The organism is Bradyrhizobium sp. BR 10289 (assembly GCF_019455385.1).
Lineage (GTDB): Bacteria > Pseudomonadota > Alphaproteobacteria > Rhizobiales > Xanthobacteraceae > Bradyrhizobium.
In genome coordinates this window covers 55,361-170,703 of the sequence record NZ_JACOFR010000004.1, presented here as the reverse complement: position 1 = coordinate 170,703, position 115,343 = coordinate 55,361, and the positions used below count along the sequence as shown (strand labels likewise).

Annotated in this window: 100 protein-coding genes (2 of these 100 running past the window's edge); 60 read left to right on the top strand and 40 right to left on the bottom strand. The window is 65.2% G+C overall.

The window, feature by feature from the left end; all coding sequences use genetic code 11:
- The 4 genes in view from HYH08_RS09675 to HYH08_RS09660 are tightly spaced (at most 23 nt apart) and all read right to left on the bottom strand, a layout consistent with a single transcriptional unit that may run on beyond the window.
- Window positions 1-744: the 5' portion of an ABC transporter permease gene (locus tag HYH08_RS09675; protein ID WP_220009544.1), read on the bottom strand. 72 nt of this gene lie to the left of the window's left edge; 744 of the gene's 816 nt are visible here — the first part of the coding sequence; it begins with the start codon at window positions 742-744; the stop codon falls past the left edge of the window.
- Window positions 741-1,757 carry an ABC transporter substrate-binding protein gene (locus HYH08_RS09670; RefSeq protein ID WP_220009543.1) on the bottom strand — a complete coding sequence of 339 codons (1,017 nt, stop codon included), beginning with the start codon at window positions 1,755-1,757 and terminating at the stop codon, window positions 741-743. Before HYH08_RS09670 ends, HYH08_RS09675 begins: the two co-directional genes overlap by 4 nt.
- A gap of 23 nt (window positions 1,758-1,780) precedes the next feature.
- Window positions 1,781-2,536 carry a class II aldolase/adducin family protein gene (locus tag HYH08_RS09665; RefSeq protein WP_220009542.1) on the bottom strand — a complete coding sequence of 252 codons (756 nt, stop codon included), beginning with the start codon at window positions 2,534-2,536 and terminating at the stop codon, window positions 1,781-1,783.
- A complete protein-coding gene (locus HYH08_RS09660; protein ID WP_220009541.1) occupies window positions 2,533-3,396 on the bottom strand; it encodes an ABC transporter ATP-binding protein in 864 nt (287 codons plus the stop codon). Before HYH08_RS09660 ends, HYH08_RS09665 begins: the two co-directional genes overlap by 4 nt.
- A 224-nt stretch (window positions 3,397-3,620) precedes the next feature.
- Here HYH08_RS09660 and HYH08_RS09655 point away from each other — a divergent pair, with 224 nt between their 5' ends.
- The 12 genes from HYH08_RS09655 to HYH08_RS09600 all read left to right on the top strand — a co-directional run bounded on the left by HYH08_RS09655 (window position 3,621) and on the right by HYH08_RS09600 (window position 18,804).
- A complete protein-coding gene (locus HYH08_RS09655; protein ID WP_220009540.1) occupies window positions 3,621-4,337 on the top strand; it encodes a GntR family transcriptional regulator in 717 nt (238 codons plus the stop codon).
- A gap of 68 nt (window positions 4,338-4,405) precedes the next feature.
- Window positions 4,406-5,185: an SDR family oxidoreductase gene (locus tag HYH08_RS09650; RefSeq protein WP_220009539.1), complete on the top strand. Its 780-nt coding sequence runs from the start codon at window positions 4,406-4,408 to the stop codon at window positions 5,183-5,185.
- A 7-nt stretch (window positions 5,186-5,192) separates the two neighbouring features.
- Window positions 5,193-6,338: a pyridoxal phosphate-dependent aminotransferase gene (locus HYH08_RS09645; RefSeq protein WP_220009538.1), complete on the top strand. Its 1,146-nt coding sequence runs from the start codon at window positions 5,193-5,195 to the stop codon at window positions 6,336-6,338.
- Between the two features lie 12 nt (window positions 6,339-6,350).
- Window positions 6,351-7,232 (top strand): alpha/beta fold hydrolase, encoded by an 882-nt coding sequence (locus tag HYH08_RS09640; protein ID WP_220009537.1) that lies wholly within the window; start codon window positions 6,351-6,353, stop codon window positions 7,230-7,232.
- A gap of 3 nt (window positions 7,233-7,235) precedes the next feature.
- Window positions 7,236-8,525, top strand: a complete 1,290-nt coding sequence (locus HYH08_RS09635) for a Zn-dependent hydrolase (protein WP_220009536.1) — start codon at window positions 7,236-7,238, stop codon at window positions 8,523-8,525.
- A 117-nt stretch (window positions 8,526-8,642) separates the two neighbouring features.
- The gene (gene pdxR / locus HYH08_RS09630; protein WP_349631410.1) at window positions 8,643-10,121 is read left to right on the top strand and encodes a MocR-like pyridoxine biosynthesis transcription factor PdxR; all 1,479 of its coding nucleotides are present in this window, start codon (window positions 8,643-8,645) and stop codon (window positions 10,119-10,121) included.
- A gap of 410 nt (window positions 10,122-10,531) precedes the next feature.
- Window positions 10,532-12,541: a hydantoinase/oxoprolinase family protein gene (locus HYH08_RS09625; RefSeq protein WP_220009535.1), complete on the top strand. Its 2,010-nt coding sequence runs from the start codon at window positions 10,532-10,534 to the stop codon at window positions 12,539-12,541.
- Window positions 12,538-14,118, top strand: a complete 1,581-nt coding sequence (locus HYH08_RS09620) for a hydantoinase B/oxoprolinase family protein (protein WP_220009534.1) — start codon at window positions 12,538-12,540, stop codon at window positions 14,116-14,118. Before HYH08_RS09625 ends, HYH08_RS09620 begins: the two co-directional genes overlap by 4 nt.
- Before the next feature lie 10 nt (window positions 14,119-14,128).
- A complete protein-coding gene (locus tag HYH08_RS09615; RefSeq protein WP_220009533.1) occupies window positions 14,129-15,424 on the top strand; it encodes an aminotransferase class III-fold pyridoxal phosphate-dependent enzyme in 1,296 nt (431 codons plus the stop codon).
- Window positions 15,421-17,103: a long-chain-fatty-acid--CoA ligase gene (locus HYH08_RS09610; RefSeq protein WP_220009532.1), complete on the top strand. Its 1,683-nt coding sequence runs from the start codon at window positions 15,421-15,423 to the stop codon at window positions 17,101-17,103. Before HYH08_RS09615 ends, HYH08_RS09610 begins: the two co-directional genes overlap by 4 nt.
- Window positions 17,104-17,206: 103 nt before the next feature.
- Window positions 17,207-18,139, top strand: coding sequence for an N-carbamoyl-D-amino-acid hydrolase (locus HYH08_RS09605; protein WP_220009531.1), 933 nt, complete (start codon window positions 17,207-17,209; stop codon window positions 18,137-18,139).
- On the top strand, window positions 18,139-18,804 hold the full coding sequence (locus HYH08_RS09600) for a flavin reductase family protein (protein ID WP_220009530.1): 666 nt from the start codon (window positions 18,139-18,141) through the stop codon (window positions 18,802-18,804). The genes HYH08_RS09605 and HYH08_RS09600 overlap by 1 nt, the downstream gene beginning before the upstream one ends.
- Here HYH08_RS09600 and HYH08_RS09595 read toward each other — a convergent pair.
- Entirely contained in the window at window positions 18,801-19,463 is a 663-nt protein-coding gene (locus HYH08_RS09595) for an aspartate/glutamate racemase family protein (RefSeq protein WP_220009529.1), read from the bottom strand. The two genes, HYH08_RS09600 and HYH08_RS09595, sit on opposite strands and share 4 nt — an antisense overlap.
- Before the next feature lie 56 nt (window positions 19,464-19,519).
- On the opposite strand from HYH08_RS09595, the gene hydA reads away from it, so the two are divergent.
- The 13 genes from hydA to HYH08_RS09530 all read left to right on the top strand — a co-directional run bounded on the left by hydA (window position 19,520) and on the right by HYH08_RS09530 (window position 35,108).
- On the top strand, window positions 19,520-20,989 hold the full coding sequence (hydA, locus tag HYH08_RS09590) for a dihydropyrimidinase (RefSeq protein WP_220009528.1): 1,470 nt from the start codon (window positions 19,520-19,522) through the stop codon (window positions 20,987-20,989).
- A gap of 16 nt (window positions 20,990-21,005) precedes the next feature.
- A complete protein-coding gene (locus HYH08_RS09585) occupies window positions 21,006-21,980 on the top strand; it encodes an NAD-dependent epimerase/dehydratase family protein (protein WP_220009527.1) in 975 nt (324 codons plus the stop codon).
- Window position 21,981: 1 nt separating this feature from the next.
- The gene (locus HYH08_RS09580) at window positions 21,982-22,731 is read left to right on the top strand and encodes an SDR family oxidoreductase (protein ID WP_220009526.1); all 750 of its coding nucleotides are present in this window, start codon (window positions 21,982-21,984) and stop codon (window positions 22,729-22,731) included.
- Window positions 22,728-24,164, top strand: coding sequence for an NAD(P)-binding domain-containing protein (locus HYH08_RS09575; protein WP_220009525.1), 1,437 nt, complete (start codon window positions 22,728-22,730; stop codon window positions 24,162-24,164). Before HYH08_RS09580 ends, HYH08_RS09575 begins: the two co-directional genes overlap by 4 nt.
- Window positions 24,165-24,284: 120 nt before the next feature.
- The gene (locus HYH08_RS09570) at window positions 24,285-25,904 is read left to right on the top strand and encodes an ABC transporter substrate-binding protein (RefSeq protein ID WP_220009524.1); all 1,620 of its coding nucleotides are present in this window, start codon (window positions 24,285-24,287) and stop codon (window positions 25,902-25,904) included.
- 28 nt (window positions 25,905-25,932) lie between these two features.
- On the top strand, window positions 25,933-26,967 hold the full coding sequence (locus HYH08_RS09565; protein WP_502787639.1) for an ABC transporter permease: 1,035 nt from the start codon (window positions 25,933-25,935) through the stop codon (window positions 26,965-26,967).
- Complete coding sequence (locus tag HYH08_RS09560) at window positions 26,964-27,812, top strand: ABC transporter permease (RefSeq protein WP_220009523.1); 849 nt, start codon at window positions 26,964-26,966, stop codon at window positions 27,810-27,812. Before HYH08_RS09565 ends, HYH08_RS09560 begins: the two co-directional genes overlap by 4 nt.
- Window positions 27,809-29,479 carry a nickel ABC transporter ATP-binding protein NikE gene (gene nikE / locus HYH08_RS09555; RefSeq protein WP_220009522.1) on the top strand — a complete coding sequence of 557 codons (1,671 nt, stop codon included), beginning with the start codon at window positions 27,809-27,811 and terminating at the stop codon, window positions 29,477-29,479. The genes HYH08_RS09560 and nikE (HYH08_RS09555) overlap by 4 nt, the downstream gene beginning before the upstream one ends.
- Before the next feature lie 156 nt (window positions 29,480-29,635).
- The gene (locus HYH08_RS09550; protein ID WP_220009521.1) at window positions 29,636-31,240 is read left to right on the top strand and encodes an ABC transporter substrate-binding protein; all 1,605 of its coding nucleotides are present in this window, start codon (window positions 29,636-29,638) and stop codon (window positions 31,238-31,240) included.
- A gap of 17 nt (window positions 31,241-31,257) precedes the next feature.
- Window positions 31,258-32,199 (top strand): ABC transporter permease, encoded by a 942-nt coding sequence (locus HYH08_RS09545; RefSeq protein ID WP_220009520.1) that lies wholly within the window; start codon window positions 31,258-31,260, stop codon window positions 32,197-32,199.
- Complete coding sequence (locus HYH08_RS09540) at window positions 32,196-33,119, top strand: ABC transporter permease (RefSeq protein WP_220009519.1); 924 nt, start codon at window positions 32,196-32,198, stop codon at window positions 33,117-33,119. The genes HYH08_RS09545 and HYH08_RS09540 overlap by 4 nt, the downstream gene beginning before the upstream one ends.
- Window positions 33,120-33,138: 19 nt before the next feature.
- Window positions 33,139-34,128 (top strand): ABC transporter ATP-binding protein, encoded by a 990-nt coding sequence (locus HYH08_RS09535; RefSeq protein ID WP_220009518.1) that lies wholly within the window; start codon window positions 33,139-33,141, stop codon window positions 34,126-34,128.
- Window positions 34,125-35,108, top strand: coding sequence for an ABC transporter ATP-binding protein (locus HYH08_RS09530; protein WP_220009517.1), 984 nt, complete (start codon window positions 34,125-34,127; stop codon window positions 35,106-35,108). Before HYH08_RS09535 ends, HYH08_RS09530 begins: the two co-directional genes overlap by 4 nt.
- A 223-nt stretch (window positions 35,109-35,331) precedes the next feature.
- On the opposite strand, the gene aptA is transcribed toward HYH08_RS09530, so the two are convergent.
- Window positions 35,332-36,672, bottom strand: coding sequence for an omega-aminotransferase AptA (gene aptA, locus HYH08_RS09525; RefSeq protein WP_220009516.1), 1,341 nt, complete (start codon window positions 36,670-36,672; stop codon window positions 35,332-35,334).
- Window positions 36,673-36,694: 22 nt separating this feature from the next.
- The gene (locus HYH08_RS09520) at window positions 36,695-37,597 is read right to left on the bottom strand and encodes a GntR family transcriptional regulator (RefSeq protein ID WP_349631409.1); all 903 of its coding nucleotides are present in this window, start codon (window positions 37,595-37,597) and stop codon (window positions 36,695-36,697) included.
- A 100-nt stretch (window positions 37,598-37,697) separates the two neighbouring features.
- Here HYH08_RS09520 and HYH08_RS09515 point away from each other — a divergent pair, with 100 nt between their 5' ends.
- The 8 genes from HYH08_RS09515 to HYH08_RS09480 are packed head-to-tail and all read left to right on the top strand — an operon-like array spanning window position 37,698 to window position 46,958.
- Window positions 37,698-38,858 (top strand): C45 family autoproteolytic acyltransferase/hydrolase, encoded by a 1,161-nt coding sequence (locus HYH08_RS09515; protein WP_220009514.1) that lies wholly within the window; start codon window positions 37,698-37,700, stop codon window positions 38,856-38,858.
- Entirely contained in the window at window positions 38,858-40,423 is a 1,566-nt protein-coding gene (locus tag HYH08_RS09510) for an ABC transporter substrate-binding protein (protein WP_502787632.1), read from the top strand. The genes HYH08_RS09515 and HYH08_RS09510 overlap by 1 nt, the downstream gene beginning before the upstream one ends.
- Before the next feature lie 13 nt (window positions 40,424-40,436).
- Window positions 40,437-41,381 (top strand): ABC transporter permease, encoded by a 945-nt coding sequence (locus tag HYH08_RS09505; protein WP_220009513.1) that lies wholly within the window; start codon window positions 40,437-40,439, stop codon window positions 41,379-41,381.
- The gene (locus HYH08_RS09500) at window positions 41,378-42,190 is read left to right on the top strand and encodes an ABC transporter permease (protein ID WP_220009512.1); all 813 of its coding nucleotides are present in this window, start codon (window positions 41,378-41,380) and stop codon (window positions 42,188-42,190) included. Before HYH08_RS09505 ends, HYH08_RS09500 begins: the two co-directional genes overlap by 4 nt.
- Complete coding sequence (locus HYH08_RS09495) at window positions 42,187-43,794, top strand: ABC transporter ATP-binding protein (RefSeq protein WP_220009511.1); 1,608 nt, start codon at window positions 42,187-42,189, stop codon at window positions 43,792-43,794. The genes HYH08_RS09500 and HYH08_RS09495 overlap by 4 nt, the downstream gene beginning before the upstream one ends.
- A 13-nt stretch (window positions 43,795-43,807) precedes the next feature.
- Window positions 43,808-45,349, top strand: coding sequence for an ABC transporter substrate-binding protein (locus HYH08_RS09490; RefSeq protein WP_220009510.1), 1,542 nt, complete (start codon window positions 43,808-43,810; stop codon window positions 45,347-45,349).
- Window positions 45,346-46,191: a polysaccharide deacetylase family protein gene (locus HYH08_RS09485; RefSeq protein WP_220009509.1), complete on the top strand. Its 846-nt coding sequence runs from the start codon at window positions 45,346-45,348 to the stop codon at window positions 46,189-46,191. Before HYH08_RS09490 ends, HYH08_RS09485 begins: the two co-directional genes overlap by 4 nt.
- On the top strand, window positions 46,188-46,958 hold the full coding sequence (locus tag HYH08_RS09480) for a polysaccharide deacetylase family protein (protein ID WP_220009508.1): 771 nt from the start codon (window positions 46,188-46,190) through the stop codon (window positions 46,956-46,958). The genes HYH08_RS09485 and HYH08_RS09480 overlap by 4 nt, the downstream gene beginning before the upstream one ends.
- Here HYH08_RS09480 and HYH08_RS09475 read toward each other — a convergent pair.
- From HYH08_RS09475 to HYH08_RS09465, 3 genes are all read right to left on the bottom strand, one after another.
- The gene (locus HYH08_RS09475; RefSeq protein ID WP_220009507.1) at window positions 46,947-47,900 is read right to left on the bottom strand and encodes an acetamidase/formamidase family protein; all 954 of its coding nucleotides are present in this window, start codon (window positions 47,898-47,900) and stop codon (window positions 46,947-46,949) included. The two genes, HYH08_RS09480 and HYH08_RS09475, sit on opposite strands and share 12 nt — an antisense overlap.
- Window positions 47,901-47,909: 9 nt before the next feature.
- Complete coding sequence (locus HYH08_RS09470; protein WP_220009506.1) at window positions 47,910-49,328, bottom strand: cytosine permease; 1,419 nt, start codon at window positions 49,326-49,328, stop codon at window positions 47,910-47,912.
- Between the two features lie 286 nt (window positions 49,329-49,614).
- The gene (locus tag HYH08_RS09465) at window positions 49,615-50,121 is read right to left on the bottom strand and encodes a MarR family winged helix-turn-helix transcriptional regulator (RefSeq protein ID WP_228747701.1); all 507 of its coding nucleotides are present in this window, start codon (window positions 50,119-50,121) and stop codon (window positions 49,615-49,617) included.
- A gap of 168 nt (window positions 50,122-50,289) precedes the next feature.
- Here HYH08_RS09465 and HYH08_RS09460 point away from each other — a divergent pair, with 168 nt between their 5' ends.
- From HYH08_RS09460 to HYH08_RS09415, 10 genes are all read left to right on the top strand, one after another.
- Complete coding sequence (locus HYH08_RS09460; protein ID WP_220009505.1) at window positions 50,290-51,567, top strand: amidohydrolase/deacetylase family metallohydrolase; 1,278 nt, start codon at window positions 50,290-50,292, stop codon at window positions 51,565-51,567.
- Window positions 51,568-51,576: 9 nt separating this feature from the next.
- Window positions 51,577-53,970 carry a xanthine dehydrogenase family protein molybdopterin-binding subunit gene (locus HYH08_RS09455; RefSeq protein ID WP_220009504.1) on the top strand — a complete coding sequence of 798 codons (2,394 nt, stop codon included), beginning with the start codon at window positions 51,577-51,579 and terminating at the stop codon, window positions 53,968-53,970.
- Window positions 53,967-54,803, top strand: a complete 837-nt coding sequence (locus HYH08_RS09450) for an FAD binding domain-containing protein (RefSeq protein WP_220009503.1) — start codon at window positions 53,967-53,969, stop codon at window positions 54,801-54,803. Before HYH08_RS09455 ends, HYH08_RS09450 begins: the two co-directional genes overlap by 4 nt.
- Window positions 54,800-55,999, top strand: a complete 1,200-nt coding sequence (locus tag HYH08_RS09445) for a xanthine dehydrogenase family Fe-S subunit (protein ID WP_220009502.1) — start codon at window positions 54,800-54,802, stop codon at window positions 55,997-55,999. Before HYH08_RS09450 ends, HYH08_RS09445 begins: the two co-directional genes overlap by 4 nt.
- Window positions 56,000-56,068: 69 nt before the next feature.
- Window positions 56,069-57,223, top strand: coding sequence for an ABC transporter substrate-binding protein (locus HYH08_RS09440; protein ID WP_220009501.1), 1,155 nt, complete (start codon window positions 56,069-56,071; stop codon window positions 57,221-57,223).
- Window positions 57,224-57,291: 68 nt separating this feature from the next.
- Window positions 57,292-58,164: a branched-chain amino acid ABC transporter permease gene (locus HYH08_RS09435; protein ID WP_220009500.1), complete on the top strand. Its 873-nt coding sequence runs from the start codon at window positions 57,292-57,294 to the stop codon at window positions 58,162-58,164.
- A complete protein-coding gene (locus HYH08_RS09430) occupies window positions 58,161-59,207 on the top strand; it encodes a branched-chain amino acid ABC transporter permease (protein ID WP_220009499.1) in 1,047 nt (348 codons plus the stop codon). Before HYH08_RS09435 ends, HYH08_RS09430 begins: the two co-directional genes overlap by 4 nt.
- Window positions 59,207-59,989 carry an ABC transporter ATP-binding protein gene (locus HYH08_RS09425; RefSeq protein WP_220009498.1) on the top strand — a complete coding sequence of 261 codons (783 nt, stop codon included), beginning with the start codon at window positions 59,207-59,209 and terminating at the stop codon, window positions 59,987-59,989. Before HYH08_RS09430 ends, HYH08_RS09425 begins: the two co-directional genes overlap by 1 nt.
- Window positions 59,982-60,686, top strand: coding sequence for an ABC transporter ATP-binding protein (locus HYH08_RS09420; RefSeq protein ID WP_220009497.1), 705 nt, complete (start codon window positions 59,982-59,984; stop codon window positions 60,684-60,686). Before HYH08_RS09425 ends, HYH08_RS09420 begins: the two co-directional genes overlap by 8 nt.
- Complete coding sequence (locus tag HYH08_RS09415) at window positions 60,658-61,005, top strand: Rieske (2Fe-2S) protein (RefSeq protein WP_220009496.1); 348 nt, start codon at window positions 60,658-60,660, stop codon at window positions 61,003-61,005. Before HYH08_RS09420 ends, HYH08_RS09415 begins: the two co-directional genes overlap by 29 nt.
- An 84-nt stretch (window positions 61,006-61,089) precedes the next feature.
- Here HYH08_RS09415 and HYH08_RS09410 read toward each other — a convergent pair whose 3' ends face one another.
- From HYH08_RS09410 to HYH08_RS09400, 3 genes are all read right to left on the bottom strand, one after another.
- Window positions 61,090-61,950, bottom strand: a complete 861-nt coding sequence (locus HYH08_RS09410; RefSeq protein ID WP_220009495.1) for an alpha/beta hydrolase — start codon at window positions 61,948-61,950, stop codon at window positions 61,090-61,092.
- Window positions 61,951-62,058: 108 nt separating this feature from the next.
- Complete coding sequence (locus HYH08_RS09405) at window positions 62,059-63,594, bottom strand: glucosamine inositolphosphorylceramide transferase family protein (protein ID WP_220009494.1); 1,536 nt, start codon at window positions 63,592-63,594, stop codon at window positions 62,059-62,061.
- A 29-nt stretch (window positions 63,595-63,623) separates the two neighbouring features.
- Window positions 63,624-64,814, bottom strand: a complete 1,191-nt coding sequence (locus HYH08_RS09400; protein WP_220009493.1) for a glycosyltransferase family 4 protein — start codon at window positions 64,812-64,814, stop codon at window positions 63,624-63,626.
- Between the two features lie 280 nt (window positions 64,815-65,094).
- Between HYH08_RS09400 and HYH08_RS09395 the strand changes: the two genes are divergently transcribed.
- Window positions 65,095-67,191: a GumC family protein gene (locus tag HYH08_RS09395; RefSeq protein WP_220009492.1), complete on the top strand. Its 2,097-nt coding sequence runs from the start codon at window positions 65,095-65,097 to the stop codon at window positions 67,189-67,191.
- A 7-nt stretch (window positions 67,192-67,198) separates the two neighbouring features.
- Here the strand turns inward: HYH08_RS09395 and HYH08_RS09390 are convergent, their stop codons facing one another.
- Window positions 67,199-68,545: a lipopolysaccharide biosynthesis protein gene (locus tag HYH08_RS09390; protein ID WP_220009491.1), complete on the bottom strand. Its 1,347-nt coding sequence runs from the start codon at window positions 68,543-68,545 to the stop codon at window positions 67,199-67,201.
- Window positions 68,546-68,981: 436 nt separating this feature from the next.
- Between HYH08_RS09390 and HYH08_RS09385 the strand changes: the two genes are divergently transcribed.
- Entirely contained in the window at window positions 68,982-70,205 is a 1,224-nt protein-coding gene (locus HYH08_RS09385; protein ID WP_220009490.1) for an FAD-dependent oxidoreductase, read from the top strand.
- Window positions 70,206-70,216: 11 nt separating this feature from the next.
- Here the strand turns inward: HYH08_RS09385 and HYH08_RS09380 are convergent, their stop codons facing one another.
- Window positions 70,217-71,353, bottom strand: a complete 1,137-nt coding sequence (locus HYH08_RS09380; RefSeq protein ID WP_220009489.1) for a GNAT family N-acetyltransferase — start codon at window positions 71,351-71,353, stop codon at window positions 70,217-70,219.
- A 220-nt stretch (window positions 71,354-71,573) separates the two neighbouring features.
- Here HYH08_RS09380 and HYH08_RS09375 point away from each other — a divergent pair, with 220 nt between their 5' ends.
- Both HYH08_RS09375 and HYH08_RS09370 read left to right on the top strand, forming a co-directional pair.
- On the top strand, window positions 71,574-72,860 hold the full coding sequence (locus HYH08_RS09375; protein ID WP_220009488.1) for an O-antigen ligase family protein: 1,287 nt from the start codon (window positions 71,574-71,576) through the stop codon (window positions 72,858-72,860).
- Window positions 72,861-72,879: 19 nt separating this feature from the next.
- Window positions 72,880-73,905 carry a glycoside hydrolase family 5 protein gene (locus HYH08_RS09370; RefSeq protein ID WP_220009487.1) on the top strand — a complete coding sequence of 342 codons (1,026 nt, stop codon included), beginning with the start codon at window positions 72,880-72,882 and terminating at the stop codon, window positions 73,903-73,905.
- Between the two features lie 13 nt (window positions 73,906-73,918).
- Here the strand turns inward: HYH08_RS09370 and HYH08_RS09365 are convergent, their stop codons facing one another.
- Genes HYH08_RS09365 through HYH08_RS09335 form a run of 7 tightly spaced genes read right to left on the bottom strand, consistent with a single transcriptional unit; the run spans window position 73,919 to window position 82,549 of the window.
- Window positions 73,919-75,040, bottom strand: a complete 1,122-nt coding sequence (locus tag HYH08_RS09365; RefSeq protein WP_220009486.1) for a M24 family metallopeptidase — start codon at window positions 75,038-75,040, stop codon at window positions 73,919-73,921.
- 37 nt (window positions 75,041-75,077) lie between these two features.
- A complete protein-coding gene (locus HYH08_RS09360; RefSeq protein ID WP_220009485.1) occupies window positions 75,078-76,292 on the bottom strand; it encodes a M20 family metallopeptidase in 1,215 nt (404 codons plus the stop codon).
- A gap of 17 nt (window positions 76,293-76,309) precedes the next feature.
- Complete coding sequence (gene nikE / locus HYH08_RS09355; protein ID WP_220009484.1) at window positions 76,310-77,884, bottom strand: nickel ABC transporter ATP-binding protein NikE; 1,575 nt, start codon at window positions 77,882-77,884, stop codon at window positions 76,310-76,312.
- Entirely contained in the window at window positions 77,881-78,711 is an 831-nt protein-coding gene (locus HYH08_RS09350) for an ABC transporter permease (protein ID WP_220009483.1), read from the bottom strand. The genes nikE (HYH08_RS09355) and HYH08_RS09350 overlap by 4 nt, the downstream gene beginning before the upstream one ends.
- Complete coding sequence (locus HYH08_RS09345; protein WP_220009482.1) at window positions 78,704-79,651, bottom strand: ABC transporter permease; 948 nt, start codon at window positions 79,649-79,651, stop codon at window positions 78,704-78,706. Before HYH08_RS09345 ends, HYH08_RS09350 begins: the two co-directional genes overlap by 8 nt.
- A 15-nt stretch (window positions 79,652-79,666) precedes the next feature.
- Window positions 79,667-81,214: an ABC transporter substrate-binding protein gene (locus HYH08_RS09340; RefSeq protein ID WP_220009481.1), complete on the bottom strand. Its 1,548-nt coding sequence runs from the start codon at window positions 81,212-81,214 to the stop codon at window positions 79,667-79,669.
- An 18-nt stretch (window positions 81,215-81,232) separates the two neighbouring features.
- On the bottom strand, window positions 81,233-82,549 hold the full coding sequence (locus HYH08_RS09335) for a M20 family metallopeptidase (protein WP_220009480.1): 1,317 nt from the start codon (window positions 82,547-82,549) through the stop codon (window positions 81,233-81,235).
- Window positions 82,550-82,630: 81 nt separating this feature from the next.
- Between HYH08_RS09335 and HYH08_RS09330 the strand changes: the two genes are divergently transcribed.
- Window positions 82,631-83,392: a GntR family transcriptional regulator gene (locus HYH08_RS09330; protein ID WP_220009802.1), complete on the top strand. Its 762-nt coding sequence runs from the start codon at window positions 82,631-82,633 to the stop codon at window positions 83,390-83,392.
- Between the two features lie 4 nt (window positions 83,393-83,396).
- On the opposite strand, the gene HYH08_RS09325 is transcribed toward HYH08_RS09330, so the two are convergent.
- Window positions 83,397-84,287: a GntR family transcriptional regulator gene (locus tag HYH08_RS09325; protein ID WP_220009479.1), complete on the bottom strand. Its 891-nt coding sequence runs from the start codon at window positions 84,285-84,287 to the stop codon at window positions 83,397-83,399.
- A 190-nt stretch (window positions 84,288-84,477) separates the two neighbouring features.
- Here HYH08_RS09325 and HYH08_RS09320 point away from each other — a divergent pair, with 190 nt between their 5' ends.
- From HYH08_RS09320 to HYH08_RS09295, 6 genes are all read left to right on the top strand, one after another.
- Window positions 84,478-85,287, top strand: coding sequence for an ABC transporter substrate-binding protein (locus tag HYH08_RS09320; protein ID WP_220009478.1), 810 nt, complete (start codon window positions 84,478-84,480; stop codon window positions 85,285-85,287).
- Window positions 85,288-85,299: 12 nt separating this feature from the next.
- Window positions 85,300-86,025, top strand: a complete 726-nt coding sequence (locus tag HYH08_RS09315) for an amino acid ABC transporter permease (protein ID WP_220009477.1) — start codon at window positions 85,300-85,302, stop codon at window positions 86,023-86,025.
- 5 nt (window positions 86,026-86,030) lie between these two features.
- Window positions 86,031-86,765 carry an amino acid ABC transporter ATP-binding protein gene (locus HYH08_RS09310; protein ID WP_220009476.1) on the top strand — a complete coding sequence of 245 codons (735 nt, stop codon included), beginning with the start codon at window positions 86,031-86,033 and terminating at the stop codon, window positions 86,763-86,765.
- A 21-nt stretch (window positions 86,766-86,786) separates the two neighbouring features.
- Window positions 86,787-87,944: a M20 family metallopeptidase gene (locus tag HYH08_RS09305; protein WP_220009475.1), complete on the top strand. Its 1,158-nt coding sequence runs from the start codon at window positions 86,787-86,789 to the stop codon at window positions 87,942-87,944.
- Between the two features lie 94 nt (window positions 87,945-88,038).
- Window positions 88,039-89,055, top strand: a complete 1,017-nt coding sequence (locus HYH08_RS09300) for a mandelate racemase/muconate lactonizing enzyme family protein (RefSeq protein ID WP_228747697.1) — start codon at window positions 88,039-88,041, stop codon at window positions 89,053-89,055.
- Window positions 89,048-90,220 (top strand): M24 family metallopeptidase, encoded by a 1,173-nt coding sequence (locus HYH08_RS09295; protein ID WP_220009473.1) that lies wholly within the window; start codon window positions 89,048-89,050, stop codon window positions 90,218-90,220. The genes HYH08_RS09300 and HYH08_RS09295 overlap by 8 nt, the downstream gene beginning before the upstream one ends.
- A 34-nt stretch (window positions 90,221-90,254) precedes the next feature.
- Here the strand turns inward: HYH08_RS09295 and HYH08_RS09290 are convergent, their stop codons facing one another.
- From HYH08_RS09290 to HYH08_RS09240, 11 genes are all read right to left on the bottom strand, one after another.
- Entirely contained in the window at window positions 90,255-90,542 is a 288-nt protein-coding gene (locus HYH08_RS09290) for a YciI family protein (protein WP_220009472.1), read from the bottom strand.
- A 64-nt stretch (window positions 90,543-90,606) separates the two neighbouring features.
- Window positions 90,607-91,581, bottom strand: coding sequence for a sugar ABC transporter substrate-binding protein (locus HYH08_RS09285; protein WP_220009471.1), 975 nt, complete (start codon window positions 91,579-91,581; stop codon window positions 90,607-90,609).
- 43 nt (window positions 91,582-91,624) lie between these two features.
- Window positions 91,625-92,602, bottom strand: coding sequence for an ABC transporter permease (locus tag HYH08_RS09280; RefSeq protein ID WP_212248603.1), 978 nt, complete (start codon window positions 92,600-92,602; stop codon window positions 91,625-91,627).
- A complete protein-coding gene (locus HYH08_RS09275; RefSeq protein ID WP_220009470.1) occupies window positions 92,599-93,549 on the bottom strand; it encodes an ABC transporter permease in 951 nt (316 codons plus the stop codon). The genes HYH08_RS09280 and HYH08_RS09275 overlap by 4 nt, the downstream gene beginning before the upstream one ends.
- On the bottom strand, window positions 93,542-95,065 hold the full coding sequence (locus HYH08_RS09270; RefSeq protein WP_220009469.1) for a sugar ABC transporter ATP-binding protein: 1,524 nt from the start codon (window positions 95,063-95,065) through the stop codon (window positions 93,542-93,544). The genes HYH08_RS09275 and HYH08_RS09270 overlap by 8 nt, the downstream gene beginning before the upstream one ends.
- Complete coding sequence (locus HYH08_RS09265) at window positions 95,062-96,471, bottom strand: FAD-linked oxidase C-terminal domain-containing protein (protein ID WP_220009468.1); 1,410 nt, start codon at window positions 96,469-96,471, stop codon at window positions 95,062-95,064. Before HYH08_RS09265 ends, HYH08_RS09270 begins: the two co-directional genes overlap by 4 nt.
- 58 nt (window positions 96,472-96,529) lie before the next feature.
- Window positions 96,530-97,414 (bottom strand): intradiol ring-cleavage dioxygenase, encoded by an 885-nt coding sequence (locus HYH08_RS09260; protein WP_220009467.1) that lies wholly within the window; start codon window positions 97,412-97,414, stop codon window positions 96,530-96,532.
- A 14-nt stretch (window positions 97,415-97,428) separates the two neighbouring features.
- Window positions 97,429-98,331: an NAD(P)-dependent oxidoreductase gene (locus HYH08_RS09255; protein ID WP_220009466.1), complete on the bottom strand. Its 903-nt coding sequence runs from the start codon at window positions 98,329-98,331 to the stop codon at window positions 97,429-97,431.
- Window positions 98,328-99,716, bottom strand: coding sequence for an amidohydrolase family protein (locus tag HYH08_RS09250; protein ID WP_220009465.1), 1,389 nt, complete (start codon window positions 99,714-99,716; stop codon window positions 98,328-98,330). The genes HYH08_RS09255 and HYH08_RS09250 overlap by 4 nt, the downstream gene beginning before the upstream one ends.
- 4 nt (window positions 99,717-99,720) lie before the next feature.
- Complete coding sequence (locus tag HYH08_RS09245; RefSeq protein WP_220009464.1) at window positions 99,721-100,800, bottom strand: maleylacetate reductase; 1,080 nt, start codon at window positions 100,798-100,800, stop codon at window positions 99,721-99,723.
- Window positions 100,797-101,120 (bottom strand): Dabb family protein, encoded by a 324-nt coding sequence (locus HYH08_RS09240; RefSeq protein ID WP_220009463.1) that lies wholly within the window; start codon window positions 101,118-101,120, stop codon window positions 100,797-100,799. The genes HYH08_RS09245 and HYH08_RS09240 overlap by 4 nt, the downstream gene beginning before the upstream one ends.
- Before the next feature lie 107 nt (window positions 101,121-101,227).
- Here HYH08_RS09240 and HYH08_RS09235 point away from each other — a divergent pair, with 107 nt between their 5' ends.
- A complete protein-coding gene (locus tag HYH08_RS09235) occupies window positions 101,228-102,151 on the top strand; it encodes a LysR family transcriptional regulator (RefSeq protein WP_220009462.1) in 924 nt (307 codons plus the stop codon).
- A 54-nt stretch (window positions 102,152-102,205) separates the two neighbouring features.
- Here HYH08_RS09235 and HYH08_RS09230 read toward each other — a convergent pair whose 3' ends face one another.
- The 4 genes from HYH08_RS09230 to HYH08_RS09215 are packed head-to-tail and all read right to left on the bottom strand — an operon-like array spanning window position 102,206 to window position 105,336.
- On the bottom strand, window positions 102,206-102,820 hold the full coding sequence (locus tag HYH08_RS09230; protein ID WP_220009461.1) for a HupE/UreJ family protein: 615 nt from the start codon (window positions 102,818-102,820) through the stop codon (window positions 102,206-102,208).
- Complete coding sequence (locus tag HYH08_RS09225) at window positions 102,817-103,422, bottom strand: HupE/UreJ family protein (RefSeq protein WP_220009460.1); 606 nt, start codon at window positions 103,420-103,422, stop codon at window positions 102,817-102,819. The genes HYH08_RS09230 and HYH08_RS09225 overlap by 4 nt, the downstream gene beginning before the upstream one ends.
- Before the next feature lie 16 nt (window positions 103,423-103,438).
- Complete coding sequence (locus HYH08_RS09220) at window positions 103,439-104,431, bottom strand: HupE/UreJ family protein (protein WP_220009459.1); 993 nt, start codon at window positions 104,429-104,431, stop codon at window positions 103,439-103,441.
- Window positions 104,428-105,336 (bottom strand): peptidylprolyl isomerase, encoded by a 909-nt coding sequence (locus HYH08_RS09215; RefSeq protein WP_228747695.1) that lies wholly within the window; start codon window positions 105,334-105,336, stop codon window positions 104,428-104,430. The genes HYH08_RS09220 and HYH08_RS09215 overlap by 4 nt, the downstream gene beginning before the upstream one ends.
- A 286-nt stretch (window positions 105,337-105,622) precedes the next feature.
- Here HYH08_RS09215 and HYH08_RS09210 point away from each other — a divergent pair, with 286 nt between their 5' ends.
- The 3 genes from HYH08_RS09210 (at window position 105,623) to HYH08_RS09200 (ending at window position 108,798) form a co-directional block, all read left to right on the top strand.
- On the top strand, window positions 105,623-107,641 hold the full coding sequence (locus HYH08_RS09210; protein ID WP_220009458.1) for a hypothetical protein: 2,019 nt from the start codon (window positions 105,623-105,625) through the stop codon (window positions 107,639-107,641).
- Between the two features lie 90 nt (window positions 107,642-107,731).
- Window positions 107,732-108,073, top strand: a complete 342-nt coding sequence (locus HYH08_RS09205; RefSeq protein WP_220009457.1) for a hypothetical protein — start codon at window positions 107,732-107,734, stop codon at window positions 108,071-108,073.
- A 101-nt stretch (window positions 108,074-108,174) separates the two neighbouring features.
- Complete coding sequence (locus tag HYH08_RS09200; protein WP_220009456.1) at window positions 108,175-108,798, top strand: putative 2OG-Fe(II) oxygenase; 624 nt, start codon at window positions 108,175-108,177, stop codon at window positions 108,796-108,798.
- 9 nt (window positions 108,799-108,807) lie between these two features.
- Here the strand turns inward: HYH08_RS09200 and HYH08_RS09195 are convergent, their stop codons facing one another.
- Both HYH08_RS09195 and HYH08_RS09190 read right to left on the bottom strand, forming a co-directional pair.
- On the bottom strand, window positions 108,808-111,441 hold the full coding sequence (locus HYH08_RS09195) for a spermidine synthase (RefSeq protein ID WP_228747693.1): 2,634 nt from the start codon (window positions 111,439-111,441) through the stop codon (window positions 108,808-108,810).
- 131 nt (window positions 111,442-111,572) lie between these two features.
- The gene (locus tag HYH08_RS09190; RefSeq protein ID WP_228747691.1) at window positions 111,573-113,561 is read right to left on the bottom strand and encodes a TonB-dependent receptor; all 1,989 of its coding nucleotides are present in this window, start codon (window positions 113,559-113,561) and stop codon (window positions 111,573-111,575) included.
- 737 nt (window positions 113,562-114,298) lie between these two features.
- Between HYH08_RS09190 and HYH08_RS09185 the strand changes: the two genes are divergently transcribed.
- Window positions 114,299-114,736 (top strand): hypothetical protein, encoded by a 438-nt coding sequence (locus tag HYH08_RS09185; protein ID WP_220009454.1) that lies wholly within the window; start codon window positions 114,299-114,301, stop codon window positions 114,734-114,736.
- 38 nt (window positions 114,737-114,774) lie between these two features.
- On the top strand, window positions 114,775-115,343 hold the 5' portion of the coding sequence (locus HYH08_RS09180) for a Rieske 2Fe-2S domain-containing protein (RefSeq protein WP_228747689.1). The gene runs 538 nt beyond the window's last position; the window shows 569 of its 1,107 coding nt (coding positions 1-569); it begins with the start codon at window positions 114,775-114,777; its stop codon lies beyond the right edge, outside the window.

Genomic DNA, 115,343 nt, shown 5'->3' with positions numbered 1-115,343 from the left:
CAGGGCGGCGGCGAGCAGGGCGCCCCAGATCGCGACGACATTCTCGGTGAACATGGCCTGGAGCAGCAGCACGCCGAGCCCGGTGGTGTCGCCGAACCATTCGCCGACGATGGCGCCGACGAGACTCAACGAGGCCGCGAGTCGCAGCGCCACGAAGATCTGCGGCAGCGCGGTCGGCAGTTGCAGGCGCAGCAGGAGCTGGCGGTTGGAGGCGCCGAAGCTGCGCATCAAATCGACCTGCTTGGGGTCGACGGTCTCGAGGCCCAGCAGCGTGTTCACCGTCACCGGAAAGAACGTGAGGTAGAACGCAATGATCGCCTTGGCGAGCAGCGTATTGCCGAACCACAGCACCACCAGCGCGCCGAAGGCGATCACCGGAATGGTCTGCGACACCACGAAGATCGGAAAGATCATCTCGCGCAGCGCACGGACGCGAAAGAACACGACGCCCGTGAGCACGCCGAACGCGCCGCCGGAGGCAAAGCCGATCAGCGTTTCGGCCAGGGTGCGCAGGAAGCCGTCGACAAAGGCGCGAGGCGTCGCCGCCATCGTCATCAGGATCGTGCTGAGGCGCGGCAGGTAATAGGGCCGGATGCCGAACAGAAGCACGGCGCCTTCCCAGATCACCGCGGCAATGGCGAGGCCGAGCAGCAGCCGGATCAGCTTGCGCAGCGAATCCGGCATCGAGACCGACTGCGCGCTGGCGCGGCCGCTACCCATCGATGTCGCGGCAGGGCTGCTCACGGCAGCCGGTCCGCCGCCGGGATGCTCTGGATGAAGCTGGCATCATAGGCCGCTGCGAGATCGACCGGCTTGGAGATGACGCCGTACTTCAGGAAGAAGTCGTGGGCGGTCTTCACCGCGTCGGGATCGATCCAGAACAGGCCGTTCTTCGCCGCCGCGCCCGCCGTCATCAAGCGCTTCACCTCGGTCAGCATGAACTCCTGCTGCGCGCGATCGAGTGTCGGGGCTGTCGCCATCACGGTATCGACGGCGCCCTTGGGATCGGAGAACGCGTCCTTCCAGCCCTTGAGCGAGGCGCGCAGGAAGGCCTTGACGAGCTCCGGCTTCTCCTTGGCGGTCGCTTCGCCCACGATCAGCGTGTCGCGCGGGAAGGTGATGCCGTAATCCTCGGCGACGAAGGTCTTCAGGTTATCCTTCGGCATGCGCGACTGGATGGTATAGAACTCGTTGTAATAAGTCGCCGTAATGACATCGACGCTGCCATCGACGAACGGCGTCACCGAGACCTGCTGCGGCTGAATCTTCACTTCGTCCGGCTTGATGCCTTCCTTGGCCAGCATGCCGTTCAGCACATGATTGGCGCCGGTGAACCAGGTGGTGACGGTCTTGCCCTTGAAATCCCGGATCGTCTTCACCGGACCGTCTTTGCGGGTAACGAAGATGAAGGGCGTGATCTGGTGCGAGACGCCGATGCAGACGATCGGCAGGCCCTTGTCGCGCGCCGCGAACACGCTGTCGGTGCCGCCCGAAAGGCCGAACGTGTCCGCGCCGGTTGCGACCAGGTTCTCGGTCAGCAGATTGGGCCCGCCCGGATTGATGGTGAGGTCGATGCCCTCGGCCTTGTAGTAGCCCTTGGCGGCAGCGACGTAGAAGCCGGCGAACTGGGCCTGCGGCAGCCATTTCAGGCGCAGGCTCGCCTTCTGCAACTCGGCGGCTGGCGCGGCCGTGACCAGCGAGCCTGTCGCCAAGGCGATGGCGGAGAGGAGGGAGACAGCGTGGCGACGGCTCAACATGGTCATACTCCAGGCGGTGAAAATCAATTGCGATAGGATGGATCGGTACGGTCGAGCTGGCGCATCAGCGCCGGCCATTCGCGTTCGCCGGGCACGAGGATGTCGCCCTGCAAGTCCCAGAACTGGCGGGCCGCTTTCTCGCAGACCTCGCGCGGCGGCATCACCAGTTTTGCGCCGGACGCCGCCGCCGCCTGCATCTGCAGCTGGATCCGCGCGGCGCGCTCGAAATAATAGAGCAGCATGAAAGCCTCGCCCGGCGTGCGGCCGGTGGTGAGAATGCCGTGGTTGCGCATCAGCATCACCTTGTGCGGGCCGAGATCGCGCACCAGGCGCGCCTGCTCGTCGAGGTCGATGGCGACGCCTTCGTAGTCGTGAAAGGCCTGGCGCTCGTAGAAGCGCATCGCGAACTGGCTGAGCGGCAACAGGCCCTTCTCCTGACCTGAGACCGCAACGCTCGCGTCGGAATGGGTGTGCAGCACGCAGGCCGCGTCATGGTTCGAGGTGTGGATCGCGGCATGGATGACGAAGGCGGCGACGTTCACGGCCTGTGGCGTGTCGTCGAGCTTGTTGCCCTTGGTGTCGATCTTGACGAGGCTCGAGGCCGTGATCTCGTCGAACAACAGGCCATAGGGATTGATCAGGAACTGATCGTCATGGCCAGGCACGCGCAGGGAGATGTGATTGTAGATCAAATCGTCCATGCCAAGCCTGGCGACCATGCGATAGCAGGCGGCGAGCTTGACGCGGGCATCCCATTCGGCCGGATCGATTCCGCTCATTGCGACGTCTCCTGCGCGATGGCGGATTGGAACGACTTCATGCTTTCCTCCTCGATCGCATCGAGCAACGTGCGCTTGAGACGCACGAATTCGGGAGAGGTGACGATCTCGGGCTTGCGTGGGCGCGGCAGGTCGACGACCTGCTCCAGCTTCACCGAGCCGGGACGCGCTGTCATCACCAGCACGCGGTCGCCGAGGAAGATGGCTTCATCGACGTCGTGGGTGATGAAGAGAATGGTGCGGCGGTATTTCTGCCAGACGTCGAGCAGCCAGCGCTGCATCATCGCCCGCGTCAGCGCGTCGAGCGCGCCGAACGGCTCGTCGAGCAGCATCAGGTCGCGCTCGAACAGGAAGGTGCGCATCAGGGCCACGCGCTGGCGCATGCCGCCGGACAATTGATTGGGATATTGCTTCTCGAAGCCGGCAAGCCCGAACTCGGGCAGCATCTTCAGCGCCTTGGCGCGCGCCTCGTCGCGGTTCATGCCTTCGACCTCGAGCGCGAGGATGGCGTTGTCGACGACGTTGCGCCAGGGAAACAGCAAATCGCGCTGCGGCATGAAGGAGACGCGGCCGAGCAGGTCGCTCGCATGGCAGCTGTTGCCCTCGAAGCGCAGGATACCGCCGGCGTCGGGCTCTTCGAGGCCGGCGACGATGTTGAAGAGCGTGCTCTTGCCGCAGCCGCTGGGTCCGACGACGGTGACGAACTCGCCGGGGGCGACGCTCGCCTGAAGTCCGGACAGTGCCGCAACGGCGCCAAAAGTCTTGTTGATCGCACGCAGCTCGAGCAGCGGCTCGGGCTTAGCCGGAGCCTGTGGGGCTTCGATGGTCGGTCCGGGATCGGGGAGGCGGGCGGCCTGCACCAGCATGTCCTTGTATAATGGCGGCGGCCATTCGCATACGAAAGCGAGCCGCGTCGAAATCTCTTAGCAACTCGTGTGCCAGTGCGATTCCCGGACAAATCAGGCATAAGACTTGCGAGATCGACAGCGAACAGTCCGGAGAGACGCGCCTCTCCAGCGGAGAATAGGTCATTTCGCGGGTATATGAGCGCCAGTATGTATACTTATATTGGCATCGGAGAAACATGATGGCGGATATTGGTGCACATGGGGGAGGCAAGCGCGTCAAAAATGGGCACGAGACCCTCGACCTGAGCCCCGGCATGACGCTCGCCGAGAGCCTGCGCCAGAAGCTCGAAGGAGCGATCGCTGCCGGCCATCTGGAGCCTGGCAGCCGGCTCGACGAGCAGGAGATCGCCCAGCGTTTTGGCGTCTCGCGCACGCCGGTGCGGGAGGCCTTCCGCCTGATGGCCGCCAACAACCTGGTCGAGCTGCGTGGCCGGCAGGGCGCTACCGTCCGCAGCATCAAGGCGCAGGCGCTGATCGAGATGTTCCAGGTCATGGCGGAGCTGGAAGGGCTCTGCGCGCGGCTTGCCGCAAGGCGCGTGTCCCCGGCCTGGGGTTCCGAAATTGGCGAGATTCACCAGCGGCTTGTGGCTGCAGGCGAAACCGGCGAGATCGACGTCTTCTACGACATCAACCAGGAATTCCACGAGGCGATCTATGAAGCCTCGCGCAACACTTTCCTCGCCGACCAGACTCGCAGGCTGCGCAATCAGGTGGCGGCCTATCGCCGCCGGGTGACGCGGATGCCGAACCGGATCGCGGACACGGTCCGGGAGCACGAGGCAATCATGCAGGCGATCCTGGCTCACGATCCCGAGCGGGCGCACAGCGCCATGCGCGACCACGTCAACCTGCTCGGCGACAATTTGCTGGACTTCCTCGCCGCCTTCGAATGACCTCCGCGATCTCTTGGTATGCAAATTGCTAGACCTTGTATATCTAGCTGGCATCCTGGAGACCCCGCGTGGACCTGAAGCTGACGAACAAGACCGCCCTGATCACCGGCGCGTCGAAAGGAATTGGACTGGCGGTGGCCGAGCTGTTCGCCGCGGAGGGCTGCCATTTGCACCTTGCCGCCCGCAATGGCGAGGCGATGCTCGAAGCCAAGAAGGCGCTCGAAGCCCGCCATGGCGTGAAGATCACCATCCATGCGCTCGACCTGTCGAGCACGGCTGCGATGGAGAAGCTCGCGGCCGAGGTCGGCGATATCGACATCCTCATCAACAATGCCGGCGATATCCCGGCGGGCTCGCTGGAGATCCTCGACGACGCCGCCTGGCGGCGCGGCTTCGATCTCAAGGTGTTCGGCTACATCACGCTGTCGCGTCTCTATTATCCGCGCATGAAGGGCAAGGACGGCGTCATCCTCAACATCATCGGCAATTCCGGTGAGAACTGGGACGCGAGCTACATCGCCGGCTCGACCGGCAATGCGGCGCTGATGTCCTTCACCAAGTCGCTCGGCGGCCGCAGCCTCGATCACGGCGTGCGCGTCGTCGCGGTCAATCCGGGGCCGGTCGCCACCGACCGCATGCTCAAGATCATGAAGCGCAAGGCGATCGACATGCTCGGCGATGAAAGCCGCTGGGAGGAGCTGTTCGACAAATATCCGGGCAAGCGCCCGGCGACGTCGGAAGAGGTCGCCGATCTCGTCGCCTTCCTGTCCTCACCGCGGTCCGGCTACATCACCGGCACGGTGGTGACGATCGACGGCGGCATTGCCGCGCGCGGCTCGGTGATCTGAGGCGCCGATGTCCGGAGCGCAATCGGCGGCCCTAGTCCGCAACCGCTATTTCGACGAACTCTCGGCGACGCCGGGGCTCTACTGGCTCGGCCAGAACACCAACCATATCGAGAGCCACCCCGCCGTGCGCGAGGCGATGCTTCGATCGATCGAGGCCGGCGAGTTCAATGCCTATGCGCCGCCGCTGGGCTTCGAGGCGCTGCGCGCGGCGATCGTCGCCGATCTCGGCGTGCCAGGCGCGGAAGCGCTGGTGACCGAGGGCGGCGTCAACGCGCTCGCCATGATCTGCCGCGCGCGCTGCAAGCCCGGTACCACGCTGGTCACGACCGATCCGACCTGGAAATGGCCGTGCCTGTTCGCGCGCCAGCAGGGCGCCGAGGTGATCGAGATTCCGATCTACAATCCCGCCTGCAACTATCGCCTGACGCCAGAGGCCTTGAGGGCGAATGTCGATGAGCGCACTGCGATCATCTATCTCGTCGATCCGAACAATCCTCTCGGCATCTGCTATACGCGCGAGGAGATCGAGAGCTTCGCGGCGATCGCCCGTAATTGCGGCGCGCTGCTGGTGCATGACTGCACCTATCGCGATTTCGCCGATGGCCACACGCCGGCGCTTCATGTGGCGCCGCAAGGCACGGTGGTCTCGACCAGCTTTTCGAAATGGCTCGGGCTCGCGGGCTTGCGCATCGGCGCGCTGGTCGCGGCTCCCGATCTGTTCGAGGAACTGGCGCAGACCTCAACCAGCGTGCTCGGCGCCAGCGTCATCGCCCAGCGCGCGGCGCAGGCGGGATTGGCGGTCAAGGCCGAATGGATGAAGAAGGTGCGCAGCACCGACCGCGCCAACAAGGCGATGATCCAGGAGGCGGCGGCCGGCATCGAAGGCCTCGCGCTGCCGATCATGCCCTCGCACGGCAACTTCCTGGTGCTCGAGACCATCGCGGCCGGCGTCCGCCCCGAGGCGCTGGTCGAATGCTATCGCCGCCAGGGCATCATGATCCGCCAGGGGACCTATCACACCCAGCGCTTCGGCGACCGTTTTGTGAAGATCAGCACCTCGGTGCCGCGGGCCTGGGTCGAAAAGCTCTGCACGCTGCTGCCGGACATGGTCGCGCAGGCGCGCACGCTCAACGATCTGCCGCCGCAATTCTAGGGGATGATGCCGATGACGATGATCACAGCCAAGGACGGCGTGAAGCTTCATGTGGAGGAGGCCGGCGAGGGCACGCCGATCCTCTTCATCCACGAATTCGGCGGCAATCACGAGAGCTGGGAGCCGCAGCTGCGCTATTTCAGCCGGCGTCACCGCTGCATCAGCTACGCCGCGCGCGGCTATCCGCCGTCGGAGGTGCCTGAGAGCATGGAGGCCTATTCACAGGCGATCGCCGCTGATGATGCCGTCGCAGTTCTCGACGCGCTCGGAATCGACAAGGCGCACGTCGTCGGCCTCTCGATGGGCGGCTTCTGCACGGTGCATTTTGGCCTGCGCACGCCGGAGCGCGCGTTGTCGCTGACGGTCGCCGGCGCCGGTTATGGCTGCGAGAAGGAGTTCGAGGAGTATTTTCGCGGCGTCTCGCTGGAAGTCGCTGATAATTTCGAGACGCAGGGGGCGAAGGAATTCGCGAAGATCTACGCGCTCGGGGCGAGCAGGGTGCAGTTCCAGAACAAGGATCCGCGCGGCTGGCAGGAATTCGCCGATCGCCTCGCCACCCATTCCGATCGCGGCGCCGCTAACACCATGCGCGGCGTCCAGGCGCGGCGACCGTCCTTCTACGATCTCGAAGACGGTTTGAAAAAGATGATGGTGCCGACGCTGGTCGTCGTCGGCGACGAGGACGATCACTGCCTCCAGCCCGGCATCTTCCTGAAGAAGACCATTCCGGCCTGCGGCCTCTCGGTTTTTCCCAAGACCGGCCACACGCTCAATCTGGAAGAGCCGGCGGCGTTCAACGCGCTGCTCGCCGAGTTCATCGCGCAGGTCGAGGCCGGACGCTGGCTGCCGCGCGATCCCCGCGCGCTGCCGGGCCAGATCATGCGCACGACATAATCGATGACGAGCCAGCCTCTGATCAACGCCGACCGGCTCTGGGCCCGCCTGATGTCGCTCGCCGAGATCGGCGCGACGCCGGCCGGCGGGGTCAACCGTCAGGCACTGAGCGATGGCGAGATCGCCGCCTGGAGCCGCGTGATCGGCTGGGCGGTCGAAGCAGGCTTGACGCCGTCGACGGATCCGGCGGGAAATCTGTTCCTGACGCTGGCCGGCCGCGATCGATTAGCGCCGCCGCTTCTTCTCGGCAGTCATATCGACAGCCAGCCCACCGGCGGCAAGTTCGACGGCGCCGCCGGCGTGATGGCGGCGCTTGAAGCGGTCGTGTCACTCGCCGAGCAGGGCGAGACGGCGGCGCGCGACGTCATCGTCGTCGCCTGGATGAACGAAGAAGGCTCGCGCTTCGCGCCGGGCATGATGGGCTCGGAGGCTTTTACGGGCGAGCGCGACCTGGATGCGATCCGCGCCGCGCGCGATGCCGACGGTATCACCGTCGGCGAGGCGCTCGATCGCCTTCACCAGGCTTTTCCGGACGTATCGCATAAACCGCTCGGCTTTGCGGTCGGAGCCTATCTCGAACTGCACATCGAGCAGGGGCCACTGCTGGAGGCGGCGGGCCGTACCATCGGGGTCGTCACCGGTATTCAGGGCAAGAAGACGTTTCAGGTCGTCGTCGAGGGCGGCGAGGGCCATGCCGGCACGCTGGCGCAGTCGGAGCGGCGGGATGCGCTCGCGGCCTTTGCCAAGGTGGCGAGCGCGCTTCATGCCGAGATCGGCACCATCGATGCCGACATCAAGTTCACCATCGGCCGGGTGACGGTGGTGCCGAACGCACCGTCGGTGGTGCCATCGCGCGTCAGCTTCAGCATCGACCTGCGCCATCCTGACAATGCCGTGCTCGATGCGGCCGGCGCGCGGATCAAAGTTCTTTGCGATGACAACGCCTCGCCTTGCACGGTGACGGTGACGCCACTCGTCGATGCGCCGTCGAACGCCTTCGATCCGCGCCTGCGGACGAGTATCGCGGAGGCCGCGCGAGAGCAGGGGCATTCCGCGATGGATATCCTCTCCGCGGCCGGACACGATGCCCGTCATCTCGCCAAGGTTTGCCCCGCCGCCATGATCTTCATCCCGTGCCACGACGGCGTGAGCCATGTCGAGCACGAATGGGCGGAAGCTGCTCATGTTGCCGCCGGAGCGTCAGTGCTGGCGCAGGTGCTGCGCGGGCTCGCCTTTGCGCCTGCTATCGAGCCAGCTGAGGCTGGACCCGAATCCGCGATTGGCCCATCCTGAGGCGAGGTCGGCGGCCATCGCCGCCGCTCCAGCACCCGCCTCTCTATGATGGACAAGAGCCGTCAACCGCACCAGCGCGTCTCCCTTGCGGGGATGCATATCGACCGGACTTCGGCCGTGCCGCTGCATTTGCAGATCGCCGCGCACATCCGGGTCGGCATTCTGCGCGGGCTCTTTCCGGCCGGTACGCAATTCCTTGGCTCGCGTGAGATCGCGCGGCAATTGGGCTGCTCGCGCACGGTGGTGCTGACCGCGTGGGATCTGCTCTACGCCGAGGGCTATCTGCAATCGACGCCGCGCGGCAGCGTCATGGTCGCCTCCGTCGTCGTGCCGCATGCGGAGCCGCCCTCGGCTGCACCGCCTGCGGCCGCGCCTGCCCACATGTCGAAGCGCTGGCAGTCGCTGCTTGGCCTCGATTACGAGACCAATTGGCCGTCGGTATTCGCACCGGGCGCGCCCGACATCTCGACGTTTCCGTTCAAGGAATGGTCGCGCCTGCTGCGCCAGAGCTGGCAGAACCCAAGAGAGCAGGAGTGCCTCGATCTCGCCTCGGAAGGCCATCCGCGCCTGCGCAGCGAGATCGCAAATTTCCTCGGCTCGGTTCGCGGGCTGGTCTGCTCGCCGGAGGAGGTCGTGGTCACATCCGGCACCTCGGGCGCGCTGGATTTCTGCAGCCGGATGATCCTCGATCCCGGCGACGAGGTCTGGGTCGAGGAGCCAGGTTTCATCGAGGCGCGCTGGGCGCTCACGGCCGCGGGCGCGAAGCTCGTGCCGATTCCCGTCGACGACAAAGGGCTCGTCGTCTCCGAAGGTATCCGGCGCGCGCCGCGTGCGAAGCTGGTCGTCGTCACGCCGTCGCATCAATATCCGCTCGGCGTCAGCATGCACCTGGAGCGGCGTCTCGAGCTGCTCGACTGGGCCAACAAGAACGAAGTCTGGGTGATCGAGGACGATTACAATTCGGAGTTCAGGCACCAGGACAGCATGATCGCATCGCTGCGCTCGCTCGATCGCGAGGGGCGGGTGATCTATTTCGGCACCTTCTCGAAGATCATGATGCCGAATTTGCGGCTCGGATACATGGTCGCCAACCGGCGTTTCATCGAGGGCTTTTCCAAAGGCCGCGCGCGGATCGATGTGCACACGTCGGGGATCGGGCAACTCGCTTTGGCGGAGTTCATGCGGGAAGGGCATTTGCTGCGGCATCTGCGCGGGATGCGGCGGATATATGCCAGCAGGCGCAAGGCGCTGATCGATGCGATCGCAGCGCTGATGCCTGACGATCTCTCCGTGTCCTCCGCGGTGACCGGGCTGCATCTGGTGGCGCTGTTCACCGACGCGATGCAGGCGCGGATGAGCGACCGCGAGGCCGCCGAAATTCTGAAGCAGGCCGGCATCCACCTGCAGCCACTGTCGCAAAATTTTCTGGAGGCGCCGACGCGGCAGGGCCTGGTGTTCGGCTATGGGCGGCTGCGCACCGAGGATGCCGCGCCGCTGCTTGCGAGAATCGCAGGCCGCATCGGCAGCGGTCGCGGCGATACAGCATCGGAGCCGGCAAAATCCTCTCGTACTGTTCGTACAATAAAGAGAGGCTGAGCCGACTTGCATGCATAGCTCATAGGCAGGCGGTCATGCCGCACTGCCGTCGGACCGCCTGCAAATTAGACAGGCGATTTGAGCTCCTCGAATTGCAGTGCAGCGAGTCCCACGATTCATGCGGAAGAATCCGTGGTGCGCCGCACGCGTCCAAGGTGGAGAAGCATGCACTTTGCGAAGGCAGTGCTGCACCAAATCGGGCAGCCTGTGGCGCGCCGCGCGGCGGCAGTCGCGTGCTGGTCTAGTGGTTTGCGACAATTCTGGCCCTATCCTGAGCCAGCCGCTCTGTCGCACGCTCACGGTCGGTGGCATGACAAGGGATGCATGATGAGCGCTCTCGGTTTGGCATTCGACGTTGCGATGGACGAAGGACCGGCGTCCGGGTCGGCGGTCACGCGTAGCTGACGGACATGAGTTCCTCTGGACATCACTGGGAAGTCGGCACCGATATCGGTGGCACCTTCACCGACATCATCGCCATCCGCCGCGACTCCGCCGAGTCGCGGATCGCGAAGGTGCCGTCGCGCCCACAGGCGCCCGTGCAGGCGATGCTCGAGGCGATCGAGGCGGTGGGCCTGCGCAAGAGCGAGGTCAAGCGCTTCGTCCACGGCACCACGCGCGTCACCAACGCGATCGTCGAGAACCGGCTGCCGAAGGTGGCGCTGGTCGCGACCGAAGGTTTTGCCGATGTGCTGGAGATCGCGCGCTATCGCCGCCGCGATCTCTACCGTCTCGACATTCCGCCGAAATCCCCGCCTTTGGTGCCGCCCGAACGGTGCTTTGGACTCGCCGAACGCCTCGACCACGAGGGCCGTGTACTGAAGGCGCTGGAGGAAGCCGAGATCGAGCGTCTGGTGGCGTGGCTGAAACAGACCGGCGTGCAGAGCGTCGCCGTGGCGCTGCTTCACGCCTATGCCAATCCCGTCCACGAAAAGATGCTCGGCGAACGGCTCAAGGACGTCGTCGCCCATGTCTCGCTGTCGCACGAGGTCAATCCCGAAGCGCGCGAATATGAGCGGACCTCGGCGACCGTGTTCAACGCGGCGGCAATGCCGATCGCGGTTGAATATCTCAGTGAGCTGGAGCAGCGGCTGCCGATCGGACCGGGACTGCAGGTGTTTCATTCCGCCGGCGCCATGATCCCGATCTCGGCGGTGAAGCGGCGGCCACTGGTGATGGCGATGTCGGGCCCGGCGGCCGGCGTCTCGGCCTCGGTCAGCATCGCGCGCCAGCTCGGCACCTCGCGCATGCTGACCTTCGACATGGGCGGCACCACGACCGATGTGTGCCTGATCGTCGACGGTCAGGCCGAGATGGCCGACGGCCGCATGCTCGGCGACAAGCCGCTGCGCCAGCCGATGCTCGCTGTGCATTCGATCGGGGCGGGTGGCGGATCGATCGTGCGCAACGGTCCCGGGGGCCTCACGGTCGGCCCGGAGAGTGCTGGCTCCGAGCCCGGGCCGGCCTGCTACGGCCGCGGTGGCCTTGAGCCAACCATCACCGATGCCAACGCTGTGCTGGGCTATCTCAATCCAGAGACCAAGCTTGGCGATCGGATCGGCATCGATATCGAGTCGGCAAAACGCGTCATCGCGCCGATCGCGCAGGCCTTGGGACTGAGCCTCACCGAAACCGCCCTCGGCATCATCAAGGTCGCCAACGCGACCATGGCCCGCGCGCTCCGCCGCGTCACGGTCGAGCGCGGCATCGACGGCCGCGACTGTACGCTGCTCGCCTTCGGCGGAGGCGGCCCGATGCATGCCGCGGGCCTTGCCGATCTCTACGGCATTGCGGAGGTCGTGGTGCCCAGCGCATCGAGCGCGTTCTCGGCGCTCGGTTGCCTCACGGCCGATTTCAGCTTTCTGCAGCAGCAGACGCTTCGTGCGGCCCTCGACGGCATCGATCTCGATCGCGTGTCGGAGCGGATCGGCACGCTGATTGAAGATGCTTCGGCCCCGCTGATCGCCAATGGCGTTGCGAAAGCGGAGATCCAGGTAGAGCTCGTCGCCTTGATGCGCTACGCCGCGCAGAACGACGCCATTCCGGTGCCGTTCATGCTGCCGCTCGACGTGGCCAAGCTCAAGAAGGATTTTCTGGCGCGGCATCACGAGCTGTTTGGCTACGCGACCGGCGAGCCCTGCGTCATCGAATCCGTGCGTGTCCAGGCTCGGAGGCCGTCCACGACCGTCGTGAGCCGGCCGGAGACTGTGGCGAGGGCGGTGTCGTCAGGCCGACGCATCTGCTCGTTCGACGGCCTGCACGAGACTGCGACGGCGATCATCGACCGTGCCTCATTGACGGAAATGATCAGCGGTCCCGCGATCATCGAAGACGCATGGTCCACCGTGGTGGTGCCGCCGGGCTGGCAGGCAAAGCCTGATCCCGCGGGCAATCTCTTTCTGACGCGGAGGGCGGCATGAAGCTCGATCCGTTCGTCGTCGAAGTCATCAGGCACGGCCTCTCCGCCGCGGCCGAGGAAATGAGCCTCGTCATGACGCGTTCGGCGCGCTCGCCGCTGCTGCGCGAGGCCGGCGATCTTTCCTCCGCGATCACCGACGGCCATGGCGGCCTGGTCGGACAGGGCCGCGACATCCCGATCCATCTCGGCGCGATGGCCTACACCATTCCCGAGCTTCTTAAGGTGATGCCGCGCGAAAATCTGAACGACGGCGACGTGGTGATCTACAATGTTGGTGCGCTCGGCGGCAATCATCTCAACGACGTCAAGGTGGTGCGGCCCGTCTTTGTCGAGGGCGAGATCGTGGCCTTCGCGATCAGCCTGGCCCACTGGCCCGACATCGGCGGCACCTGGCCGGGCAGCTATTTTGCCAAGGCGGTCGACACCTTCCAGGAGGCGATGCGAATTCCGCCGGTGCTGATTGCGACCGCAGCCGGCGTCAACACGCCGATCGTGCAACTGCTCAAGGCCAACGTTCGCGATGCCGAATCCTGCGAGGGTGATCTGCTCGCCCAGATCGCGGCGACGAAAGCCGGCGAGAAGCGCATCGTCGAGCTCTGCCGGGAGCACGGCAAGGCGGTTTTCATGGCGACGCAGTCGCGTCTGCACGATCTCTCCGAGATCGAGATGCGCGAGGCGCTGCGCGCGCTGCCGGATGGCGTCTACGAGGGCGAAGACTTCCTCGACGACGGCAGCACCGGCAACGCGCCGGCGCGCATCCACGTCAAGATCACCATTCGCGGCGACGAGGCGACCTTCGACCTCTCCGGGAGCTGCGACCGCGTCTCCAACTTCTGCAACACCACGCCGTTCATGGCGCGCTCGGCCGTCGCCTATGCCGCGCGCATCATGAGCGGGCGCGACATGCACCAGAACGCCGGCGCGCTGCGGCCGCTGACCATCATCACCCGCCCGGGCTCGATCCTGGAGCCGGGCTGGATGGCGTCCGTTGCCGCCGGCAATCATGAGACCTCGATGCGCATCGTCGATGCGATCTTTCGCGCGATGCAGGACACCATTCCTGAACGCCTGTCGGCCGGCGGTGCCACCACAGCGGGCGTGCTGTTCTTCGCCGAGCCGCGGCCGAACGGCTCGTGGAAGATGCTCTACGAAGTTCATGGCGGCGGCGAGGGCGCGCGGCACGACCGCGCGGGCACCTCCGCAACGCGCGTGCATCTGTCCAACACGTCGAATACGCCGGTCGAGGTGATCGAGGCGAATTACGCGATCCGCCTGGAGCAGCAGGCCATCCGCCGGCAGTCCGGCGGTGCAGGCGCGCATCGCGGCGGCGACGGCTCGGTCCGCTCCTACCGCATCCTTGCGCCCTCGATGCACCTGACCACCTGCATCGAGCGCATGGTGATTGCGCCCTGGGGCATGCAGGGCGGCGAATCCGGGCAGGCCTGCCGCATCTCGCTGATCCGGCGCGGCGAAAACGTCGCGATCGACGGCAAATCGAATCTGGTGTTGCAGCAGGACGATCTCGTCACGATCGAGATGTGCGGCGGCGGCGGCTACGGCGCCGCGGCCGCGAAGTGAGGGACCTGCGATGAGCAGATTATTGCGAACGGGTTTGAATGCGGGCGAGGCCGCGCCGATGGCGGTGGTCGGCGGCGAGGGCGCCTATTTTCATCTGTCCGACGGCCGCAAGCTGATCGACGGCAGCAACACCGGCGGCGGCCTCGGCCATCGCCATCCCGCGATGGTCGAGGCGATCCGCCGCGCGGCCGATACGCCCGTCGTCAACGAGGGCTGGACCTGGGTCGGCCGCGAGCAGGCTGCCGACGATCTGATGGCAACCGCGTTCAAGGGCGAGGAGGATTGGGTCGGCGCGGTGCGCTTCTGCATCAGCGGCAGCGAGGCTAACGACATGGCGCTGTCGCTATGCCAGGCGCTGACGCAGCGCTCAGCCCTGGCGACCCGCGAGCGCGCCTATCACGGCATCACCGGCCTGTCGCGCAGCATGACCGTGCAGCCGCAATGGCATGGTGGCCTCGCGGTGCATTCCGGCGGCTCAAAACTGCCGGCGGCGATGGCTCCGGTGCGGATCCTGCCGGCGCCCGATGGCGCGATCTATGGGGCTCCGGTCAACAACACCCCGCCCAGCGAATATCTGGCCGATGCCACGCGTCTGCTTTCGGACACCGCGGCGACGATCATCGATTACACGCAAGGTGGCATCTATTACGACGGCACCTATCAAGACGAAGTCGCGAAACGCGCGCGGCAGGCCGGCTCGTACTGGATCGCCGACGAGGTCGTGACCGGCGCGGGCCGCGCGGGGCGCTGGTTCGCATTCCAGGGTGCGCAAAGCCGCCCCGACATCGTGACGCTCGGAAAGTCGCTCGGCGGCGGCGCTGCTGCGGTCGCGGCGGTGGTGGTGTCGAAGGACATCGTCGAGCGGCTCAAGGGCTCGAGCTGGCAGAACTATGGCACGCTGCGCGGCCATCCCATCAGCATGGCCGCCGTCAGCGCGTATCTGAAGGTCGTCAGCGACGAACAGATTCTGGAGCACGTGCAAAAGCTCGAGAAGCTGTTCATCCGCCGCCTGCTCGAGATCGCGCAAAAGCATCCAAGCGTGCAGCGCGTCGCCGGACAGGGGTTGCACTGGACGGTGGAGCTGCACGGGCCGGACTGGCGCACCTGGCATGCCGACACCACCGAGGTGCCGATCGCCTCACGTGTCGCGGAGCGCGCGCTGGAGGCTGGCGCCGTGATCGGAACCAGCGGCGAGCAGACCTCGTTGTTCCTGGCGCCGCCGCTGGTGATCTCCGAGCGCGAAGCCATGCTGTTGCTCGATGCGCTCGATCACGGCCTCGATATCGCGGACGAGGAGCACGCGTGAGCGCAGATCCCACAGCGCCGCATCGATCGCCGGCCTGGCCGGTGGACGAGCCCTGGTATCTCGCGATGCCGGAGGGGACGCTGTATGACGCGCTGGTGCGGACGGCAGAGGCGCGGCCCGCGCATCCTGCGACGGTGTTTTACGGCGCGAGCCTGGGCTATGCCGAGCTGCGTGCGCGCGTGGATGCGCTCGCGGGATTTCTGCAAGGCGCGTGCGGCGTGAAGCGCGGCGATCGCGTCATGATCGCGCTTCAGAACTCGCCGCAATATGTCATCGCCTATTATGCGGTGATGCGGGCGGATGCCGTGATCGTGCCCGTCAATCCCATGAACAAGACGGCCGAGATCGCGTATCTCGCCGAAGACAGCGGCGCGAAGGTCGCGATCATCGGCAGTGAGCTGATCGATGTCTTTGCGCCGCTCTCGGGCGCGGCCGTCACGCATGCGATCGTCGCGCAATATCGGGACGAGGTGCCGGCCGCCACGCCCTATACGCTACCGTCCTGTGTCACCGAGGCGCCGGTGGAGCTGCCGTCGTCGCCGGGCTGGCACGCTTGGTCCTCCGCGATCGTGCAGGGTTTGCAGCCGGGCGCGATGGAGGCCGGGCCGGACGATCTCATGATCCTGCCTTACACGTCGGGCACGACAGGCAAGCCCAAGGCGTGCATGCACACCCATCGCAGCGCGCTCTTCACCGCCGTCTTGCAGGCGCGCTGGTATGGCATGGGTGCGGACGACGTGATGACTGGCTTCATGCCGCTGTTCCACGTCGCTGGCATGCAGGGATCGATGAACGCCGCGATGGTGGCCGGCGCGACGCTGCTCTTGATGGCGCGCTGGGACAAGGATCTGTTGCCGGACCTGTTCGAGATCTATGGCGTCACGTTCTGGAACGCGGCGCCGACCATGATCGTCGACGTGCTGGCCAGCGCAAAATTCCGCGACCGCTGCTTCGAGAAGCTCAAGGTGCTGACCGGCGGCGGCGCGGCGATGCCGACCGCGGTCGCCGAGCGCTTGAAGAGCCGCTTCGGCCTCGATTTCGTCGAGGGCTACGGCATGACCGAGACGATGTCTCCGACCCACATCAACCCGATGGCGGCGCCGAAGCGGCAGTGCCTCGGCATCGCCGTGCATGGGACCGACGCGCGGGTCGTCGATCCCGAGACGCTCATCGAGCTCGACGACAACGTCACCGGCGAGATCGTCGTGCATGGGCCGCAGGTGCTGCAGGGTTACTGGAACAGGCCGCAGGCCGACGCCGAGTCCTTCATCGAGATCTCGGGAAAGCGGTTCCTGCGCACCGGAGATCTCGGCTACCGCGATTCCGACGGTTATTTCTTCGCGGTCGACCGCCTGAAGCGGATGATCAATGTCAGTGGCTTCAAGGTGTGGCCGGCCGAGGTCGAGGCGGCGATGTACGGCAATCGCGCCATCCGGGAGTGCTGCATCATCTCGGCGCCGGACGATTACCGCGGCGAAACCGTCAAGGCACTGGTGGTGCTCGACGACGCCGCGCGCGCGACGACCTCAGTGGACGACATCGTCGGCTGGGCGCGCGGCGCGATGGCGAGCTACAAGGCGCCGCGCGCGGTGGTCTTCGTCGATGCCTTGCCGCGCACCGCGAGCAACAAGATCAACTGGCGGCTTTTGCAGGATGCCGAATGGGGGCGGACGGCATGAAAACTGCTTGTCTGGAAAGTTGGCGCAAGACCGCGTTATGCTGCGCGCGCCGCCCCCTTGAAGCTGCGATCCCCAGCCTCGTCCATCAATCAGGAATTTTCTGATGCGTATCGTCAACGTCGCCGCCGCCCAGATGGGTCCGATCCAGAAAGCCGACAGCCGCGAGGCCGTGGTCAAGCGCATGATCGCGCTGATGGACGAGGCCAAGGCGAAGGGCGCCGACCTGATCGTCTATCCGGAGTTGGCGCTGACGACGTTCTTCCCGCGGTGGTATGTGGAGGACCGCGCCGAGTTCGATCATTGGTTCGAGCGCGAGATGCCTGGCCCGGCCACGAAGCCGCTGTTCGAGCGCGCGGCGCAGCACAGAATCGCGATGAATTTCGGCTATGCCGAGCTGACGCCCGACGGCCATCACTTCAACACGGCCATCCTCACCGACAAGTCCGGGAAGATCGTCGGCAAATACCGCAAGGTCCATCTGCCCGGTCATGTCGAGTACGACACCAAGCGCTCGCACCAGCATCTGGAGAAGCGCTATTTCGAACCGGGCGATCTCGGCTTCAAGGTCTGGCGCGAGCTTGGCGGCATCATCGGCATGGCGATCTGCAACGATCGCCGCTGGCCCGAGACCTATCGCGTCATGGGACTTCAGGGCGTCGAGATGGTGCTGATCGGCTACAACACGCCGTCCGTGAATGCGGAGAAAAGCGAAGAGGGCGTCGAGAAGCGCCTGTTCCACAATCGGCTCTCGGTGCAGGCCGGCGCCTATCAGAACGCGACCTGGGTGGTCGCGGTCGCCAAGGCCGGTACCGAGGACGGCCATCCGCTGTTCGGCGGCAGCCTGATCGTCGATCCCAATGGCGAGATCGTCGCCGAGGCCAAGACGGAAGACGACGAGCTTCTGGTCCACGCCTGCGACCTCGACGCCACCACCTTTGGCAAGACCACGATCTTCAACTTTGCAGCGCATCGCCGCATCGAGCATTACGGCCTGATCACCAGTCAGACCGGCGCGGTGCCGCCGCCGCAGAAGTGATGCCCATGGGTGACAACGGCATCTCGCTGCGCGAACTCGATCCCCGTGATCGCTACAAGCTGCTCTGCGGCGTGGTGGTGCCGCGGCCGATCGCACTGGTGACGACGCTGGACGAGAACGGCGCGGTCAATGCCGCACCGTTCAGCTTCTTCAACGTGTTCTCCGAGAGCCCGGCACTGATCGTGCTCGGGCTCCAGCACAAGCCGGATCACTCGCCAAAGGACACGACCCGCAACATCCACCGCGAGGGCGAGTTCGTCGTGCACATGGTGGACGAGGCGCTGTCGGTTGCGATGAACGACTGCGCGGTCGATTTTCCTTCCGGCGACAGCGAGGTTGCCGCTACCGGCCTTGCGACGCTACCCTCCGTCGACGTGAAGGTGCCGCGCCTCGCTGCGGCGCCGTTCGCGCTGGAATGCCGTCGTCACGTCGTGCTGCACTTTTCGCCCGATCGCGAGCTGCTGGTCGGCGAGGTGCTCAGGGTTCACGCCCGCGTGGGCCTCGTGGACGAGGCCAACATGTATGTCGATCTCGACGCCTACCGGCCGATCGGCCGCATGTTTGGCAATCTCTACACGACGCAGCGGGATACGTTCGCGCTTGTTCGCGAGAGCCATGCGCAATGGCTCGCGCGTCAGGATGCCAAAGAACTGAAAGACGCTTAATGAGCCGAGAATTGCACCGTACCCAGCGCCATGGTGACGGCCGCCTGTGTCGGGTCGATCACGGGGATACCAAGCGCGTCTTCGAGCGGGCGGCGGTGGCGCGCCATGCCGGCGCAGCCCATCACGATGGCGCGGGCGCCGTCCTCGTCGCGCAGCGCCCGGCCAACCTCGATCATCTTCGCCAGCGTGCCTTCACCGGACGCGGTTTCAGCGACGCTCATGTTGAGCGGGCGCTCGCCGGCGAGCCGATCGGTCAGTCCCATCTGCCTGAGGTAGCGCATGTGGCGCGGGATCGAGCGCTGCGCGATCGCAACCACGCCGAACGTCTCGGCGCGGGCCAGCGCGGTCAGCACGCCGCACTCGGCGATGCCGAACACCGGACGGTTGGTGCCTTCGCGGCAGACCTGGAGCCCGGGATCGCTGTAGCAGGCGATCACGAACGCCGCAAAACTGTTGTCGCCCTCGACCAGCTTTCGCAGCGGCATGGCGACGCTGTCGACGTCGGCCTGGCTTTCGATGCCGAAGGGACCCTCGGCCAGCGACTGGCAGACGACCTCTGGGCCGCCGTCGAAGCCGAGCGGCTTCAAGGCTTCCTCCAGCCCTTGCGTGACCGCTTGGTTGGAGTTCGGATTGATGACGAGAATGCGCGGCCTGGACATGATGGTCTTCCTGCAAAAGGGCGATCGTTGAACTCAGGCATATCACGGAGTGCCTCATGACTGAACCCACCTACGACCTGATCATTCGCGGCGGACGCGTCGCCACCACCACCGACGTGTTCGAGGCCGATGTCGCCATCTCCGGCGAGACCATTGCGGCCGTCGGCAAGGGTCTGCCTGCGGCAAAGCGCGAGATCGACGCACGCGGCAAGCTGGTGCTGCCCGGCGGCGTCGACAGCCACGCCCATATCGAGCAGCTCTCCGCCGCCGGCATCATGAATGCCGACACGTTCGAGAGCGCGACGGTGTCGGCCGCCTTTGGCGGCACCACCACGGTGATCCCGTTCGCCGCCCAGCACGTCGGCATGAAGCTGCCGCAGGTGGTGGAGGACTATCACGCGCTGGCGAAAAAGGGCGCGGTGATCGACTACGCCTTTCACATGATCATCGCGGACGCGACCAAAGAGACGGTCGAGGAGCATATTCCGGCGCTGGTCAAGCAGGGCCATGCCTCGATCAAGATCTTCATGACCTACGACCGGCTCAAGGTCGATGACGAGCCCTTGCTCGACATCCTGCTCGCGGCGCGCCAGTCCGGCGCGATGCTGTGCGCGCATGCCGAGAACCACGGCATCATCGCCTGGATGGTGAAGCGGCTGCTCGCGCGCGGCTACACCATGCCGAAATACCACGCCGTCAGTCATGCTCGCGTCTCGGAGGCCGAGGCCTTCACCCGCCTGATCGGCATGGCCGCGCTGATCGACCAGCCGATCATGATCTTCCACGTCTCGACCGCCGAAGGCGCCAAGGTGATCCGCGACTCGCGCGGGCAGGGGCTGAAGGTGTTTGCCGAGACCTGTCCGCAATATCTGTTCCTGACGGCTGATGATCTCGACAAGCCGGGTTCCGAGGGCGCCAAGTGGATGTGCAGCCCGCCGCCGCGCACGCATGCGGACCAGGAGGCGCTGTGGCAGGCGCTGTCGCTCGGCGATCTCCAGACCATCTCGTCGGACCACGCGCCGTATCGCTACGACGAGACCGGCAAGCTGCGCGCCGGTCCCAATCCGAATTTCAAGCAGGTCGCCAACGGCCTGCCCGGGCTCGAGCTGCGGCTGCCGCTTCTGTTCGACGCGATGGTGTCGAAAGGCAGGCTGGGGCTTGAGAAGTTCGTGGAGCTGACGTCGACGGCGCCGGCAAAAATCTACAACCTGCATCCGCGCAAGGGGTCGATCGCCGTCGGCGCCGATGCCGATATCGCGATCTGGGATCCCAACCGCGAGACAGTCATCGCCGACGAGATGATGCACGACCTCACCGGCTACACGCCGTTCGCAGGCCGCAAGCTGAAGGGCTGGCCGGTGACCACGCTCTCGCGCGGCCGCGTCATCATAGACGGCAACAAGTGCCTTGCCTCCGCAGGCAGCGGAAAATTCCTGGCGCGCAGCGGCGGCGAGGCGGCCAAGCCGACCGGGCGGCTCGTCGCCGACATGGATCCCGAGCGGAATTTTGGGGCCAAGCTGCTGTGACGTTGGATCGCGCGCGATGAAGATTCTCATCTTCGGCGGTGCGGGCTTTGTCGGCCTCAATGTCGCGGAGGCGCTGCTCGCGCGCGGCCACGATGTGACGCTGCACGACCGAGCGGAGTTGCCGCCACTCGCGCGGCGCGCACTGGCCGGCTACGGTGCGAAGCTCACAGTGGTGCAGGGCGATATCCTGGATGCGGACGGCATCGATGCCCTCATCGCAAAGGGCTGCGACGCAATCGTGCTCGGCGCCGCCGTCACCGCCGGCGACGAGCTCGAGCGTGCCTCGACTGCGCGCGTTCTCGAGATCAACGTGATGGCGCAGATCCCGATTTTGCTCTCCGCGATCCGCCATGGGGTTCGCCGCGTCGTCAATCTCTCGTCGGCGTCGGCCTATGGCGCCGCGGGTGCGCGGGTCGAGGTGCTGGACGAGGAGACGCCCTGCGATCCCATCTCGTTCTACGCCATCAGCAAGTTCACCTCGGAGCGCTCCGTCGCGCGCCATGCCGAGCTGTTCGGTGGCGATTTCCTGAGCGTGCGCCTGAGCGCTTTGTTCGGCCCGTGGGAGCGACCGAGTTCGGTCCGTGACACGCCGAGCCTCCAGTTCCAGATACTGGCCGCGTTCGCGCGCGGCGAGCCGGCGCTGATGCCTGAACCAGGCCTGCGGGACTGGATCTACGCGCCGGACGCTGCCGAAGCCGTGGCGCTCGTCATCGAAGCCGAGCGGCCGCGCCACCGGCTCTACAACATCTCCAGCGGCGGGTTGTGGCCTGCGCTGCAATGGGGCGAGGCGTTTGCGGCGCTCAATCCGGGCCTGCAGTGCCGGATCGCGGCGCCCGGAGAGAAGACCGTCATCAAGCTTCATGGACCGTACCGCGCGCCGCTGTCGGTGAGGCGGATGGAGGATGAATTCGGCTGGCGCGCGCGGTTCGGCCGCGCCGAGTCTGCGGCGCATATGAGCGACTGGCTGAAGCAGCACAAGGAGTGGATCTGACATGCGGCTTCAGGGACGCACGGCCATCATCACGGGGGCGGGATCCGGCATCGGCCGCGCCAGCGCAAAACTGTTCGCGGAAGAGGGCGCACGCCTTGCGCTGGTCGATCGCGATGCTGCGGGCCTGCAGGAAACATTGAATCTGGTTGGCGGGGCCACGTCGCATGTCGGCGACGTCGGCGATGCCGGATTCGCCGAAACCGTCGTCGGCGATGTCGTGAAGCAGCACGGCCGGCTCGACGTCCTCATGACAGCGGCCGGATTCTCCGTCGGCGGTACGGTCCTGACGACGAGCGTGGAGGATTGGGACGCGGTGTTTCGCGCCAATGTCGGCGGCACCTGGCTGTGGGCGCGGGCTGCAGTACCGCAGATGCAGCGGCAGAACAGCGGCTCGATCATCACGCTGGCCTCGCAGCTCGCGATCGCTGGCGGCAAGGGCAACAGCGCCTATATCGCCGCCAAGGGCGCGATCGTCAGCCTGACCCGGACCATGGCGGTGGATTTCGCCACCGACGGCATCCGCGTCAACGCGATCGCGCCGGGGGCGATCGACACGCCGATGCTGCGCCGCAGCTTTGCCCGTCACGCCAATTCGGACGAGGTGCGCGAGGCCTCCCGCAATCGTCACGCCATGAAGCGGTTCGGCCATGCCGAGGAGATCGCGCAGACCGCGCTGCATCTCGCCAGCGATGCGTCCTCGTTCACGACCGGCACCGTCATGGTGGTCGACGGAGGCTGGCTCGCGGCATGAGCGACGCGCTGACACAGCTCGAAGCCGCGGTTCGCGCCGATCTCGCCATGATCGCGCATCCCCACGCCGCATGGTTGGAGCCGAAGATCGGGCCCGATGGCAAGCCGGCGCTGGATGTGCTGATCATCGGCGCCGGTCAGTCGGGCATTGCCATCGGCTTTGGTCTGATGCGCTCCCGCGTCAACAACATTCTGCTGCTCGACAAGGCCGAGGAGGGGAAGGAGGGCCCGTGGCTCACCTATGCCCGGATGCCGACGCTCCGCAGCCCGAAGGACTATACGGGGCCGGACCTCGATATTCCGAGCCTGACCTACCAGTCCTGGCACGAGGCCCGCTTTGGCGAGGAGAGCTGGCAACAGCTCAACCTGATCCTGCGCGAGCATTGGGCGGAGTATCTGCTCTGGCTGCGAAGGACGATCGGTCTGCCGGTCCGCAATGGCTGCGAGCTTCTGGAAATCGCGCCGGGATCCGGCGGCCTGCTCGCTGCCCGCGTGAAACGTGCGGACAGTGTCGAGACGCTCTACGCGCGCAAGATCGTGCTGGCGACGGGACAGGAGGGCATGGGCGACTGGATGATCCCGGAGCAGCTTCAGCACCTGCCGTCGGGTTCGGTCGCAACCGTTGCCGAAAACATCGATTTCAAGAGGCTCCGCGGCAAGCGCGTCGCCGTGATTGGCGCCGGTGCGTCCGCGTTCGACAATGCGGCGACGGCCTTGGAAGCAGGCGCGGCGGAGGTGCATCTGCTGTGCCGCCGTGCCGAGATCCAGGTGATCCAGCCTTATCGCTGGCTGACCTTCCGCGGCTTCCTGCGGCATCTGAGCGATCTCGACGATGCCTGGCGTTGGCGCTTCATGCGCAAGATCCTGGAAATGCGCGAGGGATTTCCGCAGCCGACGTTTGACCGCTGCGCGCGTCACGCCAATTTCACATTGCATGAGGGCGCGCCCATTGAGGCTGCGCGCCAGACGGTCGCGGGCATCGAACTCGAGACGCCGCGCGGCGTGATCGCCGCGGATTTCGTCATCTGCGGCACCGGCATCGATATGAACTTTGCTGGCCGCGGCGAGCTCGCAATATTTGCCGGCAATATCGCGACCTGGGCCGACCGCTACCAGCCGCCCGAGGACGAGCGCAACGAACGGCTCGGCCGCTTCCCTTATCTCGCCGACGACTACGCCTTCACCGAGCGTGAACCGGGCAAGACCCCTTGGATCTCCGACATCCATCTCTTCGCCATCGCTTCCACCATGAGCTTTGGTGCATCGGGATCGTCGATCAATGCGATGACCACCGCTGTGCCAAAGCTCGTGAATGGCCTGACGCGCGGGCTGTTTCGCGCCGATGTCGAGCGTCATTGGACTTCGCTCAGCGCCTATGACGTGCCGCAGGCCGTCGTCACGCGGCCAGCGCGAAAAATGGGGGATATTCGATGATCATCCATGCGCAGACTCGACGAACAGCCCCTAAAAACGCCCCATGAGACTGGCGCGCAAATTGCTTCTTTTGTGACCAGCCTTGCCGGCCTTCCTGCTCGAAAATTCAAGGGAAAACGAATGCGTTTTGTGTCTTTCAGGTCCGCGACCTCAGTTCTCGCCACCACCGCGCTGTTGCTGATCGCCACGGCGCCTTCGCACGCGCAATCGAGGGCGGAAACGCTGCGCTATGTGACCGGTGCATCCGTCAATACGCTCGATCCCAACATCCCAGGCTCGACCCGCGAATCCTTCGCGCTGAGCATGAGCACTTACGACCGGCTGGTAGCGTTCGGCCGCAAGCAGCTCAACGGCAAATGGGTGTTCGACCTCGACACCATCACCGGCGAGCTCGCCGAGAGCTACGACGTCAGCCCGGACGGTCTGAAGATCACCTTCCGCCTGCGCAAGGACGCAAAGTTCCAGGACGGCTCGCCTGTCACGGCCGAGGACGTGAAATGGTCGCTCGACCGCTGCGTCACCGCGCCGATCCTCGGCAAGGCACAGCTCCTGACGGGCTCCCTGACCTCGGCCGACCAGTTCAAGGTGATCGATCCTCTCACCATCGAGGTGACGCTGCCGAAGCCCGACAAGCTCGCGCTGCCGAACCTTGCCACCGTCTATCCGATGATCATCAACGCGAAGGTCGCGAAGGAGCACGCCACCGCTGAAGATCCGTGGGCGACTGCGTGGCTGAAGGAGCACACCGCCGGCAGCGGCGCCTATGTGGTCGAAACTTTCAAGCCGGGCGAGCAGGTGGTGCTCAAGCGCGACGAGAGCTGGAATCGCGGCTCGGCCAACAAGCCGGCGTTCTTCAAGCGCGTGATCATCCAGTCGGTGCCGGAGCCGGCCACGCGCGCCAACCTTGTCGAGCGCGGCGATGCCGACATCGTCGTCGATCTCCAGGCCAGCGACGTGCAGTCGCTGGAGGCGAAGGGCAAGCTCAAGGTGATCTCGACGCCGCAATACAATGCGATCACCTTCGTCTCGATGAACAACCAGATGCCGCCGTTCGACAACGTTAATGTCCGCCGCGCCATCGCTTATGCGCTGCCCTACGACGATATGTTCAAGGCCGCTTTGTTCGGCCGCGGCTCGCCGCTGTTCGGCGCGAACTGGCCGGATGGCAAGCCGCTGAACGGCACCTATCCGTTCCAGCAGCCGGTGAAGCTCGACCTCGACAAGGCCCGCGAATATCTCAAGGCCGCCGGTCTGCCCGAGGGCTTCTCCACCACCTTCAGCTTCAATGTCGGCCAGTCCTCGACCGCCGAGCCGATGGCGGCCCTGGTGAAGGAATCGCTCGGCAAGATCGGCATCAAGGTCGACATCCAGAAGCTGCCGGACGCGCAGATGTCGACGCAGATCAACGAAAAGAAGCTACCGTTCTACACCGAGGGCATCGTCGCCTGGCTGCCCTCGACCGACTACTTCTATCGCAACTTCTACACCGGCAATCAGCGCTGGAACTACTCGTCGATCAACAACCCGGATCTCGCCGCGATTGCGCAGGAAGCCCGCTTCGAGCCGGATAAGGCGAAGTATGAAGAAGCGGGCCGCAAGCTCAATGCAATGCATTTCGACCTGATGCCGCAGATCATGCTGTGGCAGCCGAACCAGGATGCGGTGATGGCCTCCTCGATCGAGGGCTACACCTACGAGTTCCATCGTCAGGTCGACTATCGCGACGTCAGCCGCAAGTGATATCGGTACGCGTGAGGAGCTCTGAAAGGTGATGACCGGTCTTGGCGCAACGATGGTGCGGGCGGGCAGGCGGCTTCTGTCGTCGCTGCCGGCGTTGTTCGGTGTGCTGGTCTTCACCTTTCTCCTGATGCGCGTCCTTCCCGGCGACCCCGCGGTGTTCTTCGCCTCGGGGCCCAACGCCGGCAAGGAGGAGATCGAGCAGATCCGCAAGCAGATGGGGCTCGACAAATCGGTGCCGGAGCAACTGGTGTTCTATCTCTCGGACATCGGCCACGGCAATCTCGGCCGCTCCATGATGACGGGGCAGCCGGTGTTGAAGGATCTGCGCGAGCGGCTGCCGGCTTCGCTCGAGCTGACCTTCACCGCGCTCCTGATCGCGCTGATCGCGGCGGTGCCGCTCGGCGTGATCGCGGCGCTGCGGCCGGGATCGGTGGTCGATCACGGCGTGCGGCTGTTCTGCGCGCTCGGCGTCTGCGTGCCGACCTTCGTCTCGGGCCTGCTGCTGATCTACGTTTTCTACTATCTGCTCGGTCTCGCACCCGATCCGACTGGGCGGATCGACGTCTTCACCTCGCTGCCGCCGCAGCGGACCGGATTCCTCTCGATCGATTTCCTGCTCGCGGGGGACTTCGAGGGCTGGTGGGCGGCGTGCAGGCAGCTGATCCTGCCAGCGGTGAGCATGGCGCTTTTCGTGATTGCGCCGCTGGCGCGGATCACGCGCGCCTCGATGCTGGTCTCACTCGGCAGCGACTTCGTGCGCACCGCGCGTTCGGTTGGCTTGTCCTGGCATAAGGTTGTCGTGACCTATGCATTGCGTAACGCGATCCTGCCCGTCATCACCATCGCCGGCATCGTGTTCTCGACCATGCTGGGCGCCAATGTGCTCGTGGAAAAAGTGTTCTCCTGGCCCGGCGTCGCCTCCTATGCGCTGGATGCGCTGCTGTCGTCCGACTATGCGCCGGTGCAGGGTTTTGTGCTGCTGATGGCCAGCCTGTTCGTGCTGGTCAATCTGGTGGTCGATATCTGCTACGGCATCGCAGATCCCAGGGTGTCGATCGAATGACCAGCGCAACCCTCCGTCATTCGGTCTGGATTCTTCGAGGCAACCCCCTCACTGCCGTTGCTGCGGCCGGTGTGACGCTGTTCGTCCTGCTTGCGATCTTCGGTCCATGGATCGTGCCCTATGATCCCGTGGTCTCGAACGTCTCGGAGGCGCTGTTGCCGCCGAGCGCGGCGCACCTCGCCGGAACTGACCAACTTGGCCGCGATGTGTTCAGCCGGCTCATCATCGCCGCGCGGCTCGATCTTGCCATCGCGGTCTCCGCGGTCGGCATCTCCTTTGTGATCGGGGCCGTCGTCGGCGCGTTCTGCGGCTATGCCGGCGGCAAGCTCGATCGCGCCGTCGGCCGCTTCGTCGACGTGATGATGGCATTTCCGCTGTTCGTGCTGGCGATGGCGATGGTCGCGGCGCTCGGCAACCGCATCGAGAACATCGTGATCGCAACCGCGATCATCAATCTTCCCTTCTACATTCGTTTCGCGCGCGCCGAGGTCAACGTCCGCCGCAACGTCGGCTGGGTCGAGGCCGCGCGATCCTGCGGCGAGAGCCATTTCTCGGTGGTGCTGCGCTTCCTGCTGCCGAATATCCTGCCGGCGATGGCGGTGCAGATCTCGCTCAATCTCGGCTGGGCCATCCTGAACGCTGCTGGCCTCTCCTTCATCGGCCTCGGCGTCAAGCCGCCGACGCCGGAATGGGGCATCATGGTCGCGGAAGGCGCGCGCTTCATCTCGACCGGCCGCTGGTGGCTTGTGGCCTTTCCGGGCCTTGCGCTGATGATGGCGGTGCTGTGCTTCAATCTGCTCGGGGACGGGATGCGGGATATTCTCGATCCCCGCATGCGCACATGAGTGAGGACCTGCTCAGCATCGAGGACCTCCACGTCTCGTTCTCGACGCGGCGTGGCATGGTCGAGGCCGTGCGCGGCGTGTCGCTGACGGTCGGGAAGGGCGAGATGCTCGGGCTCGTCGGCGAGAGCGGCTCGGGCAAGTCGGTCACGGGCTTTGCCACGACGCGGCTGCTTGATGCGGCCGGCCGGGTCACCGGCGGCAGGATCCTGTTTCGCGGGCAGGACGTGACGAAGCTCAGGGGCGATGACCTCCGTCATCTCCAGGGCGCGGCGATGTCGATGATCTTCCAGAACCCGCGGGCGGCGCTGAATCCGATCCGGGCGATCGGCCTGCAGATCGCGGATGCGATCCTGACCCACAAGAAGATCTCGAAGGACGCGGCGCGCACCGAGGCGCTGGAGCTGTTGCGCGCGGTCCAGATTCGCGATCCTGAAGCGCGGATGAATGCCTATCCGCACGAGCTTTCAGGGGGTATGTGCCAGCGCGTGATGATCGCGATCGCGATCTCCTGCAATCCCGCGCTGCTGATCGCGGACGAACCGACCACCGGCCTCGACGTCACCACCCAGAAGGTGGTGATGGACCTCCTCGCCGACATCGCCGCCGCGCGCGGCATGGCGACGATCCTGATCACGCACGACCTCGGCCTCGCGGCGCGCTATTGCCGCCGCATCGCGGTGATGGAGCGCGGCCGCATCGTCGAGGAGGCGAGCCCGAAGACGCTCTTCAGCGTGCCGCAGCACGCTTACACCAGGCGTCTCGTTGCGGCATCGCCGACAGCGACCTCCCGGATCGAGGATCTCGTGACGGAGGAGGAGCGCGAGCGCACCGCTGCCATCGCCAGCAAGCCGAGGCCGGAGCTGCCACATGGTACGCCGCCACTTCTCGAAGTGCGCAAGCTGGCAAAGCGCTTCAACGAGGGCTCTGCCGCGGTCGCCGATTTCTCGATGACGATGGCCGGCGGCGAGAGCGTTGGCCTCGTCGGCGAGTCCGGCTCCGGCAAGAGCACGACCTCGCGGATGATCTGCCGGCTGATTGACCCCAGCGAGGGCGACATCGTGTTCGACGGGCAGTCGATCGGTCATATCGCCTCGCGCGACTTTCATCGCTCGCGCCATCGCAAAGACATCCAGATGGTCTTTCAGGACCCGAACGAGAGCCTCAACCCGCGCTACACCGCCTTCGACTGCATTGCCCATCCCTTGATGCGGCTCGACGGCATGCGGGCGGGCGATGGCCTGCGCAAGCGCGTGGAAGAGTGCGCCGAGCGGGTCGGCTTGCCGCTCGATCTGTTGCCGCGCTTTCCGCATCAGCTCTCCGGCGGCCAGAAGGCCCGCGTCGGCATCGCCCGCGCCATCGCTTGCCGGCCGCGGCTGCTGGTGCTGGACGAGCCGACCGCCGCGCTCGATGTCTCGGTGCAGGCGGTTGTGCTGCAGCTGCTCGATCGTCTCAGGCGCGAGAATGATATCGCGCTGCTGTTCGTCAGCCACGATCTCAACGTCGTGCGCATGCTCTGCGATCGCACCATCGTGCTGCGTAACGGCAACATCGTGGAGCAGGGGGAGAGCCGGGCTCTGTTCGATGATCCCAAGACCGACTACACGCGCAAGCTGGTCGAGGCGATCCCGCATATCGAAACCGGGCCGGCGCTCGCAGCGGCTCTCTGAACTCGCGGGCAAATCAAGCTGGTTTGGTCAAAAAGTCGATGAGATCCCGCTGGCGGACGTCCATTTACTGGCATACCATTTGCTTGCCAATGGGCTCTGTTTCACTCGCCTTTGGCCAATGATTGGCCGGTATCACGGCATGACTGGGAGGACTTTATGGATCGCAGGACCGTATTGAAGGGACTGGCTGGCGCGGGCGGTCTGGCATTGACGGGTGGCCTCTCGGCCCCGGCGATCGCGCAGGGCGCCGCGGCCAAGACCCTGCGATTTGTGCCGCAGGCCAACCTTGCCAATTTCGACCCGATCTGGGGCACGCAATATGTCGTGCGCAATGCGGCTGCGATGGTCTGGGACACGCTGTACGGCATCGACGCCAAGTTTCAGCCGCAGCGGCAGATGGTCGAGTCCGAGCAGGTCAGCGACGACGGCACGATCTGGACGTTCAAGCTGCGCTCGGGCCTCAAATTCCACGACGGCGAGCCGGTGCTGAGCAAGGACGTCGTCGCCAGCCTCAACCGCTGGGCGGCACGCGATCCGATGGGCCTGATGATCAAGGCGATCCAGCAGGAGCTCACCGCCGTCGACGACCGCACCTTCAAATGGGTCCTGAAGCAGCCCTTCCCGAAATTGCTGTTCGCGCTCGGCAAGAACAATGCGCCGGTCGCCTTCATCATGCCGGAGCGCATCGCGCAGACCGACCCCTTCAAACAGATCTCTGAATATGTCGGCTCCGGTCCGCTGAAGTTCGCCAAGAGCGAGTGGGTCCCCGGCGCGAAAGCCGTGTTCGAGAAGTTCACCGATTATGTGCCGCGGCAGGAGAAGCCGGACTGGCTCGCCGGTGGCAAGCAGGTGATGATCGACCGCGTCGAGTGGGTGATCATGCCGGATCCGGCCACCGCGGCGGCCGCCTTGCAGAACGGCGAAGTCGACTGGTGGGAGAACCCGATCGCGGATCTCGTTCCGGTGCTGAAGAAGAACAAGAACATCAGCGTCGATATCGGCGATCCCCTCGGCAATATCGGCTCGTTCCGCATGAACTTCCTCTATCCGCCCTTCAACGACGTCAAGGCGCGGCGTGCGGTGCTGATGGCGATGAGCCAGGAAGACTACATGCGCGCGATCGTCGGCGACGACAATTCGCTGTGGAAGCCGTTGCCCGGCTTCTTCACGCCGGATACGCCGCTCTACACCGAAGTCGGCGGCGATATCCTGAAGGGCAAGCGCGACCTCGATGCCGCCAAGAAGCTGCTCGCCGAGAGCGGCTATTCCGGCCAGCCGGTGACCTGCCTCGTCGCGCAGGACCAGCCGATTACCAAGGCGATGGGCGACGTGACCGCGGACCTGCTCAAGAAGCTCGGCATGAACGTCGACTTCGTCGCGACCGACTGGGGCACCGTCGGCTCCCGGCGCGCCCAGAAGACACCGCCCGGACAGGGCGGCTGGAACATGTTCCACACTTGGCATGCAGGCGCGGATTGCGTCAATCCGGCACCCTACACCGCCATCCGCGCCACCGGCGACAAGGCCTGGTTCGGCTGGCCGACCAGCGCGGGCACCGAGAAGGAGGTCGCGTCCTGGTTCGAGGCCAAGAACCTCGACGAGGAGAAGGCCGCCATCGGCCGTCTCAACAAGGCAGCGATGGAGGATGTCGTGTACGCACCGACCGGTTTCTTCCTGAGCTACACCGCGTGGCGCAAGAACGTCAGCGGCGTTGCCAAGGGGCCGGTGCCCTTGTTCTGGGGCGTGTCGAAGTCCGCATGACCCTGCGCTGAAGCCAGATGCTCTCCTACATCCTCCGTCGCATCGTCGCGACCCTACCGGTGATGGCCATCGTCGCGCTGTTCGTGTTCAGCCTGCTTTACATCGCGCCTGGTGATCCCGCCGTGGTGATCGCAGGCGATCAGGCAAGCCCGGAGGATGTGGAGCGCATCCGCCAGAGCCTTGGTCTGGACCGGCCGTTCCTGGTCCAGTTCGGCAGCTGGGTCTGGCGCATCCTGCACGGCGATCTCGGCACCTCGATCTTCACCAACCTGCCGGTGTCGACCATGATCGGACAGCGTCTCGGACCGACGCTGTCGCTCATGATCGTCACCCTGCTGCTCACCATCGTGGTCGCGGTGCCGCTCGGGGTCGTCGCGGCGTGGAAGGCCGGCAGCCTGATCGACCGCGCCATCATGGGCTTTGCCGTGTTCGGCTTCTCGCTGCCCGTGTTCGTGGTCGGCTACATGCTCGCCTACATCTTCGCGCTCGAGCTCGAATGGCTTCCCGTGCAGGGTTACACGCCGCTCACCGAAGGCTTCTGGCCATGGCTGGAGAATCTGATCCTGCCGGCGGTCGCGCTCGGCTGCGTCTACATCGCGCTGGTCGCGCGCATCACCCGCGCGGCCATGCTCGAAGTGTTGCAGCAGGACTATATCCGCACCGCCAAGGCCAAGGGCATGGGGCAGGGCGGCATCCTGTTCATTCACGCGCTGAAGAACGCGGCGGTGCCGATCGTCACCGTGATCGGCATCGGCATCGCGCTCTTGATCGGCGGCGCGGTGGTGACGGAAAGCGTGTTCGCGATTCCCGGCCTCGGCCGCCTCACCATCGATGCGATCCTGCGCCGCGACTATCCGGTCATCCAGGGCATCGTGCTGCTGTTCAGCTTCGTTTACGTCCTCGTCAATCTGATGATCGACGTCACCTATACGCTCGTTGACCCGAGGATCCGCTATTGACCGACACCACCGTCAATCCGCAATCGCTTCCGGCCGGCCTCGTCCTTGCGCCGCAGCTGCCGGACATCCTGCGGCCGGTCAAGATCCGGCGCGGCTTCATCGGCCTGTTGCGCGGCCATCCGACCGTCGCGATCGGGGGCGCGCTGCTGCTGCTGCTCGTGCTGATCGCGGTGTTCGCACCCTATCTCTGGACGGTCGATCCGACCGCGCTGGCGCCGGCCAGGCGCACGCGCGCGCCGTCGGCGCTCTACTGGTTCGGCACCGACGTGCTCGGCCGCGACATCTATTCGCGCGTGCTGTTCGGCGCACGGGTCTCGCTCACGGTCGGCCTGTCGGTTGCGATCTTCGCGTCCGCGATCGGCCTTGCCATCGGCATGGTCTCCGGCTTCGTGCGCTGGGCGGACGGCATCCTGATGCGATTCATGGACGGGTTGATGTCGATCCCGCCGATCCTGCTGGCGATCGCGCTGATGGCGCTGACGCGCGGCAGCGTCGGCAACGTCATCCTCGCCATCACCATCGCAGAGATCCCGCGTGTCTCGCGCCTCGTCCGCAGCGTGGTGCTGTCGCTGCGCGAGCAACCTTATGTGGATGCGGCGGTCGCCTGCGGGACCCGCACGCCGATGATCATCCTGCGCCACATCCTGCCCAACACGGTCGCGCCGATGCTGGTGCAGGCGACCTATATCTGCGCCAGCGCCATGATCACGGAGGCGATCCTGTCCTTCATCGGCGCCGGCACGCCGCCGACCATCCCGTCTTGGGGTAACATCATGGCCGAGGGTCGCGCGCTCTGGCAGGTCAAGCCCTACATCGTGTTCTTCCCGGCGGCCTTCCTGTCCGTCACCGTGCTCGCCGTGAACCTGCTCGGCGACGGCCTTCGCGATGCGCTCGATCCGCGCATGGCCAAGAGCCTGTGATAGTGCGGGGCTGATCGCGATGGCGCTGCTCGAAGTCGAGAATCTCCAGACCCATTTCCGCACGCCGGGCGGCATCAACCGTGCGGTTGACGGCGTGTCCTTCCATGTCAACGAGGGCGAGACGCTCGCCATTGTCGGCGAATCCGGCTGCGGCAAGTCGGTGACCTCGATGTCGCTGATGCGGCTGGTCCCGGAGCCGCCCGGCCGGATCGCCGGCAGCATCCGTTTCGCGGGCAAGGATCTGCTGAAATTGTCGGAACGCGAGATGCGCGCGATCCGCGGCAACGACATCTCGATGATCTTCCAGGAGCCGATGACGAGCCTCAATCCGGTGCTGACCGTCGGCCGCCAGATCCGTGAGACCCTGATGATCCATCAGGGCCTCGACAAGGAGGCGGCCGAGGCGCATGCGGTCGAGATGCTGACGCTGGTCGGCATTCCCGAGCCGAAGCGGCGCGTCGGCGAATATCCGCACCAGCTATCCGGCGGCATGCGCCAGCGCGTCATGATCGCGGTGGCGCTGGCCTGCAATCCAAAGCTTCTGATCGCGGACGAGCCGACCACGGCGCTCGACGTCACCATCCAGGCGCAGATCCTCAAGCTGATGCTCGACCTCAAGCGCCGGGTCGGCGCGGCCATCATCCTGATCACCCACGACCTCGGCGTCGTCGCCGAGATCGCCGAACGCGTCATGGTGATGTATGCCGGCCGCAAGGTCGAGGAGGCGCCGGTCGCCGAGCTGTTCCGTTCGCCGCGTCATCCGTATACGCAAGGCTTGCTCGGCGCGGTGCCGAAGCTCGGCTCCTCGTTGACGGGCGCCGCGACGCGCCTGTCCGAGATTCCCGGCCAGGTGCCCGATCTCAGGAAGCCGATCATCGGCTGTGTGTTCGCCGGGCGCTGTGCGCTCGCGACCGATCTCTGCCGCCAGCATGCGCCGGGGCTCGAGGAGAAGGGGCCGCGCCACATCGCGGCCTGTCACTATGCGGCCAAGGGAGCCGTCGCGGCATGAGCGTTCCGTTGCTCCAGGTCAACGACCTCAAGAAGCACTTTCCGATCAAAAAGGGCCTGTTCGGGCGGCAGAAAGAATTCGTCTACGCCGTCGACGGCGTGTCGTTCGAGATCGCGCGCGGCGAGACGCTGTCGTTGGTCGGCGAGTCCGGCTGCGGCAAGTCGACGGTCGGCCGCGCCGTGCTGCGGCTGTTCGACATCACCGCGGGCCAGGTCATCCTTGACGGCAAGCGCATCGATGATGCCCAGCCGAGCACGATGCGGCAGATGCGCCGCCGCGTGCAGGTTGTGTTCCAGGATCCGTTCTCCAGCCTCAATCCGCGCATGCGCGTGCGCGACATCCTCGCGGAGCCGATCCGCAATTTCGGCCTCGCGAAGTCCAAGGAGGATCTCGAGGTTCGCGTCACGGAGCTGATGGACATCGTGCGCCTGCCGCGCGAGGCACTGAACCGCCGGCCGCACGAATTCTCCGGCGGCCAGCGTCAGCGCATCGGCATCGCACGGGCGCTCGCGGCCGAGCCAGAGCTGATCGTCTGCGACGAGGCGGTCTCCGCGCTCGACGTCTCGGTCAAGGCCCAGGTCGTCAATCTCCTGCAGGACCTCCAGCAGAAATTCGGCCTGGCGCTGCTGTTCATCAGCCATGACCTCGCCATCGTCGAGCACATGACACATCGCGTTGCGGTGATGTATCTCGGCAAGATCGTCGAGGTGGCACCGCGCCGCGAGATCTTTGCCGCGCCGAGGCATCCCTACACCAAGGCACTGCTCTCGGCGGTACCGCTGCCCGAGCCGGGCGCCGAGCGCAATCCGATCATCCTGAAGGGCGACGTGCCGAGCCCGATCAATCCGCCGAAGGGATGCCGCTTCCACACCCGCTGCCCCTACGTGTTCGACCGCTGTCGGACGGAGGAGCCGACGCTCCGCTCAGCCGGAGGCGAGCAATGGGTGGCGTGCCACCTCGACGCATTGCCGGTGAGTTGAAGCCCTGCACGCGCGGGCTTTTCCTTCACCTCTCCCCGACGGGGAGAGGTCGGATTGCAAGGCGCGCAATTGCGCGCCTGAGCAATCCGGGTGAGGGGCCGCAGCACAAAGTGAGACCTGAAGCCCTCACCCGGACCGCATCTTCGATGCGATCCGACCTCTCCCTATGGGAGAGGTGTCCGAGCCCTCGGTGCGCACCGATCGAACCAAAGCTCGTTACGCTTTAGTTGAGAGCCAATACGGCGCGGCGGATCGCGGCAAAAATCTCCGCGATCTGCTCCTCGGTGATGATCAAAGGCGGCGAGATCAGCAGCGTATCTCCGCTGCCGCGGATCAGGATGCCGTCCTCATAGCAGCGGCTGGCGCACTCGCTGCCGCGCGCACCCGGCGCGCCATCGCGCGGCTTCAGATCGATGGCCGCGAGCAGTCCGATGTTGCGGATGTCGACGACGTGGGGAAGGTCGCGCAGGCCATGCGCATGGTTCTCCCACACCGGCGCAAGGCGCCGCGCCCGCTCGAACAGGCCGAGATCCTGGTAGACGTCGAGCGCGGCGAGACCCGCCGCGCAGGCGAGCGGATGTGCCGAATAGGTGTAGCCGTGGAACAGCTCGATCGCGGTGTCCGGCCCCTGCATCAGAGCGTCGTAAACTTTTCCGCTGACGATGACGCCGCCCATCGGCACGGCGGCATTGGTCATGCCCTTGGCGCAGGTGATGAGGTCGGGCGTGACGCCCAAGGCGTTGGCGCCGAACGCCGCGCCGAGCCGGCCGAAGCCGGTGATCACCTCGTCGAAGATCAAGAGAATGCCGTGCTGATCGCAGATTTTTCGCAGCCGTTCGAGATAGCCGACCGGCGGCGGCAGTACGCCGCCGGAGCCGGTGACGGGCTCGACGATGACGGCGGCGATGGTCGAGGGATCGTGCAGCTGCAGCAGCTTTGCAAGCTCGTCGGCGAGATGCGCCCCCCATTGCGGCTGTCCGCGCGAGAACGCCGTGTGTTCAGGATCATGCGTATGTGGGAGATGATCGACCTCCGGCAGCAGCGGGCCGAAATCCCGGCGGTGGCGGACGATGCCGCTCACCGACAGGCCGCCCCAGCCCATGCCGTGATAGGCCTTGGCGCGGGAGATGAAGCGAATGCGGCTGGCCTCGCCACGGGCGCGATGATAGCCGCGCGCGATCTTCAGCGCGGTGTCGACCGATTCCGAGCCGGAGTTGGTGAAGAAGACATGGTCGAGGCCGGCGGGAGCGATCTCGGTGATGCGGCGGGCGAGCTCGAAGGCAGCCGGGTGGCTCATCTGGAACGAGGAGACGAAGTCGAGTTTTGCGGCTTGCGCCTGGATCGCCTCGACGATGCGCCGCTGCGCGTGGCCGGCATTGACGCACCACAGCCCTGCCATGCCGTCGAGAATGCGCCGGTTATCGCCGGTAATGTAATGCATGCCTTCGGCGCCGACGAAGATGCGCGGCTTCGCCTTGAATTGCCTGTTCGGCGTCATCGGCAGCCAGAACGGCTCCATGGCTTCGCGTGTGAGGGGGCTGTTGGACGAGGCGAACGCATTCATGGTTGGCAACTCTTCTACGGCGTTAGGCGGTCTTTGATGGAGCGGCGCTGCGCTTGAGCTTCTGGGCGCCTTCGAGATGCCGGCGCATGAGCGCGGCGGCCGCCTCGTTCTCGCCGGCTTCGAGCTGATCGAGGATGGCGAGATGCTCGCGGCAGTTCACGATCACGCGCTGATGGCCGAAGGTCCAGTCGTAATTGCCGAAGCGCCGCAGCCGGTTCTGCTGCTGAACACCGACCAGGAAATAACGGTTGCCCGAGGCGGCGGCGAGGCCTTCGTGGAAGGCCGCATTCATCTCGTAGAGCGCGATGCTGGCGGTATCGCTCCACGGCATCGCCAGCATCTCCTGATGCTGGCGGCGCATCTCGGCGGCCCAGGCCGGATCGAGCCGGAATCCCGGCTCAAGCAGGCCGGCCGGCTCGATCAGCATGCGATAGCGGTAGCTCTCATCGCGTGCCTGCGTGTCCGCAAGCGTCGGCTGGAAGCGCCAGCCATGGCCGGGCTTGCGCTGGACCGCGGCAACTTCGGCAAGCTTGGTGAGCACGCGCTGCACCACCGGCCGCGTTGCATCGTAGCGCTGCATCAGGTCGCGTTCCGACACCTCGTCAGGCAGTCGGCCTGCGCGACGGTCGCGTGCGATCGCGAGGAACAGCCGGTCGGTTTCGTCGGGGCTCGGCTTGGGCGGCGCCTTGTGCGGAGCAGGGGTCGTCTCGGCGACGAAATAGCCGCGGCTCTCGCCGGCATGCACGAGCTTGCGCCGCGCCAGCAGCTTCAGCGCGGCGCGCACGGGCGTGCGCGAGACATGGAGGCGCTCGGCCAGCGCAACCTCGGCAAGCCGTGTTCCGGGCGCGAGCCCATCGCTCCGGATCAGGTTGATGATCCCGGCGGACAATTCGCGCTGCAGCCGGCTTGGAGAGGTTTTTTCCACGGCGGATTTCGCGGGAGAAGATTTTTGTTTCATGTCATCACAAAATACATTAGGCTTCCCTGGAAAGCAAAAGGAACTTCAACAAGGAATTTGGCGTCCCATGGTCGAACCCTTTCCCCTCATCGAGATCTCCGGCGCTCCGCGCGAGCGTGGCCGACAGTACGGGCAGAAGGCGGCGGGCCGCATCAAGAAGGGGACGACGCATTACTTCGCGCAGCTGAAGGAGCTGTCGCTCGATGCAAAGGGCGTCGCCGAGCTGGTCCGGGACTATCTGCCCGTCATCGAGGGCTTCGAGCCCAGCTATATCGAAGAGATGCGCGGCATTGCCGAAGGCGCCGACATTCCGTTCGAGGATATCGTTCTGCTCAACGCCCGCACCGAGATTCTCAAGCTTGCCAATCCAAAGGTCCGCGCGCGCCTGAAGGCCCCCGACGAGCCCGATGGCTGCACCGGCCTCGTTGCGCTGCCGGCGGCGACCAGCAGCGGCCGCCTGATTCATGCGCAGAACTGGGACTGGAAGCGCGAATGCGCGGAGACGGCAGTGGTGCTGAAGGTGCGGCGCGACGATGGTCCTGATCTCATGACCTTCACCGAGGCCGGCGCGCTCGGTCGCTGCGGCTTCAACGCGGTCGGCATCGCGATCACCGCGAATTATCTGCAAAGCGATCGCGACTATCGCCAGGTCGGCGTGCCGCTGGCACTGATCCGCCGCAAGGTGCTTGAGCAGGAGCATGTCGCGCTCGCCATGCGTGCGGTCTACTGCACCAGGAAATCCGCCGCCAACAACATGATCGTCAGCCATCGCGAGGGTGTGGCGATCGATTTCGAATGTGCGCCGGACGAGACCTTTCAGGTGCATCCGCAGAATGGCCTCTTGGTACATGCCAATCACTTCGTGAGCCCGGTTGCGCTCGGCAAGCTCAGGGATGCCGGCATCCAGGATACGCCTGACAGCCTCTATCGCGACATCCGCGTCCGTGACCTGCTTCAGCCGCACATCGGCAAGATCACCTTCGACCACGTCAAGAACGCGCTGTTCGACGAGTTCGCCTGGCCCTGGTCGGTGTGCCGGCCGCCGCGCCGCAATCTCAGCAACAATCTCAGCGCCACCGTGGCGATGATCCTGATGGAGCCGGCGAGCGGACTGATGCAGGCGGCGCCGTTGCCCGCGCTCAACCGCGAATTCACCGAGTACCGCCTCGAGATCGACGAGATCGGACGTGCCGCGTTCGAGCGGTCAGCCGCCGTGGGGGCTGCGTGATGCGGCGGCGTCGGCCATCGCCGGCATGGGCGGTTGGTGTCGCCGCCTTGGCCCTGCTGGCCATGCTGGGGAAGGCCGGCGCCGAGACATTGTTGCGGACCCGGCTCAATGCCGACATCCGCTCGACCGATCCCGGCACCAACCGCGATGCCAACACGGACGGCGTCATCGGGCATGTGGTGGAGGGGCTGGTCGCCTTCCGCGACGATACCTCTATCGGTCCGATGCTGGCCGACAGCTGGACCGTTTCGAACGAGGGCAGGACTTACACGTTCCGCCTGCGCCAGGGCGTCAAGTTCCACAATGGTGCCACCATGACGGCGGACGACGTGGTCTGGTCGCTGAAGCGCTGGCTCGACCCGGCGACGCAATGGCGCTGCCTCTCCGAGTTCAGCGCGTCAGGCATCGCGCGCATCGAGAAGATCGAGGCGCCCGATCCGCAGACGGTCGCCATCACGCTCGACCAGCCGACGGCTCTGTTCCTCCCGACCCTGGCGCGGCCCGATTGCGGCCAGACCGCGATCATCCATCGCGACTCCGTCGGTCCTGACGGCAAGTGGATCGCCCCTGTCGGCACCGGCCCGTTCAAGCTCGCCGAATGGAAGCGGGGGCAATATGTCGATATCATCCGCTTCGACGGCTATGTTTCGCGCAGCGAGCCGCGCACCGGCTACACCGGCGCCAAGGACGTCAAGGTCGACCGCGTGCGCTTCAACGTGATCCCGGACAGTTCCGCCGCGAAGGCGGGGCTGCTCAGCGGCTCGCTCGACGTGATCATGAGTTTGTCCACGCCCGACCTCGAGGGTCTCAGGTCGCAGCCCGGCGTGCAGCTCAGCATCACGCCGGGCCTCGCCCTGACCGGCATCCTGTTCCAGACCGGGGATCCGCTGTTGAAGGATGTCCGTATCCGCCGTGCCATTGCGCTCTCCATCGACACGCCGCAGATCGTCGACGCGGTCATGGAGGGCACCGCGCGGGCGAACAACTCGGCGCTGCCGATCGGAAGTCCTTTCTATGGCGAGGTGCAGTCGCACGGCTATCAGCAAAATCTTGTGGAGGCCAAGAAGCTTTTGGCGCAAGCCGGCTATCATGGCCAGCCGATCAAGATGATCACCAACAAGCGCTACACCTATGTGTTCGATTCCGCCATGCTGGTTCAAGCCATGGCGCAGGCAGTCGGCATCAACATCGAGATCGAGGTGCTGGACTGGGCGACCCAGCTCGATCGCTACAACAGGGGCGACTACCAGTCGATGGCATTCACCTATTCGGCGAGGCTCGATCCGTCCCTGAGCTTCGAGATGCTGACCGGGCCGAAGGCCAGCCAGCCGCGCAAGGTCTGGGACAATCCGGAAGGGCAGGAGATGCTGCGGCAGTCGATGATGATCGACGATACGGCGAAGCGGCAGGCGCTGTTCGACGAGATGCATCGCCGCTTCATCGCCGACGTGCCGATGATCGTCCTGTTCAATAATTCGGAACTGACGGCGCTGCGCAAGAACATCAAGGGCTACGCCGGCTGGCTCTATCCGCAGCCGCGGTTCTGGGGCGTCGCGGTTCAATAGGCAAGAGCGCGCCATGTTGGGATACCTCGCAAGACGGCTGGCCATGACGATCCCGACCCTGCTGCTGGTCGCGATCGCCGTGTTTGCGCTGGTCCGCCTCATTCCCGGCGACCCCGTGCAGGTGATGCTGGGCGATGCCGCTGATCCCGCGCAGGCAGCGCAGCTCCGCGCCCAACTCGGCCTCGACCAGCCGATCCCGATGCAGTTCGTGCACTGGATCGCCAAGCTTGCTGCCGGCGATTTCGGCCACTCCATCACCAACAACCTTGCCGTGCTGCCGCTGATCCTCGATCGCTTCCAGGTCAGTGCCGTCATCGTGCTGGTGGCGGTTGCGGCAGCTGCCTGCATTGCCGTTCCGGCCGGCCTCGTCGCGGCGTGGAAACAGAACAGCCTGCTCGATCTCTCCGTCGTTGGCGGCGCCACGCTGCTGCTGTCGATTCCGAGCTTCTGGCTCGGTCTCTTGCTGCTGCTCCTGTTCGGGCTCAAGCTGAAATGGCTGCCGGTGATCGGCTATGTGCCGTTCGCGGAGAATTTCTGGCAGGCGGCGACCTTCATCGTGCTGCCGATCGCAACGCTCACCATGGTCGAGATCGGCGTGCTCACGCGCATGGCGCGGGCCGCGTCGATCGAGGTGCTCAGGCTGGAATATGTCACGCATGCCCGTGCCAAGGGCGTGCCGGAATGGCGCGTGCTGGCGCGCCACGTGCTGCCCAACGCGTTCGCGCCGACCTGGACGCTGATCGGACTCGTCCTCGGTCATTTGCTGGGCGGCATCGCGGTGATCGAGACCGTGTTCACTCTGCCCGGCCTCGGCCGGTTGCTGGTCGATTCCATCTTCGCGCGCGACTATCCGGTGGTGCAGGGCTGCCTGCTGTTCACCGCGGTCATTTACGTTGTCGTCAATCTGATCGTCGACCTCTGCTATCCCTTGTTCGATCCCAGGGTGACGATCGCATGAGGATACGTGCCAACACCGCGATCGGCGGCACGCTCGTCGCGTTGCTGCTCGGCGCCGCCGTAACCGGCGCGTTCTGGACCCCGTTCGATCCGCTCCGCATCAATCTGCGCGCACGGCTGCAGGCACCGTCCTCGCTGCACTGGCTGGGCACGGATGAATTCGGCCGCGATGTGCTGAGCCGCATCATGGTTGGGGCAGGCGCCAGCGTGATCATCGCTCTGGTGACGGTGCTGCTCGCTGTGGCGGCCGGCATGGTAATCGGCTGCGCGGCCGGCTACATCCGCGGCTGGGCCGATCGCATCATCATGGCCGTCAACGACGCGCTGCTCGCATTCCCCGGCATCCTGTTGGCGCTGGCCGTGATGATCGTGGTCGGCGCCAACAAGGTCGGGCTGATCCTGGCGCTTGGACTGGCCTACATTCCCTCGGTCGTCCGCGTGGTGCGTGGCACCGTGCTGTCGATCCGCGAGAAGGAATATGTCGAGGCCTCGCGCGTCATCGGCAACTCGGAGGCCTACTCGATGCTACGCCATGTGATGCCGAACGCGATCGCGCCGGTTGCGGTGCTCGCAACCAGCATGTTCGGCTGGGTGTTGCTGGCCGAGAGCGCCTTGAGCTTCCTCGGCCTCGGCGTGCCGCCGCCGGCGCCGACCTGGGGCAACATGCTGGCGGCGAGCCGCCCGTTCATGGAGACCGCGGCGTGGCTCTCGATCGCGCCGGGCCTCTGCATCGCGCTGACGCTGCTCGGCATCAACCTGCTCGGCGATTCCTTGCGCGACCGCCTCGACCCCAGGATGGCGCACGGATGAGCTTGCTCTCGGTCGAAAATTTGCGCATCGAGGTCGCCGCCAGCAAGTCCGTGATCGTCGACGACCTCTCCTTCGCCGTCGAGCGCGGCGAGTTCCTCGCCGTGGTCGGCGAATCCGGCAGCGGCAAGACCGCGGCGGCGCGTGCCGTGCTCGGCCTGTTGCCGCCGGGACTGCGCAAGGCCGGCGGTCGCATCGTGCTCGATGGCGTCGATCTCGCCAATGCCTCGGCGCGCCAGATGCGGACCTTGCGCGGCCCGACCGTCGGCATGGTGTTCCAGGAGCCGATGGTCTCGCTCAATACGGCCATCAGTGTCGGCGCTCAGATGGCCGAAGGGCTCGGACTGCATGAGCGGCTCGGCAAGCGCGAGATCAGGCAGCGCTGCTTCGACATGCTCGCGCGCGTGCAGATCCGCGACCCCGAGCGAACCTTCGATGCCTATCCGCACGAATTCTCCGGCGGCATGCGCCAGCGCATCATGCTGGCCTCGGTGATGCTGCTGAAGCCAAAGCTGCTGATCGCGGACGAGCCGACCACGGCGCTGGATACCCTGACGCAGCGCGAGGTGCTCGATCTCATGGTCGGGCTCGCGCGCGATCACGGTACCTCGGTGATGCTGATCACCCACAATCTCGGCCTCGTCTCGCGCTACGCGCAGCGCGCGCTGGTGCTGCGCCAGGGCAGGATGGTCGAGACAGGCACGACCCGGCAGATCCTGTTCTCGCCGCGCGAGGCCTACACCAAGCGCCTGGTCGAAGCCCTGCCGCGCCGGGGTACCACGACCAAGGCACGACAGGGCGGCGAGCCGCTGGTCAGCGTGCGCGATCTCAAGGTCGGCTTTGCCGGCCGGCAGCGGCTGTTCCGCCGCGATAGCGGCGTCTCCGCCGTCAACGGCGTCGATCTCGACATCGCCGCGGGCGAGACGGTTGCGGTGGTCGGCGGCAGCGGCTCGGGCAAGACCACGCTTGGGCGCGCCATGCTCCGGCTGATCCCGAATTCGGGCGGCGAGATCAGGTTCCGGGGCAGGGACGTGACGTCGACGATCGACCGCGACTTCCGTCTCGCCTCGCAGCTCGTGTTCCAGGATCCTTATTCGTCGCTCGATCCGCGCATGCGCGTCGGCGAGATCGTCGCCGAGCCGCTGCGCCACGTGCCGCAACTGACGACAGCCGAGCGCGACAGGCGCGTCGCGGCGATGCTCGACGAGGTCGGACTTGCCGGCCTGGCTGCGCGTTGGCCGCATGAGCTGTCCGGCGGTCAACGCCAGCGCATCGCGATTGCTCGCGCCATTGTGCGCGAGCCGGCCTTCGTCGTGGCCGACGAGCCGGTCTCGGCGCTCGACATGACCATCCAGGCGCAGGTGCTGAAATTGTTCGAGCGGCTGCAGGCGCAGTATGGGTTTGCGTGCCTGTTCATTAGCCATGACCTTGCTGCCGTCGAGCAGGTCGCCGATCGCGTCGTGGTGATGCAGGGCGGCAAGATCGTCGAGCAGGGCACGCGCGACGACATCTTCGATCATCCCCGGCATGATTACACCAAGGCGCTGCTCGCGGCCGCGCCCGTGCTGGATTTCGCGGGGGCGGCGGAGGCGCGCGCCTCGGGCTAGACAGGATTGTTGCATGAAGCGTTTGGTCGTTGCGTTGTGTCTGATGCTCGTATCGCTGTCCGCAGCCCGCGCCGAGAGCGTTTTGCGCAGCATGATCACCACCGACATCCGCGGCCTGATGCCGGGCAACAGCCCCGACGACAACACCGGTCTCGTGCTTCAGCAGATCTACGAAGGCCTCGTCGCCTGGCGCGCCGACGGCACGGTGGCCCCGATGCTGGCCAAGGCGATCGAGACATCCGCGGACGGCCGCACCTACATCTTCACGCTGCGGGACGGCGTGACGTTCCACAACGGCGCGCCGCTGACCTCGCGGGAAGTGGCGTGGACCTGGGAGCGCTTCCTCGATCCGAAGTCCGGTTGGCCGTGCCGGACCAACTTTGACGGCACACGAAGAATCAAGATCGCCGAGATCACGACGCCGTCGCCTCAGCAGGTGGCCTTCCGCCTCGCCGAGCCGAGCGGCGCCTTCCTCAGCACGATCGCGCGGGCCGATTGCGACGGCAACGGCATTGCGCATCCGGACTCGGTCGGAGCCGACGGGACCTGGCAGAGGGCGATCGGCACCGGCCCGTTCAAGCTCACCGAGTGGCGCCGCGGCCAGTTCATCGAGCTGGCCCGCAACGAGACCTATACCGCGCGCACCGAGCCGGCGGACGGCCTCGCTGGAGCCAAGCCGCCCAAGGTCGATCGTGTCAGGCTGTCGATCGTTCCCGATCCTGCTGCGGCGAAGGCCGCGGTCCAATCCGGCAATCTCGATCTCTGGCCGTCGGCCGATCCCAAGTTCGCGGGCGAGCTGAAATCGGCGGGCCTCGTGATCGCGGCCGCACCGGTCGCCTCGCTGAACGCCATCGTCATGCAGACCAATGATCCACTGCTCAAGGACAGGCGCATCCGTGAGGCGATCGCGGCCTCGCTCGATTATCCCAGCATGAGCGACAGCCTCACCGACGGCTATGCCAAGCCGAGCACGTCGCTGGTGCCGTTGTCGAGCCGCTACTACGGCGCGGTCGAGCAGGCCGGTTTTAGCCTCGATATCGCCCGCGCGAAGAAGCTGCTGAGCGAAGCCGGCTACAAGGGCGAGCCGATCAGGATCACCACCAATGCGCGCTTTCCCGTCATGAACGACGTCGCCGTGCTGGCGCAGGCGATGGCGCAGCAGGCCGGGCTCAATCTCACCGTCGAGGTCGTGGAGTTCGCGACCCAGCTCAGCCGCTACAACAAGGGCGACTACCAGCTGATGGTGTGGAACTATACGCCCTATCTCGATGCGGCGTTTGGCCTCGATCGTTTCATCGGCGACAAGGCCGCGCAGCCTGACAAGGTCTGGAGCAACGCTGCTGCGATCGACCTGCTGGCTGAGCTGATGGAGACGGCAGAACCCGCGGCGCGCCAGCCGCTGTTCGACGCGCTTCACAAGCTGTTCGTCGACGATGCGCCGATGATCGTGTGGAGCTCCGGCGTCAACGTCTCCGCGGTCTCGCCCAAGGTGCGCGGCTACGCGCCGTGGGCCGGCCGCAAACCCCGCTTCTGGAATGTCGAGGTTGTCCCATGATCTCTCTTGCGCAGCGCAGGCAACATGCCTGGCCGGACGGCGCGCGCTGCGTCGTCGGTCTCACGCTCGATTTCGACGGCACTTCGCTGGAACGCGGTCGCGGGCAGTTGCCGCTCGGGGCGCGCTCGCACGGCCGCTACTCCGCCAAATGCGGCATTCCCCGTTTCGTCGACATGTTCACGCGGCACGACGTGCCCTGGACGTTCTATGTCTCCGGCTATGACGCCGAAGAAAGCCCCGATCTCGTCCGCGACATTTCGCGCTCCGGCATCGAGATCGGCTCGCATGGTTACTTTCACGAGGGCGTGGATCCCGGCGATGCCGAGCCGGAGCTGCTGGAGCGGACGCACAAGCTGCTCACCGAGATCACCGGCATCGCGCCGCGCGGATGGCGTTCGCCATCCGGACACAAGACCGCGCGGACGCTGCGCAAGCTGCGCGAGCTCGGCTACGTCTACGATTCCAGCGACAAGGATTTCGACCTGCCATATCTCGCGCGCTATGACGGCGAGGAGCGCAGCGACTATGTCTGCCTGCCCAACAACACCTCGAGCCTGGACGACTTCCCGTTCTACCGCGTCAGCTACACACCGCCGTCCGAAGTGCTGACGCATTGGGAGCAGGAGTTCGATGCGATCTACGCCGAGGGCGGCTATTACAACCTGACCTTCCATCCGCGCGTCGGCTACGGCTCCGGCTCGCCCGCGCGCGTCGCGGCCGTCGAAGGGCTGATCAAATACGCCAAGCGGCACGAGGGCGTGCGTTTCGTCGGCATGCTGGAGCTGGCCGAATGGTGCCTGACGAATCCGTCCGACTGGCGGCGGGACTGGAGCGGACAATGACCAAGCCGATCGTTCCCGTCGTCGTCACCGTCAATCTCCAGGGCAAGACGGTCGAACTGACCCAGCTCAGCGAAGATGCGCTGTTCGGCCGCGCGTCTTACGGCAAATACGCCTATGCGGTCGGTTGCGAGCGGCTGTTCGGCTTGCTCGATCGTCACGGCATCAAATCCACCGTCTTCGTGCCCGGCGCGGAGGCGGAGGCCAATCCGGCCTATATTGCCGCGCTCGCCAGCCGCGGCCACGAGATCGCCGCGCATGGCTGGGCGATGGAGGAGATGGACGCAGCAGGGATCGACGAGCGGGCGCTGCTGGAGCGCACCCATGCGACGCTGTCGCGCATTGTCGGCCATGCGCCGCGCGGCTTTCGGGCGCCGCATGGCCGGCTTACCGAGCGCACGCTCGGCCATCTCGCCGATCTCGGCTACCGCTATGATTCGAGTTTTCAGGACGACGACCATCCTTACGCGTTGGATGCCGATGGCGGAAGCGGCATGGTCGAGGTGCCGCATGCGGAGATCCTGATCGACGCGACGCTCTACGCCCAGCGCCAGACCCATGATCGCGTCATCAAGATGTGGCGCGAGGAGATCGAGGCGATGCACCGCGAGCGCTGCCTGATCACGCTGACACTGCATCCGCGCAGCGACTATGGCAGCGCGCGGGCGAGCCGCATTGCCGCGCTCGACGGCCTCTTGAGCTGGCTGCGCGGCCTCGACGGTGTCGCATTCCTGACCTGTGAAGAGGTCGTCGCGCAATCAGGCGCCTGAGCCCGGCGGCATCTTGGTTTTCGCCAGCACGCAGTGAATGCCCTTGTTGCCGTCGACCAGCTGCGTGACGCGCAGGTCCGCGGCGATCGAGCAGAGCGTGTAGGCATCCTGCGCGCTGAGGCCGCTTTTCTCGCGGATCAGCGCGATCATGTCGCGCAGCGCGGCCTTGGCGGCATCGTCGAGATCCTCGTCAAAACCCATGGTGATCCAGTCCGACGCGGTCTCCGCGCGCGGCGAGGTGAGGCGGAGATCGCGGCGAACGTGGAATTCGAACGTGCCAGTCAGCGCGGCCTCGATTGCGGTGAGGCAGACCTCGCCGTCGCCCTGCAGCGCGTGGCCGTCGCCGGCCGAGAACAGTGCGCCCGGCACGAACACCGGAAAATACAATGTGCTGCCGGCGACGAGCTCCTTGTTGTCCATGTTGCCGCCGAACGCGCGCGGCTCCTTCGAGGACAGCCGGCCCCAGCCGGGAGGCGGCGCGACGCCGAAATTGCCGAAGAAAGGGGACAGCGGCAGCTCCTGTCCCCATGGCAGCTTCGCGACGTTACGCGCGCGATCGAGCGGAATGTGGATGTGGCGGAATTCCGGAAAATCCTCCGGCAACGTGCCGAGCGTCGGCACCTGGATATTCCAGCCCCAATTGCAGCGCAGCTGGATATCGAGGACGCGAACCTCGAGGACGTCACCGGGCTCGGCGCCCTCGACGGAGATGGGCCCGGTGAGAAGATGCGGTCCCGGACCGCGGAAGGCACTTGCCAGCACCTCCGCATGTCCGGGAACGATGTCGTAACCGAGCGACGGATCAGGCAAATCGTCCGGCTCGCCCGAGAGCGTCTCGATGGTCACCCGGTCTCCGGATGCGATCCGGAGCACCGGCTTCAGCCGTCCATCCCAGAGTCCCCACTGGACGTTTCCGGGAATGGATTGCAGAACATGGTCCATGACCGGTCGTTACCTGCCTGCGCTGCTCGCAACGATCGAGGATGGCGAGGTCGCGAACTTGCCGAGCCCGAGATAGACGAGGCCGGCAACGCCAATGCCGAACAGCCAGCTGAGATCGGCGCCGCCGAGCAGGTTGAGCGAGATCGGCCCCTGCAGCGCGCCGACGAGGCCGTCCTCGACCAGCCAGCCCGCGACGAGGCCCGCGAAGAACGCGACCATGCCGGCCCAGTTGATGTCGCCATAGGCGCTGGTCTCAGGCGAGCGATAGAGCTCGGCGACCTCGATCTTGCCCTTGCGCTTGATGAAGTAGTCGGCGAGCACGACGCCGGCCCACGGGCTCATCCACAAGAGGAGACTGATCATCCAGTTGTCGAACGCCTTCGCAAAGGACGGCGCGAAGATGAAGTAGAGCGTGACCAGATAGCCGGCGACCCCGACGATGACGGTGAGCCAGAACCGCGGGAGCTTGAGCCCCGCGCTCAGCGCCGCCAGCGTCGCCGAATAGACGTTGAGGATGTTGGTGGCGATCGGGCCGTGCAGCACCATCAAGAGCACGAGGATGCTGACGGGACCACCGAACACCGCGCTCACCATTTTTGCAGGGTCCGTGTCTAGCGTCGTCGAGGCGATGGTGGCACCCAGGATGCCGAGCCAGACCGTCGGCACGAACATGCCGACATAGCTGTACCAGAACACGGCTTTCGACGACGTGCTCTTCGGCACGAAGCGCGAATAGTCAGAGGCCCAGGTCACCCAGGAGATGCCCCAGCCGACGCCGATCGCAGTCATCAGTAAGGTCAGCATCGCAAGATGCGCGCCCGCCGGCAGCGAGGTCGTGAGATCCCAGTTGACGACGCCGGGGCGCGTCCATGCCAGCACGCTCATCAGCACCATGATGGCGATGGTCGGCGGCACCGTGTATTTCTCGAAGGTACGGATCGCGTAGAAGCCGTAGATGCCGATCAGCACCTGGGCTGCCATCACCAGCGTGATGACGACGATCTCGATGAACCAGGTGTCGGGCACGCCGAACTGGCCGAGGATGCCCATCGAGACCTTCACCGGGAAGTAGGTGTTCACGCCGATCCAGCCCAGCGTCATCAGGAACATCAGGATGCTGGGGAGGTACGCGCCGCGGACGCCGAAAGCGGAGCGGCTCAGCACCATCTGGTTGACGCCGGTCTTGTGCCCCATCACCGTGAAGGTCGCGAAGATTGCGCATCCCACGATGTTGCCGAGCACGATCACCGCGATCGTCTCCATCAGGCCGAGCTTGAGAATGATGCCGAGCGCGCCGAGCGCCCAATTGACCGGCGCGATGTTGGCGCCGGCCCAGATCCACATCTGCTGCGGGCCGGTGGAGTCCCGGTCCGCATCGGGAATTGGCTCGATGCTGTGAAGATCAGCGCGAAGTTCGGTATCCGTCATGACATCCCCCAATACGAAGCACGCTTCGCATCATCGCAGCATAAATCATGCCATGGGTGGCGAAGCGGCCGGAACAGCGCGCTCGCTGATGCCGGAGGGAACGCGGCTCGCGCGATTGCACTTGGAATTTCAAGCGCGCGTCGCGTTCGCGCACTGGCTTGCGGCTGCGCGTTGCGGCCGCCCTCATCCGTTTGCGCGCGCCGGCAAGCGGCGGGCGACGTCGCTCAGCCGGGCGGCGGTACGATGATAAATTGAGCAGCCCAACTCAAAACGGCAGCAGGCGCCGCTAGTCGAATAGGGCAGCGGCGCTGTCGCGACTGGGGTTGCCGGCGACGATGCGCTGCATCATCTCGATGAAGAGCGCCTGTTCCTTTTCGCTGAGATCGCCGAGCGTCGCGCGATGCGCACGCCGCGCCGCACCCTCGATCTTGACCAGCAGCGCTGCGCCTTCAGGCGTCAGGCGGCAGGCGCGCGCGCGGCGATCGTCCTTGTCGACGGCCCGCTCGACCAGGTTCCGCGCCGCGAGCCGCTTCAATGCACCGGTCGTCGTTGTGCGATCGAGGGCGATATCGGCCGCCAAAGTGGTCTGATCGGCGGTTTCGCGCGCCGCCAGCGCCGAGAGCAGGCTGTATTGCAGCGGCGTCACCTCGAACGCGCCGCAGGCATCCTGAAACAGCGCGACGTGAATCTGGTGCAGCCGCCGGATCAGATAGCCGGGACGCTGCGACAACGGCCAGGGGCGATGTTTGCCTCCGCTCTTGGCCCCGCTGCGACCTTTCTTGGCTTGCCGCAATGCACGCTCTCCCAACCCAAAACCCTGCCGCGCTTAGCTCGATTCGAGTGCGCCTGCCACCATCCGGCACCGCATGATCATGGCATGATGCTTGCTTTTGTCAAAATGCGAAGCATGCTTCGTAATTCTGGGGCGAGGCAATCGCCCGTGTGAGGAGAGGAGACCGTCATGTCCGTCACAGCCAGTTTCGACCTTCTGCTGCGAGGCGGCCGGGTGATCTGCCCGGCCTCGGGCGTGGACGGCATCCGCGATGTCGCGATCCGTAACGGCAAGATCGCGGCGGTCGCGCCCGACATCTTGCCGGCCAGCGCGAAGGAGGTCGTCGATGTCAGCGGCAAGCTGGTGCTGCCCGGGCTGATCGACACCCACGCCCATGTCTATCAATATGTCTCGGGGCGTTTCGGCATGAACCCCGACATGGTCGGCGTGCAGTCGGGCGTGACGACGGTGATCGACCAGGGCGGTCCGTCCTGCATGACGCTGCCGGGCTTCCGCCATTTCATCGCCGAGCCTTCCCATACACGCGTCTACGCCTTCCTCTCCGCCTATCTCGTCGGCGGACTCGAGGGTCATTATTATCCGCAGCTCTACAGCCCCGACGGCGTCGACATCGACGCGACCGTGAAGGCCGCGACGGCCAATCTCGACATCGTGCGCGGCATCAAGGCCCATGCCGAGATCGGCGGCTTCGCGCGCTGGGGCATCCGCGTCATCGAGATGGCAGCGGAGATCGGCAAGCGCGCAGATCTGCCGGTCTATGTGCATTTCGGCCAGCTCTGGGGCTTGCCCGAGAGCGGTGCCAATGGCGAGGATGCCGACACCATTCTCACGCGCGTGATCCCGTTGCTGCGTGAGGGCGACGTGCTTGCCCATCCCTTCACGCGCCATCCCGGCGGCTTCGTCAATCGCGAGGGCGAGGTGCATCCGGTAATCCAGGCCGCGCTCGACCGTGGCCTCAAGGTCGACGTCGGCCACGGCAGCCACTTCTCCTACCGGCTCGCGAAGAAGGCGATCGCTGCCGGCATCGTTCCGACCACGCTGGGCGCCGACATTCACGGTTACAACACCCACGTGCCGGCACCGGCGGGCACGCCCGACCAGCACGAGGACGAGGAAAATCATCCGTTCGCGGGTCAAGCCAAATTCAGCCTGGTGCAGGCGATGAGCTCGATGATGGCGCTCGGCCTGTCGCTGGAGCAGGTGGTGCCGATGGTCACCTCCAATCCCGCAAAAATGCTCGGCCGCAGCGAGGAGATCGGCGCGCTCAAGGTCGGCATGGACGCCGACGTCTCCGTGCTCTCCGAGAAGAACGGCCGTTTCGTCCTCACCGACAACGAGAAAAACGAGGTGATCGCCGAGCGTCTGCTGCAGCCAGCCTTCTGCCTGCGCGCCGGAACGCGTTTCGATGCGGTCGCACCGATCCTGCCGCAGGCCGTCGCGGCATAAGGCCGGGCGGTGAAGGAGGGCGCGGAGTTGCGCAACGAGCGGGAGTTTCCGCACGGAAAGTCGGGGCAGGGCGTGGGTGCACGGCTGCCACGGAAGGAGGACGACCGCCTGATGCGCGGCCGCGGCCAGTATGTCGCCGACATCAGGCTCGCCGGCCTGCAGGATGTCGCCTTCGTCCGCAGCCCGCTGGCGCATGCGCGCATCCGCGGCATCCATGTGCCCGAGCGCTATCGCGGCAGCGTGTTCACGGCGGCCGATCTCGTCGGCATCAAGCCGATCCGTGCGGTCTCAGGATTGCCCGGCTTCAAGATTTCCGAGCAGCCAGTGCTGGCCACCGGCAAGGTGCGCCAGGTCGGCGAGCTCGTCGCGATGTGCCTCGCACCGACGCGGGCCGAAGCCGAGGACATCGCGGCGTCCGTGACGCTCGACCTGGAAGAGCTGCCCGCGGTCTATGACATGCTGAAAGCGCGCGAGCCCGGCTCGGGGCTGGTGCACGAGCATTGGGGCGACAACGTCTTCCTCGAGACCAATTACGAGGTCGACATCTCCGCCGCGCTGGATGCGCCGATCAAGGTGACGCGCGAGATCTCGACCGCGCGGCAATGCATGTCGCCGCTGGAAGGGCGCGGCGTGGTCGCGACCTTCGACCGCCGGCTCGATCAGCTCACGCTGCATTCGGCGGCACAGATGCCGCACATCACCCGCAGCGGCCTTGCCGAATGCCTCGGCATGGAGGAAGGCCAGATCCGCGTCATCTCGCCCGATGTTGGCGGCGGTTTTGGTCACAAGGGCATTCTGCTGCCCGAGGAAGTCTGCCTGTCCTGGCTGACCATGCAACGCGGCCATCCGGTGCGCTGGATCGAGGATCGCCGCGAGCATCTCGTCGCCAGCTCCAATTGCCGCGAGCATCACTACAAGATCACTGTCTATGCTGATCGCGACGGCACCTTGCGCGGCATCGATTGCGAGGCGACAGTGGATTCCGGCGCTTACTCGTCCTATCCGTTCTCAGCCTGCCTGGAAGCCGCGCAAGTCGCGAGCATCCTGCCCGGGCCCTACACGACGCCGGCCTATCGCTGCCGCACCTTCTCGGTCGCCACCAACAAATGCCCGATCCTGCCCTATCGTGGTGTCGCGCGCACCGGCGTCTGCTTCGCGCTGGAGCTGATGCTCGATCTCGTCGCGGCCGAGGCCGGCCTCGAGCCCGGCGAAGTGCGGCTGCGCAATCTGGTGCGCCCCGAACAGATGCCGTTCGACAACATCACCAAAAAGCACTTTGACAGCGGCGACTATCCCGAGGCGATGCGCCGCGCGCTCGCCGCCATCGATATCGATTCCATTCGTGCGAAGCAAAAGCAGGGAGAGGCCGATGGCCGCCGCATCGGCGTCGGCGTCTCCATCTATTGCGAGCAGGCTGCGCATGGCACGTCGGTCTATTCCGGCTGGGGCATCCCGATGGTGCCGGGCCACGAGCAGGCCTCGGCACGTCTGACGCCGGACGGCGGCCTCGAACTGCGCGTCGGCGTGCATTCGCACGGGCAGGGCATGGAGACGACGCTTGCCCAGGTCGCGCACGAGATGCTTGGCATCGATGTCGGCAAAATCCGCATCATCCTCGGCGACACCGCGATGACACCCTATTCGACCGGCACCTGGGGCTCGCGCTCGATGGTGATGGCGGGCGGCGCGGTGGCAACCGCCTGCCGCGAGCTCGGCGAGCGCGCAAGGCGCATCGGCGCAAAGCTGTTGCAACACGACCCGGCTTCGGTAGTGTTGCAGAACGGCGAGGTGCGCGGCGTCAATGGCAGCGTCAGCATCCAGACCATCGCCCACACGTGGTATCGCCGCCCGCAGGAATTGCCGGCCGACGTCGATCCCGGCGGGTTAGAGGTGACGCAGGGCTACAAGCCGGTGCGCGACAGTGGCACCTTCAGCTATGCCGCGCATGCCGCCGTCGTCGCGGTCGATCCTGACCTCGGCGAAGTGGAAATTCTGGATTACGTGATCGTCGAGGACGGCGGCGTGCTGGTCAATCCGCTCGTCGTCGACGGCCAGATCTATGGCGGCCTCGCGCAAGGCATCGGCACCGCGCTCTACGAGGAAATGCCGTTCGACGCCTCCGGCCAGCCGCTGGCGACGACGCTCGCCGACTACCTGCTGCCGGGCCCGACCGAGGTGCCCGCCGCGCGCCTCGACCACATGGAGACGCCGTCGCCCTATACGCAGTTCGGCGTGAAAGGCATCGGTGAGGGCGGCGCCATCGCGCCGCCGGCCGCGATTGCCAATGCCGTCAACGACGCGCTGCGCCCGCTCGGCGTCGAGCTGATGCAGTCGCCGATCACGCCGCATCGTGTCGTCGAGGCCGTGCTGGCCGCGCGCGCGACTGAGAGGAGCGCGGCATGAAACCGGCACCCTTCAGCTACGAGCGCCCGCGCGATCTCAATGCGGCGCTGTCGATGCTGGCCGCGAGCAGCGGCTCGGCAAAGATCATCGCCGGCGGCCAGTCGCTCGGCCCGATGCTCAATCTGCGGCTGGTGCAACCGAAGCTGATCGTCGACATTTCCAGCCTGGCCGAGCTCAAACGCGCGGAAGTATCGGGCAGCGAGCTCGTCCTTGGCGCGCTCGTCACCCATGCCGACATTGAGGACGGTCGCACCGCCGACGTCACCCGCGGTGCCATGCGCGGCGTCGCCGCCAACATCGCCTATCGCGCGGTGCGCAACCGCGGCACCATCGGCGGCTCGCTCAGCCACGCCGACCCCGCCGCGGACTGGATCTCGTCGCTCGCCGCCCTTGGCGCGCGCGTAACGCTGCGCAGCCTCGCCGGCGCGCGGACGATGGCGATCGAAGCCTTCGTCGTCGGCGCGCTGGAATCGGCGCTGCATACGGGCGAGATCGTCGAGGCGATCCACGTCCCGGCGCGCGCTGCGTCGGCGCATTGGGGCTACGCCAAGAGCTGCCGCAAGACCGGGGAGTTCGCCCACGCCATCGGCGCGGTGCTGGTCGATCCCGCAGCCGGCTCGGCCCGCATCGTGATCGGTGCGATCGACACAACGCCGATCGTCGTGACCGAAGCGGCCGAGCTGTTCGGCGGACGGATCGCCGCCGACTACAAGCAGCGTTTTGACATCAGCGTGGCCGACGCGCTTCTGGCCAAGGCCGGCATCGACGATGCCGCGCAGCGCCATATCCATGTCAGCGTGCTGAAGCGCGCCGTTCTGGAGGCCGCGGCATGACCACGATCGCCCTTCAGGTCAATCGCCGCGCGGTGGAGGTCTCGGCCGAGCCGCGCACCAGCCTTGCTGATTTCGTCCGCGACAAGCTCGATCTGACCGGCACCCATCTCGGCTGCGAGCACGGCGTCTGCGGCGCCTGCACCGTGCTGCTTGACGGCGTGCCGGCGCGCTCCTGCATTACCTATGCGGTCGCCTGTGCGGGTGCCGATATCACCACCATCGAAGGTCTCGACGAGGACGAGATCACGACCGAGCTGCGCGCGGCTTTCACGCGCGAGCATGCCCTGCAATGCGGCTATTGCACGCCCGGCATGCTGGTGTCGGCGCGCGATCTGGTGCTGCGTCTGCCCGATGCCGACGAACGGCGGATTCGCGTCGGCCTCAGTGGCAATCTCTGCCGCTGCACCGGCTATGTCGGGATCGTGCGCGCGGTGCAATCCGTCATTGAAGCTCGGCGCGCGCGCAACATCGCGCCGCAAGCCGATGGGGGGCGGACAAGTCTTGGCCCGGCCGGATCGGGGCGAGCCATTTCGAGCGGCGATGAGTCCAGGTCTGCGCGACAGGCTTTGGCCCCGGCATCAGCGGGTGCGGCGCCGGTCAGAATTCCCGACTTCACCCCCGCGACAGTTCTCGACCAGCGCTTCCGGCTACCGCATGCGCCGGCAAAAGTGTTTGCGATGTTCGACGATATCGCGGGCATTGCATCCTGCCTGCCCGGCGTATCGCTGACGGCACCACCAAGGCCGGAGCGCGTCGAAGGCCTGATCAGCGTCAGGCTCGGGCCCATTGCTGCGTCTTTCGAGGGCGCCGCGCGCGTCGAGCGCGATCCCGCAACGCTTTCGGGCCGCATCGTCGGCATCGGCACCGACCCCCGCAGCCATTCGGCGACGCAGGGCGAAATCCGCTACCGTCTGCTGCCGCTCGACGGCGGTGCGGCGACGGCCGTTGAGCTTGCGATCGGCTACACGCTCACGGGAATGCTCGCCCAGGTCGGCCGGCCCGGCCTGGTGCGCGATCTCGCCAGACGCCTGGTTGCGGAGTTCGCGAAAAATCTCGACCGCCACATGTCCGGCGCGCCGTCGGAGCAGGTGGCTGCGGCAGAGCTCAGTGGCTGGTCGATCGTCGCTGACGTTTTGCGCGCCCGGCTGGCGCGCATGTTTGGCCGCGTCTTCACCGGAAAGGGTGGCGCGGAATGATCGGCGTGCCGGCGCCGCGACGAAGCCTGGACTGCAAGACATCAACAGCGTGGGATTTGGAGAGACAACATGACACGAGCACTCGCACTGGTTCCGGCCATCGCTCTGGCGACCGCCCTGGTCGGCGGCACGGCAGGCGCGCAGACCATCAAGATCGGCGTCAATGAGCCGCTCACCGGCGCCTTCGCCGCATCCGGCACCTACGTCGTCAACGGCGCCAAGATCGCCGCCGACGAGATCAACGCCAAGGGCGGTATCCTCGGCAAGAAGATCGAGCTCGTCATCGAGGACAACAAGAGCAACCCGACGGAGGCCGCCGCCGTCGCCGAGAAGCTCATCACCAGCGACAAGGTGCCGGTGCTGATGGGCGCCTGGGGCTCGAGCCTGACGCTCGCGGTGATGCCGAAGCTGATGGAATACGAGACGCCGATGGTGGTGGAGACCTCGTCCTCCGGCAAGATCACCACCACGGGCAATCCCTTCATCTTCCGTATCTCGCCGCCCTCGGCGGTCGAGGCCGCCGCGTTCAAAGGCATCGTTGACAAGCTTGCGCTGAAGAAGGTGGACTTCCTCGTCATCAACAACGACTGGGGCCGGGGCACGGCCGAGGATTTCAGCAAGATGATGAAGGACAAGGGCATCACCATCGGTCTGGTCGAGACCATGGACCAGGGCGCGCAGGACATGAGCGCCCAGCTCTCCAAGATCAAGAGCTCGGATTCCGAGACTGTCATCGTCACGACCGCCGTCGATCAGCTCACCCTGATCTTCAAGCAGGCCGCCGCGCTCGGCCTGAAGAAGCGCATCATCACCACCGGCGGCTCGCAGAACCCGGACCAGATCATCGCGCAGGCGGGCGCAGCCGCCAACGGCACCATGCATCTGACGACGTTCCTGCCCTGGTTCCCGGACAAGACGCCGAACCCGGAAGCGACCAACTATTTCATCACGGAGTGGAAGAAGCGCGGCTTCGAGTTCGCCGGCTGCACCGAAAGTTTTCGCGGGTATGACGGCATCCGCACCGCGGCGGCCGCGATCGAGAAAGCCGGCAAGCCTGAGCCGGCGGCGATCAAGGCCGCGCTCTGGGACATCAACATCAAGGGCCTGAACGGCGACATCGTGTTCCGCAAGTCCGGCCCCGAGGGCAAGGAGAGCGGCCAGAGCCAGCCGAACGTCTATCTCATCGAGATCAACGACGGCAAGGTCGAGATGAAGACGCTTTGACGAGCGGCTACGTGGGCGAGGGCGGGACGTCTCCGCTCTCGCCGAACGCGGCTTAACCGGGATCGGCCTTGAGCGAATTCCTTCAGCATCTGGTCAACATGCTCGTGCTCGGCGGCACCTATGCGCTGCTGGGCATCGGGCTGACCTTGATCTTCGGCATCATGAACGTCGTGAATTTCACCCACGGCGTGCTCTACACGTTCGGCGCCTACATCATGTTCATCGTGGTGCAGCAGCTCGGGCTGAATTTCTTCCTGGCCTTGCCGGTGGCTGTGCTCGCCGGATGGCTGCTTGGGGCCGCGATCGAGCTGACCTTGCTGCGGCCGCTGCGCGGCTCCGACATCGATACCACGATGCTGGTCATGATCGGCGCCTGGATCGCGATGCAGTCCGGCACGCTGTGGATCTGGGGCGGAGTCGCCAAATCGGTGGCAACGCCGTTTCCCGAGGCGCCGCTGGTGCTCGGACCGGTGTCGGTCTCGTGGCTGCGCCTGTTTGTCCTTGTCGCTGCGGCATTCCTGATTCTCGTGACGTATCTCCTGATCAACAAGACCAGCCTCGGCCGCGCGATGCGGGCGACCTTCCAGGATCACGACACCGCCTCGCTGATGGGCGTCAATGTCGACATGATCTACACCTCGACCTTTGCGATCGGCTCCAGCCTTGCCGCCGCGGCGGGTGCGCTGCTCGGGCCGGTCTATGTCATCTTCCCGCAAATGGGGGATCTCGCCGCCGTCAAGGCCTTCGCCATCGTCATCCTCGGCGGTCTCGGCAATATCACCGGCGCGGTGATCGGCGGCTTCATTCTCGCCCTCGCCGAAGAGCTCGGCGCCGGCTACGTCTCGTCCGGCTACCGCGATGCCATGGGTTTCCTGATCATCATCGCGGTCCTGATCTTCAAGCCGACCGGCCTGTTCGCGCGCGCGGAGCGCGTCGGATGAGGATCATCATCACCATCCTGGCGGTCGCAGTGCTGGCCTCGGTGCCGCTCTGGCTGCGCGATCCCTATCTGCTCAATGCGCTGATCACGACCGGCATCTTCGTGATCGGCGCGATGAGCCTCAATCTGCTGCTCGGCTTCACCGGTCAGCTCAGCCTCGGCCACATCGCCTTCTTCGGCATCGGCGCCTATGTCAGCGCGCTGACCTCGCTCGGCTTCGATATCGGCCTGCCCGGAGGCCTGCGCCTGGTTCACACGCCCTGGCCGCCCATCGTCGGCTTCGTGTTGGCGATGCTGATCGCCGGGCTGTGCGGTTATTTCGTCGGCCAGTTGTCGTTCCGCGTCCGCGGCGCCTATTTCGTCATCGTGACGATCTCCTTTGCCGAGGTGGTCCGTCTGGTGGCGCTGAACTGGGTCGAGCTGACGCAAGGACCGCTGGCGTTGACCAACATTCCCTCCATCGCCCTGCCGTTGCCCGGATTCGGCGAGCTGACGCTGCGCACCAAGATGCAGAACTATTATCTCATGCTGGTGGTGGCGCTCCTCGCCTATCTGCTGATCGCGCGCCTCGTTCATTCCCATTTCGGCCGCGCCATGCGCGGGCTGATGGAGAACGAGACGCTGGCCGTCTCCGTTGGCATCGACGTCACCAAGACGCTGACGATTGCCGCGGTGATCTCCGCCGCGATCGCGGGCGCCGCCGGCAGCCTCTATGCGCATTACATCCGGATCATCGATCCGGAGGTGTTTGCCTTCATCAACACTGTCACCATGGTCATCATGGTGATCTCAGGCGGCAAGGGCTCGCTCGCTGGGCCCGTCGTCGGGGGCCTGATCTTCGGGCTGCTGCCGGTCGCGTTGCGGCCGGTGATGGCGCCGGAGGCGCAGTGGATCGCCTATGGCGGCGTGCTCATGGCGATCCTGTTCGTGCTGCCGCGCGGCATCGTGCCGTCGCTGGCACAGCGATTTTCGAGGCGGCGAAGCAACACGCCGGCGCTGGCTCCGGCAGCTCTCACCGAAACCGGCGCCAAGGAGCCGGCGTGATGAATGCGCGCAACGTGGCCATGACCATCGATCAGGTCGCCGTCCGTTTTGGCGGGCTGGTCGCGATTTCCGACATGAGCTTTACCGTCGGCGAGGGCGAGATCGTCAGCCTGATCGGGCCGAATGGCGCCGGCAAGACCACGGCCTTCAACGTGATGACCGGCTTCCTGACGCCGAGCGCGGGCCAGGTCACCTATCAGGGCACGACGCTCACCGGGTTGAAGCCGCACGAGATCGCCGATCTCGGCCTGATCCGCACCTTCCAGCGTACCAGCGTGTTCCCCAACGACACCGTCTACGACAATCTCCTGATCGGCCTGCACCGTCAGGGCCGGGTCCGGCTGCTCGATGCCATCCTGGGGCTGCCGGGCGCGCGCGCCTCCGAGCGCAAGCTACGGCAGAAGGCGAGCGAGCTGATCGAATGGGTCGGCCTCGAACGCCGCGCCCATGATGCGGCCGGCTCGCTCTCTTATGGCGAGCAGCGGCTCGTCGGCGTCGCACTGGCGCTCGCGGCAGAGCCTTCGATGCTGCTGCTCGATGAGCCCGTCTCCGGCATGAATGCATCCGAAACGCACCGCTTCGTCGAGCTGATCCGCGGCATCCGCGATCGCGGCATCACGATCCTGCTGGTCGAGCACGACATGCCCATGGTGATGACGGTCTCGGACCGCATCGTGGTGCTCAATTACGGCCGCATCATCGCGGAGGGCACGCCCGATGTGATCCGCAACGATCCGGCCGTGATCGAGGCCTATCTCGGACATGGAGCAGCGCGTGCTTGAGATCCGCGACATGGTCTGCGGTTATGGCGGCGTCACCGCGCTGCGCGGCATCTCGCTCGACGTGAAGGCTGGGCAGCTTGTCGCCCTGATCGGCGCCAACGGCGCCGGGAAGAGCACGACCTTGCGCGCGATTTCCGGTCTCGTGCCGCCGCGTTCCGGCCAGATGCGCTTCGAGGGCATCGACATCACCGGCGCAAGGCCACCACGCGTGCTGGCAAGCGGGATCGCGCATTGTCCGGAAGGCCGGCGCGTGTTTCCGCACATGAGCGTCGAGGAAAATCTCGACATGGGGGCGTACCTCCGTCGTGGTTCGGGCGAGATCGCGGCCGATCGCGACCGCATCTACGCGGAATTCCCGCGGCTCGCCGAGCGGCGCCGGCAGGCGGCGGGCACCTTGTCTGGCGGCGAGCAGCAGATGCTGGCGATCGGGCGCGCGCTGATGTCGCGGCCGCGGCTGATCATGTTCGACGAGCCGTCTTTGGGCCTTGCGCCCAACATCGTCGAGCGCACCTTTGCGATCATCCGCGGCATCCGCGATGCCGGCACCACGGTGCTGCTGGTCGAGCAGAACGCGTTCGCCGCGCTCGAGATGTGCGACCACGCCTATCTGCTCGAGAACGGCCGCATCGTGCTGTCAGGCGCGGGCAGCGAGCTGATCGAGAACGAGCATGTGCGAAAAGCCTACCTCGGGGGATGATGCGGCGGGGTCCGGCTGGATTCCGGTCTGCGATCTCGACCGGCTGAAGGCAGAGACGATTGTCCGCGTCGCCGGGCGCGACCTGCTCGTGATCTGGAACGATGGCGACGTCGTCGCCTGCGACCGCGCCTGTCCGCATGAGCAGGCCGATCTCGGTTTGGGGCAGGTGACGGCGGGGCGGCTGCGATGCCCGCGCCACGCGGCCTCGTTCGATTTGCGCGACGGGGCGATCACGTCGGGGTGGCCGAGCCCGCCATTGCGGCTCTATCCGGTCAAGGTTGCCGGCGAGCAAATCTGGATCGAAGCGGGGGAGCGGTAGCCTCGCCGGTGATGCGAGGCCACGCGCGAAATTCTCCTTTGAAAACAAAGGGCGTTCTACTGTGCATGGGGTTGTTTTCGACCTTCAGTCCAGCAGCCGGCGGGCAGCTTCCACCAGAATGCCGTCAGGTCGCCGCAGCGCCTCGAGAATGGTGAAGTGGTCGGCACCCTCGACCGGGATCAGCCTGCCCGGCGCGTTCGCCGCGATGCGCTTCTCATGGAGAGCGATGGAGTCGCAGACCAGCGCCGGCAGCTCGTTTCTGCCATAGGCGATGTCGAGCCGCTTCTGCGTCAGCGGCAGACGAAGCGGCGAGAGTTTTGCAATCTCCTCATCCGTCAGCTTCAGCGCGTTGTTGAGCCCGGTGTCGCGGATCGGCGCGAGGTCGTAGACGCCCGAGAGCGCCAGCCCCGCATGCACGCGCGGATGCTCCAGCGCCATCGCAACGAGGTGAGCGCCGGCGGACCAGCCCGACAGCACGATCGGTCCGGCAATGCCATAAGAGGCGCCGTTCGCGGCAAGCCAGTCGAGCGCACGCGGAATCTCCGCGACGATCTCGGTGAGGGATACGTCCGGCGCCAGCGAATAGCCGGGAATGGCAACCGACCAGCCATGCGCGGCGACACCCTCGACCAGCATGGCGAACAGCTCGCGGGAGTTACGCTGCCAGTAGCCGCCATGCACGAATACCAGGCAGGGGGCATCGGGCCTGGTGGCCGGATAGAGGTCGATCTTGTTGTTGGCACGCTCGCCATAGGGCAGGTCAAGATGGGACTTCAGCGTCGCCCGCATCCGCGCCGATGCTTCATTCCGCTCGGCGATCAGGGCGGGGCTGTTCTTGACGGCCGCGTTGTTGTCATAGGCCGCGCTGCGTTCGGCCGGGGACAGTTTTGCCCATGTGCTGCGCGGATCGAACGGCCGATGAAGCGGGCTGGTGTCGTCTGCCATTGGAATCTCCGCGTGCGAGAATTGCGCGCTCCTGTCTGCCATGAATCCCGTCCGAATTGAACATCGCTCCCGCTCAGGCGAGCAATGCGCCGTTCGCGGGGCGCCTCTTCAGCAGGCCGCCGATGGACGGGTTCGCGCAGGCGGAATGGCCGATGGCAATCGGCGCGTAAAGGCGCTCGTCTTCGGCTGAACGCGCGATCCGTCGATCACCTCGAGCCGGCCGCAGCGGTTCAGCGTGTGCAGCTTCCGGCCGGGCCATAACGGGCCCGGCTTGAGCGAGTGGCGAACGATCTGCCGGAACGCCGTCGGCGACAGCTCGATGACTTCCGCAAGGCCGAGTGCTGCACCATAGCCATCGGTGCAGTTCTGCACGGGACGCCACAGCCTGTCGTTGATGTTGACGAAATTCCCCGCCGGCCGCGCGCTCGCGCGATCGATCAGCACCGGGTTGCTGGCATGGGGCCGCCACGGGCCGAGCAGGTGCTCGGCGTAGTAGATCGCAAGCGAATCCGAATAGCCGGCGGTGCCGTCCCGCCAGGCGCCGAACAGATAGTATAGGCCGTTGTGTCGTGTGATCGTGGCATCGGCGAGCTCCAGGCCCGACAGCAGCGTCGCGTGCCGCTCCCATTTGTCCGGGAAGCGAACGCATTTGTAGAGCGCGACGTCGCCGCGAAGCGAGCTCTCCGGGATCATCCAGAGTTCGCCGTCGTCCTCGATCAGGAACGGATAGGAGAGGTGCCAGGGCTCTTCCAGCACGGGCACGACGTTTCCGATCGGCCCGGCGTCGCCGAACTCGATCGCCGAGATGATACCCTTGCCGACGCGGTGATCGAGATCCTCGAAGAAGACGAATGTCCGTCCGCGCCACGTGATGGGGAAGGGATCGGCGTAAAAGTGGTTTCCGGGATCGGCGAGGACATGCCAGCCCGGCCCGGACAGGTCTCCGGTTTGCCAGACATCGGCATTGTCATTGAAGCGCCATCCGATATGCCAATGCGGCGCGTAGCAGCAGAGGCGATAGATCTCCTTGGCGATCGACGCCGCGAGACCGCGCAAGACATAACCGGCAGGCCGGCGTCGGTTCGCAGCACCGACCGGACGCGAAAGCTGCGGCACGATGCGCGGCCGTCCCGACAGGATGGCTGCGACCATGGTCAGCGTGCGTGCCATGACCGTGTCGAGCGCGCCGCTGAGGCCGGCTGCGATCTCGCTGGATGGATGGCCGCGATCGAGCACCGCGCCGTCGATGTCGTTGACGATCTCGACGACAGGCAGATCGCCGGCAAGAACGGCGGCGAGCGCAGCATTCTCGCCGGCGGCACCGTTGAACAGCGGGCGGAGATACAGCCTGGCCGAACAGCCGGGATCGCGCGGAGCGGTCGTGAAATCGACGATCACATCGGCCGTGCCGGCGCGAGCTTGCATCTGGTCCGGAACGTACTTCAGCCGGTCGGCACCGCCGGCTTTGCCCCTGCGCAGCACCACGCGTTCGAGCTCGAACAGCGCATCAAGGCCTGCCGGCTGTGCCTCTGACGTCGTCGTCCATGCGATCTGCACCGGAACGTCGCTTCCGTCGACCGACAGCGTCTCGCGGCGCATCCACTGCCGGGCATGGTCACGTTCACAGCGAAACTCGATGATCATGTCGAGCCGATCTATCCCAACGTATCAGGTCAAATGACTTGGCCGAGAATTCGAACGTATTCCTCCACCATGGCGTCTACCGAATAGCGCAGTTTGAGGCCCTTGGCGTTTTGTCGCAGCTCATTGCTCAGAGCTTGGTCGGTCAGCAATCTGGCTACGGCTTCCGAGAGTTTCGCGTGATCGGCGGCATCGACGAAGAGGGCGGTCGGCTTGCCTTCGAAAGACAACACCTCGCGCAGCACCGGAAGATCGGTGACGACCGACGGGACGCCGGCGTTCGCGGCCTCGACCGCGGCGAGGCCAAAGGTCTCGGCCTGCGTTGGGAACACGAAGACGTCGAGGCAGGCGAGAAACGCCGCCATCCGGCGCGGAGGAATTTCGCCGAGCAGATGCAGCCTGTCCGAGACGTCCAACTCATCTGCCAACTGCCGCAGCCGGGCCTCGTCGTCGCCTTGGCCGGCGAGCGCAAGGTGCCAGGATGGCTGATCCGGCAACAGGCGGATCGCCGCATCAAGCCGCTTATGCGGATGCAGCCTTGCGGCGCAGCCGAGCAGGACCCGATCGCGTGGCAGGTTGAATGTCTGTCGTGCCGCTTGCTTCGACAGCGTCAGGGCCTTGTCATCGAAACCGTGCGGGACGTGCATCATGCGCGCGCGATACGCCGCGGGGTAGCGCGAATATTCACGCTCCATGTCGTGCGAATTGAGCGTGATGCGGTCGAAGAAACCGAGGCTGCCCATGACGATGTCGGCGGTGCGGACCGGCCAGCTCATCGACAACGCGGACGATACCTGGTTGGCGACGACAGGCGCGCGGCTGACGAGGCGCGATATGCCGGCGCCGATGACATTGCCGAAATGCTGGAACGTCAGGACCGCGTCGGGCCTGAGGGTCCTGATGTGACGGCCGAGCGTCCACAGCATTCGCAGCAAGGCCAGCGGGTTTCCCGGCCGGCTCGACGCGCAATAGAGCGTATCCGGCGGCTCGTCGAAGGAGGCCGATTTGCGGAAAAAGAACAGATTGGTGACCCGGTAGCCGCGCGCTCTCAGGCCGGCACCGAGCAGCCTGGAGATCTCCTGCGCGCCTGCGTTCTCGGCCTGGGTCTGGACCAGGAGCACGTGCGGCTTCGGTCTGCCGTCATCCGGCCTGGCGGGTGCCGATGTGGCTGACGGTAGCTTCGGTGCATCGCCCGGTTCTGCGCCTGGCTGGTAGTGGAGCACGAGTTCCGACCCGCTAATGAAATGTTCACCTTCTTAATCCGCTACCTACCATGCGAGCACTGAGGGGACACCGATTAGCAACAAACGGAGTTAATGGGCCGCCCGCCGCAAGGGGTGTCTTTCGCGGCTGAATTCGATGATTTCAGGCAGGCGCGAGATGAGCCCGTTAACCAATTGGTCATGATCGCGTGGAGCACGGGGTAACTGCCGATTAACCATAGATATTTACGGTGGACCAAGCCACTGAACAGTGTTCGCCAGTTGAATCCGAGTAAAGTCCATGACGTTCGGTCGCGGCGCAGAGCCGACAAGTTCCGGATCGACCGGTGTCGCCGCGTCGTGGCAGGGCAAGAGTGCGTCGAATGGTGAGGCGCGTGGGACCGCTTCGCGCCTTGGCGGCGTGCTCACCGCGGCTGGTGCGCTCTCCTTCCTGCGAGACAACGCCCGCCGCATCCTGACGCTTGCGCTCGCGATCTTCGCGCTCGGCGTCGTCGTCCTCCTGGTGATCCCGGTGCGATATGCCGCGACCGCGCTGGTCGTCGTCGATCCCCGCGAGCAACGTGTCACCACAGAGCAGGACGTCCTGCCGGGCATCGGGCAAGACAGCGCCGCGCTGCAGAGCCTCGTCGAAGTGGCGAAGTCCGACGGTTTTCTCAAGCCGCTGATCGAGCAGCTCAAGGTTCAGGAAGACGAGGATATTTCCGGGGGACACACCGATCCCGCGCGCCTGCTCGAGCGGTTCCGCAACCGTCTCGATATCTCCCGTCGCGGGCTGACCTACGTCATCGCCATCCGCTTCACCTCGAACCGGTCGGACCGGGCGGCCTATTATGCCAACGCGATCGCCGAGGCGTTCGTCGCGAGCCAGAGGAGCATCCGGACCGAGGCGACGGATGAAGCCGCCGATTGGCTGAGCAGCCGGCTCAAGACGCTGAACGACCGCCTGAAGGCATCGGAGGATGCCGTTGCCGCCTTCAAGCTCGAGCACAGGATCGTCAACGCCGGCAAGGACTCCACGACCCAGCAACTGCGTGTGACCGAGCTGTCGCAGCAGGTTGCTGCCGCGCGGGCCCGGACTGAAGAGGCGAAAGCGCGCTTCGAACAGGCACAGCGCGACGTGAAGGCGAAGGTCGAGAGCCCGATCAAGCAGGATCTGCTGAGCGCCCTGCGCGCGCAGCGTTCCGCGTTGAACGATCAGATCGCGCAAAAGCGTGCGGTGTTCGGCGATCGCCATCCCGACCTCGTGATGTCGTACAGCCAGCTGAACGACCTCAACAGGCAGATCGAGGTCGAGCGCACCAAAGCCATCGACACCGCCAAGTCGGAATACGAGGCCCAACGCGATCAGCAGAGGGCGCTGGAGAGCCAGATGAAGGCGGCGGAATCGCAGCTGCTGGTCGACGGTCAGGCGCTGGTGAAGCTCCAGGAATTGCAGCGCGACGCCGAAGCCAACAGGAACATCTACGAGCAGTTCCTGTCGCGTTCGAAGACGACCAACGAGCAGCGTCTGTTGCAGAGCTCGCAGACCAAGATTGCGTCCTCTGCGATTCCTCCGCTGCGCTCGACCCTCCCGCCACTGCCCCTGCTGCTGGCTGCGCTCGCGATTGGCTCGCTGCTGACGTCGACGGCGGCTGTTGTCGCCATGGGACGCGGATCGGAGAAGGCTGCCGCAGAGGTTCGCGCACCCGATCCGGCACCGCGCCAGCCCGTGCCGGCGTGGCCGCGTCCGCCGCTGTGGGCCCGCATTCCCGATCTCGTGCCTGGCAATGTGCCCAGAAACATCTGGCAAGGGCCGGTCTCCGCGACTGGTGAGCTCGACCTTGGTGCTCATCTCCGCCCGTTGTTCGACAGGCTGGAGAAATTGCCGGCACAACGCGGCAAGATCGTTCTCGTGATGTCGGTCGGCAAGCGCGCCGGCGGCAACACCGTGGCGCGCTCGCTGAACCGCTGGGCCGTGAACAGAGGAAAGCTGAGCGTCCTGATCGGGGTCGAGCCAGACCTCGGCGGTGCCGGAGCCGGCGAGGCAAGAGGGCACGCGGACGGCACGACCACGGCTAGCTTTGCCGGTGTCGACGCGCTCCTCAGTGCCGGCAGGGCGCCCGGCCTGTCGCCTGCCGAAGATATCCGCTCGGAGTTCGATCTGATCGTCGTCCACGCAACCTCGCTGGCGTTGCAGCCGGAGGCGGCGGCGCTCGCCGCTCATGCCGATCTCGTCGTTCTGGTCGCGCGCGAAGATGCGGTCGATTCAGCCGCGATGCGCCGGGTGACGGCCGCGCTCTCCCGCTTCGGCGGCGTGCCGACCGGGATCGTCGTCAATCGAGTGCCTGTCGATCCCTCGGGGCAACGTCGCGGCGAAGTGCTCGGCCTGACGGGTTGATTGAGGTCTAATCGCTGGTGTCGGCGCTGCGAACCGCATAGGTGCGGCGCTTCGAAGCCGAGAAACGTAAGAGCGCCAGAACCGAAGGGTCGACCCCGGTGCGCCGGCGGCAGAGCACGTTGAGCGCGATCGTCGCGAGCGCCAGCGACACGGTCGCGGAGATTGCTGCGCCAAGCACGCCGAGCCAGGGGATCAGCACGAGAAATCCGATCAGCCTTAGCGCAACGTTCGCCGCGACCACGGGGACATAGATGCGCTCGTGGCCGGTAAGTTGAAGGATCGCCGCCGATGGCCCGCCTGCCGCCTGGAACGCGGTTCCGATCGCAAGCACGATCAGGACCCAATGCTGTGCGGCGAAGTGAGGCCCGAACAGGTTGAGCAGATACGGACTGCCGATCCAGATCACGAACAGCCCGCCGGCCACGCAGAGCGCAGTCACTTCCGCCATGAGCTGCAACGTCCGCTCGAATTCTTCGTGGTTCCTGCTGAAGTACAGCGAGGGAAGCCGCCGCGCGCCAAAACTGTAGAGCGCAGCCGACAGCATGGCGAAGATGTTGGCGAGGCGCGAGGCGGCGAAATAGATTCCGGCGGTCGCCGGATCCAGCATCCAGTAGACGAGGATGACGTCGAAATACTGGTTCGCGGCTTCGAGGATGGATGCGACCCAGAAATGAAGCGCGCTCGATCTCCAGCGGGATGTCTCGGAACGCGCCGGTGTGTCGCGAAAATCCGGCAGCGCTTGCGCGATCGCGACGATCTGGGCTCCGAGACCGACCGACATCGCGACCGTCATCAGGGCGATCAGCTCGGCGGGATCGAGCTGACGATGGCCGAACAGCATGGCGAGCAGGAACAGCACCACGATGACCCGCCAGAAGAACTCGCGGTTGCCTTCGCCCATCAAAATGCTGACCAGTGAACGCGCGATCTGGCTGCCGAGCATCAGCCCGGCACTCACGGCCGTGTAGGCCGAAACCGCGAGGATCAACAGCCATCCATCGCCCCGCATGCTCGCCACAAATGCGACCGCGGCGATCGCGATCAGCATCGCGGCGGAGGCGATCCTGAAGCTTGACTGCAGGACGCCCTTGATGAGGTCGGGCCTGTCTCCGACGTGATATTCGTTGAGGTATCGCACCAAGAGCGATTCCTGGCCGACCAGCCCAACTACCGCTGCGATCTGGGCCACTGACAGCCACGTTGCGAAGATGCCGAATCCATCGGGCGACATCGTTCGTGCGGCGAGCGAGAACAACGCGAACGCAAGCGCGCCGCTGCCAACCTTGAGAAGGATGGTCCCGGCAACACCGCGCGTTACGTCGCGCCGCATGAGCTGGATGATGGTCTCGATCATGGAGGTCTTAAGGGGCAACTCTCCCCTGAAGGGATACGTGCTGATATCGGCGAGAGCCTAGCATGGCGGAGAACCGCGAGTGTTAATGCGGGGCTCCCGGAGGCCTGCCCATGACGGCTTCGTTCGGCAATGGCCCGCTGCGTCATGGTGAAACACCTTCGTCCACGTTGTCCCGGATCGAGCAAGAGCGCGCGATCGACCCGCGACGTGATGCCGCTTCTTAAGGGAGGCCGTCATGCATTCCGCCGCAACATCGCCAAGGTCCCTGTATTTGTCAGGCATCCCGAGCAAGCCGCGTGCCGCGGCGGCGCCTGCCGAAGCGGCTCCGGGATTCGTTAACCTCGATCGACGGAAATGATCGCACCCGGCCCTGGGATACGACATCAGGCGAGGTAATTGCACATGGAACCACCGTTAACTCTCGGGAGCCTGGACCATGACGGCGGATATCACCGTGGCCGAGCCGATCGCCGCAGCCTCGGCTGCACCGATCAGCGCTGATATCGCGATCGTCGGCGGCGGTCTTGCGGGTTCGCTTGCGGCAGCCGTTCTGGCGCGGGCAGGGCATCGCGTTGCGCTGGTCGACAAGCGCGCGGTGCATCCGGACGAGTTTCGGGTCGAGAAGATCGGCGGGCAGCAGTTGGAGATGTTCCGCAGGCTCGGCTTCACCGATGCTCTCGCGAAGGCCGGTTGTGGATATGACCGTGTGCTCAATGTCAGGGAAGGCAAGGTGGTCGATGTCAGCGTCAGCCAAGCCTATGGGCTTCCTTATGCCGATCTCGTTGCGATGGCGCGCAGCCAGTTGCCTGACCCATCCAGTCTGATCGTCGACGAAGTCACCGCCGTCGGGTGTAGCGACGATATCCAGCGTCTCGAACTTGCGTCCGGACGGTCCATCGAGGCGCGCCTCGTCGTTCTGGCCACGGGTATGGCTGGAGCGCTCGGTTACAAGCTCGGCATCAAGCGACGCGTGCTGGCCGAGCGGCACTCGGTTTCGTTCGGCTTCACGATCGCCCGGCGGGATGGTGCGCCGTTCGATTTCGAGGCGCTGACCTGCTACGGCGAGCGCACGGCAGACGGTATCGACTATCTCAGCCTGTTTCCGGTGCGTGCGGGCATGCGGGCCAATCTCTTCATGTTCCGCGACCCGGCCGATCCGGTCATGCGCGATCTGCGTCGTGATACGGAAGCGACGTTGTTGCGATTACTGCCGCGATTGCAGCCCTTTCTCGGCGACTTCCGCGTGACGGACCGGGTGCAGAACTGGGTGATGGACCTGTCGGTCGTCGAGGGACATCTCCAGCCCGGCATCGTGCTCATCGGCGATGCGTTCCAGACCAATTGTCCTGCCGCAGGAACAGGCGTTGCCCGCCTGCTGGTGGATGTCGAGCGTCTCTGCACCGAATATGCGCCGCGCTGGCTCGTGACAGAGGGCATGAGCCGGGAGAAGATCGCGGAGTTCTATTCCGATCGCGACAAGATCGCCGCGGACCAGCAATCGCTGAAGATGGCGCGCTTCCGCCAGGCATTGACGTCACGCAACGACATCAGCTGGGATTTTCGGCGCCGGCTTCACTTCCTGCGACGTGGTCTCGCGCACCGGGTCGATCAGATGCGGCCGGGCTGGCTCGCGCGGGTCCGGAGCGCGCTACGCGCCTGAAGGCTTGTCCGTCAGCGCGTGGGCGTCGAAGTGCGGGTTGGCGAGAGCCTGAATTCCGCCATGCGCTTGGCAGCGAGCTTGAGCCAGGGCGCCTGCTTCAGTGCGAACAGAGAGATGGCGCCTATGGTGCTGCCGGCTTCCGTGACCGTCCACATCGGCGAGGGCTGTGCACCGAACAACCTCTTGTACGGCTCGTCACCGATGGTGAAGTCGAGCATCCGGTCGCCGCGCTCGATGCAATCCCGCGCCACCTGCTCGAACATCAGCGCGCCCAGGGACTGACTCTTGTAGCCGTCGATGTCGAAAGCGCTCATGATGACGAGGAAGCTGCTCTGATGGCACAAGCCAAGAACGGCGGCGATCACCTGGTCATCCATCTTCATGGCATAGAGCCGCACAAAGGAGCCGAGACCGCGGACCGCCACGTCGGAATAGAAGTCGTAATATTCGGGACGTTGAAGCAGATCGCCATCGCCTTGCGATTGAAACCGTGGACCGCGGAACTTCCTCATCACGTCCAGCGCGTCGCGGACAGAGGCGCTGTCATCGCAGCATGAGAAGGTCAATGCGCCTTTTCTTTGCAGCTGGCGATATTTCTTCGCGAGCTCCTTCTGGTAGGAGCGCTCCAGCGCGCTGGTCCGCCATTGCTCGAACGGCGCGACGAGCACGGTCGCATAGGCGTTGGTGTCCATCACCACCCTGCGGGGTGCAGCCAGCAGGTTCTCGATCGCAAGCCGGCCGTCCGGCAGCTTGGTCATGCGCAGCAGATCGAAGGGGCGGACGAGACCGCGAATCTCCGCGCATGCGTCCGCATCCCTGAGGAGGTCGGAAAACACCTCCGGGCTGCAAACCGGTGCGAGATAGTCGGAGACGCGGAGGTCGGCAAATTCGACGGTCCGGATCGGCCCGCGCCGGATTCGGAGCAAGGGCAAGACCATTGCTAGGGCGCCTGTCGCGCGGCGGCGCGCCACGATGACGAGAGGCTCCGCCCCGGCATGGAACGCCAGCTTCGTGTAGAGGCTATGCAGCCAGAGCGGATGCTGGAACGCGGTCGCGGCCGAGCCCACGAACAGCTCGGCATATTCAGGAGACAAAAAATCGAAGGCCGGCTCAACGGCGACGTCGAAGGTGCTGCTGGACGTGGTCATGCGTAGCCAGGGAAAATCCTGCAACTCTGGAATGGTCGCTCGAGCCGGAGCCGAAGGTTTATAGCAGGGCAGTGAGGATCGAGATACGGACGGCGCTTGATTTGCATTAATGCATTGAACCCGGCTCGGATCGTTACCTAAACCTTAAGATTCCCTCGGGCATCCGTGTCAGGATAACCCCACTATCAAATAATTAACCGCGATTCAGGAAGGTCATTTCATGGCCAGCCTGCAGACCGAGGTGGATTCCGGGGCACTCGAGAGCGCGATCTGGAAGACGCGCAGCGTTGCCGTGGAGAGGACTGCCAGGTTCGCAATCAGCTGTTCGATCGCCGTCAACGTGGTGGCGTCGATGGGCAACTTCAATGCTGCATTGCTGCCGGCCGAGCTGGGCTATCTGCAACAGGCCATTGCCATCCTGATGTGGAGCGTCCTCATCTATGCCAGCGCATTCGTGCGTCCGTGCCTGCGTCTGCAGTTCAATCCCGATTTGATCGCGCTGGTCGCATTCTACGCCATGGCCGTCATGTCAGTGCTCTGGACCAGCCTGAATGCCGCAGCGATCATGAAAAGCGCCGCGCTGGCGATGACGAGCTTCGGCGCATTCTGCCTAATCACGCGCATCGACCTCGACCATATCGTCAGGGCCACGACTCTCGGGCTCTTCATCCTGGTCGCAGCATCGGCCTTCTTCGCGATTGCCGTGCCCGACGTCGGGATCGACCATAGCTGGATGCACAATGGCCAATGGCAAGGCGTCTTTGAATCCAAGCAGTCGCTTGGCTTCGTCGGCGCTTATCTGATGTTCTTTGCCTGCTACTTGAAAATGAGAGGGCAGGGATGGCCGGCCTTCCTCGCGACGTTCCTTTTGGCGTCGACATGCGTTCTCGCCTCGGAATCGCGCGGCGCCGGCGCTGTCGCGCTGGCTGCCTGTGCGCTGCTCGTGACTTCGATGTGGTCGGTCACCTGCATGAGGCTCTATGCGGTTCTGCCGTTCGTCATGTGCCTGCTGGGCGGGATGCTGATCCTGTATTTCTACACGACCGGCTATGACGCGATCCACGTCGGCGATGCCGTGATTGATTTTACCGAGCGGACCTTTATCTGGCACTACGCCATCAGCCATTTCGAAGATGCCCCGCTGCTCGGTTTTGGGATCAACGGGTTCTGGACGATCCCGTCGATCTACGATTATTTCGAACAGAACCACGGCTGGGTGCTCGACAATTATCACAGCGGTTACATCGCAATCCTGATGGAAACCGGGTTTCTGGGCTACGCCCTTTTCGCCGCCGGCGTCCTGCTGTTCTCGAACAAGATCCTCCATCTGATTGCCGCGCGTGCGATCGACCGGTCGCATTGCGCTCTCATCATCGGGTTTGTCGTCCTCAGCTTTCAGACCAATTTCACGGAGACGTCGTTCCTTCGTTCCACGATGTTCACGTCGGTACTGCTGGTGGCGTTCTTCTTCGCGACGTGCAGGCCGGTGCCGCCGGCCGATTTCTGATTGCCGGAATGGAAGCAAGATGACTGCGATTTGCGCTCGCTGGCCGAGAAGCCTCAGTTTCCTGGGCGCTGTCCTGCTGCTGACGTCAGGGCTCGCGCCCGCGCATGGAGCGGAGCAGGGCGCTGCCAGCGACGTGCCGAAGCTCGGGCGGGGCATCAACATTCTCGGCTATGACGGCATCTGGGAGGGCGGCCAAAATGCGCCGTTCCGCCTCGACAATCTGACGACGATCAAGCGAGCGGGATTCTCGCATGTCAGGATCAATTTCTTCGGCTTCAAGTTCATGGGCGCCGGCAATGTGCTCGACGAGATCGTCCTGCGGCGGCTTGACGCGGTCATCGAAGAAGTTCTCGCACGCGATCTCACCCCCGTCCTCGACGAGCACGACACCCATGTTTGCCAAAGCGATGTCTCCGGATGCGGCGAAAAGCTGAGAACGTTCTGGCGACAGATCGCCGAGCGCTACGCCGGGAAGTATCCGAAACTGGTCTTCGAAGTCCTGAACGAGCCCGGCGGACAAATGACGCTGGCCGACTGGAATACACTACTGAACGAATGTCTTGGAATCATCCGCCGCACCAATCCGGAGCGGCCGGTCATTGCAGCCGTTCTCAACACGGATGACATCGCTGTCGACGCGCTGGCTTTGCCGGCCGACGACAGGCGACTCATCGTCACGTTCCATTATTACGCGCCGATCAAATTCACGCATCAAGGCGCGCCGTGGTCGCGGACGTTCTCGAAAATCGGCCCGTTGGGCTGGGGCGGTCCCGACGATGAAGCGAGGGCTGCGGCCGACTTCGCCAAGATGAAGCTCTGGGCTGAGAAGGAGAAGCGCCCAATTTATCTTGGCGAGTTCGGAGTCTACGAGCGCGCGCCATCCGATAGTCGCGCGCGATATCTGTCCTTCGTGGCGAGAAGCGCCGACAGGCTTGGCTGGTCATGGGCCTACTGGCAGTTCGACCACGATTTCGCAGCCTTCGACAGCGCCCGTCAGGCCTGGAAGCCGGACATTCTGCGCGCCTTGATCCCACCGCCGCGCTGAAGCGGCCAACGACCTAGATCTGGAAAATCTGTCGCGGTGCGCGCGTCAGGCATTCGTGACCTGTTGCCGTCACCAGCACGGTCTCGCTGAGCGCGAGACCGTCGGCTGACACGTACATGTGGAACACCATGCCTTCCTCGAGCGTCCAGTCCGCGTTGGGCAGGAAGATGCGTGAGAAGTCGCTGGTGCGTGGGGTGTGGGCCGGATAGCAGCCGAGCGAATAGCCGGTGATGTTGGGATAGTCGGGCCGCAGGCCGTCGGCAAGAATGGCGTCTCTCGCGAGTGCGTCGATGTCGGCGGCGCTCGCGCCCGGTTTCATTGCCGCGAACTGCCGGTCCTGGATCTCGATCAGGCGGCGTGCGAGCTGCGATCGGCGCGGATCGATCTCGCCGATCACGGCCGACCGCATCAGGCGGGCGCTGTAGCCCTCGATGTACGGCAGCAGCTCCATGTGCAGGATGTCGCCCTTGGCTAGCGGTGCGCTGGTCAGTCCGCCGTGCAGGAAGGCGTTCCCGACGCCGGCAGTGATGATGCCCGCACGCGCCGCGTCTGCACCTTGCTGCATGAACACCTGATAGACGGCCGCCGCGGCGTCGCGGGCTGATCGGCCTTCGCCCGATGCTTTCAGGGCGGCATCGATGCCGAGGTCGCCGATGCCTGCGGCGCGTCGAAGCACGGCGATCTCCCTTGCGCTCTTCCGGGCGCGGAGCTGCGCCATGACGCCGGAGAAATCGACAAAGCGCGCGTCCGGCAGCTGCGTCGCCAGATGCTTGAAACGCGACAGCGGCATGCAATAGGAGTCTTCGTCGAGCCCGACGCGGCCTGTTGCATGGCCCAGCGAACGAATCGTGTCGGCGAGTACCGTGACCGGGTCTTCCCAGTCGGCAAAGGCGACGGAGCGCGACAGCCACGAGCTTTCGGTGAACGGACCAAGGTCGACGGCGCGAAGGATCATGACCGGCTCGCCGTCGCGCGGCAGCAGGCAGGCCCGGTACATGTTCTCCGAGATCAGGAAGCCGGTGAGATAGGCGACGAACTCGCTCTGATCGACGATCAGGATATCGAGATTGCGTGCCGCCATCTGCTCGCGCACGCGCTCGACTCGTGCGCCATATTCGTCGATCGGAAACAACATCGTCGTTCGCCTTGGTGGGACGCGCCTTCGACGCTCGTCAGCCGCAGATCTCGAGGATCGCGAGCATGTAGATGCGGATCATGTCGACGAAGTCGGCGACATCGACCCGCTCGTCCGGCATGGTATTGTAGCGGCCGCCAGGACCGCAGACGATACCTTCCATCTTTCCGTAATAGTGCAGATGACCGGCATCGGTGCCGTAGAAGCAGCTCGGCGCAACGGGGCCGGTCGGCTGGTCCTCGCCGCGCACAGCGCGATAGGCGCGGTTGACCGCAGCAACGATCGGGCTCGTGCGCGCCACCTCGAACGGCGGCATGGTCGGCACGCCCGCGCGGTCCTCCGACATGATCTTGGCCTTGAGCCCGGGAAAGCGCGCTTCGAGCGCATCGAGCTCGCGGCGCATGTCGGCCATCGCGCCGGCTTCGGTCTGCCCCGGCGCATACCGGCCCGAACCCTTGATCCGTACGAAGTCCGCGACCTGGGGCGTGCGCCATTCGTGCAGCTCGCGCCCGAGCGCGCCGTGGACGACGCCGACGTGGACGCGGTTGATTTTTTCGTGCGCGGGCGAGAGGGCGCCCGAGAATTTCATCGCATTGAGGCGCGGAATGAGGTCGCAGGCCGCCGTGATCGCGTCGACCGCCTCCTCGCGCTTGGACAGATGGCGGGTGTTGCCGGTGAGCTCGATGATGAACATGAACGCCGCTGCGTGCATGGTCATCGCCTTCAGGTCGGTCGGCTCCGAATTGATGAAATAGTCCGCGCGCAGTCCTTGCTCGACCAGCGAATAGGTGCCGACGCCACCCTGCAGCTCGCCAACCACGTAGGTCAGGATGACGTCGCCGCGCAATTTGACACCGGCATCGATCAGCGTCTTCACCGCGCAGAAATAGGCGGCGTCGCCGGCCTTCATGTTGGAGACGCCGATGCCGTAGATGAAGTCGTCGTCCACCTTGCCGGCCCAGGGATCGACCGTCCAGCCCTCGGTCACCGGATTGGTGTCGAGATGGCCGTTGAACATCAGGCTCTTGCCGCCGCCGGTGCCTGTCCAGCGGCCGACGGCATTGACGCGTCCTTCATTGCCGAAGGGCGCGAGCTCGGCCTCGAGTCCGAGCTCGCGCATGCGGCCTGCCATGAACGCGGCGAGCTGCTTCTCGCCGTCCGTCTTGGAGTAGCTCTTGTGCTGCACCATGCGCGACAGCAGGCCAAGCGCGGCGGGCACATCGATCCGGGCGAGAAGGGCGTTGTGATCCATGGGGGAAATCCTTGTCGTCAGCCGACCGGTACGGGGGAGGCGGCCATCAGTTCTCTCGTGTAGGGATGGACGTGATCTGCATCGAAATCCTCGATCGGCAACAGGTCGACCATCTCGCCCCCGCGCATCACGGCGATGCGATGGGCGATTTGACGGATCAGGTTGAGATCGTGAGTGATGAAGAGGAAGGCGGTGCCGGTCGCGGCGCGCAGCGCCAGCAGCAATTCGATGATCTGCGCCTGTACGGAAACATCCAGTGGCGCGGTGATCTCGTCGCAGATCACGAGCTTCGGCCGTGCGGCAAAGGCCCGTGCGATGGCGACGCGCTGCTTCTCGCCGCCCGACAGCTGGTGCGGCCAGCGACCAGCATAGGGCGCCGGCAGACGAACCTGCTCGAGCAGGCGGGGAATCTCGGCGGCGCTGCCGCCGTAGAGCTTGAGTGGACGTGACAGGATCTCGCCGACCTTGTGGCGCGGATTGAGCGAGGCATCCGGATGCTGGAAGATGATCTGGACGTCGCGGCGGTAGGCCGCGTTCATGTCGCGCGCGGCCGTGATCTCGTGATTGTCGAAGCGGACTTTTCCCGAAAAGCGGGCAAGGCCGGTGAGCGCGCGCGCCACCGACGATTTGCCCGAGCCGGATTCGCCGACGAGGCCGAGAATTTCTCCGGCCCGCACGTCGAGGCCGATGCGCCGCGTCGCGGGCGGTGGCGCCTGGCGGAAGATACTGGCGCGGCCGTAATGAACTTCGATGTCCGAGGCCGCGAGCAGAACTTCGTCACCGGGCTTGTCGTGAATGAGGCGCCGCTCCGGCCGCGGCACGGCCTGCACCAGGGCCTTCGTATCGGCATGGCGCGGCGCACGGAAAATATCGGCGGCCGGCGCCTCTTCCACCAGACGGCCATGTTTCAGCACGACCACGCGGTCGGCGACCCGTGTCACCAGTGCGAGATCGTGAGAGATGTAGAGCGCGGCGACGCCGGTCTCTTCGCGCAGACGGGCAAACAGCTCAAGAATGCGTGCGCCGGTGATGACGTCGAGTGCCGTGGTCGGCTCGTCGAACAGGATGACATCTGGCCTGCAGCCGAACGCGGTGGCGATGATGACCCGCTGCTTTTCGCCGCCGGAGATCTCGTGCGGATAGCGCCGCATGATCGCGGCGGGATCGCGCAGCTCGACATGACCGAGCAGGTCGATGGCGAGCGCATCGGCCTCGCGTTTGCTGAGGCCGCGATGCTGGATCAGCGTCTCCGTCACCTGCCGTCCGATCGGGAGCGTCGGGTTGAGCGCGGTCGACGGATCCTGGAACACCATGCCGAGCCGGCGGCCGCGGATTTTTGTCAGCTCGCGCGGGTGGAGGCGCAGGAGGTCGGTATCGCCGAGACGCAGAGTGCCCGAGATCTCGCGGGCATTTTCGGGCAGATGGCGCATCAGGGCCCAGGCGAGCGAGCTCTTGCCGGAGCCGGACTCGCCGACGAGGCCCAGCACCTCGCCGGGTGCGATCTCGAGCGAAATGTCGTGCAACACGCGCACGGGACCCGCGGCCGTCGCGTAGTCGAGCGTGTAGTTCTTGATGGCAAGGGCCGGTATCACCGCTCGTCCTTCGGATTGAGAGCGTCGCGAAGGCCATCGCCCAGGAGATTGAAGGCAACGGCGGTGAGCGCGATCGCAGCGGACGGCGCGATCAGCCCCCACGGCGCCTGATACATGTATTGCCGGGCGTCGGCGACCATGAGGCCCCATTCGGAGGCAGGCGGCTGCGCGCCGACGCCGAGGAAGCTGAGCGTTGCGAACAGCATCACCGCAAAGGACACGCGGATGGTGGATTCGATCACGATCGGCGCCATCGCATTGGGCAGCATTTCGCGGAAGATGATCCACGCCGCGCTTTCGCCGCGCGCGACGGCCGCCTTGACGTAGTCCTGGTTCCGGATGTTGAGCGCGACCGAACGGGTCACCCGCGCCATGCCGGGCGCGAAGGCGATCGCGACCGCGATGACAGCATTGCCGGCGCCGTTGCCGAGCGTCGAGACCAGCAGCAGGGCCATCAGAAGGCCCGGGATCGCCATCACGGCGTCGTTGGTGCGCATGATGGCCTCGTCAATCCGGCCACCGAGATAGGCCGAGCCGACGCCGATGATGGCACCGGCGGCGCTGCCGGCCAGGGTCGCGATCAGCGCCATCGGCACGGTCGAGCGCGCGCCGACCATCAGGCGGCTCAGGATGTCGCGGCCGAATTGATCGGCGCCAAGCCAGTTCTGCCAGCCGGGTGCGCGAAACCGGCCGAGAAAATCGATCTTCTCCGGCGCATAAGGCGCGAGCGCCGGCCCGAACAGGCACGCCATGGCGATGAGCGCCAGCAGCGCGATCCCGACAAAGCCCTGCGGCCTTCGGATCAGGCGGACGAACAGTTCAGTCATAGCGGATCCGCGGGTCGAGAAACGCGTAGGCCATATCGGCGAGCGTATTGGTGACGGCGTAGGTCGCCGCCATGATCAGCGCTCCCGCCTGGATCGACGGCAGGTCGCGCGTCGTGATGGCGACCATCAGCGCGCGCCCGATACCGGGGATGGCAAAGATCTCCTCGATCACGATGATGCCGCCGAGGAGGTAGCCGACATCGAGCGCAATGATCGTCACCACCGGCAGCAGCGCGTTGCGCAATGCGTGGCGAAACAGCACCGTGCGTTCCGGCAAGCCCTTCAGGCGTGCGGCACGGATGTAGTCGGACTTCAGTACGTCGAGCGTCTCGGAGCGCATCATGCGCACGACGTGAGCGATCAGGATGACGGAGATGGTCAGCACCGGGAGCGCCAGATGACGGATACCATCGCCAAAATCCTCCAGCAGCGAGACGTAGCCGGTGGCCGGCAGCCAGTGCAGCGTGTCGGCCAGCAGCAGCGCAAGCAGCGTTGCGGTGACGAATTCGGGCAGCGAGACCCCGAGATAGGCAATCAGGCTGACGCCGGTATCGGTGAGCTTGCCTTGTCGCAGTGCCGCTACGACCCCGAGCGGCACGGCGACGAGCAGCGTGACGAGGATCGATGACACCGTGAGTAGCAGCGAACGCGACAGCGCCGTCAGCATGTCGGGACCGACAGGTTGGCTCGTCCGCATCGAGATGCCGAAATCGCCGCTGAAGATGCGGCCGGCCCAGTGCAGGTATTGCTGCCAGGCCGGCGCATCAAGCCCGAGCTTTGCCCGGAGCGCGGCGAGCATTTCCGGCGTCGCATTCTCGCCAAGCAGCGACTGGGCCGCGTCGGCCGGCAGGATCTGTGTGATGGCGAACACCAGCATCGAAACCACGATGACGGTGTACACCATCAGCATCAACCGGCGCACCAGCCAAGCCAGCGACACAAGATGTCTCCGGCGTCAGGCGCGCTTCGGCGCACCGGCGCCGAGCGAGACCATGTCGAGGCGGAACACCGAGCCGCGCGGATGCAGCGTGTAGCCTTCGACATAGGCGCGCTGGGCGGCGAGAAGATCGAAGAACGCCGAGATCACCGAGGGAACCTCCGCGTTCATCAATTCCTGCGCCTTGGCGTAGAGTGCGGTGCGCTTGGTCTCGTCGGTCTCGACCCGCGCCGCATTGACGACAGCGTCGAATTCGCTGTTGTTCCAGCGTGTCTCGTTCCAGGTCGCGTTGGACGTGTAGAGCAGGTTGAAGATCCCATCCGCGGTCGGCTGCATGTTGTAGAAGCCGACGTAGAAATTGCCCTTCTTCCAGACCTGGTCGAGATAGGTCGCGTGCGGCATCGTCTGCACGTTGATGCGGAAGCCGGCTGCGGCCGCCATTTCGCGAACCGCGACGCCGAGCTGGGTGCGGGTGGTGGGCCGGTCGGAGGCGACCAGCGTCAGGTCGATGCCGCCCGGATAACCTGCTTCGGCGAGAAGCTGCTTAGCTTTGGCGATATCGGGCTTCTTCTGCGGGATATTCTTGTAAAAGTGATAGGCGGAGTTGAGCGGGGTGTCGTTGCCCGGCGTTCCGTAGCCGCCGGCGACGAAGCCGACCGTCGCCTCGCGGTCGACCGCCAAAGCGAGGGCCTGGCGGACCCTGATGTCATTGAACGGCTTCTGGTCGCATCCGAGATTGATATTGAGGAACTGGCCAGAGGGCGTGCGCAGCGCCTTGACGCCGCTGGCCTTCGCGAGGCGCTCATACTCGCCCGGTGTCGTGGTCAGGAGCAGGTCGATCTCGCCGGAGATCATCGCCGAGGCTTCTGCGGTGCGGTCGGGATAGACGAGCAATTCCACGCGGTCGAGGTAAGGCCTCGTCGGGTCGTAATAGGCGGCGTTGCGTTCGACCACGATCTTCCGGTCGGGCTCATACGACACCAGCTTGAACGGCCCCGTGCCGTTCGCCGTCGTCGACAGGCTGGCGAGGTCGGACGCGATGACCTTCGCCGGAACGATCCGCGCGTTGAGATAGGTGAGAGCGACCGGCAGGTCGGCATAGGCGCCGGAGAGCGTGAACTTGACGGTCAGGGGATCGATCGCCGCAACCTCCTTGATCGGGCCGACATTGGTCCGGCCAGGCGAGGCGGTCTTCGGATCGAGGATGGCGCTGATGCTTGCCACGACATCGGCCGACGTCAGCGGCGAGCCGTCGTGGAACGTCACACCCGGGCGCAGCTTGAAGGTCCATTCCGTGCGCGTCTCGTTCGGCTCCCAGGAGATCGCGAGATCCGGCTCGACGGTCATGTCGGGCTTCAGACGGGTCAGGTTGGAGTAGAGCAATTCGGTGACGAGATATTCCGGATTGACCCGCGCCAGCATCGGATGAATCACCGAGGCCGCCTGGTCCAGCGACATCCGCAGCACGCCGCCGCGCCTGGGCGTGTCGGCGACCGCAATCCTGGGCAAGGTGATCAGGCTGATGGCAGTCCCGGCGAGAAAAAGACGGCGGGTGACGGACAACATCGGAGTACGCTCCTCAAGTTAACGAATGGCAGTCGCTTCGGGCGAAAGGTCAGGACGGAATTCGGCGGAGAGATAGGCAAGGACCGACTTTGCCAATGCGACGATGTCGGTCAGCGTCGTGAATTCGCCCGGCGCGTGAATGCGGCTGTCCGGCCGGCCAAGGCCGGACAACAGAATCTCCTGCATGCCGGTCGCCTGCACCCAGCCGAAGTCGGAGCAACTCGCCGCGCCCCATTTGGCGAATTCGTCGGGCGCGTAGCCGAACCCGGCTGACAGGGCCTCTTGCCAACGTGGCCAGTGCGGGCCGGTTGGATCCGACGTCGGCATCAGATGACCGGTGAGATCGATCTCGAATGTGGTGTGGGACGCGGCCTTGCGGATGGTATCCTCGATCTCGCGACGCGCGGAGAGGAAGTCTTCCTCTGGCGCGTAGCGGCGGCAGATCAGGATTTCGAACTGCGAGGGGATCTGGCCGCCGCATTGGCCGCCATGGGCAGCGGAAATATCGAGCTGCGCGGCGAGCGGGCCGGTCGCGCCTGGCGGTGCGGGCAGGGCAGAGCTGCGCGTTGCGATCTCCGGCTTCAACGCGGCGAGCGCATTGAGGATCGGCAGGGCCGCCTCGATGGCATTGGCGCCGGCGCCTAGCCGCGCCGCCTCGCTCGCGTGAACTGTCCGGCCATGGACGCGCACCAGAAGCGTGAAGAGGCCGAAGCTGCCCGCCCAGATGCGTGGTGTGGCCGTGCCGTTGAAATTGAGGATGTGTCCCTCCAGCAAGCCTTGCTCGGCGAGATAGCGTATGCCGGGATAGAGCCCGCCTTCCTCGTCCGTGCAGAGCAGCAGCATCGGATCGTAGCCGAGCGCCAGGCCGGTTTTGTCGGCGGCGCGGAGCGCCAGCAGCACGGCGGCGATCGTGCCCTTCATGTCGGCGGCGCCAAGGCCGGTCAGCCGGTCACCCTCGCGCGTCAAACGCAGTGGGTCGGTTGTCCAGCCGGGCGAAGCAGGCACGGTATCGACGTGGAAATATAGCCCCAGCGCCGGCTTGCCGGAACGGCGGCGTGCGATGAGATTGGTGCGCGCGCCATGCGCCGGGCCGCCGTCGACGCGCCACAACGCCTCAGGCACATCGACCCGCCGGCATTCCAGGCCGGGCGTTGCGACGGCGCTCTCCATCAGTTCGGCAAACGCGCCGTATCCCGCACCGGGCGGAAAACTCGTGTCGACCGCAATCATCCGCGCGAGATCGTCGACCGCAGTTTCGGCGGTGCGCTCGATCTCGGCGAAGCCGTCGGCCAGGGTGGGCGCGGCCGGTCCGGCGGGCGATGGAGGCGAAATCATTTGCGATGGCCGATTTCTATATTCTATAAAGAAATAGACGATGGACGCCGACTGCTGTCAATTCCAAAGAATGAGGCATATGTGACCGGCAAACAGGCAAAGGCGGCGACCGGCGGCCCTTCGAGCCTGCCGGTTCCGCTGTACGAGCACGTCAAACGGCAGCTCGCCGAGGCGATTCTTGTCGGCGAATTATCCCCAGGTACCGTCTTGCCGGGTGAGGTTGCACTGGCGGCGCGCTATGGCGTTGCGGTCGGCACCATCCGCCGCGCGCTGGCGGACCTGACGGCCGACGGCATGCTGGTGCGCCGTCGCAAGACCGGTACTGTCGTGACCGGCCGCGCGCCGCAGCACAGCCTGCGCTTCTTCTTTCAGTATTTCCGTCTGCACGGCGAGAACGGAAGTCTGCAGCGTTCCACGCCCGAAGTGCTGTCGGTCGCGATCCGCGCGGCAAGCTCGGAAGAGGCGGCGCTGTTCGCGGAGGCGGCCGGAGAGCCGCTTCTGCATCTCCACCGCGTCCGGCGCGTCGGTCGTGCAGCGGTGATGCATTCGCGCATCAGCCTGGTTGCGCGTCGCGTCCCGGATTTCCCCTCGGTCCCGGCCCGCGTGCCGGCACTGCTTTATCTTCATTTGCTCGATGCCTATGGCATCCGCATTGCGGCGGTTCGCGAAAAATTGCTGGCAGAGCTCGCAAATGCCGAGGACCGGCGTCTGCTCGGTCTGCGATCGCCGAGCGCCGTGCTCGTCATCCGCGAGGAGGCCTACGACCAGGCCGGAACATTGGCGTTGCTCAGCGAGCACCGCGCGACGACCGCGCATCATCACTACGTCAACGAGATCCGGTGACGGATCAGCGCGCCGCGGCTTGCGCGGAGGCAAAAGCCTGCTCCAGATGCGCGCGCATGCGAGTCGAGGCCTCGATCAGATTACCTGCCGCGATGGATTCGATGATAGCGAGATGTTCACGGCACCATTCGCGAACACGGCGGCCATCGAAATAGCTGCCGTACTCGAGCAGGCGCCGCAGCCTGTTCTGGTATTGAACCGCCTGGGCGAAAAATGCGTTGCCGCAGAACTCGGCGCACATTTCGTGAAATGCCGCATCGGTCTCGAATAATTGCGTGCTGGAGACGGATGAGATGTCGGGGTGCGAGGCCAGATAAAGGTGTTGCAGGCGCATCCGTTCGATGGCGGCGGGATCTGGCTTGAACGTCGCCAGCAGAAACGCCGAGGGCTCGATCGTCAGTCGGAATTCATAGCTGGCGCGCAGCGAGACGAGGGAGTCGAGCGTCGGCAGGAACGTCCAGCCATGCCCTTGCTTGCGTGCGATCAGGCCGTCTTCGGCAAGACGGGAGAGGGTGCGCGCCAGCGCGATACGGTCCACGTCGTAGCGGCGCGCGATCTCGCTCTGGGTGATGGAGTTGGGAATACGATGCTCGAGCCGGTCGCGAACCAGCCTCGCGTAAAGCTTCTCTTCGGCCGTCGACGGAACCTCGATCTCGATATGATGCAGCGTATCGAAAGGCCTCCGCAGGAAGAAGCCATGGTTCTTCCGCGTCTCGACGATGCCGCGCTCGGCAAGCAGGTCCAGCGCCGACCTGATCGGGGTCCGCGAGACGCCGATCAGATCGGCGAGCTGCTGCTCGCGCAAATGATGGCCGGGCCCCAGCTTGGCGTCCCTGATGACATCCAGAATCTGGTTGGCGAGGCGGAAGCGGGTTTGTTGGGTTGACCGCGCCATGGCGGGGCTCTGGCATCTGTCCTGAGTACGAGTTGAAACTTACGGTACAATGGCTTCGCTACGTTCCAGGTCGAAACCTATCCTGACTAAAGCTTAGCCAGCAATTGCTCGCCGATCAGGCTTGACCTCAAACACGACAATGATTGTATATTATTCAACAATAAAACAATCAAGCCACAGGGGTATCCCCATGTCTCGTTTGCGCCTTGCCTGCGGAATCCTGTCGCTTTGCTTGTCCGGGTCGGTGTTGGCTGCGGATCTCTCGTCGGCCACGCTGGTCGAGAAGGGCGCGCTGACCTACGGCGTTGCCGGCACCTTCGCACCGTTCGAGTTTCAGAAGGACGGCAAGCTCTCCGGCTTCGACATCGACATGATCGGCTTCCTGAGCAAGAAGCTCGGTGTCGAGGCCAAGCCCATGAACATGGAGTTCAAGGGGCTGATCGTCGCGCTGCAGGGCGGTCGCGCCGACATCATCAACTCGGCGATGTACATCAACGAGCAGCGCGCGGCCCAGGTCGACTTCGTTCCCTATCTCAAGATCGGCACGCTCGTTCTGGTGCAGGCGGGCAACCCCGCCAAGATCACCGGTCGCGACGATTCCCTGTGCGGCAAGACTATCGCCGTCACGCTCGCTGGCATCCAGGAAACCTACGCGCGGCAGGACGACAAGCGTTGCCGCGACAAGGGGCTCGCCGCCGTCAATGTGATGACGCTCCCGACCGCGCAGGATTCGGCGCTGACGCTTCGGCAGGGGCGGGCAGATGCCCTGTTCGTTGCCACGCCGGGCGCGGTCGAGCTGATGGACAAGGTGCCGGGTGTCTACGCCGTGACCGGACCGGAGTTCGAAGCCAACACCCAGATCGGCATCGCAGTGCGCAAGGGCGACATCGCGATGAAATCCGCGGTCGAGGCCGCGTTGAAGGATATCGTCGCCGACGGCTCCTACAGGAAGCTGATCGAAACCTGGAAATTTCCTGCGTCGGTGTCGCTGTTCGACTAAGGGAGCGCTTAGGTGTCGATCGAGCTCGTCCTGAAGTATTTGACCTCGCCGAACTTCGTGCACGGCGCGGAAATGACGCTGCTGCTCACGATCGCCTCGCTCGTCTTCGGCGTCCTGATCGGGCTCGTGCTCGCCTTGATCCAGGAGAGCCAGACCCGGCTCGGTACCGTCGTGACGCTGGCCTATCTCTGGCTGTTCCGCGGCACGCCCGTGCTGTTTCAGATCATCTTCATCTACAACGTGCTGCCGTCGTTCGGCATCAGGCTCTCGGCCTTCGTGTGCGCGGTGCTGGCATTGTCGCTGAACGAGGGCGCCTACATGGCGGAGATCCTGCGATCGGGGCTTCAGGCGGTGAGGAAGGGCCAACGCACGGCCGGTCTCGCGCTCGGCATGACTCGAACAGAGATGATGCGCTACGTGGTGATTCCCCAGGCAGCGCGGATCGTGCTGCCGCCGATCGGCAATCAGATGATCGGCATGCTGAAGCTCAGCGCGCTGGTTTCGGTGATTGCCGTGGAGGAGCTGCTGCTGGTCGCGAACCAGACAGCGAGCGCCGACTTTCGCTATTTCGAGGCGTTGACCGCCGCCGGCATCTATTATCTCGCGATGACCACGGCCTTCATGGGCCTGCAAACGCTGCTGGAGATCGTACTCGATCCCAAGAAGCGGCAACGGATGCGGCGGCTTTCGCTGACCGAGCGGATGCTCGGAACGTCAAAGGCGCTGGCGGTCCGGTAGTGCGCATGCACCATCTTCTCGAAATCGTCGGCATCAACAAGAGCTTTGGTGCGACGCAGGTCCTGAAGACCTGCACGCTGACGGTCGACCCGTCGGAGACGCTCGTCGTGATCGGGCCGTCGGGGTCCGGCAAGTCGACGCTGCTGCGCTGTGTCAACCTGCTGGAGACGGTCGATAGCGGCGACATCTTCTTCGAGGGCGAGAACATCACCCGTGCCCGCCGCACCGCGCATCTGCTGCGCCGGCAGATCGGCATGGTGTTCCAGAACTTCGAGCTGTTCGCTCACCTCTCAGCGGCCGAGAACGTCATGCTGGCACCGGTGAAGATTCTCGGCATGAGCCGTGCCGATGCCCATGACATCGCGGTTGACCTCCTGCGCAAGGTGCAGATCCCCGAGAAGGCGGACGCCTTTCCGGACGAGCTGTCCGGCGGCCAGCAGCAGCGTGTTGCCATTGCGCGCGCTCTCGCGATGCGGCCCAAGCTGATGCTGTACGATGAGCCGACCTCTGCGCTCGATCCGGAAATGATCCGCGAAGTGCTCGATGTCATGGCAACCCTCAGTGCCGAAGGCATGACGAGCATCGTGGTCACCCACGAGATGGGCTTCGCCAGGCGTGCCGCCGACCGGATCGTGTTCATGGAGCAGGGCGAGATCATCGAGAGCGCTCCGAGCGACCAGTTCTTTGGCGGCGCGGTCAACGACCGGGCACGCCGCTTCCTCGATCAGATCCTTCACTGACCCCGATATCCGGAGCCCGTCATGTCTACTTCTCCCGATGTCGCCCGCATGAAGCGCGAGCTCGAAAGGCTCATTGCAATCGATACGCAGAACCCTCCTGGTCACGAGGCTCCGGCTGCGCAATATCTGCGCGACCTGTTGGCGAGTTCCGGTTTCGACGTTGCGTTGCAGGAGTATAAGCCGGGACGGGTCAACGTCGTGTCGCGGCTCGAGAACGGCGCCGGCCCGGTATTCGCATTCAATACCCATATGGATGTCGTGCCCGGTGGGGAAGGCTGGTCCTCCGATCCCTTTGCTTTGACCGAGAAGGACGGCCGGCTCTATGGCCGCGGCGCCTGCGACTGCAAGGGGCCGCTGGCCGCGATGCTGGAGTCCATGCGAATGCTCGCGGCAGACCGCACGGCCTGGTCGGGCACGTTGCTTGGCGTCTTCGTCGCGGACGAGGAAATCGCCAGCGAGGGCGCCAAATTCTACGCCGCCGGCCATCCCCGGATCGACGCGGCGGTGGTCGGCGAGCCGACTTCGAATGCCGTCTTCTCTGCGCACAAGGGCAGTCTGCGGCCGGTCGTGCGGGTGTACGGCGTCTCCGCGCATTCCGGCACGCCGCATCTCGGCGAGAACGCGATTTACCGGGCTGGCGAATTGCTGGGTCTTGTCGCCGAGCACCACGACAAGGTCGTCCGTCATCGCAGCCATGCGCTGGTCGGCGCCGCCAGTTTGACGGTGACGAGAATCAACGGCGGCCATGCTGACAACGTGCTGCCCGGCGCCTGCGACCTTCTGCTCGATCGGCGGATGGTGCCGGGAGAGGATGAGGCGGCGGTGAAGCGCGAGATCGGCGAGCTTCTCAAGGTTGCGCGCAAACGCTTCGGTGTGCGCGCCGAGGTTATCGACTACAGGGCGACGACGGGCGGGGCAACGGAAACGGCGGAGGACAGTTCGATCGTGCAGGCGAGCCTTGCAGCCAGCCGCGCCAACGGTGTGACAAAGCCGGGCCCGTTCGGCTTCCAAGGCGCCTGCGATCTCGTGCATTTCACCGGTATCGGCGCGCAGGGAGTTGTGATCGGTCCGGGCGATCTCGCCGTCGCCCACAAGCCCGACGAATTCGTGCCGGTCGACGAGTTCATCACCGCGAGCCTGATCTATCGCGACGTGGCCAAAGCCATGCTGCGCAACTAGGGGCGGACGTTTGCGCGTTTCACTGCACCTCGCTGACCTGCACTATGGCGGTGGGCTCGTCCTGCACACGGCTTCGTCCGGGAGCATTCCGTCTTTGGCGGAAATCTACCTGCGGCTCGACGACGGCGAGACGGTCGGCGTCGGTGAAGTACGGGCCAACGTCGCTTATCTTAACGGCTATGACCAGAAAACGGTGGTGGACTCCGTCGTCGCAGCCGTCCGCGAGGTCGACTGGCGGCGCGATCCGCTCGACCTGATTGCGATGATGACGCTCCGGGAGGCGTCCTACATCGCGCCGGTTCGTACGCTGATCGATTGCGCCTTGCATGATCTGGTCGTGCGCCGCGAGCGCAAGACCGTCGCCGCCTGGCTCGGAGCGCCGGACGGGGATGTGACGCGCCAGACCAACCAGACCTTGTTCTGGTCCTCGCACGAAGACTTCCTCGCAAAGGCGCAGGCCTATGTCGATCGCGGCTTTCGGGATCTCAAGGTGCGCATCGCCGTCGGCGATTTTTCCGAGGATCTCCGCCGTGTCGCGGCGCTGCGTGCGCGCTTCGGCAGCCGGGTGAAGATTGCCGCTGACGCGAATGGACGCTGGGCGGCCGATGAAGCGCTGTGGAGGCTCGAGGCGCTCGCCGAGTATGATCTTGCTTATGTCGAGCAGCCGGTGCCTGCCGGCGACTGGGCCGGCGTCGAAGAGCTCGCGCGGAAGAGTCCTGTTGCCGTGATGCTCGACGAGAGCATCGCCTCGACCGACGATATCGAACGAGCGTGCGGATATCGTGGGCGGGTGTTTGTGCACCTCAAGCTCGTCAAGCTTGGCGGCATCGCGCCGACCGTAGCGGCCGCGCGAAAACTCTCCGAAGCCGGGGTGCCCTTCATGATCGGTCAGATGAACGAAGGGGCCGCTGCCACCGCGGCGGCGCTGCATGTCGCCTGCGCGACCAACCCTGAATTCGCCGAGCTCTATGGTGCCGACGGTCTCGTCAACGATCCGGTTTCGGGCATCTCCTACACCGGCGGGGCCGTCCATGCGGAGCGCGCGCCCGGCCTTGGCGTCAAGTTCGACGCCGCCAGCACAAAACTCATCGGAGACTACAGATATGACTAGCGACGCCGTCCAGCAGGGCTCTGAATCGGCTTTCCCCAAGCAGGAATATGATGGACGGGTCGCGCGCGCCCGCGCGCTGCTTGCCAAGGCCGGCATCGATGTCCTGATTGTCACAGGGCCCGAAAACATCTTCTACCTGACGGGGCAGCAGACGCCGGGCTACTACACGTTTCAGGCGCTGGTCCTGCCGGTCGAGGGCGAGCCGGCCTTCGTCGTCCGGCAGCTCGAATATTTCAACTTCATCGCCAACACGTTCATCGCCAATGCTCAAGTCTACCAGGATGGCGATCAGCCGGTGAACTTCCTGGTCAATCTCATCAGGGATCGCGGCTGGGCATCGAAGCGCATCGCGATCGACAAGCGCGGCTGGTTCTTGCCGGTGGCGACCTATGAAGCGCTCCAGGGCCAGCTTGGGACGCTTCACGACGGGGCTGGGATCATCGAGCAGCTTCGGATCGTGAAGTCGGCGGCCGAGCTCGAGAAGATCGCCACCGCCGCGTCCTATGTGGAGGCCGGCATGCGCGCAGGTCTCGCCGCGGTCAAGCTCGGCGCGAGCGAGAACGATCTCGTCTCCGCCATGGTGGGAACGTCGATCGCCGCCGGCTCCGAATATGTCGGCATGGAGCCGCTGGTCTCGGTCGGTCGCCGCTCCGGCGTGCCGCACGGCACCTGGCGGCGCGGACGGATCGGAGCCAATGATCCTGCGTTCCTGGAAATGGCGGCAAGTCACGACCGCTACCACGCGGCACTGATGCGCAGCGCCTGGCTCGGGACCATGCCGCAGCGCGCGATCGATATGGAGAAGACTTGTCAGGACGGCCTTGCCGCGGCGCTCGCGGCGATCAAGCCGGGTGCGCTCTGTGAAGCGCCGCATCTGGCCTGCCAGCGGGTCATCGACCGCGCCGGCTACACCGAGAACTTCAAGAAGCGGGTCGGCTACAGCATCGGCATCGCCTTCGCGCCCGATTGGGGCGAGGGCGGCGTGCTCAGCCTTTATACCGGCGTGACCACCGAGCTGCGGCCGGGTATGACGTTCCATCTGCCGGTCGCGATGCGGGATTTTGGTCAATTCACAGTGGGCGTCAGCGAGACTGTCGTGGTCACGGAGACCGGCTGCAAGCCGCTCAGCAGCATCGATCGCCCGATCCTGCGCGTCGCCGGTTGACCGAGATCGCAATGAAGCTGATCGGTTGTGCCGCTCAGCCCTGACGGCGCAGGAACCCGGTGATCGTGACCTTGTCCCAGATGCCGGCGGCAGCAAAAGGATCGGCACGGTTGAAGGCTTCGACCTCGCTACGTCCGGGCGCTTCGATCAGAAACAGGCTGCCGATCATGGTCTGGCCGTCGTCGGAGACGAGTGGCCCCGACATCACGATCTTGACGCCAAAGCTGGACGTATCGCTCAGGAAGGCTTTGTGGGCGTCGTAATTGGCAAGCCGGGTCGGCAATGCGCCGGCGCGGTCCACAGCATGAATTGCGAATAACATGGTGTCTCCATTTTCTTGGGACGGCCACGACGGCGGCCGTCCGTGCTTGCCGTGACGAGTTGGTCTATTTGGCGCCGAGCTTGCCGGCTTCCTCGAAGGTCGGGCAGGTGCGTTGCTCCAGCGGCACGTCGAACGGCTGGTAATTGTCCTTGGTGATGACGGTCGGCTTCAGCACGATCTCGCTGATGACAGGCTGGTTGCGCAAGCTGCGGATCGCCATCATGGTGCCGAGGCAGCCTTGCGCAAACCCGTTATAGTCGCCGCTGGCGAGCAGCTTGCCGGACTTGATCGCGTCGATCGCCTCCTTGGTGCCGTTGATGCCGATCACCTGGGCCTTGCGGTTGGCCCCGTCGAGCGCCTCGATCGCGCCGACCGCCATGGCGTCGTTGGCAGCGAGCACGCCGTCGATCTGCGAATTCGACTGCATCAAATTCTCCATGACCTGGAGCGCCTGGAGCCGCTGATAGTTGCCGGGCTGCGAGGCCAGCAGCTTGGCGCCGGAATTCTCCTTGAGCGCGTCGTTGAAGCCGCGGACCCGGTCGACATTGGTCAGCGAGCCCTTGACGCCCTCGATGATGACGATGTTGCCCTTGCCACCGAGCGTCTTGAGCAGGAAGCGCGCGGTCTCGAGCCCCAGGCTGTAATCGTCAGCGCCGACGAAGGAGAGGAATTTTCCGCCGGCCGAGCGGTCGGTGATGTTGACGACGGGGATTTTGGCTTCGTTGATCTTCTCGACGCCCGGCACCATCGCCTTGTAGTCAACCGGCGTGAACACGATCGCGCTCGGCTTCTTCACCACGACGTCTTCGATCTGGCTGAGCTGCTCGGGGATCGAGTCCGGCTTGGTCGGGATGTACTGCAGCGTCTTCGCATTCAGCGCCTTCGCCATGTTGTCGGCACCGACCCGCACCGTCTGGAAGAACGGGTTGGTCTGGTTCTTGGTGAAGACGGCGATGGTCTCGCCGTCGGCGCGCGCCTGCGTCGCGAATGCGGCCGCTATCAATAGCGGTACTGCCAAATAGCCCAGTTTCTGTTTCATGTTGCCTCCATCCCTCATTTTGCTTGTTGGACTTCTTGAGAACTCATTGCGCGCGGCGGCGGGTCTTCATGTCGAGCCAGACCGCGAGAATGACGATGATGCCTGTCACCAGCGGCTGCCAGTTGGCGCTGACCGAGAGGAGGTTCATGCCGTTCAGCACCAGCGTCAGGATCAGCGCGCCGATGAAGGTACCGAACACCGTGCCGACGCCACCGAACAGCGAGGTGCCGCCGATCAGCACGGCCGCGATCGCCGGCAGCGTCAGGCTTTCGCCGATGTCGGCCTCGGCCGAGTTGAGCCGCGACAGGAAGATGATCGAAGCGAGTCCGGCCATGGTGCCGGAGACCGCGTAGACCAGCAGCAGGCGGCGCGCGACCGGAATGCCGGAGAGCCTGGCGGCGACCGGATTGGCGCCGATCGCATAGATCTCCTGGCCCCAGATCGTGCGTTGCGCGAACAGTGTTCCGATGCCCAGGAAGACCAGCAGCAGATAGACCGGGATCGGCAGGCCGAACAGATAGCCGCTGCCGATCTGGCGGAAGCCCGCGGGGAAGCCGTGCAGGGTCTCGCCCGCCATATACCAGTAGGTGAGGCCATTCAGCACCCAGAGCATGCCGTAGGTGGCGATGAAGGAGGGGATGCGCAGCGCCGTGACCATGATGCCATTGAGCAGGCCGACGAGGCCGCCGCAGGCAAGCCCGGTGAGGATGCCGAGTGCCGGCGAGCCGGTCTTGTGGATCACGGTGCCGGCAATGCAGGCGGACAGAGCGACATTGGCACCGACGGAGAGGTCGAGGCCCGCGGTCAGCACCACCAGTGTCAAGCCCGAGGCGATGAAGAAGGTCAGGCTCGCCTGCCGAAGCACGTTGAGGATGTTGCCGAGGCTGAGGAACGAGTCGCTAAGCACGGCGAGCACCGCGCAGATCAGCAGCGCCGCGAGCAGGCGGTAGAACACCTGAATGGCGTCCTGCGACAGGAACGAGCGGGGCGGCATCATCGCCTCTTTGGTGATGTCGGTCATGCGCGGCTCCTGAGGCCATCGAGGAACAGGGCGACGATGACGAGGACGCCGACGCTCGCGACCTGCACCGAGGACGGCAGCGAGATCAGGTTCAGTCCGTTGCGCAGCACGCCGACCGAGAGCACGCCGAGCAGGGTGCCGAGCAGCCAGCCATTGCCGCGCTCGAACGAGGTGCCGCCGACGGCGACGGCGGCGATGGCATCGAACTCGAGCCCGAGGCCGGCGGTGGGATGGCCGGAGTTCATGCGTGCCGTCATCAACAGGCCCGCGATACCCGCCATGGCGCCGCCGATCGCGTAGACCGCGATCAGCAGCTTGTTGGGTGAGAGGCCGGCATAGCGCAGCGCCTCGCGATTGCCGCCGAGCGCAAAAATGTAGGTGCCGAAGCGGGTATGATAAAGCAGGCCGTGGAAGGCTGCGTAGGTCACGAGCGCCATCACGATCGGCACGGGGATGCCGAGCAGCGTGGACGAATAGATGTCGCGCACGCTGTGGGGGATGCCGACCACGCTCTGGCCGTCGCTGACGATCAGCGACAGGCCCTGCGCCATGCCGAGCGTGCCCAGCGTCGCGACGAACGGCGGGATGCCGAGGATTGCGACCAGCCAGCCATTGGCAATGCCGAAGGCCGCGCCGACCACCAGGCCGGCACCAAGGCCCAGCAGCATCGACTTTGTCGCGAGCGACACGATCGCGACGCAGAGCGAGGTCAGCGTCAGCACCGCTCCCATCGACAGGTCCAGTCCCTCGGTCATGATGATCAGGGTCATCGGCAGCGCCAGCATGGTCAAAATGGTCGACTGCACCAGCACGTTGGAGAGGTTGGCGACCGAGAGAAAGCCGGGCGCGATGGCGCTGAACAGCGCAATCAGTGCTGCCAGCACGATGGCGACGCCGGGAATCCGTTGCAGCGGATTCGGCTGGGAGACGACCGCGGTGTCACGCATGATGCATCCCCAGTCGCACGATGTTCTCCTCGGTCAGTTCGTTGCGGGTCAGGTGCCCGGCGATGCGGCCCTCGCGCATCACATAGGCGCGGTCGCAGACATGGCAGATCTCGACCTGCTCGGACGAGATCATCAGGGCGGCGGCGCCCTCGGCGACCAAGCGGTCGATCAGCGCAAAGATCTCGGACTTGGCACCGATGTCGATGCCTCGCGTCGGCTCGTCGAAGATGAAGAGCTTTGAGCCCGCCGCCAGCCACTTGCCGATCACGACCTTCTGCTGATTGCCGCCGGAGAGCAGGCCGACGGTCTGCCGCGCGCTCGGCGTCGCGATGCGCAACTGCCGGATCAAGCCATCGGAGGTGCGCTGCGCGCTACGCTGATCGAACAATCCGCTTGGGAACAGCTTTTTCAGCGCCGAGACCACCAGATTGTCGCCCACCGAGCGCAGCAGCGCGAGGCCCTCGCTCTTGCGGCTCTCCGGGATCAGGGCGATGCCGCGGCGGGCAGCCAGATCAGGCTCGCCGGAGATGGCCTTGCCGTCGAAGATGATCTCGCCTGAGCTCACGGGATCGGCGCCGAAGATGGCACGTGCGACCTCGCTGCGGCCGGAGCCGACCAGGCCGCACAGGCCGACGATCTCGCCGCGGCGCACCTCGATATTGATATCGGAGATGCCGGTGGCCGCGCTCAGGCCCTTGACCTCGAGCAGCAGCTCGCCGGGCTTGTCGGCAAAGTTGCGCGGATAGGTCATGTCGACGTTGCGGCCGACCATCATGCGAACCAGCTGATCCGGCGTGACGTCGGCAGGCTTGACGCCGTCGATGCGGCGACCGTCACGCAGCACCGTGATGCGGTCGCCGAGTGCGAACACTTCGGCCATGCGGTGGGAGATGTAGACGATGGAGACGCCATCGGCCTTGAGCCTGGCGATCAACGCGAACAGCAGCTCGGTCTCGCGGTCCGACAGCGCCGCAGTCGGCTCGTCCATCACGAGGATGCGGGCGTTCTGGCTGATCGCTTTCGCGATCTCGACCATCTGCTGCTGCGCCACCCCTAACTTGTCGACGGTGGTGGAGGGATCGATATCGAAGCCGATCGTATCGAGCACCCGCTTCGCGTCGGCCAATATCCGGCGGCGATCGATGGTGCCGGGGATGCGGCCCTTCGGCTCGCGGCCCAGGAAGATGTTCTGGGCGATATCGAGATAGGGGACCAGCGAGAATTCCTGGAAGATCACGGCGATGCCGAGCTTCTGCGCGTCCGCGGTCGAGGAGATCGCGACTTTCTCGCCGTTGTGGTAGAACTCGCCGGCATCGGCGCGGTAGGCGCCGCACAGCACCTTCATCAGGCTCGACTTGCCGGCACCGTTCTCGCCCAGCAGCATGTGGACTTCGCCGGGATAGACGGCGAACGACACATCGTCCAGCGCCTTGACGCCAGGAAACTCCTTGTTGATGCCGCGCAGCTCCAGGAGCGGCGTCGGCGAGGTGACCTCGATCGGGAGCGCGTCGCTCATGCCATCTCACTCATGGTCTTGGGTCCGCTCGCAAAGATCTTTCCGGGGTTCATCAGATTGTTGGGGTCGAGGGCGGCCTTGATCGATCGCATCACATCGACGGCCTCGCCGAGCTCATCCGTGAGGTAGTCGATCTTGCCGAGCCCGATGCCGTGCTCGCCGGTGCAGGTGCCGTCCATGGCAATGGCGCGGGCGACCATGCGCGCCTGCAGCGCCTTGGCGCCTTCGGCTTTGTCCGGCTTGGAAGGATCGATCAGGATCAGCATATGAAAATTGCCGTCGCCGACGTGGCCGACGATCGGCGCGATGAAGCCATGCGCGTCGGCGTCGCGCCGCGTCTCGGTCAAGCATTCTGCCAGGCGCGAGATCGGCACGCAGACATCGGTAATCACCGCGCGCGCGCCGGGCCGGAGGCCCAGGCCCGCATAGAGCGTGTTGTCGCGGGCATGCCAGAGCCGGCTGCGGTCTTCCGCCGCCTTCGCCCAGGCAAAGCCATGGCCGCCATGGTCGGCGGCGATCGCCTGCGCCGCTTCGGCCTGCTCGGCGACGGAGCTTTCTGAGCCGTGGAATTCAAGGAATAAAGTGGGCGCCTCGCGATAGCCGAGTTTCGCGTAGCCGTTGATGCCACGCATCATGACGTCGTCAACGAGCTCGATGCGCGCCACGGGGATCGCGGACTGGATCACAGAGATCGCGGTATCGACGGCGTTGTGCAAGGTATCGAAGCTGCACACCGCGGCGGAAATCGCCTGCGGCACCGGGTGTACTTTCAATGTAATCTCGGTGATCACTCCGAGCGTACCCTCCGCGCCGACGAACATGCGCGTCAAATCATAGCCGGCGGCCGATTTGCGAGCGCGCCTGGCGGTCCGGATGATGCGCCCATCCGCCAGCACCACCTCGAGCGCCATGACATTGTCCTTCATGGTGCCGTAGCGCACCGCCATGGTGCCGGACGCGCGGGTCGAGGTCATGCCGCCGACCGAGGCGTCCGCGCCGGGATCGATCGGGAAGAACAGGCCGGTATTGCGCAGCTCCGCATTGAGCTGCTTGCGGGTGATGCCAGGCTGCACCACGACGTCCATGTCGCTGTCGTGCACCGCCAGCACCTTGTTCATGCGGGCGAAGTCGAAGCAGACGCCGCCCGCGACGGCTGCGGCATTGCCCTCGAGCGAGGTGCCGGCGCCGAACGGGACGATCGGCATACCCGCGCTCGCGCACAGCTTGACGATTTCGGCAACCTCCCGCGTGGTCTCGGGAAAGACGACGATGTCGGGCGGCAGGCTCCGATAATGCGACTCGCTCTGCCCGTGCTGATCGAGCACGCCGCGCGCAACGCTGGCTCGCGGGCCGATCATGCCGGTCAGGCGTTCAGCCAATATGCTCGTGCTGACCCGCGGTCCCATCCCTATCTCCTGTCTGCTCCCTGCTGCCGGACTCTTGCCGGTCCGTCGCCGTTTAGTCTTAAGCGGCCCTTGCGTTGCTCGCGACCTGCTTCAAGCCGAAATCGTAGTTGAGATGGAAATACTCGCGCTCCACCATGCGACCATCCGGCGCACGGCCGGCCGGATGGCGGACGAATTCGCGGATCAAGCTGTCCTTGACGCCGAACACGACATCGCTGTCGAGATACTGATCGCCGGCGACGAACACGTGTGTCACGAGCTGTTCGAAGCCGGGCGCCGAAATCATGAAATGCACATGCGCCGGGCGCCAGGGATGACGGCCCTGAACCTCCAGCATTTCGCCGACCGGACCGTCATGCGGAATCGGATAGGCCGCCGGCTTGATCGACCAGAAATGAAAGCGGCCATTGGCATCGGTGTGGAAGCGCGCCCGCATCGCGAGACCGCCGATGTCGTCGAGCTGCTGCACGTCGTAATAGCCGTCATCGTCGGAATGCCAGACATCGACGGTCGCATTCGCAAGCGGCTTGCCGTCGACGGCCGACACCGAGCCGGTGACCAGCATCGGATCGCCCTCCATCGGCCCGGAGATATCGGCGCCGCTGTTCTTCTCCGGTGCGGCCTGGACGAAGAACGGGCCGAGCACGGTCGTCTCGGTCGCGCCTTCCGGCACCGGATGGTTGATGGCGTCGACCAGCATGGAGACGCCGAGCGTGTCCGACAGCAGGATGAACTCCTGGCGCTTGTCGTCGCACATGTGACCGGTGCGGGTCAGGAAATCGATGCCGTATTCCCATTCCTTCTGGGTCGGCCGCACCTCGCGGACGAAGGCGTGCAAGTGGCGCACCAGCGCTTCGCTGACCTGCTTGATGCGCGGATCGGCGGCGCCCGCGATCCGTTCCAGCACCGCATCGGTGATCGTGTTTTCGTTGAAGTTGCGCATCTTGGTCTCCGCGATCAGAGTTTGGGCTCGCCAAGCCCGGACAGACGCTCCACATGCTTGACGGTCGCGATGAAGTCGGTGTCGCCGTCGCCCTGCGCGACCAGCGAGCCATAGGTCTCGCGTACTTGCGCTGCGAGCTGCAACGGCACGCCGACGGCGTGGCCGGCGCCGAGGATGAGGTCGAGGTCCTTGGCCATCTGCTTGCATGAAAAGGTGGACTCGAAGTCACGTGTCCGCAGCGGCGCGGTCTTGTATTTCACCATGGGCGAAGCCACCGCGCTGTCGTCGAGCACTTTCAAAATATCCTGCCAGGCGATGCCGCCCTTGCGCGCCAGCGCCAGGCTCTCCGCCATCATGGCGGCCGACACGGCGATCATTAGATTGACCGAGAGTTTTGCGTAACGCGCTTCCTCATCTGGCCCGAGATAGGTCTGGGCGCGGGTGAAGGCAGAGAACAGCGGCTTCGCGTTCTCGAAAGCGTCCTTCGGGCCTGAGACGAAGCAAGTCAGGGCGCCGGTGTGAACGATGCTGGCATTGCCGGAGACCGGTGAGCGCAGATAGGCGATGCCGCGCGCCTGCGCGGCGGCCGCAACTTCGCTGGAAGCTTCGACACTGACGGTGCTGGTCTCGATCAGAACCGCTCCGGGCGACATCGCGACGATCAGACCCGACGGGCCGAGCAGCGCACCGCGTAACGCACCATCATCGGGCAAAGAGGTGACAACCGCAGCCTTGCCGCTCACGGCCTCGGCCGGCGAAGCGGCAATCGCAATGCCCTGCGCGAGCGCCTCGCTGATCCGTGCAGCGCTCTGGTCGAACGCGGCCACGGCGTAACCGGCCTTGGCGACCAGCACCGACATCGGCAGACCCATCTTGCCGATCCCGATGAATGCGACGTTTTTCGAAATGTCTGTCATTGCTGTTGTCCTTCGGACGCCTGGGCGGCGCGTTCTTGTCGTTCGATGTCTTGCACCAGCCGCCGGCCGGATTGCGCCAGCGCTTCTTTCTTTGCTTCCAAGCCCTCGACCAGCAGCCGCCCGTTCCGCTTCTTCCAGCTGCCGCCGATCATGACCGCCTCGATATTGGCAAGGCTCGTCTGCATCACGACGGTTGCGACCGGATCGTGCACCGGATGGAGATTGAGATCGGAGGCGTTGATGACGACGAGGTCGGCCAGCTTGCCCGGCGTTAGCGAACCGATCTGACTCTCGCGGCCGAGCATGCGGGCGCCTTCCGTCGTGATCCAGCGCAACGCCTCGCGCACCGGGATCGTGGTCGTCGCCGGAATGGCCCCACTCACTTTGCGTGACTCGGCATTGTCGAGTGCGCGCTGCATCGACAGCGCGACTCGCGCGACAGAGAGCAGATCGCCGGCCAAAACTGATTCGAGATCAATCCCGATCGTAGGCCGCACGCCGCGCTTGAGCAGCCGGCCCGTAATTGGAAAGCCATGGCCCTGGATCATCTCGTTCTCGGGCGTCACCGAGAAAGAGACGCCGAGCTCGACCATTTTGTCGAGCAGGTCGTCAGGCAGGTCGTTGCCATGGACGATGTTGACGCCGGCACCGACGAGGCCGGCCTCGATCAGCTTTTCCCATCCGCCGGGCGTCTTGGCCGGGCCACCGCCCTGATGCATCGATGCAATCAGGTCGAACTCGCGCGCCAGGCGGAAATCATGCATGGCGACGTCGAGCGTCGAATAATGCGGACCAAGAATGGCGAGCCCGAGCGTGACGAGGCCGTCGCGGTCGGCGAGGGAACCGGCCAGCAGACGCTCGATCTCGCGGCGTGGATGCGGCACTTCCGAGAAATGCGGCTCGCCGGGTTTAGGTTCTGGTTTAGGCGAGCCGTGAAAGAACGCGGCGCGGATGCCGCTCTCGATCAGGCCGCGTACGGCGGCATCGGTGTGCGCAGGCGTCGGGTTGTTGTGGCACCAGTCGACCAGCGTGGTGGTGCCGCAATTGATCTGGTTCAGCGCACCGACGAGGGTGGCGATATGGATGTCCTCAGGCCGGAACACAGTGGCGAGGCCCGCATGCATGCGGCGGAAATACTCCAGCAGCGTCCAGTTCGCGGCGTAGCCGCGCAGGGCCGTCTGCCAGGTGTGCATGTGCGCATTGATCAGGCCGGGGATCACGATGCGACCCGTGCCGTCGACGATCTCCGTGTCGGCTGCGACGTCGATCGATGGGCGCACGTCTGCTATGCGGTCGCCCTCGACCAGCACGTCGCCGGTGCCGAGGTCGCCGATTGCGTCATCCATGGTGATGACGGTGGCGGATCTGATCAGCGTGCGCCGCATCGCGTCACGCCGCTGTCTTGATGACGCCTGGCGGCTCGCCGGCCCAGGCGCGTGCTATCAGGTCGCGGATGGCATTGCGCTCGAGCGGGCGCGGATTCCAGTAGGCGTTGGTGACGGCAAGATCGGCCGCCTTGTCGATACCGCTCTCGGGCATGCCGACATCGCGCAATGCGACCTTCGCGCCCAGCCGCTTGGCGAGGTCATAGAGTCCCTGCGATGCATCGGCCGCGCCGATCGCGCGCGAGATGCGTGCCATCGCATCCGGCACCGCCGGGGCGTTATAGGCCAGCGCGTGGGGCAGCACGATGGTGTGGGTTTCCGCATGCGGCAAATCAAAAGTGCCGCCGAGCGTGTGGCAGAGCTTGTGGTGCAGCGCCATGCCGACGGTGCCGAGGCAGACGCCGCACAGCCAGGCGCCATAGAGGGCCTCAGTGCGGGCCTCGCGATCGTCACTTCTGGCCGCAATCGCGGGCAGGGCGCGGGCGAGCGCGCGAATGCCTTCTTCAGCCATCAGCGACGTCACGGGATTGGTGTCGCGCGCGTACAGCCCCTCCACTGCATGCGCGATCGCGTTGATGCCCGATGTTGCCGCGAGACTCGCCGGCAGCGTCAAGGTGAGATCGACATCGTAGATCACGGTCTCCGGCAGCACGGCCGCGTCGCGCACCGTGGTCTTCAACCCGTTCTCGGTCTGGCCGACGATCGGCGTCATCTCCGAGCCGGCATAGGTGGTGGGAATGCAGAGCTGGTTGACGCCCGTGCGCAAGGCCAGCGCCTTGCCAAGGCCGGTGGTCGAGCCGCCGCCGAGCGAGACGACGCAATCGGCTTCGCATGCTTTCATGGCCGCGAGCGCGCGCTCGGTGACCTCGACCGGCGTGTGCATGGTGGCGCCGGGAAAGATGCCGGCATAGAGCGGGCCGAGCGCAGCACCGAGGCTCTTGCCCTGCGCCTCCTGCTGCGGCGTCGTCAGCACCAGCGCGCGCGTGCCGCCGAGCCGCTCGATCTCGGCCTTGGCGCTAGCCAAGGTTCCGCTGCCGAACACGACACGGCAAGGCAGGTTTTCAAAGGTGAACGAACCGATCATGCGCCGGTCTCTTTGATGGGATAATCGACCTGGAAGCGCCCGATCCGCAAGTCGCCGAGCGCCTCGCGCACGCGCAAATGTTCGGGGTGAGTGGCATAGGCGCTGAGCGCCGCCTGGTCGGTGAACTCGGAGAACAGCACGACGTCGCAGGCGTAATCGACATCGCTGACGTCCACGCCGACTTCGATATGGGTGAGGCCGTCGATCCGGCCGCGCAGGCCTTCGAACAGGGTTTTGACCTTGACCCGGGCCGCGGAGCGCTCCTCTTGGGTCTCCCCGCGCAGCCGCCACATCACGATGTGCCTGATCGGGCCCGACATTTCCTGATTTCCTCGCCTGGTATTCTGTTTGGTTAGGCTGATTTTGCCTTGCAGAAATCGGAAATAAAGGCCAAAAATCGTAAGTCTCTTTTCCTATTTCAGCAACAATGGACCGGCTGCTCCAACTCGAAGTCTTCTCCAAAACCGCTGAGCTCGGCAGCCTGTCCAAAGCCGCTGAAATGCTGCGGATGTCGAATGCGGCCGCCAGCCGCCATCTCAGCGCATTGGAGGAGCGGCTCGCGGTCCGGCTGATCGAGCGCAACACGCGCCGGCAATGGCTGACTGAGGCGGGGCAGGAGCTGTTGCAGCGCTGCAGCACGCTGCTCAACGAACTCGCAGAAGCCGAGGACGCCGTCTCTGATCGCGCGCTGTCGCCGAAGGGCATGCTGCGGGTGACGAGTTCGCTGTCCTTCGCGATGATCTATCTTGCACCGATGCTGCCGGCGTTCCGCGCGCTCTATCCTGATTTGAGCGTGCAGATCATCAGCGCCAACCGCTATCTCGATTTCATCGAGGCCGGCATCGACGTTGCGATCCGCACCCGCGAGCACGAGCCGGATTCCAACATCGTCGTGCGCCGCATCGGCCAGATGCACCGTGTGCTTGCGGCCTCGCCCGCCTATCTGGAGAAACACGGCCGGCCGGAGCACCCCGCCGATCTCGCCCGCCACAACATGCTGATCTACAACCTCGCCAACGATCCCTATTCGCTGCGGCTGAGCCAGGGCAGCACGACGCAGACGATCCGGATCGCGCCTACGCTCGACAGCAATGACGGCCAGATCATCTGCGGCGCCGCGCGCGCAGGGCTCGGCATCCTGATCCAGCCGCTTTACATCGTGCAGAACGATATCGCGGCTGGCCGGCTGGTGCCCGTGCTCCAGGGCTGGGAGCTGCCGCTGCTCACCATGAACATCGCCTACCAGAATCGTGTCCGGCTGCCCGCCAAGATCAGGGTCTTCTCCGACTTCCTCGTCAACCACATCCGCGAGCATTCGGAGCCGGGGATCTGGATTGACGCGGCGAAGTGAGCGGCATTTCGAGCTGCGATGGCTTCCATCCGAGGCGAGGTGCTTGGCCCGCCCTCACGATGCCAGCGCAAGGCTCGCCATCATCAGGCCGATGGCCGCGATCCAGCCTCCGAGCGCACGAACGGCGATGGCTCGCCACGACGTTGCGCTGTCCGAGGCCCGCTTGAACACGACGGTCAGCGCCATCGTCAGCGTGATGGATCCGTAGCCGACATAGGCCAATCCCGCCGCATACAGCAGCCGGTCGGTCTCGGGCCCGAGTTCGGCGCCGTTCGCTGCGCCCCGGATGATGGCGACGGCGAAGGCAATTGCGCACAGCAGGAGCGTTGGAACTTGCGCGGCTGCCGCGAGCAGCATGCCGATCGCCAGCATCATGGTCGCGTCCGCGAGCTCCGTCGAAACGTTGCCCAAAAGGGGCCCGAGCGGCAAGCCGACCAGCAGTCCAACCGGAAACACCGGGATGAGCCAGCGTCCCTTGGAGGCACCGAGCGTGCCGGCCAGCACGCCGGTCGCGATCCAGAGAACGACGTCCTGAAGATCGGTCAGGGGGTGCGATGCGCCCATGTAGAAATCGCCGAGGCGCGCGGCGACGATATGTGCATCGGCTGCGCTCGTGCCGATCAGCAGGATCGCTGCCGCCATCAGGGCCCGCACAGATTTCTGTTTCATGCGGCGGCTCCGAGGCCTTGCGCAAGGAAGTAGCAGCCGATCCCGGCGATACCGGCGCCAAGTCCCTGGATGATGCGTTCGCCGGCCGGCCAGCGCGTCAGCGTGCCGATTGCGATGCCGCACAGATGCAGGAGGCCGGTCGCGGTGACGAAGCCGACGCCGTAGGCCAGCGCATTCGCCGCACGGGGAAGCTCGGCCCCATGCGCATGACCGTGGAAGATCGCGAAGATCGCAACGACGAGGGCGGCGGCGGCAAAGGGCAGGCGCAGCCGGGCGGCAACAGCAACGCCCAGGATCACGGCCGAGACGGCAATCATCACCTCCGGCATCGGCAGCGGCACATGCAGCACGCCAAGCACGCCGCCGACCGCCATGACCAGCGGGAAGGTGATCGGCAGGATCCAGATTGCGGGCGCGCCGAGCTGCGCGCCCCAGATTCCGACGGCCACCATCGCAACCAGATGGTCGATGCCGGTGACCGGATGAAGCAGGCCGCTGACGAGGCCTCCGGCCACGCCAGCCTGCTCGTGCGCGAAAGCCGGCTGCATCAGCGCGAACGAAACAATCGCGGCGGTGAGGGCTCGGGAGACATGTAAGAACATCGTGAGGGAATCTCGCTCAGATCGCCGCGAGCACGCGCGCAAGACGGCCGAAGAACCAGAACATCGACACCGACCCGATGAGGTAGGCCGGAACGGCCTCGCCCCAGCGCGGCACAACGGCACCAAGCCGTCGATGCGCCCAAATCAATGCGAGCACGAGCAGCACGAAGGCAAGCTGTCCGATCTCGACGCCGATGTTGAAGAACAGCAGCGCTGCGGGAAGCAGCCGGCGTTCGAGTCCAAGTCCGGCCAGCGCGCCGGCGAAGCCGATGCCGTGAACCAAGCCGAAGGTGAAGGCGACGATCCAGGGATAGCGGGCGGTGAGTCCGGTCTCGCCGCGCTGCTGCTTGATGATTTCCACGCCGACGAACGCGATGCTCAGTGCGATACAGGCGTTGAGCGGGCGTTCCGGCACGCCGATCAGGCCGAAGGCTGTCGCGGCAAGCGAGGCGCTGTGTCCGATGGTGAAGGCCGTGATCGTCTTCACCAGACGCCAGCCTCCGCCGACGATCCAGATCAGGCCCAGCACGAACAGCAAATGATCGGCGCCGAGCAGGATGTGGTCGATTCCGTAGTTCACATAGGTCTTGGCCAGCTCAAACCATGCCTCGAGCGTCGGAGCGCCGGTGCCAAGGACGGTGGCGACGGGATTGGCCGTCGAGATCGTGTAACTGCGCGGCTCGCCCTCGATCGGAATCACTTTGATCAGGACGACAGACATGTTGGAGCCGAGATTGGAGATGGTGATCGGACCGACCAGCCCCTTCTGGCCGCAGTTCATCTCAGGCAGGCGGAGAAAGCAGTGGGGCGGCATCCGCAGATCGATTCGCGATGCGCCGATCGAGGGCTCGATGCTCCAACGGCCGACGAAGGCGCCGGGACGGACCTCGCGGAATTCAATCACGCCCATCGCCGCTTCATGCGCATTGAGCGCCGAAGGCCGAATGAGCGCCGCCAGAGCCAGCGTCAAGCCTAGCAGCGCCAATCGCAGATATCGGATCGCGCTCACGGCTCGTACCGCACTTGATAGGATGCCTTGAGCCGCTTGACGGCTTCCCAGGCCAGCTTGCGGGTCTCTTCGGTATGCCAGATCCTGGCGGCGTCATCCCGTACCTTGTCGAGGCTGGCAAGATTTCCCGGCCGCCGCGAATCCAGCCGGGCGACGTGCCAGCCGTCCTTGGATTGCAGCAGCTTCCATTGCCCTTCCGGCATGGCGAGCAGTCCGTCACGGAAATCTTCGCCGAAGGATGCTGCGAGACTTGCGACCGGCCGGGCGAGGATGGCACGCGTGAGATTTTGCAGCTCCTCGGATTCGCGCTGCTGGACGATGTCGTCGAGCTGACGCTGTGCCGTGGCCTGATCCGTCGGCGGGGTGATGTAGAACGACACGCGTTCGGGCTCGTCGAAGCGGGCATGATTTTCCGCAAACCACGCCTTCAGCTGTTCGTCCGTGGGACGCGGGACGCGGATCTGGTCGAAAATCAGCAATTGCATCTTGTAGGCGACCCTGTCGCGGATCGTCTCGTCGCCGCGGTCCACGCCGAGCGTCTTGCCCTCGCGGTAGAGAATCTCGCTGGCGACCCAGCTGTCGATCATCTTCTGGAGCTGCTCGCCGGACGGAGCGCGCTCCTTGTCCTCATCGAAATTGTCGATGAAGGACTGGCGCATCGCCTTGGTCACAGTGATGACCTTCTCGTCATTGGCGGGCGGATGCAATATGGCGTCGGCGCCGAAGATGATCGCGCCGAGCAAGGTGAAGTGCAGCAATGGTTCGCGCGCGAGCCGCGCGATCGTGGAGACGAGAGAACGAGAAGGCTCCGTCTTGCCACGGGCGGCGTTGGCGTCCGGATCCGAGTCTCCGATGCGCGATGTCGCAAAGGATTGCACTTCAACTGGTGTAGCTGGCATTGACATGCGGTTGTCACAAATTCTCGCGGCACGGCGCGTCGTTTCGCGCAGCAGAGCATTTCGTCTGCCGTCGTCTATCGCTCACACGGCGCGAGAAAATGCAATGGACAAATGCAAGAGACAAGATGCCGCACGGACAATGCGGGCCTGCGACGGCCGAACATAAATCCTTCACGAAGCTGTATCGGAACTCTGGTCACTATCGCGCCGCGCAGGGAGGCCGCTCGCGCGGTTGGGCAAATGGTGTTCGTCTCTGCTGTCTCGCGATATCCGACTTGAATGAGGGCGATAGATGTTTCCATCTAGCAAAACGATCCTGTTGACCGCCGCATCGGCATCCCTGGCGCTGACTCAGAGCGCGACGGCCGAGGAGTTCGGTCGCGGTGAGCGCCGCGGCAATCCGTACGTCGCCGGCGACATGCACAATCACAATACCTGCACGGACGGTTCGGTAGCCGCCGGCTACACGATCGACCGCGCGGTCGGACGCGGCACAGCGTCTGCCGGTGGCAACAATTTCGATCTTGACTGGTTCACGCTCGGCAACCATGGCGGTTCCGGTAACCGCGACTGCCGCTTCAGCGACTCCAGCGCCAATCTTCCGGGTCAGACCACGACGACCTGGAGCCAGACGCTCGGCCAGACCATCGACGGAATCACGATCTCCAGCCTGAAGGGCACCCCGAACGGCACTGGCACCGGCGCGCAGATGTGGCGCTGGCAATCGATCCGCGAGATCGAATATCCGACCATCGTCGATCGTTCGGCGAAGTACGACAAGGTGCTGATCGAAGGTCTCGAGTGGATCGCGCCAGGCCATGAACACGTCGACGTCGCCGTCATCACCGGTCAGCATCCGCTGCATCCGCGGAAGGGGGCGGGCAACGCGGACAAGATGGCGGAATTCGAATACCGGTTCGACCGCGCCGACACGGATGCGATCGGTCCCGTCATCGACGCCGGCGGCAACCAGCTCTGGCCGGGCAAGGACAACGTCAACAACACGGGCACGGCGGGCCACCAGAAGGCGCTGACGGGCGTCAAGTGGCTGCAAGCGAACTATCCGCTGCAATCCTACATCATCCCGACTCACACCGAACGTCAGGGGCCGTTCAGCGCGACCGCCAATAAGGGCTACAACATCGAGCACTTCCGCGACTTCAACAATGCGGGCCCGACGGTTGCGTTCGGCATCGAATCGCCCGGCCACTTCGCCGAGGGCGGAACCAGCGGCGGTTCCGGCTCGTACACCGCCAATGCCGTCGGTGGCGGCACCTACGGCATGAGTGGCATCTACACGGCCAAGGTCGGCGGCCTCTGGGACGGACTGCTTGGCGAGGGCCGCAACTTCTTCATGTATGTGAGCTCCGACTGGCACAGCCGTGGTGCGGGCGGAGCGCGCGACTCGTTCACGACGGCCGACTTCATCCCGGGCGAGTACACCAAGCTGTATGTTCCGAACGCGGGGCGGTTCTCGTCGCAGCACGTCATCGACGGCATGCGTTCGGGCAACTCCTACTCGGTCAATGCCGACCTGATCGGTCCGGATCTGGTGTTCCGCGCCAAGACGCGTGGCGACGACTGGAAGACCATGGGCGAGACGCTGGTCGTCCATCCCGGCGAGAAGATCACGGTCGAGATGGAGTTGACCGTTCCGAAAGAGAACAACAGCCCCTATACATTCGACAACCCGCTGCTGGTGCCGGTGGGGATCAAGCAGCCGCTCAACAAGCCAAGGCTCGACCACGTCGATCTGATTACCGGTCAGATCACCGGCGTCGTTGCGCCTGACGCGCCCAATTATGCGGTGGCGAATGCCGCGGGCACGGCCGGCGCGGCGATCGTGTACAATCCGTCAGCGATCATCGCACGGCAGATCTCCGCCGAGCAGATGAAGCGCGAGCATCACGGAGACCGCGACGGCGTGCGCCTGAAGTTCACGACGACGTTCGTCGCGGGCACCAAGCCGTTCTACATCCGTGCGCGCGGAACCAACATTCCGAACGGCACTCCGAACGTCTCCGACACCGCCGGAAACCCGCTGCTCGACGCCAATAATGCGCAGGTCAGCTGCACCGATCCGGCGTGCCCGGCGCATCTGGAGACCGTGAATGGCGCCAAGAAGGTGACCCACGACGTTCAGGCCTATTCGAACGTCTGGTTCTACGCCAACCCGATCTTCATCAGGCCGGAACATTCGCCGAAGCTCCTGGTCGAGACCAACGCCGAGCTCGCGCGCCGACTCGGACAGCGGGCCGACAACGATCACGACCACGATCATGACCATGACGGCCATCACGACCACCACTGACGTGATGTGATTCATCCGGCGGGGCGCTCCGATCGGTGCGTCCTGCCGCACTCGTTCTGAAGTGGGCGGCTCTCGCCCGACACGACTGACATGAACCTGTTTCGTATCACCTTCTGCGCACTCAGCCTTCTCGCCGGCCTCGGCAGCGTCGCGGCCGCTCCCGATGTGGCCGTGCCTGCCTCGGACGAGCCGACGAGGGAGCAATGCGACGCTGCGGTCGCGCAGGCGCGTGCATTGGCGGCGGCATTACCGGTCGACCACCTCTCGCGCTACTTCGCCGAACGGCACCTTCATCAGGCGATGGCCGAAGCCGGCAACGGCGAGTTGGACGAGTGCGTGGACATGGCCGCGCGTGCTTCTGACGAGGTGCGCGAACGGCGCCACGAGCTGCGGCCCGGCGAGACGCTGAAAGTGCTTGGACCCGACGAGTAGCAGGACCCGGGAATTCTGGAGATCCTGTATGTTGTCATCGCAGCGTCATCCTTGCCCGGGCATTGTCTGCCCGCGTTTCAAGAACAGGTAGCCGTTGCGACATGGATCAGATCGAGCCGCTTTTTCCAATTCCCCTGCTGCGCTCGCCCGGGCTGCTGCCGCCGTCGTTGAACGAAGCCGCCGTGGCGGCGATCCGGAACACCCGGATCGAAGGTAATCTGCGTTCGGGCCAGCTCTTCCATACCGAGGTGGCCGACCCCAGGGACAACGAGCTGTTTCGCCAGATCGCGGAGCTGACCGTTCCCAAGCTGGTCGATTTCGGCGTCCTTCTGTTCGGCGAGGAGCTGCGCTGGACCGTGAAGGAGATGTGGACCAACATGCTCGAGACCGGCGGCAACCAGACACTGCATTCGCACGCCAACAGTTTCGTCTCGGGCATCATCTATCTGACGCCCTCGCATCCGGCCTGCAAGACGGTCTTCGTGCGGCCACCGGGCGGCTTTGACTTCTCCTTCCGGCATCATACGCGGAGCGCCGCGATCGGGCCCTTCAATGCCGGCAAGTACGTGCTGCCGGAGGCCGAGCCCGGCGATCTCGTGCTGTTTCCCAGCTACCTCTACCACGAGGTGCCGAGAAATCAGGGCGAGCAGAGAATGACCATCGCCTTTAACGCCATTCCCGATCATCTCGACTGCTGGGGCTATCGCGTCAACTTTGCGCCCTGAGGCGGTCGATCACTCGTTCCGCAGGCCGAATTCACGAAGCAGCAAGTCCCTTGCCTCGCGGCGCGACGGCGCGGCTTCGTTGATCTTGCGCAGCAGGCGAGCGGCGGCCGCACGGTCCGAGCCGAGCAGGGACCGCGCCATCCCCATCAGCGGCCCATAAGCGGGATCGAACTCCTGGCTCAGGCGCAACGCGTCGATGAGGCCAGGGGAGGCCGCCTCGATCAGCGCGGCTCCGCGCGGATCGCCCGGCAGGGCCGCGCCGGCTTCGAGAAAGCGGTTGCGCGCCGCCCAATAGGCGTTGAGGCGCGCGCCCAGCTGCTCGCGTTCGGTTGCGCGCGTGAGCAGCTCGTTCGGATCGGAGCGGATATCTTTCGTGACGGCAAGCAGCAAGGACCATGGCGCTGCCGTGAGCGCGCGAACGTTTCGCCGCGCATCGAAGGTCACGAACGGAAAATCATCCGTGTTGCGCGGGCCATCGCCTGCAAAGGCGGCGAGAGCCTGCGGGCCTGCCACATACTGGCCGAGCAGATCGAGCGGTGTCTCGAACCCGAACGGGCGAGCGACTGATGCGGTCGCGGAATCACGAAGCCGCGCGGCCAGCGCCTCGGTATCGAGGGGGCGCCCATTCCGCGTTCCAAGGAGCGCAAGCATTGGTGTGCGGACACTGTAGTGATTGAGCCAGGCCGAGCCGTCGGGATAGATGTCGAGAAAGCCACGGACGATCGTACGCAAGGACGGAAGATCGAGCTGGTACAATGGGAGCCATTGGCAGAAAATTCCGCCGGGCGCTAGGCGGCGTTTGATGGCCTCGAAATGCTCGACCGTATAGAGCGCCCCGCTGCCGTCGAGTGCGGGATGAAACAGGTCGGCGATGATCACATCGTGCTGGCCCGTATCCGCTGCGACGTAGCGGCGGGCATCCGCCACGGTCACAAGCGGCCTCGATGCCGGAGCCGGATTGACGAACCAGGGCAGCAGCTCCATCACTTCGCGGGAGAGCTCGACGCCGCGAACGCTGATACCAGGCATTTGCGCCCCGCCGACCATGGTGGCGCCGGTGCCGATGCCCAGGAACAGAGCGTCGCGCGGGGCCTCGTGAAGCAACAGCGGCAACATCGCTTGCCGGTAGTCGGAGCGTGTCGAGCTCGTGCCGCCCATGCGGAAATGGCCGTTGATCTCAAGATAGCGCGTGCCTGCGGCGTCGTCGACGACGCTGGCCGTCGCCATCGGTCCTTCACGAACCGCGAGCAGCGCGCCACCTGCTGGCACGCGCGTCAACGATGGCGCTGGATTGAGCCACAGGAGAAGCGCGGCGACTGCGGGTGCGGCGGACCACAGCAGCGCCGATCGCCCAGGCGGCAGCAGCAGCAGATAGCCGAGCGCAACGGCAAGCAGGGCCGTCCACGCTCCAAGGCCGGGAATCAGGAGTTGCGCCGCCACCAACGGTGCAATGCAGGCGCCAAGGCTGTTGATGCCGACCGCCGTTCCGACCGAGCCGCGGTGGTCGCTGACCCGTTGCGCCAGCAGACCGAACAATGCGCCCATCGCGGTCGCAGGCAGCAGGAACAGTGCGATCGCCACCGCCAGTTCGCCGTAGACATCCGCAAAGGCTACAATCTCGACCAGGCGGCGCGCATAGGGCGCCAGCACCGCGGTTGCGATGCAGGCGAACGCCGTCGCGGCGAGGAGGCCGCGGAGATTTCCATCATTCGCGTCTCGCCCGCTCCGCTGCCACAGCAGGCTCCCCGCTGCGGTGCCGAGTAGATAGGCGGCCAGCAGTCCGGCGAATGTGTAGACGGTATCCTCCATCACCTGCGCGGCGAGCCGGACCACGAGCACCTCGAAGATGATTCCCAGCAGCCCCGTCGCGAACAGGGTGATGGTGAGCCGCAGGTCGCGAATTCGTTCCGGCCGCCGTTCCTCGACGCCGGCTTTGGTCGCCGCCGGTCCGAGCGCAAGCGCGGCCAAGGCGCAGAACGCGTTGACGCCAACGAGGCAGAGCAGCGTTCCCGAAAATCCGAGCGCCGGGATTAAAAGGAATGTCGAGGCGAGCGTGCCGGCCAGAGCTCCGGCCGTATTCGCCCCGTAGACACCGGCCGTGACGCGGCCCGCACCACGCGCTTGTCGCGTCATCCGTTCAAGGGCGGCGAGGGTCCCGCCCATGGCCATCGTCGCCGGCAGCAGCACGAGGGTCGGCAGCGCCAGGCTGCCGGCCCAGAGCAGGGCAGCAGATGGTTCGGTGCCGAGCAGGGGAGGCAGCGCCCGACCGGCTGCGGGCAGCAGCCGGACGCTGATCAGGCCCCAAACCGCGATGACGGCTTCCAGCGTTGCATAGACGCGCCATGGCGATGTCGAGCGGCGGATCAGCCGATCGAGGGCGAACGCGCCCAGTGCCAGACCGCCGAAAAACCCGGCAAGGACTCCGAGCACGGCCATCATCTCGGTGCCGAGCGTGAGGCTTAGCTGGCGCGTCCACACGATCTCGTAGCCGAGGCCCGCAAAGCCGGACGCCGTCACGATCGGCACGAGCGCCCCGGCGCGGCTCGCCGCCTGGCGCGCGCGCACCGCTGCAGCCTCGTCCGGAACTACGCCCGCGAACCGGTCCGCCGAGGCGATCGCGATACCGTCCGGCTTGGATTGCATTTCCATCACTCCTGCTCCGACACGACCGGCCGCGCGATCGAGCCGGTATGTCGCGACCGATCAGAACATTGGCTCTATGTCAGATTTTTTCAGGATTTGTGACGACCGGTTCGCGCCCGCTGTCGCAGCGATCAGAATCGTGTCGCGACCGTCAGCCGCACCGCGAGCGGCTCGGCCGGATGAACGTGACGATCTGCGGTGCCGTCGATGGGCTCTCCTGGCAGCCGCGACAGATAATAATACTCGATCTGGTTGGTCTGGGTGTTGAAGAGGTTGAGCAAGTCGAGCTGAACCCTGACGCCGTTGTCGAACGTGTATCCGGCGCGCGCATTGAAGATCAGCGAGGACTTTGAGCGGACGCTGTCGTCTTCGATCAGAGGACGCGGACCGAAATAACGCGCCTTCAGGCTGCCGAACCAGCCGGTGTCGCCGCCCAGCGTGATCGCGCTGCTGGCCACCCACGCGGGCGCGCCGGGAATGTGGGCCCCGACGGGCTCGTAGTCGGTGAAGCGCGCGTGGGTCTGGGCGACGTCAAGATCGATCGTCATCCACGGCAATGGCTTGTACTGGTTCGTCCACTCGACGCCGACGCGGCGGCTGGGCCGGCTCGGCTCCGTGGTGCCGGCGTCCCCGACGAACAGCAGCTCCGAGTCGAAGTCGAGCACGAAGACCGCGAGCGAGCTGGTGAGACCCTCAATTACCTTGGTGCGAATGCCGAGCTCGGCGCCGCGCGACCGCACCAGTAGCGGCACGCGGTCGAGGGGGGTCACGTTGTCGTTGGGATCGACGGTGATCGTCGCGCCGCGGATGTCGTTGCTGTGCAGGCCGTAGCCGGCATTGCCATAGAACTCGGTCTTGTACCAGGGACCAAGCACGAGACCGGCCTTCGGGCTCGCCATCGATGCCTGTGCATTGCCCGAATTCTCCGGCGTGTCGCTGAAGACGTGCCCGGCGAAAAAGTCCTCGCGGACGCCGACAGTGGTGCGCAGCCAGTCGGTCCAGCGCACGGTCGTGTCGGTCCAGAGGCCGACATTGCCCTCCTGCACGCGGTCGTCGCGCACCGTCGAGAGCCATGCGCGCTGCTCGGTCTTGAACAGGCCGACATGGATATCGTCATAGCGGCTCTGCAGGCCGATACGGGTTTGCATTTCGAGAGCGGCAAAGCGCCAATCGAACGTATGTCGCGCGTCGAAGCCGCCGAGCGTGCGGGCGTCGAGCTGGCTGAACTGGTCGCCATTGACTGGGTTGTCGAGAAAGTAGGTGAAATTATTGAACAGGCGCAGGTCGGAGCGCACGACATAGGCGCTAACACTGGTCTGTCCGTAGTCGCTCGACTGTGCCCAGTTGCTCGACAGGCTGAACCGGCTGGAGGTGCCGCCGTCGGTCGGATCGAGCGTGCCGCGGCGATTGATCAAGCCCTGGTCGATCGCGCGCTGGGCGACCTGGTCGGTCGAATTCCAGCCGTTGGAGTACGCCATCGCCGTCAGCGTCAGGCCGTCGGTCGCGGTGCCCTGGCTGTAGCGCAGCACGCCATTCAGCTTGCGGACATTGTCCGGTACGTCCCACGGTCCGTCATATTTGTTGGCTTCGATCGCGGCCAGCAGCGTCCCGGCGCCCACGGCGGTCGATCCCGCCGCCAATGCGCGGCGATAGCCGAAACTGCCGAAGCTCATCTCGGCGATGTTGTGGGGCAGCTTGTTGACATAGTCGATCGCCACGGCGCCGGCGGATGCGAAATCACCCTGGTCGGCGAAATACGGTCCCTTGCGAACGTCGACAGACCGGATCAGCTCGGGGATCAGGAAGTTGATATCGGCATAGCCTTGTCCGTGCCCATGGGTCGGCATGTTGAGGGGCATCCCATCGACGCTGATCGCAAGATCGGTGCCGTGATCGAGATTGAAGCCGCGCAGGAAATACTGGTTCGCCTTACCCTCGCCGGAGTGCTGTGTGACGATCAGGCCCGGGACCACCTCCAGCGCTTCGCCGGGCCGCGAGAACGGGACCGCGTTGACCTCCGTGCCGCTGATCCGGATCGCACTGGCGGCGGTGGGCTGCAAGGCGGCCGTGCCACCGGGCGTCGCACTGCTCGCACCGCCAGCTTCGGTTGGGCTGTCCATGCGAGCAGTAGTCCGGTTGCGCGAACTCCCGTTCTTCGGCGTTCGTTTATGGGGGTGTTGGCTGGGATGCTGATGGTCCGGCGCGGCAACGGCGACCGGCGGAAGCTCGCCGGACGCGGCCGCGCTGATCTCGTGAGCTGCTGCCGGAAGCGCACATAGGGCGGACGATGCGGCGGCGGACAACACCCTCAACAACGCCCCACGCACCACGACGTCCCCAAGCCAACAACCAGTCTCAATAAAGTCACCCAATAGAGGGCGAGTATGACGATCTAGCAACAATATCATACTGATTTTCGACGGCAATCAAGAGGCCGCGGAGTGCTGGAATAGATCGTGGAAACATTAGAGAGGCGGTCGCCACTTCGCACAGGTGTCACATGCGCGGCCGATAAGCTTGCTTCTTCTTGGCCCCGTGCTTGCCGAGTTCTGCTTGCCGCGAACACGGAGCGCCGGCTTTTCCCGACCGAGAGCCCTCTGAGCATTGCTGTAACTGACCGGTGACGAGGGACATGAGAGGGCATCACCAGGCGAGGCGGTGGATATTGGCGCGGTGTACGCTGGTACCTGCGCTCCTGCTCGATGTTTCCGCCTCGGCGCTTCCGGCGGATTTCTCGGATGTCGACGTTCCAGGCTTTTCCGAAGCCGCGTCCAGCGGTCCGTTTGGGGAGTCTCCCGCGACGTTGGCGCCAGCGGATCCCACGGCGCCGTCGCGGTCTCCCGTCAGGCGCGAGCCGATGCGCGGCAATCCGCTCTGGGCCGTTCCGCTTGCCTCATTGTCGGATACGAACGAGCGGCCGATCTTCTCGGCCTCGCGGCGGCGGCCACCGCCCCCTGAGCGCTCGGTGCCCGCATTGAAAGCGCCGCCAACGCCGCCGAGCCCGCCGCCGGTCGAGTTGCGGCTCGTCCTGGTCGGGACGGTCGTCGGCAGCGATCAGAGTGTCGGAATTTTCGTTGACGAGACGAGCAAGGCTACGCTGCGTCTGAAGCTCGATCAGGATTATCAAGGCTGGAAGCTCAGCTCAGTGACCCGCCGCGAGGTGACGATGGTGCGTGCCGAGCGCACCGACACACTGACATTCCCGAAAGCAGGCGGAGCCACGCCCGCGACAGGAACTGCTATTGCCGAAAGTGCCGTCAAGCGGGGCAGCTCGCACACCGCTCAATATGATTGAATAATCTCAGGCGAACTCGTGCAATCCAATATTCTCGATTGACGCCATTGCATCCAAAGATTGTATTATCCCGCTCTCATGCCAAGGGAGGAGAGGTCATGGTGATCGCGTCAACCTGGGATACCGAGAGGGCCGATTATCGCGCCATCGTCAACGAATGGCACGTGGTCCGCCGGAGCGAGGAGGTCGCGGAGGACGCCATCGTGCCGGCGCGCCTGCTTGGCGAAGATATCATCCTGTGGCGCCATGACGGCGAGGTCCACGCCTGGAAGGACTATTGCCGTCATCGCGGCGCGCGCTTGTCGCTCGGCTGGGTCAAGGACGGTGGCGTCGTCTGCCCCTACCATGGCTGGGAATACGACTCTGATGGAGCCTGCCGCCGTTACCCGGCCCATCCGACGACCCGGCCGACGAGCCGGGCCGCGGCATTCCGCCATCACGCGGCCGAGCGGTATGGATACATTTGGGTCTGCATGGGCAATCCGGTCGCCGCCCTTCCTCCATTTCCCGTTTGGGAGGATGCGACCTATCGCAAGGTCCAGGCCGGGCCCTATTATTACAACGCAAACGCCCTTCGTGCCGTAGAGAACTTTCTCGACCCGGCGCA

Bases quoted from the DNA above. Each gene is read 5' to 3' on its own strand.
- HYH08_RS09670 (WP_220009543.1), bottom strand. From the start codon at position 1,757: ATGTTGAGCCGTCGCCACGCTGTCTCCCTCCTCTCCGCCATCGCCTTG.
- HYH08_RS09665 (WP_220009542.1), bottom strand. From the start codon at position 2,536: ATGAGCGGAATCGATCCGGCCGAATGGGATGCCCGCGTCAAGCTCGCC.
- HYH08_RS09655 (WP_220009540.1), top strand. From the start codon at position 3,621: ATGATGGCGGATATTGGTGCACATGGGGGAGGCAAGCGCGTCAAAAAT.
- HYH08_RS09645 (WP_220009538.1), top strand. From the start codon at position 5,193: ATGTCCGGAGCGCAATCGGCGGCCCTAGTCCGCAACCGCTATTTCGAC.
- HYH08_RS09640 (WP_220009537.1), top strand. From the start codon at position 6,351: ATGACGATGATCACAGCCAAGGACGGCGTGAAGCTTCATGTGGAGGAG.
- HYH08_RS09635 (WP_220009536.1), top strand. From the start codon at position 7,236: ATGACGAGCCAGCCTCTGATCAACGCCGACCGGCTCTGGGCCCGCCTG.
- HYH08_RS09625 (WP_220009535.1), top strand. From the start codon at position 10,532: ATGAGTTCCTCTGGACATCACTGGGAAGTCGGCACCGATATCGGTGGC.
- HYH08_RS09620 (WP_220009534.1), top strand. From the start codon at position 12,538: ATGAAGCTCGATCCGTTCGTCGTCGAAGTCATCAGGCACGGCCTCTCC.
- HYH08_RS09615 (WP_220009533.1), top strand. From the start codon at position 14,129: ATGAGCAGATTATTGCGAACGGGTTTGAATGCGGGCGAGGCCGCGCCG.
- HYH08_RS09605 (WP_220009531.1), top strand. From the start codon at position 17,207: ATGCGTATCGTCAACGTCGCCGCCGCCCAGATGGGTCCGATCCAGAAA.
- HYH08_RS09600 (WP_220009530.1), top strand. From the start codon at position 18,139: ATGCCCATGGGTGACAACGGCATCTCGCTGCGCGAACTCGATCCCCGT.
- HYH08_RS09595 (WP_220009529.1), bottom strand. From the start codon at position 19,463: ATGTCCAGGCCGCGCATTCTCGTCATCAATCCGAACTCCAACCAAGCG.
- hydA (WP_220009528.1), top strand. From the start codon at position 19,520: ATGACTGAACCCACCTACGACCTGATCATTCGCGGCGGACGCGTCGCC.
- HYH08_RS09585 (WP_220009527.1), top strand. From the start codon at position 21,006: ATGAAGATTCTCATCTTCGGCGGTGCGGGCTTTGTCGGCCTCAATGTC.
- HYH08_RS09580 (WP_220009526.1), top strand. From the start codon at position 21,982: ATGCGGCTTCAGGGACGCACGGCCATCATCACGGGGGCGGGATCCGGC.
- HYH08_RS09575 (WP_220009525.1), top strand. From the start codon at position 22,728: ATGAGCGACGCGCTGACACAGCTCGAAGCCGCGGTTCGCGCCGATCTC.
- HYH08_RS09570 (WP_220009524.1), top strand. From the start codon at position 24,285: ATGCGTTTTGTGTCTTTCAGGTCCGCGACCTCAGTTCTCGCCACCACC.
- HYH08_RS09560 (WP_220009523.1), top strand. From the start codon at position 26,964: ATGACCAGCGCAACCCTCCGTCATTCGGTCTGGATTCTTCGAGGCAAC.
- nikE (WP_220009522.1), top strand. From the start codon at position 27,809: ATGAGTGAGGACCTGCTCAGCATCGAGGACCTCCACGTCTCGTTCTCG.
- HYH08_RS09550 (WP_220009521.1), top strand. From the start codon at position 29,636: ATGGATCGCAGGACCGTATTGAAGGGACTGGCTGGCGCGGGCGGTCTG.
- HYH08_RS09545 (WP_220009520.1), top strand. From the start codon at position 31,258: ATGCTCTCCTACATCCTCCGTCGCATCGTCGCGACCCTACCGGTGATG.
- HYH08_RS09535 (WP_220009518.1), top strand. From the start codon at position 33,139: ATGGCGCTGCTCGAAGTCGAGAATCTCCAGACCCATTTCCGCACGCCG.
- HYH08_RS09530 (WP_220009517.1), top strand. From the start codon at position 34,125: ATGAGCGTTCCGTTGCTCCAGGTCAACGACCTCAAGAAGCACTTTCCG.
- aptA (WP_220009516.1), bottom strand. From the start codon at position 36,672: ATGAATGCGTTCGCCTCGTCCAACAGCCCCCTCACACGCGAAGCCATG.
- HYH08_RS09515 (WP_220009514.1), top strand. From the start codon at position 37,698: ATGGTCGAACCCTTTCCCCTCATCGAGATCTCCGGCGCTCCGCGCGAG.
- HYH08_RS09510 (WP_502787632.1), top strand. From the start codon at position 38,858: ATGCGGCGGCGTCGGCCATCGCCGGCATGGGCGGTTGGTGTCGCCGCC.
- HYH08_RS09505 (WP_220009513.1), top strand. From the start codon at position 40,437: ATGTTGGGATACCTCGCAAGACGGCTGGCCATGACGATCCCGACCCTG.
- HYH08_RS09500 (WP_220009512.1), top strand. From the start codon at position 41,378: ATGAGGATACGTGCCAACACCGCGATCGGCGGCACGCTCGTCGCGTTG.
- HYH08_RS09495 (WP_220009511.1), top strand. From the start codon at position 42,187: ATGAGCTTGCTCTCGGTCGAAAATTTGCGCATCGAGGTCGCCGCCAGC.
- HYH08_RS09490 (WP_220009510.1), top strand. From the start codon at position 43,808: ATGAAGCGTTTGGTCGTTGCGTTGTGTCTGATGCTCGTATCGCTGTCC.
- HYH08_RS09485 (WP_220009509.1), top strand. From the start codon at position 45,346: ATGATCTCTCTTGCGCAGCGCAGGCAACATGCCTGGCCGGACGGCGCG.
- HYH08_RS09480 (WP_220009508.1), top strand. From the start codon at position 46,188: ATGACCAAGCCGATCGTTCCCGTCGTCGTCACCGTCAATCTCCAGGGC.
- HYH08_RS09475 (WP_220009507.1), bottom strand. From the start codon at position 47,900: ATGGACCATGTTCTGCAATCCATTCCCGGAAACGTCCAGTGGGGACTC.
- HYH08_RS09470 (WP_220009506.1), bottom strand. From the start codon at position 49,328: ATGACGGATACCGAACTTCGCGCTGATCTTCACAGCATCGAGCCAATT.
- HYH08_RS09460 (WP_220009505.1), top strand. From the start codon at position 50,290: ATGTCCGTCACAGCCAGTTTCGACCTTCTGCTGCGAGGCGGCCGGGTG.
- HYH08_RS09450 (WP_220009503.1), top strand. From the start codon at position 53,967: ATGAAACCGGCACCCTTCAGCTACGAGCGCCCGCGCGATCTCAATGCG.
- HYH08_RS09445 (WP_220009502.1), top strand. From the start codon at position 54,800: ATGACCACGATCGCCCTTCAGGTCAATCGCCGCGCGGTGGAGGTCTCG.
- HYH08_RS09440 (WP_220009501.1), top strand. From the start codon at position 56,069: ATGACACGAGCACTCGCACTGGTTCCGGCCATCGCTCTGGCGACCGCC.
- HYH08_RS09430 (WP_220009499.1), top strand. From the start codon at position 58,161: ATGAGGATCATCATCACCATCCTGGCGGTCGCAGTGCTGGCCTCGGTG.
- HYH08_RS09425 (WP_220009498.1), top strand. From the start codon at position 59,207: ATGAATGCGCGCAACGTGGCCATGACCATCGATCAGGTCGCCGTCCGT.
- HYH08_RS09415 (WP_220009496.1), top strand. From the start codon at position 60,658: ATGTGCGAAAAGCCTACCTCGGGGGATGATGCGGCGGGGTCCGGCTGG.
- HYH08_RS09410 (WP_220009495.1), bottom strand. From the start codon at position 61,950: ATGGCAGACGACACCAGCCCGCTTCATCGGCCGTTCGATCCGCGCAGC.
- HYH08_RS09405 (WP_220009494.1), bottom strand. From the start codon at position 63,594: ATGATCATCGAGTTTCGCTGTGAACGTGACCATGCCCGGCAGTGGATG.
- HYH08_RS09395 (WP_220009492.1), top strand. From the start codon at position 65,095: ATGACGTTCGGTCGCGGCGCAGAGCCGACAAGTTCCGGATCGACCGGT.
- HYH08_RS09390 (WP_220009491.1), bottom strand. From the start codon at position 68,545: ATGATCGAGACCATCATCCAGCTCATGCGGCGCGACGTAACGCGCGGT.
- HYH08_RS09385 (WP_220009490.1), top strand. From the start codon at position 68,982: ATGACGGCGGATATCACCGTGGCCGAGCCGATCGCCGCAGCCTCGGCT.
- HYH08_RS09380 (WP_220009489.1), bottom strand. From the start codon at position 71,353: ATGACCACGTCCAGCAGCACCTTCGACGTCGCCGTTGAGCCGGCCTTC.
- HYH08_RS09375 (WP_220009488.1), top strand. From the start codon at position 71,574: ATGGCCAGCCTGCAGACCGAGGTGGATTCCGGGGCACTCGAGAGCGCG.
- HYH08_RS09370 (WP_220009487.1), top strand. From the start codon at position 72,880: ATGACTGCGATTTGCGCTCGCTGGCCGAGAAGCCTCAGTTTCCTGGGC.
- HYH08_RS09365 (WP_220009486.1), bottom strand. From the start codon at position 75,040: ATGTTGTTTCCGATCGACGAATATGGCGCACGAGTCGAGCGCGTGCGC.
- HYH08_RS09360 (WP_220009485.1), bottom strand. From the start codon at position 76,292: ATGGATCACAACGCCCTTCTCGCCCGGATCGATGTGCCCGCCGCGCTT.
- HYH08_RS09350 (WP_220009483.1), bottom strand. From the start codon at position 78,711: ATGACTGAACTGTTCGTCCGCCTGATCCGAAGGCCGCAGGGCTTTGTC.
- HYH08_RS09340 (WP_220009481.1), bottom strand. From the start codon at position 81,214: ATGTTGTCCGTCACCCGCCGTCTTTTTCTCGCCGGGACTGCCATCAGC.
- HYH08_RS09335 (WP_220009480.1), bottom strand. From the start codon at position 82,549: ATGATTTCGCCTCCATCGCCCGCCGGACCGGCCGCGCCCACCCTGGCC.
- HYH08_RS09325 (WP_220009479.1), bottom strand. From the start codon at position 84,287: ATGGCGCGGTCAACCCAACAAACCCGCTTCCGCCTCGCCAACCAGATT.
- HYH08_RS09320 (WP_220009478.1), top strand. From the start codon at position 84,478: ATGTCTCGTTTGCGCCTTGCCTGCGGAATCCTGTCGCTTTGCTTGTCC.
- HYH08_RS09310 (WP_220009476.1), top strand. From the start codon at position 86,031: ATGCACCATCTTCTCGAAATCGTCGGCATCAACAAGAGCTTTGGTGCG.
- HYH08_RS09305 (WP_220009475.1), top strand. From the start codon at position 86,787: ATGTCTACTTCTCCCGATGTCGCCCGCATGAAGCGCGAGCTCGAAAGG.
- HYH08_RS09295 (WP_220009473.1), top strand. From the start codon at position 89,048: ATGACTAGCGACGCCGTCCAGCAGGGCTCTGAATCGGCTTTCCCCAAG.
- HYH08_RS09290 (WP_220009472.1), bottom strand. From the start codon at position 90,542: ATGTTATTCGCAATTCATGCTGTGGACCGCGCCGGCGCATTGCCGACC.
- HYH08_RS09285 (WP_220009471.1), bottom strand. From the start codon at position 91,581: ATGAAACAGAAACTGGGCTATTTGGCAGTACCGCTATTGATAGCGGCC.
- HYH08_RS09280 (WP_212248603.1), bottom strand. From the start codon at position 92,602: ATGACCGACATCACCAAAGAGGCGATGATGCCGCCCCGCTCGTTCCTG.
- HYH08_RS09275 (WP_220009470.1), bottom strand. From the start codon at position 93,549: ATGCGTGACACCGCGGTCGTCTCCCAGCCGAATCCGCTGCAACGGATT.
- HYH08_RS09270 (WP_220009469.1), bottom strand. From the start codon at position 95,065: ATGAGCGACGCGCTCCCGATCGAGGTCACCTCGCCGACGCCGCTCCTG.
- HYH08_RS09265 (WP_220009468.1), bottom strand. From the start codon at position 96,471: ATGGGACCGCGGGTCAGCACGAGCATATTGGCTGAACGCCTGACCGGC.
- HYH08_RS09260 (WP_220009467.1), bottom strand. From the start codon at position 97,414: ATGCGCAACTTCAACGAAAACACGATCACCGATGCGGTGCTGGAACGG.
- HYH08_RS09255 (WP_220009466.1), bottom strand. From the start codon at position 98,331: ATGACAGACATTTCGAAAAACGTCGCATTCATCGGGATCGGCAAGATG.
- HYH08_RS09250 (WP_220009465.1), bottom strand. From the start codon at position 99,716: ATGCGGCGCACGCTGATCAGATCCGCCACCGTCATCACCATGGATGAC.
- HYH08_RS09245 (WP_220009464.1), bottom strand. From the start codon at position 100,800: ATGATCGGTTCGTTCACCTTTGAAAACCTGCCTTGCCGTGTCGTGTTC.
- HYH08_RS09240 (WP_220009463.1), bottom strand. From the start codon at position 101,120: ATGTCGGGCCCGATCAGGCACATCGTGATGTGGCGGCTGCGCGGGGAG.
- HYH08_RS09235 (WP_220009462.1), top strand. From the start codon at position 101,228: ATGGACCGGCTGCTCCAACTCGAAGTCTTCTCCAAAACCGCTGAGCTC.
- HYH08_RS09230 (WP_220009461.1), bottom strand. From the start codon at position 102,820: ATGAAACAGAAATCTGTGCGGGCCCTGATGGCGGCAGCGATCCTGCTG.
- HYH08_RS09225 (WP_220009460.1), bottom strand. From the start codon at position 103,422: ATGTTCTTACATGTCTCCCGAGCCCTCACCGCCGCGATTGTTTCGTTC.
- HYH08_RS09215 (WP_228747695.1), bottom strand. From the start codon at position 105,336: ATGTCAATGCCAGCTACACCAGTTGAAGTGCAATCCTTTGCGACATCG.
- HYH08_RS09210 (WP_220009458.1), top strand. From the start codon at position 105,623: ATGTTTCCATCTAGCAAAACGATCCTGTTGACCGCCGCATCGGCATCC.
- HYH08_RS09205 (WP_220009457.1), top strand. From the start codon at position 107,732: ATGAACCTGTTTCGTATCACCTTCTGCGCACTCAGCCTTCTCGCCGGC.
- HYH08_RS09200 (WP_220009456.1), top strand. From the start codon at position 108,175: ATGGATCAGATCGAGCCGCTTTTTCCAATTCCCCTGCTGCGCTCGCCC.
- HYH08_RS09195 (WP_228747693.1), bottom strand. From the start codon at position 111,441: ATGCAATCCAAGCCGGACGGTATCGCGATCGCCTCGGCGGACCGGTTC.
- HYH08_RS09190 (WP_228747691.1), bottom strand. From the start codon at position 113,561: ATGGACAGCCCAACCGAAGCTGGCGGTGCGAGCAGTGCGACGCCCGGT.
- HYH08_RS09185 (WP_220009454.1), top strand. From the start codon at position 114,299: ATGCGCGGCAATCCGCTCTGGGCCGTTCCGCTTGCCTCATTGTCGGAT.